The sequence below is a fragment of the Rhodococcus sp. 05-340-2 genome (assembly GCF_002258915.1).
GTDB lineage: Bacteria > Actinomycetota > Actinomycetes > Mycobacteriales > Mycobacteriaceae > Rhodococcoides.
In genome coordinates, this window is record NZ_NOYU01000025.1 from 170,131 (window position 1) to 285,473 (window position 115,343).

The window sequence follows — 115,343 nt, forward strand, 5'->3', positions numbered from 1 at the left end:
CACCGCACCGGCCGCTCTGATCGCCTCCAGCCCGCGATTGCAGACCAGGACGGCGTCGGCGCTGGGAACAGCGCGGTCGTAGATGTCGCCCGGCACCACCACCACGTCGATCGATTGTGCCGCAACCAGTTCCGCGATGGACCCCAGCACAGCGCCCTGATCGGCCAACAGGTCGACACCGTGAAAGGTGCGACCGATGTGCCAGTCCGAGGTGTGCAGGATTCTCATGCGTTCGACGCTATCGGGAACCACCGACAAACTCCCCGAGGTGCCTCGGCCTGTCGGACGTGAGCTCGGTCCACAGGCTTCGCGCACCGAAGTTGTCGGTACCGTCCTGCATCATCTGCTCCATGAACATTCTCACCGCGTTCGGCCTGCTCGTCGCTCTCGGTATCGGCGCGGTCGTCGGCTGGTTGTTGCACGCCTCGCGGATGGGCGATCGTGCGGTCCGAGCCGAAGCCCAACTGGCCGTGATGCGCGAGCACGAGGGCATGCTTCGGCAGTCACTGAGTGCGGTCAACGAGGATTCCGCGCGGCGTAATTCGACCGTGATCGGCCAGCAGGTCTCACACCTGGTCGAGCCGTTGCACGATGCCGTCGACGCTCTCTCCGAGCACGTGCGGCAGGTCGAGCACAACCGCATCCGGGCGTACGCGGGACTGTCCGAGCAGGTCACCGGTATGCATCGAGCGTCGATGCATCTGTCCACCCAGACCGGTCAGCTGGTCACGGCACTGCGCGCACCGCAGATCCGCGGCCGGTGGGGCGAGATCCAGCTCGAACGTGTCGTCGAGCTGGCGGGCATGGTCAAGCACTGCGATTTCGACACGCAGGTCAGCAAGGACGGCATCAGACCCGACATGATCGTCCGTCTCGCCGGCGGTCGGCAGATAGTGGTCGATGCCAAAGTGCCGTTCGCGGCGTACCTCGATGCCGCTCAGGACGAGGATCTCGGCGCGCGGGAGAAGAATCTGCGACGCCACGCCAAGCAACTACGGACCCACATCGACCAATTGGCCGACAAGGCGTACTGGCAGGCATTCGAGCCGACACCGGAATTCGTCGTGCTGTTCGTTCCCGGCGACCCGTTTCTCGACGCGGCTCTGACGTCGGACACAGGGCTGCTCGAGTACGCCTTCGGCCGGAACGTGATCCTGGCCACCCCGACCACCCTGGTCGCGTTGCTACGGACCGTCGCCTACACGTGGAAGCAGGAGTCACTGGCCGAGGACGCTGCGCGCATCCAGCAACTGGGACGCGAGCTGTACACGCGAATCGGTGTCGTCTCGACGCACCTGGACAAGCTCGGTGCCCACCTCGGCAAGGCCGTGGAGTCGTTCAATTCCACCGTCGGGTCCGTCGATACCAGGGTGAGCGTGACGGCGAGAAAGCTGCACGAGCTCGAGCTGTTCGACGCCGAGCCGGTGGACATCGCCCGAGTGGACGAGCGACCCAAACTGTCCGATTCGTCCCGCTACCGTCACGACTTCGGTCATGTCAGCGATGCAGTCGGCTGAACAACGGCTAACCTCGGGGGGTGTCTACCTCCCAACGTGCCCGCTCCGGGGTACCGCTGGATCACCGATCCATCCTCGCGACCCTGCCCGGCGTTCCTGCATGGGGTGCCGTCGCGATCGCCGCGGGACTGACTTTTCTCGGATTTCTGATCGATGCCGCACGCGGTACCGAGCTGACCGGTGCGTTCGCGTTCATGTACGTCCTCGGCTGCATCGCCGGCGTCCTTCTCGTCCGCTTCCGCGGTCTGTTCACGGCGATGGTGCAGGCCCCGCTGATCCTGTTCGTGGCCGTGCCGCTGTCGTACCAGTACTTCACCGACAACGCCGGCACCAGCCTCAAGGACATCATCCTCAACGTTGCCATTCCGCTGGTCAACCGCTTTCCGCTGATGTTGCTCGGCACCCTGGTCGCCGTCGGACTCGGAGTACTGCGCATCGTGCTCAAACGGCAGAACACGCACGCCCCTGCTGTTCGACGCAGCCCGAAGCCCAGCGACGACAAGCCCACCAGAGCGCAGCGTCGGGCACAGGAAGAGCGTCCCGAACGATCCCGCAGGCGGGCAGCCGCAGTCGATCGCAGCACCGACTCCGCGGCCGAGGCCACCGACATCGTGCCCGGGCCGTACGTCGGTCGCCGAAGCACCGATTCTCGTCCGCGTCCCGATACCGACCCTCGCGCGAGTTCGACCCCTCGCGCGCGTACTGCGGCGGATCCCATCGCGAGCCCCCGGCGATCGGCTGCGTCGGCACCGGCACCGCAGACTCGATATGCCGCCACCGACTCCCCCCGGCACGATTACAAGCCCGAGTACCAGAAGCCCGACTACTCGCGAACGCAGTATCCGCAGGCACAGTCTCGGCAGGTGCCGCGAGAAGCACAGTCCCGGTATTCGACCGAACCTCGCCGCGAGCGATCGGACCGGGTCCACGCTCCTCGCGAGGTGGCCGATCCGTACAACACCGGAGCCAGGCCCGTCGTGACTCCTCGGACGAGCGCCCCCGCGAGCGGTTCCCCTGCCACCGACTCCACCGCCGGTAACGGCCAGGGCAGCCATTCGCTGCCCACCCCGCACCGGGACGACATTCCCCCGCATCCGGTGCCGAAGGTTCGCTACCGCGACCGTCACAGCGACTAGCCCGAACACGAGAAACGCCCCGTATCGGTTTTCCTGCTCCTGCGCAGGAATCCCGGTACGGGGCGTAATTCTTTGCCGACCTCGCTGCTAGCGAGCTGGGCGCAGCTCGCGGGGCAAGGAGAACACCAGAGTCTCGTTTGCGGTGGTGACCGGCTGTACGTCTGCGTAGCCGTGCTCGGCGAACAGTTCGATGACGCCCTGCACCAGGATCTCCGGTACGGATGCACCCGAGGTGATGCCGATCGTCTCGACCCCGTCGAGCCAGGCCAGGTCGATTTCCTTGGCGTAGTCGACGAGGTAGCTCGCCCGTGCACCCGCGCCCAGTGCGACCTCGACCAACCGCACCGAGTTCGAGGAGTTCTTGGACCCGACGACGATCACCAGATCGCATTCCGGGGCCATCGCCTTCACCGCGACCTGACGGTTCTGCGTGGCGTAGCAGATGTCGTCGCTCGGCGGGTCCTGAAGCGTCGGGAAGCGCTCACGCAGTTTGGCGACCGTCGTCATCGTCTCGTCGACGCTCAGCGTGGTCTGGGACAGCCAGATGACCTTGTTCTCGTCTCGGACGGTGACGCTGTCGACCGAATCCGGGCCGTCCACCAGCTGAATGTGTTCGGGAGCCTCGCCTGCGGTGCCCTCGACCTCCTCGTGGCCCTCGTGACCGATGAGCAGGATGTCGTAGTCGTCTCGGGCGAAGCGCTTGGCTTCCTGGTGCACCTTGGTCACCAACGGGCAGGTGGCGTCGATGGTGCGCAGGTTTCGCTCGGCCGCGGAGGTGTGCACGGCGGGTGAGACGCCGTGCGCGGAGAACACCAGCAGCGATCCCTCGGGAACCTCGTCGGTCTCCTCGACGAACACCGCGCCGCGATCGGACAGAGTCTCGACCACATGCCGGTTGTGCACGATCTCCTTGCGCACGTACACCGGCGCACCGTGCTGTTCCAGCGCTTTCTCGACGGTCTCGACCGCGCGATCGACGCCCGCGCAATAGCCCCGCGGCTCCGCGAGCAGCACTCGCTTACCCCCGGCGTAGGCGGACTTACCCGCACCGGCGGACTGTGCAATACCAAGATTCAGTGGAACAGCCGAAGACATACTTCCCAGGATACGTGCACCGAGCTCGCCCGCCTCTTTTCCACGTCCCTCAGCCCCGGCTGGAGAGGGGCGTACAGCCTGTCGGCTACCCAAAGTTCACCGTTTCGGGCAGTCTGGTGCACATGACTCGAGTCCCCTTTGCAGCGCGTGTGGCTGCAGGCGTCGCCGTGACCGTCGTGGAAGAGGCTCGCAAGCTTCCCGGTTCCGCCCTGATGCTGCCGATGACGGTCGTCAGCGAGGCACTGGCGCGCAGCATGCGATTCCAGCAGCAGGTGACGGCGTTGGCCATCAAGGGCGATCTGGTCATCGCGAGCCTGCCGGTCATCGGCACCCCGACCGAGGAGCAGCCGTCCTGGGCCAGCTTCGACGAGGACGAAGACGAGAACACCTTCCTCGCCCCCGTGATCACCGACGACGTCGATGTCCCCGACGCCCCCGTGGCCGAGCCGGTCGCGGCGAACGGTCGCTTCGCTCTGTACTCGACGCCTCCGCTGGACGAGCCGGTCCAGGACACCTCGGCCAAGCGCGCTCGATCCGCCGACAAGCCCGAGATCGTCGAGATGATCGACTTCGACACCCTTGCCCTTGCACAGCTGCGCGCCCGACTGCGCACGCTCTCGATCGAGGACCTCGAAACCCTGCTCGACTACGAGAACGACACGCTCTCCCGCGCGCCCTTCCAGACGATGCTCGCCAACCGCATCACCACCGCCAAGGCCAAGTGAGCACTCCCCCACCCCAGTCCGGTCCCACCCAGCCAGGCGCGAGCACCGCCGAACAGCCATGGCCGGTGCGTACCGTCGCCATGAAGGTTGCCGGCTGGATCGACAAGCTCGGCTCCATCTGGGTGGAAGGGCAGCTCACCCAGATCAATGCTCGCCCCGGCACCAGGACTGCCTTTCTGACGCTGCGTGATCCGTCGGCCGACATGTCGCTGTCGGTCACGTGTTCGCCGCAGTTGCTCGAGCGTTCACCCGTTCCGCTGACCGAGGGTGCGCGCGTCATCCTCTACGGAAAGCTGTCGTTCTTCACCGGTAGGGGAACGATCTCGCTGCGCGCCACCGACATTCGTGCGGTGGGGGTCGGCGAGCTGCTGGCTCGCATCGAACGACTCAGAGCCCTGCTCGCCGCCGAGGGGTTGTTCGACCCACGCCTCAAACGTCCGCTGCCGTTCCTGCCGGGCACCATCGGCCTGATCACCGCCCGCGCCAGCGCAGCCGAGAAGGACGTACTGACCGTCGCGCAGAGACGTTGGCCCGCGGTCCGATTCGAGGTTCGCAACACCCCGGTCCAGGGGCCGCAGGCAGTCCCGGCGATTCTGGACGCGCTGAAGGAACTGAACGACGACCCAAGCGTCGACGTCATCATCCTGGCCCGCGGCGGCGGTAGCGTCGAGGATCTGCTGCCGTTCTCGGACGAGGCTCTGTGCCGCGCCATCTCTCGCGCCACCACGCCGATCGTCAGTGCCATCGGCCACGAGCCCGACAGCCCACTGAGCGACCACGTAGCGGACCTGCGGGCCGCAACCCCCACCGATGCCGCCAAACTCGTGGTGCCCGACGCCGTCGCCGAACAAGCTCTGGTCTCGGAACTGAAGTCGAGAAGCGCTGCAGCGCTCCGCAATTGGGTCGAGCGCGAGGCACGCGGCCTGGACATGCTCCGACACCGGCCGGTGCTGGCGGACCCACTGGCCTCGCTCGAGCAACGTCGCGAGGAGGTTCGGCGGCTGCTCGACGCGGCCCGACGCGACGTGCAGCGCGAACTCACCACCCAGGACACGCTCGTCGAACACCTGCGGGCCAGGCTGTCGACGCTGGGACCTGCTGCCACACTTGCTCGGGGCTATGCCGTCGTACAGCGGGTGGTCGCGGGTTCGGATCCCGAGGTTCTGCGTTCGGTCGAGGACGCGCCACCGGGTACACAGATCAGAGTGCGCGTGGCCGACGGTGCCGTCACCGCCGCAGTCATGGGGCGAATCAAATGACAGAAGGAGTACGGATGAGCGAGAACGACAAGCCGGTATCGGAACTGGGCTACGAAGAGGCCCGCGACGAACTGGTGGGCGTGGTGAAGATCCTCGAGCAGGGCGGCCTCGATCTCGACGCCTCCCTGGCCCTGTGGGAGCGGGGAGAGCAGCTGGCCACTCGCTGCGAGGAGCAGCTCGCCGGTGCCCGCAAGCGGATCGAGACCGCGCTCGCGAGCACCGAGAAGGACAGCTAGGGCGCGAGCGGTTCGGTGACCTCGAGCGACTCGGCGAGCGTGGTGAAGTCCCCATCGTTCGCGGTACCGCCCAGCAGGATTCGCACATCGCCGAAGTCCGAGACCCAGTACTTCCGCGAGCCTTCCTCGCCGTAGACGACCCAGTCTCGACCCGACACGTTCTGCGCGCCCGACGCGTACACCGTCTCGTCGCCGGCCACGAAGGGAACCAACACCTCCTCGACGGCGCTGGTCTGGGTCAGTTGTAGATACGCACCCGATCCGGTGATGTATCCGACAGTCGACACCGGTCCGCCGTTGTCGCCTGCGATCGTCGGGCGACTGCCCGAGTTGGGCGTCCAATCCTCGGGAACAGCCGGATTACGCACCGGAAAGCCGATTTCCGACGCGTCGTACTGCAACGCGGTGTCGATGTCGAAGTTGGGGATGGGGCCCTGCTGGGGCCCGCCGGGGCTCAGCGAGCACTGACTGGCGATGCCCGCAATCAACAAACACGCGATGACCAGCGGAATGAGCGACCACACCATGTCGCGGCTGTTGTTGAGAATCCGAGGTTTGCTGTTTGCCACCCCACCAGTATCCCCTCTGCGCAGCAGTGCTCGATCGGCGCGTGCCTCACAGACGACCCGACCCCACCGCGGGCATCACAGAAGTGAGATAATCGCGCCTGGGTAACACCCCACCAACCAGGAGGCTACAAACCGATGACGGCCAGCACCGAGTCCACTCGCGCCATGGCGCCAGATCGCAACCTCGCACTCGAACTCGTACGCGTCACCGAGGCCGGTGCGCTCGCCTCGGGTCGCTGGGTCGGTCGCGGCGACAAGGAAGGTGGCGACGGAGCAGCAGTCGACGCCATGCGTCAGTTGGTCAGCTCGGTCTCGATGCGCGGCGTCGTCGTCATCGGCGAGGGCGAGAAGGACGAAGCGCCGATGCTCTACAACGGCGAACAGGTCGGCAACGGCAACGGACCCGAGGTCGACTTCGCCGTCGATCCCGTCGACGGCACCACGCTGATGGCCAAGGGCATGCCCAACGCCATCTCGGTTCTCGCCGTGGCCGAGCGCGGCGCGATGTTCGATCCGTCCGCCGTCTTCTACATGAAGAAGATCGCCGTCGGACCCGACTTCGCCGACGTCATCGACATCACCGCACCGGTCGCGGAGAACATCGCCCGCGTCGCCAAGATCAAGAAGGGATCCACCTCCGACGTCACGGTGTGCATCCTCGACCGACCCCGGCACGCCGAGCTGATTCAGCAGGTCCGCGACACCGGTGCCCGCATTCGGCTGATCTCCGACGGCGACGTCGCCGGTGCCATCGCCGCCGCTCGCCCCACCTCCCCCATCGACATCCTCATGGGCACCGGTGGAACTCCCGAGGGCATCATCGCGGCTGCCGCCATGCGCTGCATGGGTGGCGTGCACCAGGGCATGTTGGCTCCGACCGACGACGACGAGCGCCAGAAGGCGATCGACGCCGGACACGATCTCGATCGCGTCCTGTCCACCGAAGACCTGGTCTCGGGCGAGAACGTCTTCTTCACCGCGACCGGCGTCACCGACGGCGACCTGCTCCAGGGCGTCCGCTACTCGGGCGGCGGCGCGCACACGCAGTCCATCGTGATGCGCTCGAAGTCCGGCACCGTCCGCATGATCGACGCGTACCACCAGCTCAACAAGCTCAAGGAGTACTCGACCATCGACTTCGACGGCGACACCTCCGGCGCCATCCCGTCCTTCTGACGACCGCTCGACGAAGTTTCCGCACCCCTACCGAGGCAAGAGGTCAATGACAGAGAACGAACAGCAGTTCCGGATCGAGCACGACACCATGGGAGAGGTTCGCGTTCCCATCGATGCGCTCTGGCGTGCCCAGACGCAGCGTGCCGTGGAGAACTTCCCCATCTCGGGCCGTCCGCTCGAGCGCACTCAGATTCGCGCGATGGGCCTGCTCAAGGCAGCCTGCGCGCAGGTCAACAAGGACCTCGGTCTGCTCGACGGCGCACTGGCCGACGCGATCATCGCCGCCGCCACCGAGATCGCCGACGGCAAGCACGACGACCAGTTCCCGATCGACGTCTTCCAGACCGGCTCGGGCACCAGCTCCAACATGAACGCCAACGAGGTCATCGCGTCGATCGCCAAGGCGAACGGCGTCGAGGTGCACCCCAACGATCACGTCAACATGTCGCAGTCCTCCAACGACACGTTCCCGACGGCCACTCACGTCGCCGCCACCGAGGCAGCCGTGACGTCGCTCGTGCCAGCACTGCGCCACCTCCACGAGGCTCTCGTGGTCAAGGCCACGGAGTGGAAGCACGTCGTGAAGTCCGGCCGCACCCACCTCATGGATGCCGTTCCGGTCACCCTCGGTCAGGAATTCGGCGGCTACGCCCGTCAGATCGAGGCCGGCATCGAGCGCGTCGAGGCCACCCTGCCGCGCCTCGGTGAACTGCCCATCGGCGGCACCGCGGTCGGCACCGGACTCAACGCACCCGACGGCTTCGGCCCGAAAGTCGTTGCAGCACTGGTCGAGTCGACCGGTATCGATGCACTCACCGCCGCCAAGGATTCGTTCGAGGCGCAGGCCGCACGTGACGGACTCGTCGAGGCCTCGGGCGCACTGCGCACCATCGCGGTCTCACTGACCAAGATTGCCAACGACATTCGCTGGATGGGATCGGGACCGCTCACCGGACTCGGCGAGATCACCCTCCCCGACCTGCAGCCCGGCAGCTCCATCATGCCCGGCAAGGTCAATCCCGTTCTGCCCGAGGCTGTTACGCAGGTCGCGGCTCAGGTCATCGGCAACGACGCCGCAGTCGCATTCGGCGGCGCGTCGGGCGCATTCGAGCTCAACGTGTACATCCCGATGATGGCGCGCAACCTGCTCGAGTCGTTCAAGCTGCTCGCCAACGTCTCGGTGCTGTTCGCAGACAAGTGCGTCGTCGGCCTCGAAGCCAACGTGGAGCACCTCAAGACCCTCGCCGAGTCCTCGCCGTCCATCGTGACGCCCCTGAACTCCGCGATCGGCTACGAGGAAGCTGCCGCCGTCGCCAAGCAGGCACTCAAGGAGAAGAAGACGATCCGTCAGACGGTCATCGACCGCGGACTGATCGGCGACAAACTCAGTGAGGCCGAACTCGACAAGCGCCTCGACGTCCTCGCCATGGCGAAGGTCAAGGACTAGCTTTTCGGTTCGCCCGCCGGACCCCTGAACGCGTGAATGGTCCATTGCACCGCCGAGACGTGTGCAATGGACCATTCACGCTTTCGAAAGGGGCCGAACCTCAGGCGAGGTGCGCGAGTTCCTCGCGTGCCTTCAGCCCGTCCTCGCCCAGATCGGTGCGGTCGAAGATCTTCCAGCCTGCGAGCAGCGGCTTGAACACCTTGTCGCGTTCCTGATCGGCGTCGTAGATTCCGGCTTCGGCGAGCGCTGCGGTGCTGCTGCCCCGCTCGGGAAGGTCGACCTCGGGAATCTTGAACCCGTTGATCCGGTCCGCGATGGCGCGGGCGGCCTGGTCGGGCACCACGGCGAATGCCTCGTCGAGGATGCTGGCGAAGAATGCCGACTGCAGCGCGTCGTCGTCGGCGATCCGGCCGAGGATGGTGGCGAGAACCGGGTCCTTGCCGAGGGCGATGGTGTTGCGGTTACGCAGTGAGGCTGCGGCTTCCTCGATGGCGAAATGCGCGAGGATGTCGAGCAGATGCTGGCTGGGGGCGTCGTATCCGAGCGTCATGTGCTCCATCCGGACACGCTCGAGGGCGACCGGATCGACTGCGCGGGTGAGCACCAGGAAGTTGCGCAGCACGATCGACTGCCGGTTCTCCTCCGACGTCCACCGGCCGGTCCACTTCCACCAGGCTCCGAGGCCGGTGAGCGCGTGGGCCAGTTCGCGGTGGTACGCGGGCAGGTTGTCGGCCACCAACACGCCGACCGTGGCGGACAGGATCTCGACATCGCTGAGGTGCGACTGCTCCGGCGTCCAGTCCTCGCCGCCGAGGAACGCGAAGTTCTTGCCCTCGTCGAACGGCGCGAGATCGTGGGGATGCCAGTCGCTGGCAGCCTCGATGTGGCGTCGTAGATTCTCTTCGACCGCGGGCTCCAAACGGACCAGCAGATCACCGTCGGACAGGTTCGTAGACATGCGGTAACCGTAGCGCCTACACCTGAGCGCCCGACGTCGTGCCCCTGACCATTGTGAATTCTCCTAACACCAGGTCGTTGCAGGTCTATTCTCAGGTGCATCCAGTCATCGAAGTGAGGACTCCTCATGATGCGGTCGGGTCGAAATTTTCTGCGTCTTGCTGTTGCGTGCTCGATGGTCGTGCTGGTCGGGTGCTCGAACGACGCACCGACCGCAGACAGTCCACCGACATCCGAGCCCGCCCCGCCCAGCGACCTCTCCCCCGGTCAGGTCGCGGGCGTCGATGTTCCGACCGGCCGCATCGACGAGGCGGTCGGCAAGCTCGACGGCATTGCCGAGGAGCTGATGGCGTCGTCGAACATCCCCGGTATGGCCATTGCCGTCGTGCACGGCTCGGACGTCGTCTACTCGAAGGGCTTCGGCGTCCGCGAAGTGGGCAAGGACGATCCGGTCGACGGCGACTCGGTGTTCCAGTTGGCCTCGCTGTCCAAATCGGTCGGTGCGACGGTCATCGCGTCCCAGGTGGGAGCGGGCGTGGTCGACTGGTCGACGCCGGTGGTCTCGCAGTTGCCGTGGTTCGCGCTCGACGATCCGTGGGTGACCGAGAACGTCACGGTAGGCGACTTCTACGCGCATCGAAGCGGGCTGCCCGAGCACGAAGGCGATCTGCTCGAGGATCTCGGCTACGACCGGCGCCAAATTCTCGAACGCCTTCGGGAGGTGCCCCTCGACCCGTTCCGCTCCACGTACCACTACACCAACTTCGGGATCACGGCCGCGGCCGAAGCCGTCGCTGCGGCGTCGGGCAAGGACTGGGACACCCTCAGCCAGGACACGATCTACGGCCCGCTCGGTATGACCTCGACCAGCTCGTCGTTCGCGGACTACATGTCGCGGGCCGATCGGGCCGTACCCCACGTACTGGTCGACGGCGAGTATCAGGCGAAGTATCAGCGGGAACCCGATCCACAGACCCCGGCCGGTGGCGTCAGCTCCTCGGTGAACGATCTCGCGAAGTGGCTGACGATGCTCGTCGCCGACGGCACCCACGACGGACGAGAGCTCGTCGATCCCGATGCCCTTCTGCCCGCCGTCAGCGCGCAGATCGTGTCGAGCCCGTCGGCGACACCGGACTCACGCGCCGGCTACTACGGCTTCGGATTCAATGTCTCCACCAGTGCGGCCGGCCGCACGACGGTGAGTCATTCGGGAGCGTTCGCTCTGGGAGCGGGCACCAACTTCGTCTGGATTCCTTCGCTCGACGTCGCCATCGTCGTACTGACCAACGCCGCACCCCTCGGCATCGCCGAAACGGTCACTGCCGAGTTCGCCGACCTCGTTCAGTTCGGTGAGGTGCGGGAGGACTGGCGAACGCTGTACAAGAATGCCTTCGCCGGCATGAGCGAACCGGAGGGCGAGCTCGCAGGCAAGACCGCTCCCACGAATCCCACTGCGCCACAACCTCTCGCGTCGTACGTTGGGGTGTACCAGAACAGCTACTGGGGGCCGGCGACGGTGGCGGAGGTCAACGGCGAGTTGGTGTTGTCCCTCGGACCGAACTCGACGTCGTACGAGTTGACGCCCTGGGACGGTGACACGTTCACGTTCGAGCCGACGGGCGAGAACGCACCGGACGGAACCATTTCCCAGGCGACGTTCAACGCGAATACGCTGACGCTCGAGTTCTTCGACGGCGATGGATTGGGGCGGTTCACCAGATGACCGAGACACAGCAGGCAACCGAGACCGTGATGGATCTGTTCGACGCGTTGCGAAGTCGAGACACCGATCGCGCGATGTCGCTCCTCGACGACGACATCGTCTGGCACAACGTCGGATTACCGAAGGTGCGCGGCACCTCGAACGTGGGCAGGTTCATGGCGATGCTCGCCAAGCCTGCGTTCGGCTTCCACGTGATCGTGCACAACATCGCGGCCGACGGAAACATCGTTCTCACCGAGCGCACAGATGTGCTGATCTGGCGTCGGCTTCGGATCGAGTTCTGGGTGTGCGGAACCTTCGAGCTGCGCGACGGCAGAGTGGCCGTGTGGCGAGACTACTTCGACACTGTCGACTTCATGAAAGGTGTTGCACGAGGAGCATTCCGGGCCGCAGTCGGCCGGTGACCCTTGTGAGCGGAACCTCGTGGTGGACTAAGAGGCAGGAGTGGAGCCTGCGGAACGACCCGCAGGCTCCACGCTCACGAGGGGGGGTCAGGCTCCCGACGGGCCGAACTCTTCGAGCATCTCCGTCACCAGTGCAGCGATCGGTGAACGCTCACTGCGAGTGAGGGTGATGTGCGCGAAAAGTGGGTGTCCCTTGAGCTTTTCGATTACTGCAGCCACGCCGTCGTGTCGTCCGACTCGTAGGTTGTCTCGCTGAGCGACGTCGTGGGTGAGTACGACCCGTGAGCCCGAACCCAGTCGGGACAGTACCGTCAGCAGGACGTTGCGCTCGAGTGACTGTGCCTCGTCGACGATCACGAAGGAATCGTGCAGCGATCGGCCGCGAATGTGCGTCAGCGGCAACACTTCCAGCATTCCGCGGGCGATGACCTCCTCCATCACCTCCGGGCTCGCGAGCCCTTCGAGGGTGTCGAAGACCGCCTGTCCCCAGGGGCCCATCTTCTCGCTCTCGCTACCGGGGAGATAGCCGAGCTCCTGACCGCCGACGGCGTACAGCGGCCGGAAGACAACGACTTTCCGATGCGAGCGTCGTTCGAGGACGGCCTCGAGTCCGGCAGTCAGCGCCAGAGCGGACTTACCGGTGCCGGCCTTTCCACCGAGCGAGACGATGCCGATGCTCTCGTCGAGCAGAAGATCCAGCGCCACTCGCTGTTCTGCCGAGCGACCGTGCAGGCCGAACGCCTCTCGCTCACCGCGCACGAGTTGGATCTGCTTGTCGGGCGTGACGCGCCCCAGCGCACTCTGCCGTCCGGCAAGCAGTCGAACTCCTGTGTGGCACGGCAGGTCTCGCGCCTCCGCCAGGTCGATGACGCCGTCGTTGAACAGTGTGTCGACCGCATCGGACGGCACATCGAGCTCGGTCATACCGGTCCAACCGGACGGCACGACGTCGTGAGCGTGGTACTCGTCGGCGGGAAGACCGACGGCACCGGCCTTGACGCGCAACGGAATGTCCTTGCTGACGAGCACGACGTCCTTGCCTTCGGCCGCCAGGTTCAGGGCGCAGGCGAGGATTCGAGAATCGTTGGAGTCGGTGCGGAACCCGACGGGAAGCACCGACGGATCGGTGTGATTGAGCTCGACTTGCAGTGTGCCACCGGATGTTCCGATGGGAACCGGCTGGTCGAGTCGGCCGAACTCGACTCGCAGGTCGTCGAGCATGCGCAAGGATTCCCGCGCGAACCATCCCAATTCGTGATGGTGGCGTTTGCCCTCCAACTCGCTGATCACGATCAACGGAAGTACCACATTGTGCTCGGCGAACCGGATGACTGCCCAGGGATCCGAGAGCAGGACCGAGGTATCGAGCACGAATGTCCGAAGAGGGGCGGAAACGGAGCGTGAAGTGGTCACGTGGGGCTCCTACGTCTGCGCGGCACCGCGCAAACTCTGTCGCTCGGCCGGTCGGGTCCGATGTGTCAGGTGACACGAGGACCGGGTACCGGCCCTCTCGCGCTCACTAGCTCAGTCACGTATCAGAACCTCCCGCACAGGTAGCTTCCCCGCTGCCTGTTACTGCCGACGGTACCGCCGAAATCCAGTATCGGCTCGCTGGAAGTCTGGCGTGTCGGTGAACAACGCGTTACGTCGACATCGACCCTGGTCACCGGGCGACCGGTATCGAAAGTGCCCTCCCCCCGGGTGAATCGATGCGACTTCGTTGCACTCAGATCGACTGAAAGCCACATTGATCCGACGCGGATGGGTGAATGGACCACTGCACACGTCTGAGCGGTGCAATGGTCCATTGACGCGGACCGGGGTGCTGCGTGAATGGACCACTGCACACGTCTGAGCGGTTCAATGGTCCATTGACGCGGGCGGGGTGGGCGCGTCGGTCAGCCGAGCAATCCCCAGTCTTCGAGGCCCTCGTACAGTGGCTTGCTCTGTGCCAGTTTCACCACGCGGTCCTTGAGGGAATCGCTGGCCTCGCCGGTGGCCAGGGCGGTACCGATGATGTCGGCGACCTCGGTGAACTCGGCTTCGCCGAATCCGCGGGTGGCCAGTGCGCCGGTGCCGATGCGCAGGCCGGAGGTGACCATCGGCGGGCGCGGGTCGAAGGGCACTGCGTTGCGGTTGACGGTGATGCCGACCTCGTGCAGGAGGTCCTCGGCCTGCTGGCCGTCGAGCTCGGAGTTGCGCAGGTCGACGAGTGCGAGGTGCACGTCGGTGCCGCCGGTGAGGACGGAGATGCCCTTGTCTGCGACATCGGCACCGGTGAGACGCTCGGCGAGCAGCGATGCACCGAGCAGGGTGCGCTCCTGGCGTTCCTTGAACTCGGGCGTCGCAGCGATCTTGAAGGCGACTGCCTTGGCGGCGATGGCGTGCATCAGCGGCCCGCCCTGCTGACCGGGGAACACTGCGGAGTTGAGCTTCTTGGCCCATTCCTTCTTGGCCAGGATGATGCCGGAACGCGGTCCACCGAGGGTCTTGTGGACGGTGGAGGAGACGACGTCTGCGTACGGCACGGGCGAGGGGTGCACGCCTGCGGCGACGAGTCCGGCGAAGTGCGCCATGTCGACCCAGAGCAGTGCGCCCACTTCGTCGGCGATGGAGCGGAACGCAGCGAAGTCCTGGTGGCGCGGGTAGGCGGACCAGCCGGCGATGAGCACCTGCGGCTTGGCGGCGATGGCCTGCTTGCGCACCTCGTCCATGTCGATCCGGTGGTCTTCCTTCGACACCCCGTAGGACTCGACCTCGTAGAGCTTGCCCGAGAAGTTGAGCTTCATGCCGTGGGTGAGGTGGCCGCCGTGCGCCAGGTCGAGGCCCATGATCTTGTCGCCCGGGTTGATCAGTGCCATCAGCACGGCCGCGTTGGCCTGCGCGCCCGCGTGTGGCTGCACGTTCGCGAACTCGGCACCGAAGAGTTCCTTGGCGCGGTTGCGCGCGAGATCCTCGACGATGTCGACGTGTTCGCAGCCGCCGTAGTAGCGGCGGCCGGGGTAGCCCTCGGCGTACTTGTTGGTCAAGACGCTGCCCTGGGCCTGCAGCACCGCGCGCGGGACGAAGTTCTCGGAGGCGATCATCTCCAGCGTGTCGCGCTGACGACCCAGCTCACCGGCCATCGCCTCGGCGACCTCGGGATCGAGTTCGGCCAGTGACAGGTTGTTGACGTCAGTCATAACAGGAGTCTCCAAGGGACAGCAGAGTAAGGGGGCTCGCCCAGTTTACGAGACGCGTAGTGCACCCGGTGTCAGTGGCTCGTCGAGCAGCCTGCCGAACAGTTGCGCGCGCTCACCGGCCGTCTCACCTCGGTCCAACCAGCCGGCGAGCAGCTTGTAGCCCTCGACATAGGTGCTGATGTACGCCCGCCACAGCGGGGAGGACAGAAAGCGCAGGCTGTGCCGGGCGCGCTGCGGCGATGCCAACGACCATCGCTCCAGGTAGGCAGCCACGTCGTCCTCGCTCTTGTGCTGATCGTGCAGGAGCAGCGCGGCGTCCTGCCGCACCCCGAGCAACTGGCTCGACGCAGCCGAGAGACGCTCGGCCTTCTCGCCGTCGAATCGCAGTCCCAGATCGGCGTAGATCTCCTGCGCCCACGGACCCCAGCCTTCGCCGACGACGGCCCCGAGCGCGTGATCGGCCAGGCCCTCGGCCATCAGACACTGCGGGGTGTTGACCAGGAACAGCGTTTGCTCCAGTTGGCCTGCGCCGACCAACCCGGTCTCCTTGCGGCAGTGCTCGGTGTGGTGTCCCGGGTAGGACTCGTGCGCGATCAGCTGCGGCAGATTGGCCATCTGCTGCTCGATGTCGGAGTTGATCGCGACGGTGGACCGGTAGTCGCCGAGGTAGTAGTTGAATCCCGACCACGGCTTGTCTCCGACGACCTCGTAGGTGACCTTCTCGGTGTCGGGCAGCGTGTATTCGGCGCGGACGCGGTCGCGCAACGCGGACGAGAACGCCTCGACGCAGTCCTGCAGTCGGTCGGCCGGAACGACGTCGGCACGGCGATGCGCGATCAACCGTTCGCCGAGCGACCCGGGACCGGCGAGAACCTCGTCCATCTTGCGGTGTGCTTGCAGGTACTGGTCCTGATCGCCCGCGGAGATTCGGACGTCGAAGTAGGCGTACACCTCGTCGACGAAACCGATGTCCTCGCCGGCGAACTTGCGCGCCGAGCATTCGAGCGCGCGCAGGTGGACGTCGAGGAACGTCGTGCGCTCGGGTGTCAGATCGACGTTGCCGAGCTCGGCGCGCAGAGTCTGTGCTCGACGGATCAGCTCCCGCGGCTCGGGCGCGGGGGCGTTCTCGGTGATGCGACGCAACTCGGGATCGCCGGTGTATGCATCGACGAATCCGTCTTCGAGCCGGTCGAAACTCAGGCCCAGCAGCAGGTATTCACGAACGAGGGAAGCAGCATCCATATCCGAACCCTAGTACGGCGAACGACCCCGCCCGCGCGCGATCGACCGGCACCGAGCACAATCTGGAACCATGCGACTCGCGCTCGACAGGAGCTCAGCCGAACCCTCCGCAGCTCTGACGTGGCACGAGTGGAGCCTGCGGAACGACTCCGGTCGGAGCTGTGCGTGAGCGAGTCCAGTCCGTACGTCGAGTTCGACCGTGTGCAGTGGCGCACGCTACGTCAATCCACGCCGTTGGTGCTGACCGAGGAAGAGCTCGTCGGTCTGCGTGGTCTGGGTGAACAGATCGATCTCGACGAGGTGGCCGAGGTCTATCTGCCACTGGCACGACTGATTCACCTCCAGGTCGCGGCTCGGCAACGACTGTTCGCCGCGACCGCGACGTTCCTCGGCGAGAAGCACCCCGACCGTCAGGTCCCGTTCGTCATCGGGGTCGCGGGGAGCGTCGCCGTCGGAAAGTCGACGACGGCCCGTGTGCTGCAGGCACTCCTGGCCCGATGGGACCATCATCCGCGGGTCGATCTGGTCACCACCGACGGATTCCTGTACCCGACGGCCGAGCTCATGCGTCGAGGCATACTGCACCGCAAGGGATTTCCCGAAAGTTACGACCGGCGCAAGCTGCTCAGGTTCGTCACCGAGGTCAAGTCCGGGACCGAAGAGGTCGGCGCACCGGTCTATTCGCACGTCTCGTACGACATCGTCAAGGGCCAGTACCACATGGTCCGGCAGCCCGACATCCTGATCGTGGAGGGGCTCAACGTATTACAGACCGGACCGCGGTTGATGGTCTCGGACCTGTTCGACTTCTCGATCTACGTCGACGCGCGGATCGAGGACATCGAGAGTTGGTACGTCAAACGCTTTCTCGCATTGCGCAAGACGTCGTTCACCGATCCGTCCTCGCACTTCCACCATTATGCAGGCCTGTCCGACGACCACGCGCAGATTGCGGCCGAGGATCTGTGGCATTCGATCAACCTGCCGAATCTGGTGGAGAACATCCTCCCGACGCGACCGCGAGCGACGATGGTGCTGCGTAAGGACAACGATCACGCGATCAACCGGCTGCGGCTTCGTAAGTTGTAGACCATAATCCATCGATGGCGGTGGAAAAGCGGTCGATCGGCGAGGTTCCGCTGATCGGTCGAGACGGCGAGCTGCAGCGAATTCTGCATGCCGCCGGCAGGTACGGCGGCATGGCCGTCAAGGCCGCGCCCGGTGTCGGCCGAACTCGCCTGTTGACCGAGGCGGTGCGGTCGCTGGTGAAACTGGGATGGCACCCCCACCGAGTGGTGACGGTGATGCCGACCGGTACCGGATTCGTCCCCGTCGAATCCGACCGAGCTCTGGCCGCCACGCTGGCGGACGCGCACGGCGGTCGACGCACCGTCGTGGTCATCGACGACGCCCAATGGCTGGCCGATTCGACCATCGAGCTTCTCGCACGTCGCGTCGGATCGAAGGATCTGTTCGTGCTCGCCAGTGTCAGCGCGGGTCGACGCCGCACCCCCGTGCTCGACGCCCTGTGGAAGGACGGTGTGATCGACCGCATCGATCTCGAGCCGCTCACTGAAGAGCAGTGCCGATCACTGATCGAGTCGATGCTCGGTCGCAACGGCGAAATAGTCGACAGCGCTGCAGTGTTCGCAGTCACCGCATTGTCCTCCGGCAACCTCGTGGCGCTGAGAGATCTGGTGGCAACGGCGGTCGAGCGCCGCGCGTTGACGGTCACGTCCCACGTGTGGCACCTGTCCGCTCCCCTGCCCGTGTCGGCCGGTCTGGCCGATGTGGTGCGTGATCATCTGGCCGAGGTGATCGCGCTCGCCGACTACGCCGGTGCTGCCGAAATCGACGACGCTCTCGACATGGTCGCCGTGGCCGGTTCGCTGGCGTTCGGAGCCGCAGCCGCCGTGATGGATCCACGTCTGATCGAGGAACTCGAATCGGCGGGCGTACTGACGATCCGCGCCGAACAGAACATCGACCGGGTGACGTTCTCGACGCCCATCACCGCACAGGTGCGCACCGAGGACATGGCCACCTTGCGCAGGCGTCGTCTGAGCCTGACGGTCGCCGACGCCCTCGACGCCTCGACCGACGGGCTCGGCCCACGCGAACGCGTCACCGCTGCACTGCTTCGTATCGATGCGGGCGTCTCGCTCGATGCCCCGACTGCGGTGGAGGCGGCTCGGTTGTCGTGGCGCTTCGTACCCCCGGAGACGACGCGCAAGCTGGCCTCGGCCGCTGCGGCGGCCGGCGGCGGGTTCGATGCCCAGCTCGTCCTCGCGTCCGCGGAGAGCCAGCTCGGCATGACCGAATCCGCACAGCAGCGGCTCGACGACCTTCTTCGGGGGGCCGACAACGACATTCGACGCGCGACGGCCGTGCGCGCGTGTACCGACAACATGGTGCTGCGGCTGGCGGATCCGGCGCGGGCGCTGGCGCTGAACTCCAGTACCGAACATGCCGTCATCGATCCCGCCATCCGCACGCAGCTGCGAGCGCAGCGAGGCCTGATGATGCATGCGATCGGAGACACGGCGGGTTCGCTGGCCTTGCTCGAACCTCTGATGGACGACCTCGTCGGCGCGACGCTGATCTCGGCCAGCTTCGCCGTCGCTGCCGGGGCCACCGTCGCAGGCCGATTGTCGACCGCGTTCTCCGCGCTCGCCCGGGTGCAGCCTGAGCCCGACAATCCGGCGGCGACGGTGCTGGATCTGACGCGGTGCTTCACGATTGCGTGCGCAGGCAACTTCGAGGAGGCCACGTCCCTCGCTCGCTATCGGTACGACGAAGCCGTCGAACAGTTCTCACCGCTGCAGCAGGCGTGGTTCGGGTGGGCGCGCGGAGGTCTACTGCTCTCCCAGGGCCATGCGGCCGAGGCGATCCGCTGGTGCTCGGAGGCCTACACGCTCGCAGGCACACTCGGCCAGCGATCGATGGAACCGATGGTGGCGTGCGATCTGGTCCGCGCCCTCGCGCTCGACGGACGACCGGAGGAGGCGTCGGCCCTCATCGAGGCCGCGGACCTCGACAACCCGGCCTCGCCGGCGTTGTTCGGTGCTCGCGGCACGCGTCTGGCGGCGCTCGGCTGGGCCGCCGCGGCCCGCGGTGACGTCGACGATGCGTGCGAGCTGCTCATCGCCTCGGGCGAGGCCCATGCCGCTATCGACCACCACCTGCCCGCCCTGTTCTCCTACGTCGATGCCGCTCGGTGCGGAGGGGCCGCTGCCGCGCTGGCTCCCGTCCACCAGCTGGCAGGTCTGATCGAAGGAGACCTGGCCCGCACCGAAGTACGCATGGTCGAGGTGCTCGCCGCATCGTCCGGGCCGAACACCGCTGTCACCGAACAGGTGGTGGCCGTGGCCGCGAGCGCCGAAAAGCACGGCCTGGACCTACACGCGGCCGAGATGTACTTCTATGCCCGAAACCTGTTGCTGCGCACGAGCCCTCGCGCCGCAGCAACAGCGGGACGGCAGGGCCGGGTACTGGCCGCGCGCTGCGGACATCCCAGCACGCCGCTGCTGAACGGAACACGAGACCCGGCTCTGACGGCACGCGAAAGCCAGATCGCGTCCCTCGCCGCATCCGGCCTGTCCAACCGCGACATCGCCGCCGCCGTCGTGCTGTCGATCCGCACCGTCGAGACCCACCTCAATCGCATCTTCGGAAAGCTGGGCATCAGTACCCGCGCCGAACTCACATCGCTACGAGGCTCTCTGCTCGATTGACCGAACCGCCGGTGTACAGCGAGGCCTCGATGTCGAGCAGGTACTGCGACGGAGCCACCCCGAGCTCGGTCCGCAGAATTGCCTCGGCCCGCCGAAAGGCGACCACGGCCTCGGCCGTCCGATGTGACCGGTCGAGGGCGATCATCAGCTGACCCCACAGGTGTTCGCGCAACGGGGCGGCCCGCAGCGCGCGCTCGATCTCGGCGATCACCGTCTCGTGTCGACCGAGCTGCAGACGGGCCTCGAACACCGATTCCAACACCGCGGAGTGCACCGCGTCGAGATGTACCCGCTCGTCCACGGCGAAGGCCAGATCACCGAATTCGACGAGCGCGGGGCCCCGCCACAGTGCAAGGGCACGACCGAACTGGCCATCGGCCTCGGCGAACCGGCCGCGACCGAATGCCTCCCGCCCGCGCGTGGCCAGCATCTCGAACTGGCGCAGATCGAGTCGGTCACTGCCCAGATCCAACCGATAGCCCCAGGACGTCGTGACGAGCCGGGCGCCGTTCTCCGCGCCGAGGACCCGACGCAGATTCGCCATGTAGGCACGCAGTGACGTCAGAGCCTTGGCCGGCGGACGGCCGTTCCAGACGAGATCGATCAATCGGTCGAACTCGACGACGTTTCCCGCGTCCACGAGCAGCACCGCCAAGACGGTCCGTTGCTTGAGCCCACCGAGCGCCTTCACGCCGGCCGCGTCACGCACCACCATGGGTCCGAGCACGTTGTAGTCCACGATCGGAAATTCTCCGAGCCCCGGGACTACTGCGCCATCGTCTACGTAGCGGTACAAGCACAAGTACGTAGTGGCTTCGGGTCGTGAGTGGAACTTCGTGGCAGGTCGAGAAGTTCCGTGTACGTCAGATACCGAAGCGCCGGTGCCTGGCCGCGAAGTCACGGAGTGCGCGCAGGAAGTCGACGCGTCGGAATTCGGGCCAGTAGGCCTCGGTGAACCAGATTTCCGAGTACGCGCTCTGCCACAGCAGGAAGCCGGAGAGTCGCTGTTCGCCCGAGGTGCGGATCACGAGATCCGGGTCGGGTTGGCCGGAGGTGTAGAGGTGACTACCGATCTCGTCGACATTGATCGAGGCCACGAGTTCGTCGCCGCTGACGCCCTCGGCGATCTTCTCGGTCACCAGGGACTGGACGGCGTCGGCGATTTCCTGCCGCCCGCCGTATCCGACGGCGACGTTGACGTGTGTTCCCGACCGTCCCTCGGTGAGCGCAGCCGCTTCTTTGAGTCGACGCGCGGTCGACGCGGGCAGCAGATCGAGGGTGCCGACGAGTTTGACGCCCCAGTTCATCTCGGGTCCGCAGATCTCCTCGACGACGTCGGTGATGATGTCGAGCAACGAATCCAGTTCGTCCGCGTCTCGGCGGAGGTTCTCGGTGGAGAGCAAATAGATGGTGGCCATCTCGATTCCGGCGGCATCGCACCAGCCGAGCATCTCGGCGATCTTCAGTGCGCCCATACGGTGCCCGTGCGCGACGTCGGTGAACCCGTTCTCGCGCGCCCAGCGGCGATTGCCGTCGCACATCACTGCCACGTGCCGCGGGTGCTGAACCCCTTCGAGTTGGCTCAGCAGACGCCGCTCGTACACGTTGTAGAGAACGCCGCGGACCTTCTGCGGAATGATCACCACTGCTTCGTCACCGCTGCTCTCATCACCACGAAGGATCACCTTACGCCGACGTCTGCGAGCCGGTCGCCGGTACAGTAGCGTCAGAACCTACGGTGGCGTAGGTTCACGCGGCGGCACGGGAGGCAATCGTCATGACGATGTTCGGGCTCGACGAAATACCCGTCAAACCTCGAATGCGCGGCTGGATTCACCTGTACGCGTTCGGCGTGGCGGTGGTGTGCGCGATCACTCTCGTCACACTCGCGTTCAGCATGGTCTCGGTCAGTGCAGGTGTGGCCGTGAGCGTGTATTCGATCACCGTCTGCGGAGTGTTCGGGGTCAGTGCCACCTACCATCGCGTGCACTGGAAGACCACCGCGTCGCAGATCTGGATGAAGCGCGCCGATCATTCGATGATCTTCCTGTTCATCGCAGGTAGTTACACCCCGTTCGCCGTACTGGGTCTACCCGCCTCGACCGGACGCACGTTGCTCGTCGTCGTGTGGATCGGGGCCCTGGCCGGGGTGGCCCTGAAGATGTTGTGGCCCACCGCTCCCCGATGGGTCGGGGTACCGCTGTACCTGCTCCTCGGCTGGGCGATCGTCCCGGTCGCACCCACGCTGATCGACCACGTCGGCTACGCACCGTTTCTGTTGCTGCTCGTGGGCGGTGTGTTCTACAGCGTCGGGGCCGTGCTTTATGCCACCAAGTGGCCCAATCCGTGGCCGACGACCTTCGGCCATCACGAGTTCTTCCACGCAGCAACGGTATTGGCGGCAACCTGCCACCTCGTTGCCGTGTGGCTCGTCCTGTTCTGATCGCCCTCAGCTGCTTCGGGCTGCCTTGTCTCGATACATCAGCGAGTCGGCGCGCTGAATCAGCCGGTCTCTCGACTCCCCCGGCTCACGCACCGCAACGCCCACGCTCACCGACACCTCAAGCAGATTCGATCCGAACGGCACCGGCTCGCCGCAGATCGCCGACCGCACCGATTCCGTGAGTTCGGTGCTGTCGAGCCCCTTCGGCCGGTCGAACGTCACCGCGAACACGAACTCGTCTCCCGCGTATCGACCGACGACGCTCCCGCGCGGCGACCACTGCTGCAGTCGCCGTCCTGCTGCCTCGAGCATCGCGTCACCTGCCGGGTGACCGTGCGCGTCGTTGATCGACTTCAACCGATCGACGTCGACGAAGGCCAGGGCAACCGGCAGGTCCGCGAGAATCCATTCGTCGACGTGGGCGAGCAGGGCACCTCGTCGCAGCAATCCGGTCAGTTCGTCGCGCTCGGCGCGATCGCGCCAGTGAACGGTGTCGTCGGCGACGGGATTGACCAGGTCCAGCAGTGCGACGATGAACCGTCGCCCGGCGATCGTCGAGAGCCCGACATGCATCCAGCACGAGACGACCTCCCCGTCGCCGCGTCGCACTCGACGCAGAGCTCCGATCGGTCGACCGTGTTCGGTTGAGCCCGCGGCGGGGTAGCGCTGCTCGAGCTGGACCGCCATGCGCGTCGCCGACGCGCGATCCCCGAGCGGCACGAAATCTGCCACCGGGCGACCCACCATCTCGTCCACGGTGCACCCCAGCACGCCCTCGCAGAGGATGTTGGCCCCGACCACCTCGTAGTGCAACGAATGCACCATGGCCGCCATCGGCACCGCGGCCACGAAATCGGCGACAGCAGCGCGCTGCGCGTCGGTCACCGCCTCGCGCACGGTGCCTGCACGCACCGCACCCTCATTCATGACACCCTCACTCATGACACCGTCGATCCATTGCTAGACGTTCGACCACCCCAGGCCGAGGAAACTCCCGGCCACAGTACTGTTCTTCCGTCGAAGCATCGACGAGCGTGGTCACCTCTGCAATACGAACGGCAATTCTTCGGCAGAGGTCACAGGACGGTCGCACACGAAGCCACGACACACGTATGCCGTCTCGAGGCCGTCGACGGGTGGTCGGTCCATCAGCAGCACCGACGAATCCGTCACGCCAGCCACCACCACCGAACCACCCGGAGCCAGTGCCCGCACGGTCGAGAGCAGGTCACCGCCGGGTGCCGTCGACACCGCGATCTGAATTGGGCCACGAACAGACGCTTCTGCGACGGCCAGCCAGTGCCCACCGGACCTGGGCGCTCGTTCGAGAATCGAGGCCGACCGCGCCAACGACGCGGCCGCGAACTCGCCGTAGCGCGCCGAGGAACTGTGATCGATCAACGCAGCTGCGGTGAGCAGCGCCTCGGCCATCGTGGATGCGCCCGACGGGGTGGCTCCGTCGATCGGGTCACGAGGCCGGGTCACGAGAGTCTCGGCATCGTCGGCGGTGTCGAACCACCCGCCGACGTCGTCGGGGTCGGCGAAGTGGTCGATCGCCGCATCGACGAGCGACGTCATGCGCTCGATCCAGACCGTGTCTCCGGTGGCCTGGAACAGCGCGGCCGCGGCGACGGCCAGGCACGCGTAGTCCTCGAGCACTCCGGTGGCCTCACCGACTGCACTGCCGAGTGAGGCGCGCCGTACCCGCCCCGACTCGACGTGTGTGGCGAAGAGCTGCTCGCCGCATTCGACTGCCGCGTCGACCCATCGCGGTTGCCCGAGCCCGGTACCGGCCTCGACCAGTGCGGTGATCGCCAAGCCGTTCCACGCGGTGACGACCTTGTCGTCGCGGCCGGGTTGCGGCCGCGTCGCGCGAGCGGCCGACAACGTGCTGTGCACCCGGGCGAACCGCTCGTAGTCCTCGGGTTCGGCGGGCAGCTGCAGTACCGACATGCCGCCCTCGAACGTGCCTGCCGAGTCGACCGCGAACAACCCCGCTGCCCAGACACCGTCCTCGAAGCCGAGCGTCTCGGTCAGTTGCTCCGGCGTCCACGCATAGGTCAGACCCTCGACGCCTTCGGTGTCGGCATCGAGTGCCGCCGCGAAACAGCCGTTCTCCGTGCGTAAGTCGCGAAGCATGAACTCCGCGGTGTCCGACGCCACCCGCCGGGCGAGCGCATCGTCGCCGACACGGGCTGCGTGCGCGTAGAACCGCAACAGCAGAGCGTTGTCGTAGAGCATCTTCTCGAAGTGCGGGACGATCCACTCGGCATCGACGGAGTAGCGCGCGAATCCCCCGCCCAGCTGGTCGTACATGCCCCCGCGCGCCATCGCCGACGCGGTACGGCGAACGACACCGAGGACCTCGGTGTCGCCGGTGCGCTCGTAGTGCCGGAGCAGACCTTCGAGCAATGCACCGGGCGGGAACTTCGGTGCCCGGCCGAAGCCGCCGTACGTGGTGTCCTCGTCGGCGCAGATCGCAGAGACCGAGGCCGCCAGTGAGTCGGCGTCGATCGGGCGCCCGCCCGCGGGCACGCCTGCGCTGTGCTTGCGCAGTTCGGTGACGATGTCGGCGGAGGCGTCGAACACCTCCTGTCGCCGCGTCGACCAGGTGTCGGCGATCGCGGTGAGCAACTGCTGGAACGACGGCATTCCCTGCCGCGGGGCCGGCGGGTAGTAGGTACCGCAGTAGAAGGGTTCGGTGTCGGGCGTCAGGAAACACGTCATCGGCCAGCCGCCGTGGCCGGTCATCGCGACGGTGGCGTTCATGTACACCGAATCGAGGTCGGGGCGTTCCTCGCGATCGACCTTGATGCACACGAAGTGCTCGTTCATCAGTGCCGCGGTCGCCTCGTCCTCGAACGACTCGTGGGCCATGACATGGCACCAATGGCACGCCGAGTACCCGATCGACAGCAGGATCGGAACATCGCGATCGCGGGCGGACTGCAGAGCCTGCGGTCCCCACTGCTGCCAGTGCACCGGGTTGTCCGCGTGCTGCCTCAGATACGGGCTGGTGGACTCACCCAGGGCATTGGCGTCGAGCATCAGGGCTCGTCGGAAACGGCTGGTTTCGGTCGAGTCTGTCCCGGTGGAAGCGGATCCGCTATCCCGCCGCGATCGGTGCCCTCGTCGAGGGCCTGGTCCAACGTCGGATCCTCTTTCTCGAACGTGGCGGGCAGACGCTTGATCTTCTTGTTCATGGACCAGATCAGCAGCGCCGTTCCGACCAGCAGCGCGACCAGGATCACCAGCCCGATCGGCGAGGACTTGCCGAATTCGGGACCGGTGGGCTGCTGGGCGAGGATCGAAACGATCATTTGTCGGTCTCTTCTATTCCGGCGAACAGGTCCGTCTCGGGCAGCGACGTCGTGACCCGAGTGCGGGCCAGCTCGAACTCCTCGGTGGGCCACAACTTCCGCTGGACGTCCAGCGGAACGGCGAAGAAGGACCCGTTGGGATCGATCTGCGTCGCGTGCGCTCGGAGTGCGTCGTCGCGCTGCTCGAACCAGTCGCCGACGGTCACCTGAGTGGTGATGCGGCCGATGATCTCGTCGCGTTGGCCGTCCCATCGCTTCAGCCAGTCGACGAACGGGCTTTCCTCGCCGCGGTCGATGAACCAATCGTGAAAGAGCTGCATGCGCTTACGAATGAAGCCGTGCGAGTAGTAGAGCTTGAGCGGAGTCCAGGGCTCACCGGCGTCGGGGAAGCGCTCGGGATCCCCCGCTGCCTCCCACGCCGCCATCGACAACTCGTGGCACCGGATGTGGTCCGGGTGCGGGTAGCCGCCACGTTCGTCGTACGTGGTGATGACGTGCGGCTTGAACTCGCGCACCACCTTCACCAGCGCCTCGGTGGAGACCTCCAACGGGACCAACGCGAAACAGCCGTCGGGAAGAGGCGGGAGCGGATCGCCCTCGGGCAACCCCGAGTCCTCGAAACCGAGCCAGGTCTGCTGCACCCCGAGAACGCGAGCGGCCTCGGCCATCTCCTCACGCCGAACCTCGTGGATGCGCTCGTGCACCCCCGGAATGTCCATCGCCGGATTGAGGATGTCTCCCCGCTCGCCACCGGTGAGGGTGACGACCAGAACATCGTGTCCTTCGGCCGCGTAGCGAGCCGTTGTCGCAGCGCCTTTGCTGGATTCGTCGTCGGGATGGGCATGTACTGCCATGAGCCGCAGTCCGGACACGTTCTTCCTCACCTCGGATTCGCCTGATTCTTGCCTGCCCCTATAGTTCCATCTGACGCCGACAGGCCCCCAGCGGCACCCCCGAATCGATCCCGAGAGCGGCCATGACCAACGCACTTCCCGCAGGTAGATACCCGTCGGGTTCCGGTCCCAGCGGAATTCGGCAGGCCCCGAAACGTGCGACGAAGATCGCACTCGTGGCCCTGGTCCTGCTGGTCGGGCTGGGCGTGGCCTACTACGCGTACAGCAAATTCTCGGTCAAACCCATCGAAGGCAGTCAGCTCTCGTTCGACATCGTCGACGACTCCACGATGTCGATCCGTTTCAGTGTCACTCGGCAGGATCCCGAGCAACCGGCCGTGTGCATCGTCCGCGCTCGCTCGCGCGACGGCTCCGAGACCGGCAGGCGCGAGGTGTACATCCCACCGGAGTCGGCGTCCACCACCGTGGAGATGACCACCGAGGTGACGACGTCGGCTGCCCCTGCCGTCGGCGACGTCTACGGCTGCAGCCTCGATGTTCCCGAATATTTACGAGCTCGATAGGCGAACTGCCTGTTCGTGGTAAGGTCGGGTCATACACGGCCACCGCAGAAGGTGCCGTGTATTGCTGCATTGCGGGCAGGGTTCACCTGCGAACGATGACGACGGCTCCAGGATGTGGGCCGACCAAGGGGATCCAACCATTGGAGTCCCCTGTTCGTTGCGTGCCCTACCTGCTCAGAAACCGGAATCCGAGCTCGAGATTCCGACTACGAGGGAGTGATCGAGATGACCGAGACCCAGGTGACCTGGCTTACCCAGGAATCACACGACAGGCTCAAGAGCGAACTCGACCAGCTCATTTCCAATCGCCCCGTCATCGCCGCCGAGATCAACGAGCGTCGCGAAGAGGGCGATCTGAAGGAGAACGGCGGCTACCACGCTGCGCGCGAGGAGCAGGGCCAGCAGGAAGCACGTATCCGTCAGCTGCAGGAACTGCTCAACAACGCGAAGGTCGGCGAGGCACCCACTCAGTCCGGTGTCGCACTGCCCGGCTCGGTCGTCAAGGTCTACTACGACGGCGACGAGTCCGACACCGAGACGTTCCTGATCGCCACCCGCGAAGAGGGTGCCCGTGACAACAAGCTCGAGGTGTACTCCCCCGCGTCACCGCTGGGTGGATCGCTCATCGACGCCAAGGTCGGCGACACCCGCGAGTACACGCTGCCCAACGGCAAGACCATGAAGGTCACGCTCGTCAGCGCGGAGCCGTACCACACGTAAGCCTTCTCACCGAAGACGAAGAAGCACCCCCGGTCGCCGAGCGACCGGGGGTGCTTGTCTGCGTGGATGTCAGGCGGTCATCGTCTTCTGGTACTTGCGTACCGACAGCGGCACGAACACCACGAGCATCAACACCACCCAGATCAGGGTGTACAGCACGGGATTCTGCAGCGGCCACACCTCCGGCGGCGGTGCCGTCGGATTGGTGTTGCCGAACTGCTCTCGCACCGCCAACGTCACCGACGAGATCGGATTCCACTCCGCGATCGTCTTGAGCACGCTGGGGAAATTGTCGATGGGGACGAAGGTGTTGGCGATGAACGTCAACGGGAAGATCACGATGAACGACGCGTTGTTGAAGATCTCCGGCGAACGCACGATCAGTCCCACCAGAGCCATCACCCACGAGATCGAGTACGCGAACAACAGCAGCAGTACATAGCCCAGCAGGGCGTCGAAGAACGAGGACGTGATGCGCCAGCCCACGATCAGTCCGGTGATCGACATGATCGTGATGGTGACGATGTTGTTGCCGACGTCGGCTGCCGTGCGTCCGATGACGACGGCCGATCTCGCCATCGGCAACGACCGGAACCGGTCCATCACGCCCTTCTGCAGATCCTCGGCCAGCGAGGACCCGGTGATGGAGGCACCGAAGATCATCGTCTGGACGAAGATGCCGCCCATCAGGAAGCTCTTGTAGTCGATACCGGGCACGTCGATCGCACTGCCGAAGACGTACGCGAACAGCAGGACGAACATGATCGGCGACAGCGTCGCGAAGAACAGCAGATCGGGAACTCGCTTGAGTTTGATCAGGTTTCGCTTGGTGATGATTGCCGAATCCAGGAGAACGTTGCTCATTTCTCTTCCTCCGCAGCCTCGGGTTCGCCGGTGGTCTGACCGGTCAGACTCAGGAACACATCGTCGAGGTTCGGCCGCCGCAGACCGACGTCGACGACTCCGATTCCGTTTTCCTCCAGCTGGGCCAGCGCCGTGGACAGGTCCTTCGATCCCCCGTTGACGGGCATGACGATCCGGCCCACCTGATCGTCGAGCGTGGGCGGTTCGACGCCGATCGGAGCGAGGATCTGCATCGCTCGATCCGCTTGGGACCGATCGGTCAGCACGAATTCGACTCGCTCGCCGCCGGTTTGGGCCTTGAGTTCGTCCGCGGTGCCGCGGGCGATGATCTTGCCCTTGTTCAGCACGATGATCGAATCGGCCAGTCGGTCGGCCTCCTCGAGGTACTGGGTGGTCAGCAGAATGGTCGTGCCGTCTCGGACGAGATCTGCGATGAACTCCCACATGGTGATTCGGCTGCGTGGATCGAGTCCGGTGGTCGGTTCGTCGAGGAACACCACCCGTGGTCGGCCGATCAGGCTGGCCGCGATGTCGAGTCGCCGACGCATACCGCCCGAGTACTGCTTGGCGGTGCGATCGCGTGCGTACTCCAGATCGAAGCGCACGAGTAGCTCGTCGGCGCGCTTCTTGGCCTCCGCCTTGCGCAGGCCGAACAGTCGGCCGACCATCTCGAGATTCTCGTACCCGGTCAGGTATTCGTCCACGGCCGCGAACTGACCGGTCAGTCCGATCGTGCCGCGAACCTCGTTCGCCTGCGTCGCGACGTCGAGCCCGAATATTCTGGCCGAGCCGGATGTCGCTTGCAGCAAGGTGGCGAGAATACGCACTGCCGTGGTCTTTCCGGCACCGTTGGGACCGAGCACACCCAGCACCGTGCCCTCGGGAACGGTGAAGTCGATCCCGTCGAGCGCGACGTTCTTGCCGTACCGAAGTACGAGGTTCTCTACTTCTATAGCGTTCGCCATTGCCCTGTCCCCGTTTCTCTACTGGTCGGTGTTAGGACTTCCGAACGCGTAGAGATTAACCGGTCTTGATCGGACCGGGCGTCCACAGACCCGAACGCTGGACCTCTTCGGCTGTGATCTGCGCCGCCTGCGCCGACTCGTCGTACGGCATGTACTGCTCGATCGACCCCCAGTCGCGGTCCCAGTCGCCGGACAGATACGACGGGATGGTGCGGGCGGAGGCGACGATGTCGATCCACCCGAGCGGCCCACCGCCGAAGTGGTCCTGCCACGCGTTGGTGATGACGGCACCGCTGCGATCCGGCAGCACCCGGTACTGCGGAACTTCGGCAACCCCGAGGCGGTGATCGAACGGACGCTGGCAGGGGAAGTTGAAGCCGACCTCCCAGTCCAGCATCACCGGAGCGTCACGGCCGACGACTTCGTTCAACGTCTGGGTACGCGGAACTCGGGGCGGGGTGATCGCCAACCACTGGTCGGAATCTCGATCGGTATCGGAGAGCACCAGGCGAATCGTGTTGGCACCGGCGGGAATCTGGTCCATCGGGACTCGTAGGTTGCGCCACGACGGCGTCGGGCCGATGTCGATCGGCGTCACGCGCCCCTGCGCCTGTCCGTCGACTCCGTACTCGAGTTCGAGGCTCTGGCCGTACGTGACGATGCCGTCGGAATCCACCGAACGGATGCGTCCGGCAGCGGCGATCGAGATCAGATCACCGGGATCGGCAGGCAGCGCGTACCAGCCGGTGGTCAACGTGGCAGGAGTATCGGACCCGAACGAACCGAGCACCGGCACAGTGGCCGGATCGAGGCCGAACGGCAATGCGCTACCGCCGGTTCCTGCTCCGGTGGTCGACATCGGCTGCTGCTGCTCGTCGGTGTCGACGGTGTTCGAGGTACCCGACGCCGAGGATTCCTTGTCGGCGGTGAGGTCGCCCGCCACACCATCGGGGGTGAACCCGTCGTTCTCTGCACCGAGCGCGGCGAAGGCGTCCCCGCTGACCGGTTGCAGCACATCGGCATTCGGATCCGTCTCGAGCAACACGTCGTTCGCGAGCCCGCACGTGTCACCGGTGAGCGCCGAGAGATTCGATTTCGCGACCGAGTACGACGGCCATTGCGCCACAGCACCCTTGGCCATCGACGCGACGGCCACCAGCACCATCAGAGCCGCCCCGACGGCGATCGGCGGCACCGACCACCATCGCGCCATCGGTTTGTCGGCGCGCACATAGGGCGCGCGGAGATGGAACCAGACGGCGGCGAGCAACAGCAGCAGGGTCAGGCCGAGGAACATGGTCGAGATGCCGAGACCGGCAACGAGGATCGGCTTGTCCCAGAACGGAACTCCCCACGCCGAGACGTACCAGTAGCCGTTGGTTCCGGTGAACGCGACGGCCAGCAGAAACGAGACCGACGCGGCGAACAGGAGTCGGTTGCGCCGCGATCGCAGTACCGCCGCTCCGGTCGCCACGGCTGCCAGTACCGCAACCGATGCGGCGAGTCCGGCGAAGACACCGAAATGGTGAGTCCACTTGGTGGGGGTGATCATCATCAAGGCCATCGCCCCGACGGTGATGCCGACGATCCGGCGGGCCGGCCCCGTGGCGGTGCCCGGGATCTTGCCACCCTTGCGCAGCATGGCGACGACCACCGCGATCAGCGAAACGACCATCACGAACACTCCGAAGCGCCGCGCGAGCGAGCCGTCGATGTCCATGTTCATCAGCCACTGGTAGCGCAGGTACTCGTCGAACCAGGCCTGGCTCGGTCCGGCCGCGTTGTGCACCCGCTGCATCTCGAGCATGCCGGCCACGGTCTGGTTGCCGAATGCGAACACCAGCACCACCGTGCCCGACGCGATCAGCGGGGCGAGCAGTGTCAGCGCGCCCAGTGCGGTACTGCCGAACTCCCGGGCGCGGGCGACGACGATCTGCAACACCGGCCGAGCCCCGGCGATCAGCGGTGCGAAGCAGATGAAACCGGAGGGGCCGCAGGTCACCGTCAACGCCGCGATGAGTATCGCCGCGGCCGCGGGCAGCAACCTGCGGGTCGCGATCGAGCGCTCCACCGAACACCACGTCAGCAGCACCCCGAGCGCTACGAACGGTTCCGGGCGCAGGCCGTTGTTGTACGGCAGCCAGAACGCCAGCAGTACCAGGCCGCCCGTCCAGAGCGCGGTCTTCGAAGCGCGAGCAGCCGCACCGAACCGCGGGATCACCTCTCGACTGATGACGAGCCATGCCACGACGGCGCAGACCAGCGTCGGCAGACGCATCCACACACTGGCCGTCGAGACGTGCGACATGAGTCCGAACATGTCGTACAGCGGCGTACCGAACGGTGTCTCGGGCACCCCGAAGTAACGGAAGTAGTTGGCCATGTACCCGGCGTGATCGGCCGTGCGCGCCATGCCCAGCTGGTAGCCGTCGTCGGAGGTGTTCGCGCCGATCAGGTGCCACACCAACAGCGTCCCGATCACCACCGCATCGGCAGCGCCGAACGTCCACCAGCGACGCGGGAGGAAGCGTCGGGCACGTCGGCCGTCGGAAAGGTCGAGGCGGTGCAGCGCTATCAGCGAGATGCCCGTGGCGAGTACGCCGACGATCATCGCGAACCACTTCAGCGCACTCGGGGTCGACGAGAATCGACTGTCGAGCTGCGCGGTCAGTGTCAGGCCGTCGACGCTGCCTCGAAGATCGCTGAAGACTCCGACCAGCTGTGGTCGGACATCACCCTCGCGCGTGGTGGTCTCGGCACCGGTCAGCCCGACGGTCGTCGAGGTGCCGTTCGAGGTGATCGTCAACGCGCAGTCGCCCGCAGTCGAAGGGCTCAGTTCCGAGACCGGCTTCTCGATAAGGACGGAATCACGCAACGTCACCTTCAGTTGCGATGCTTCACCGCCCGTGACCTCGGCAACGAGACCGTAGCGATAGGCGTCGGGCGATCCCTTGGGCGAGGTGGACAGCAACATCCCGCCGTCGGGCAACAGATTCGCGGCAGCACACGGAACCGTCGCATCGACGTCGATCGGCGTGTAGGCGACGAGCGGAGCCTCGACACTGGCGATCGTGTCCGACTGCGGCCACGTCAGGGAGGACTGCTGCTGCTCGATCGGCAACAGAGGTATCGAGATCGTCAGCAGAATTCCCAGGACTGCGGAGACGATCGCGACGAGCCGAGCCATGCAAATATCTCCCACCGATGTCCTGGTCCAGGTCGCTGATCAAGGTACCAGTCGGGTCCGAGCGGGCCGGGCGAGACGAATCCGGCCTGGACAACTCTCGCTGTGGCACACTCTTGACCGTGATCAGCCCGATGGCGGTGCATGTCGAAGGCACCGAAGCCGGACGCATCACCGCGCGGATAACGACCCCATCGGGCATCGAGACACGAGTGACGACGGAGTCGAACTATCCGCTCGACCATTCCGCCACCCCCTGGCTTCCGCCGCTCCTGACAGCCGGCATGCGCAAGGGTTGGGACATCGCTTTCGACGGCCCGGTGGATTCGACGGCTCTTCGCGGTGCATCCGGGGCTCAGAAGGTCTTCCTCGACTGGTATCCCAAGCGTTTTCGTGAAGTATCGATTTCGGCCGAACCCGGCCGCGTCGCCACCGGCGCGACGGGAGTGGGTTGTTTCTTCAGCGGGGGCGTCGACAGCTTCTACTCGGCAATCATGGAATCGGACCGCATCACTCACCTGATCTTCGTGCACGGTTTCGATATCGACATCGACGACGAGAACCTGGCGGCCAGAGCCTTGGCCGGAGCCCGCGAGTCGGCGGCGGAGTTGGGCAAGCCGTTGATCGAGGTGAAGACCACGATGAGGTCGGCCTTCGCAAACCGGCTGCCTCTCGACTGGGGGTACGACTTTCACGGTGCCGCGTTGGCGCACGTCGGTCTGGCGTTGTCGCAACACCTGAGCACCGTCATCATCCCGTCCTCGAACTGCCGCGAGGAACTCACACCGTGGGGCTCTCATCCTGATCTCGACCCGTTGTGGTCGAGTGGCACAGTCGCGTTCGAGCACCACGAGCTCGATCTGCACCGTCTGGGCAAGATTCGTTACATCGGCGAGAACCGAACCGCAATGAACCATCTGCGGGTCTGTTGGGAGAACCTCGACGGGGCCTTCAACTGCGGCAGGTGCGCCAAGTGCGTTCGCACCCGGATCGGGCTCGCGGCCGCAGGTGCACAGTGCACGACCTTCCCCGACACCATCGATGTACGCGCTGTTGCTCGCATGGATCTGAGAAGCCGCGATCGCGGCTACCTGAGAACCTCACTCGGCGCGATGCACGATGCCGGTGTCACCGACGCAGACCTGCAGCGGGCCGTGAACACAGCGATCCGACGAAGTTATTGGACACCGGCGATCGTCTACATGCGTAGTGCAGGTTCGTATGTCGGCCAGGTGATCCGTCGAAGTCTGCGGCGTTGAATCGGCTGTGTCGCGCGGCAGATCAGTTCTCCACGTGCACGGCGTACCCGGCTGCGCCGAGGGCATCGAGCACCGAACCGCGGTGGTCGGGTCCGCGGGTCTCGACGGTCAACATCACGTCGACCTCCTCGAGGCCCAGGCGTCCACCGGTACGGGAGTGGACGACATCGACGACGCTGGCTCCGGCATCGCGCACCACCCCGAGTACGCCGGTGAGTCCGCCCGGCTTGTCCGAAATGGTCACGCGTACAGCGAGATAACGTCCACCCGCTCGAAGACCGTGGGTGATGACGTGCGTGAGCAGCAGCGGGTCGATGTTTCCGCCGGAGAGAACGGCGCACACCGAGCCGGTCAGTCCGAGTTCGTCCGCGGAATGCGTCATCAGCGCCGCCACCGCTGCCGCACCTGCCGGCTCGACGATGAGTTTCGCGCGCTCGATGCACAGCACCAGCGCCCGCGACAGCGCATCCTCGCTGACGGTGACGACGTCGTCGACCCATCCCTGCACGTGATCGAACGGCACCGATCCGGGCAGGCCGATCGCGATACCGTCGGCCATCGTGGACATCGACGTCAGCGCGATCGGGTGCCCCGCCTTCAGTGATGCGGGCCAGGCGGCAGCGCCCTCTGCCTGCACACCGACGATCCTGATATCGGGCTTGGTCAGCTTGACCGCGGCGGCGACGCCGGCCAACAGTCCCCCGCCGCCGGTGGGAATCACGATGGTGCCGACATCCGGCATCTGCTGCAACAGTTCGGTGCCCAACGTCGCCTGCCCCGCGACGATGTCGAGGTGGTCGAACGGGTGAATGAGGGTGGCACCGGTACGTTCGGCGAATTTCCTCGCCGACTTCAGTGCCTCGTCCACCGTGTTGCCCACCAGATGCACCGTCGCGCCGTAGGCCTTGGTGGCGACGAGCTTGGGTAGCGACACTCCCACCGGCATGAACACCGTCGAGTCGATCCCCACCTGCGACGCCGCCCACGCCACACCCTGAGCGTGATTGCCCGCGCTGGCCGCCACGACCCCGCGGGCGCGCTGGTCGGCGTCGAGCCGGGCGATGCGGTTGTACGCCCCGCGCGGCTTGAACGATCCGGTGCGCTGCAGGTTCTCGCACTTGAGCCGCACCTCGTGGCCGGTCAGATCCGACAGAATGCGCGAGGCCACCACAGGGGTCCGGCGCATGACCGGCTCCAGCAGCTCCTCGGCCGACGCAATATCCGACGCGGTCACCCGCACAATTTCCGACACGGTCGCAGTATGCCAGGAACAATTACTCTCGTGACGTCATCCGTCAGCGGTCGTCACTACAGTTGGGGAGCGCGTGCCGCACCACAGCGAGCCGCGACGGGCGCAAAGGATTCTCTCGAGATGACGCAGGCTGGATCCGACGAGGTCGACAACGACCGCGAGATGCGTGGCAGCGTCGAGATCAAGGATCGGGCGATTTCACGGACCGCCATCGCGGCGGCACTGAAGGATCCTCGGGTCACGCGCACCACCGGCGGCTTCTCGCGACTGACCGGTCGCGAACTCCCCCGCGCCGACGTCACCCTCGGCGAGGACACGATCGCCGTCAACCTCTACATCGGCGTGACCTGGCCGTCGCAGATCACCGAGGTGACCGAGTCCGTGCACGCCACCGTCGAGGCCGCGTTGGCGACGATGACGGGGCTGCACGTGCATCGGGTGAACGTCCTGGTATCGGACACCACACCGAACACCGGTTTCTCGTCCACCTCGAATACCGAAGCAACGCAGGCCATCCCACCTCGTCCACCCACGGCCGGGCCGGCCGCGATGCCGGTGGCACTGTTGTTCGGGTTCGCCCTCCTCGGTGTGGCCTTTCTGGCCGGCAGGGAATTCCTGATCGCCGGCGGCCACCTCGGCGGTAGCCCGTGGATCGCCGACGCTGTGTCCTGGATCGCCCGATTGCACTGGCAGAGTTGGATGACAGCCGCCGCGATCGGAGCAGCCGTCGTCGGGTTGTTCCTCGTGTTCATCGGGGTCAAGCCGCGAACGAAGACGCATTCCGGACTGGGCGAGTCGGCACCGACCGTCTGGGCCACGCCGACCGACATCGCTCGATTGTGCAGTGCTGCAGCGCAGTCCACGCGCGGAGTCGCGGATGCACACACCGTCGTCACGCGCAGGAAGATCGAGGTGCGAGCCGAGCGGGACGGGACTGTCGATGCCGAGAACGTCGACGCCGCCGTGCGCGAGGCACTCGCTCCGACACTGTCGGTTGCCGCGGGCGGACGACGGCTGACGGTGAAGCAGTCGGTGGCAGCTCCGACGAGGGTGTCGTGATGAAGACATTCGTCGCCGGGGTCGATCGACTCCTCGCGATCGTGGCCGGGTTGGGATTGATCGCGGGAGGTAGCTTCGCGCTCGCCTGGCACTACGACGTCCCATGGGCACGAGAGATGCTCTCTCGCTTCGATCGCTCGCGAATGTCGGCGCTACCGGAACAGGGCTGGTGGGTACCGACGCTGGCTGTGGTTGTCTGCATCGCAGTGGTCATGGCACTGCTCCTGTTGATCGGCAACTTCTCTCCGCGCACGACCGGAACGGCCAGCGTCATCGAGGAGCCGCACTTCTCGGCACACGTGGACCTGAGCGCCATCGCATCGGGCGTCGCCGCGGAACTGGCTCGGTTCCCCGGTGTTCGACACGCCCGCGGTACGGCGATCGACGATCGAGGACTGCCCACCGTCGCTGTGTCGGTCCATGCTGCAGCAGATTTCGATGTGGTCGCATTCACCGCCCGGGCCGAATCACGTGCCGCCTTCGTGGCCGAATCACTCGCCGGTACACACGTCGCCACCCGCATTCAATTGCACGTGGACAAACGGCGATAACAGTCCCGGCGGTACGGTGAAGCCATGGTTGCATCGACGCGCGGTAAGTTCCGGAAATGGTCCGGCGGCATGCCCCTCGCCGTGCCCGTCGCATTCGGAGCGGTATTGGTCCTTGCCTCCTTCGCCTCGAAGCTCGGCGGCAGTGCGGTCTTCTTCTACGCCCCACTGGTGTTCGTCGCGACCGGCACGATGATCTGGCTCAAAGCGCGTTCCGTCTCGGACCGAAGCGGCCGAGTTCACGCCGCTCTGGGATCGGCAATGCTGGTCGGATCCGGCGTTGTCGTCGCTGTGTGTGGTCTCGCGGGCGGCCTGATGCTGGACTCGCCGACATTCTGGGCATCGATCGCGGTTGCTGCAGCAATCGCGGCACCGATCAGCGCAGGCATCAGTCCGTTCTAGTGCCTGCAGCAGTGGTGTGGTTATGTGCCCCAGCGGGCACATAACCACACCACTGCCCTCGGCACCTACAGGCGCGGGTCGACGGGCTCGGATTCCAGTGCCAGGACGGCGAACACGGCCTGGTGGATGCGGTAGAGCGGCTCACCGCGCACCGAGCGATCCAGCGCCTCCATTCCCAGCGCGTATTCGCGTAGCGCCATCGACTGCTTGTGTCCCACGTTTCGGTTGCGCAGTGCAGTCAGTCGATCCGGGTCGGTGTAGTCGGCACCGTAGATCAGCCGCAGATACTCTCGACCGCGAACCTTCGTGCCGGGCTGCATCTTTCCGCGTGGAGCGTTCGCTGCCGGTTTGACGACCATGCCCTCGCCGCCCTGCGCCGTCAACTCCTCCCACCAGTTCTCCCCTGCCGCAACCGAATCCGGGGTCGACAGATCGACCTCGATTCGACGGGTGGTGGCGAACACCTCGGGAGCTGCTGCCACCAGTCGGTCGGCAACGTCGAGGTGCCACGTGTGCGGACGATCCGCATACGTCTCGACGTTGGACGCCAGCACCTGAAACGGCGCGATCCGAACCCCGTCGAGCCCGTCCGTCGGCCAGACGTACCGCCGATACGCATCGGTGAACTCGCCGAGATTGCTCTGCCTGACGGTGTTCCGCTCCAGCAGCTCCTGCACGTCGAGACCGCGCGATCCGGCCGATGCCAGCACCGTCGCCTCGGCCCCGAGATTCGCCCGGGACACCGCAGCGACGGCGGCGTACTCGGCCTTGATCAGGCCCTCCGCTTTGGCAGACCACGGCAGCAGTTCGCAGTCGAGAATCAGCCAGCTCGAGGCCAACTCGTCCCACACACCGGCCTTCTCGATCGCGTCGGACACCCCGGTGATCAGCTCACCGGTGAGCGACTCGTCGAACACCGGACGCCCCGTCCGCGTGTACGCGGTGCCGAGCACTCCCTCCGGTGCATCGAACTTCTCCCGAGCGGTGCCTGCATCTCGACACACCACCACGACCACCCGCGAGCCCATGTGCTTCTCCTCGCAGATCACCGTCGACGCACCGAGCGCGCGATACGCGTCGAATGCCTCCGTCGGATACTCGAGATAGCCCTCGCGCTCCGATGTTCCACTCGGGGCCATCGTCGGCGGCAGATAGTGCAGCCACTGCGGAGCGAGCGCGAACCGACTCATCACTTCCAGTGCGCCCGCGGCATTCTCCGGCCGAATCGATACGCGCCCTCGCAGCGACGTCTCGACGCCGGTCGGACCGATCACGTCGGACAGATCGAGCGACGCCGCATCCCGCGTGAACGCACCCATCGGGCGGGCAGGCTCATACCAGACCTTCTCGGCCGGAACCGACACCACCTCGCGCTCCGGATAGCGCAGCGCCGTGAGCTTCCCACCGAAGACGCATCCCGTATCGAGACACGCAGTGTTGTTCTCCCACTCCACTTCCGGCACCGGCGTGTGCCCGTAGAGCACCGTCGCCGAGCCCCGATAGTCCTGCGCCCACGGATACCGCACCGGCAGGCCGAACTCGTCGGTCTCGCCGGTGGTGTCTCCATACAGAGCAAAGCTTCGAACCCTGCCCGACGCCCGGTTGTGGTACTTCTCGATCAGTCCGGCGTGCGCGACGACGAGCTTGCCGCCGTCGAGCACGAGGTGCGCGACGAGGCCGTCGCAGAACTCGAGAACCTCCCGGCGGAACTGTTCCGTCTCGGCGTCGAGCTGTTCGAGAGTTTCGGCCAGACCGTGCGAGGCAGTGACCTTCCGGCCGCGGAGTGCCTTGACGAGCTTGTTCTCGTGGTTGCCCGGAACCGCCAATGCTGCTCCGGTACCGACCATTCCCATCACCAGCCGGAGTACTCCGACGGAGTCGGGACCCCGATCGATGTAGTCACCGACGAACACGGCCGTCCGTCCGTCCGGTGGCGTCGCACCGACCGGTCGGCCGGCCTCGTCCCGCTCGAGCGTGTAACCCATTGTCGTGAGCAGACTTTCGAGCTCGACGAGACAGCCGTGGATGTCACCGACGACGTCGAACGGTCCGGTCAGCTCACGCCGATCACTGCGCAGCGGGGTACGAACGAACGTCGCCGACGCCACCTCCTCGACACCGTCGAGTACATGGACCGAGCGGAAACCTTCCTTGGACAGGCCCCGCATCGAGCGCTGCAACTGGGACTGTTGGCGACGCAGCACGTCTCGACCGAACGTCCTGTCGGTGCGCTCGGCATTGCGCTGTGCACATACCGATTCCGGCACATCGAGCACGACGGCGACCGGCAGCACATCGTGTTCGCGAGCCAACGCGATCAACGCCTTTCGCGCCGCAGGTTGCACATTGGTGGCGTCGACGACGGTGAGCAGACCGGCTCGAAGCCTGGTTGCGACGAGAAATTCCAACAGCGCGAACGCGTCCTTGGTTGCGCTCTGCAGATTGGGGTCGTTGCTCACCATGCCCCGGCAGGCGTCGCTGGACACCGTCTCGTACGGACCGAAGTGTTGCGCGGCGAACGACGACTTGCCGGAGCCGCTGATGCCGACGAGTACGACGAGGGACCGATCCGGAATGTCGAAGGTACTCATCGGGACTGCTCCTCTCGGGTGAAGACGGCCATCTGGGTCGGGGTGCCGTGCATGTCGTCGACGGGGCCGATTCCCTCGAAGCGCACCTCATATGCGTGATCACGTGCCACCGACGAACCCCACTGCTCGAACTCCGCGCGGGTGAACTCGAATCGGTGGTCGACGTGACGGAAGGTTCCCGGTTCGAGGCCGGGATACAGCACGTTGTACTCGGAGTTGGGTGTGGTGACCAGAACCGTTCGCGGGCGGGCCTGAAGAAACACCGATCGCACCAACGCCGGAAGCCGATCGAGGTCGACGTGTTCGATGACCTCCATGAGCACCATCGCGTCGAATCCCTGCAACCGAACGTCGCGGTAGGTCGCGGACGACTGGACCAGCTCGATGCGTGTCCGCTGCCGATCCGCCATGTCGTCCAGACGCAACCGGCGGTGTGCCTTGGCGAGTGCACGATCACTCACGTCGGCACCGACGATGCGATCGAACGTGTTGTCCGCGAGCAGCTCTCGCAACAGACGCCCTTCACCGCAACCGAGGTCGATCACCGACTTCGCGCCTGCACCCGTCAGTGCCGACAGGACGGCGCGTACTCGCTGCTCGGCCAGCGTCGGATCTCGCGGGGCTGCGTCGTCCTGCGGCGCGTCGGGTACCAGTCGATCGAGCGCCGAGGCCACCAGTTCACGGCGGTGCGCCAGGTAGCGGGACGCGATCAACGCCGACTCCGGGTGATCTCCCAGCCAATCCCCTGCTGCTCGAACGAGTTTGTCCGCCTCGTCCTCGCCCACCCAGTAGTGCTTCCCGTCGTCGAGGACCGGAAGAAGGACGTACAGGTGCCGCAGCGCGGCCGACAGCGTGAAGGTTCCGGTCAACACCAGATCGATGTACTCGGAGTTGCCCCACTCCGGCTGCGTCGAATCCATCGGAATAGGCGTCGCGTCTACCGTCCAGCCCAACGGACCGAACATCCGTGACGCGAGATCAGCGGCACCACGTGACGGCGCGGCCGGCATCGAGATCGTCAGATCGATTGCAGCAGCAGCTAATTCGGGCTTTCCGGTGCACACACCGGCCAGTGTCTGCTTGAACAGTCGCGACAGGGCCACGGCCAATCCGGACGCGGCACCGTCGTTCAACAGGACTGCGACGGTGGTGCGCTGAGCCGAGACTTCCGGATACAGCACGGTGGTGGTGCCCATCGGCAGGTTCCAGCTCTGCACGCGATCGGGGTGCTTGTGCAACAAATACCCGATGTCGGAGGTGTCCGGGAAATCGGTTGTGGCATTTGCAGTCACGGTCAGTAGCACCGCAGCGACGTTACGGGACCGCCGCATCCGATGCGTCCCATTTTTCGCCGCCACCTCGGGCCGCGTCAATGGACCATTGCATACGTCTGAACACGGCAAAGGTCCATTCACCCTCTGGGGGTGGCCACCTCAGCCTGCGTGAATGGACCATTGCATACGTCTGGGCGGTGCAATGGTCCATTGACGCGGGCGGCGGAGCCGCACGCACGCACGCAAAAGCGGCACCCACCCTTTCGGGTGAGTGCCGCTTCAGGTACAGCTGGTGGAACTAGATCACTTGATGATCTTCGTGACGCGGCCGGCTCCGACGGTACGACCGCCCTCACGGATTGCGAAACGCAGGCCGACATCCATGGCGACCGGCTGGATCAGCGTGACGGACATCTCGGTGTTGTCACCGGGCATGACCATCTCGGTGCCCTCGGGAAGGGTCACGACGCCCGTAACGTCCGTGGTACGGAAGTAGAACTGCGGGCGGTAGTTGTTGAAGAACGGCGTGTGGCGGCCGCCCTCGTCCTTCGAGAGGATGTAGGCGTTGCCCTCGAACTCCGTGTGGGGAGTCGTGGTGCCGGGCTTGATGATGACCTGTCCACGCTCGACGTCTTCGCGCTTGATGCCACGAACGAGGAGGCCGACGTTGTCGCCTGCCTGACCCGAGTCGAGCAGCTTGCGGAACATTTCGATTCCGGTGACGGTGGTCTTGGTCGAGCCGGGGCGGATGCCGACGATCTCGACCTCTTCGTTGACGTTGACCGAGCCGCGCTCGATACGTCCGGTGACCACGGTGCCACGGCCGGTGATGGTGAAGACGTCCTCGACGGGCATGAGGAACGGCTTGTCGGTCTCACGGACGGGATCCGGAACGGAATCGTCGACGGCCTGCATGAGCTCCAGAACCGACTCGCCCCACTTCTCGTCACCCTCGAGTGCCTTGAGTGCGGAGACCTTGATGACCGGTGCGTCCTCGTCGAACTCCTGCGAAGCGAGGAGCTCGCGGACCTCCATCTCGACGAGCTCGATGATCTCGTCGTCGTCGACCATATCGGCCTTGTTCAGTGCGACCAGGATGTACGGAACACCGACCTGGCGGGCGAGCAGCACGTGCTCGCGGGTCTGCGGCATCGGGCCGTCGGTTGCTGCAACGACCAGGATTGCGCCGTCCATCTGAGCCGCGCCGGTGATCATGTTCTTGATGTAGTCGGCGTGACCCGGTGCATCGACGTGCGCGTAGTGGCGCTTCTCGGTCTGGTACTCGACGTGGGAGATGTTGATCGTGATACCACGAGCCTTCTCCTCCGGAGCCTTGTCGATCTGATCGAAAGCCGAGGCCTCGTTCAGGTCCGGGAACTTGTCGTGCAGAACCTTGGTGATTGCAGCCGTCAGCGTCGTCTTACCGTGGTCAACGTGACCGATGGTGCCGATGTTGACGTGCGGCTTCGTCCGATCGAACTTCGCCTTCGCCACTGTGTGTCCTCCTGGACTGATCTGTGCGGACCCCGACGGGGCCGACACGCGTATGTGTTCTTACTTATTACAGGTCGAGCGTGGTCCAGCAAACGAAGAGAATTACTCTCCGTTGACCTTCGCGATGATTTCCTTCGCTACGTTCGCGGGAACTTCTGCGTACGAATCGAAGACCATGGAGTAGTTAGCGCGGCCCTGTGTCTTCGACCGAAGGTCTCCGATGTAGCCGAACATCTCCGACAGCGGAACCAGTGCCTTGACGATACGGGCACCGCTGCGCTCCTCCATGGCCTGAATCTGACCACGGCGGGAGTTCAGGTCGCCGATGACCTCACCCATGTAATCCTCGGGCGTGATGACCTCGACGGCCATGACGGGTTCGAGAATGACGGGGCTGGCCTTGCGGGCGGCTTCCTTGAACGCTTGTGAGCCGGCGACCTTGAAGGCCATTTCCGACGAGTCGACGTCGTGGTACGCACCGTCGAGCAGTGTGACCTTGACGTTGACCAGGGGGTATCCGGCGAGAACACCGTACTGCATGGCGTCCTGCGCGCCGGCGTCGACCGAGGGGATGTACTCCCTGGGCACACGACCACCGGAGACCTTGTTCTCGAATTCGTAGGTCGCACCGTCTTCGCCCTCGAAAGGCTCGAGCTTGATGATGACCTTCGCGAACTGGCCGGAGCCACCGGTCTGCTTCTTGTGGGTGTAGTCGTGCTTCTCGACCGTCTTGCGGATGGTCTCGCGGTACGCGACCTGCGGCTTGCCGACGTTGGCCTCGACCTTGAACTCGCGACGCATGCGGTCCACGAGGATGTCGAGGTGCAGCTCGCCCATTCCGCCGATGACGGTCTGGCCGGTGTCCTCGTCCAGCTTCACCGAGAAGGTGGGATCCTCTTCGGCGAGCTTCTGGATTGCTGTTCCCAGCTTCTCCTGGTCGGACTTGGTCTTCGGCTCGATCGAGACCTGGATGACCGGGTCCGGGAAGCTCATGGACTCGAGGATGATCTGGTTCTGCGGATCGCAGAGCGTGTCACCCGTCGTGGTGTCCTTGAGGCCGATGACGGCGTAGATGTGACCGGCAGATGCGGTCGCGATCGCGTTCTCCTTGTTGGAGTGCATCTGGAACAGCTTGCCCAGACGCTCCTTCTTGCCCTTGGTCGAGTTGATGACCTGAGCGCCGGAGTCGACCTTGCCCGAGTACACCCGGACGTAGGTCAGCTTGCCGAAGAAGGGGTGAGTCGCGATCTTGAACGCGAGAGCTGCGAACGGCTCGTCTGCGGACGGCTTGCGAGTGATCTCCTTCTCCTCGTCGCCGACGGCGTGTCCGATGGTCTCGGCAACGTCGAGGGGAGACGGGAGGTAGTCGATGACCGCGTCGAGCATGGGCTGAACGCCCTTGTTCTTGAACGCGGATCCACACAGGATCGGGTACAGCTCGCTGTTGACCGTCATCTTGCGGATGGCGCCCTTGATCTCGTCGATCGTGAGCTCTTCGCCACCGAAGTGCTTCTCCAGAAGCGCTTCGTCGGACTCGGCCACGGTCTCGAGCAGCATGGTGCGGTACTCGTCCGCGCGCTCCTTGAGGTTTTCCGGGATCTCCTGGATCTCGTACTTCTCGCCGAGCTTGGTCTCGCCACTCCACACGAGAGCCTTCATCTGCACGAGGTCGATGACGCCCTCGAAGTCGTTCTCTGCGCCGATGGGCAGCTGGATGACCAGCGGCTTGGCGCCGAGACGATCGATGATGGTCTGCACGGTGTAGTAGAAGTCCGCGCCGAGCTTGTCCATCTTGTTGACGAAGCAGATGCGCGGCACGTCGTACTTGTCGGCCTGACGCCAGACCTGCTCGGACTGCGGCTCGACACCCTCTTTGCCGTCGAACACTGCGACTGCGCCGTCGAGGACGCGGAGCGAACGCTCCACCTCGACGGTGAAGTCGACGTGACCGGGGGTGTCGATGATGTTGATCTGGTTGTCGTTCCAGAAGCACGTCGTGGCAGCAGAGGTGATCGTGATGCCACGCTCCTGCTCCTGCTCCATCCAGTCCATGGTGGCTGCGCCATCGTGAACTTCACCGATCTTGTAGGAGATACCGGTGTAGAAGAGGATGCGTTCGGTAGTGGTGGTCTTGCCGGCATCGATGTGGGCCATGATGCCGATGTTGCGGACCTTGAGTAGGTCGGTCAGCACGTCCTGTGCCACGAGTTAACCCGCCTTGGTGTTGGAAGAGGTATTGCCTGAGCTGATCAACGCTCCGGCGGCACCGGATAGTTCCGAATGCCGCCCGAGCGAGGAGATCACCAGCGGTAGTGAGCGAACGCCTTGTTGGCTTCGGCCATCTTGTGAGTGTCCTCGCGACGCTTCACAGCGGCACCGAGGCCGTTGCTGGCGTCGAGCAACTCGTTCGCCAGACGCTCGACCATGGTCTTCTCACGACGAGCGCGCGAGAACGTGACCAGCCAGCGCAGTGCCAGCGTGGTGGAGCGGCCGGGACGAACCTCGACGGGCACCTGGTAGGTGGCGCCACCGACACGACGGCTGCGAACCTCGAGGGCCGGCTTGACGTTGTCGAGTGCACGCTTGAGCGTGACGACGGGGTCGGTGCCGGTCTTCTCGCGAGCCTGCTCAAGCGCCTGGTAGACGATGCGCTCTGCGGTCGACTTCTTGCCGTCGAGAAGGATCTTGTTGACGAGCTGCGTGACCAACGGCGATCCGTAGACCGGGTCGTTGATCAGCGGCCGCTTGGGTGCCGGGCCCTTGCGTGGCATATCAGCTCTTCTCCTTCTTGGCTCCGTAGCGGCTACGAGCCTGCTTGCGGTTCTTGACACCCTGGGTGTCGAGCGAGCCGCGGATGATCTTGTAACGCACACCCGGGAGGTCCTTCACACGACCACCGCGAACGAGCACCATCGAGTGCTCCTGCAGGTTGTGACCCTCACCGGGGATGTATGCGGTGACCTCGACCGAGGAGGTCAGGCGAACACGCGCGACCTTACGGAGAGCGGAGTTCGGCTTCTTGGGGGTGGTGGTGTACACGCGAGTGCACACGCCACGGCGCTGGGGACTGCCCTTGAGGGCAGCGGTCTTCAGTTTCGCGACCTTGTCGGTGCGTCCCTTACGGACCAGCTGGTTGATCGTTGGCATAAACCGGCTTTCTTCGTGTCGATAAACAGGGATCTAGCAGTTGGAGCAAGAGAACACTGCTCCTCACCCGGTACTGCTGCTGCTCCAGTACTGCTATCGCGGGTCTCTTGCACCCCGCGGTCGGGTGTGTCGCATACCCCCACACGTCCAGCCGGTTGCGCGCTCTTCGAGCGAACGTGCGCACGGCTGTACCTCGCATAGGCACACAAACGTTCCGGCCAGGCCGGACACGACCCATAACGATACCCGGCGGCGTCGCCTCGGGTCAAAACACCCCTCGCGCGGGTAGGCAACTAACGACTGAGGTTGAGCGTGAGATCGGCGAGCTTCGCCGCGGCCTGGCATGGATCGGGATGCGCGGCGTCCGGTTGGTACTGCACCCACCACCCGAAGATGCCGTCCCGATCCGCACCCGCCGAGACTCCACACGACGCGGAGTCGTCGGGACGCTGAGCCTGGATTGCCTTGCGGCCCTGCACCGTTGTGTCGGTGACGGTGTACATCATCTTCTCGTCGGCGGCCCGCTCGGCTGCGAGAGTGCCGGACTCGAACCAGTTGAACGTCACCTTCACCGTGCCCGCGGAGCCGACGAGATCCCACCGACAGATGGCCCCGAAGAAGCCGCGCTCGATGGCGTCGGCTCCGGTGGTCTCGGCGATCTGGTCGTCGGAGACGGCGTCGCACTCGGTCAACAATTCGGTGAATTCTTGGCCACCGGAGCCCGCGAAGCTCGCCGGTCTCGCGGTCCCCTCGACGGTCTGGGCGCACCCGGCAACGAGCAACAGGGTCGACGCCGCCGCGATCACTCGTCTGCGCGTCATTGCTTGCGCTCCACGGTCAGCGTCGCGAGTTCGTTTCCGACGTCGCACGGCGGGCGCGCGGCCGGTCCGAGGGAGTACGTGATCGACCAGTGGAAGAAGTCGTCGCCGAACTGCACGCCGATCTCGCACAGAGTGTCCTGCTCGGCCTCGAAGCCGGGGTTGCCGTCGATGTCGATGTCTTTCGCCGGACGGCCGATCAGCTCGGAACCGGCGCGTTCGCGTCCGATGGGGCTACCGCGGTACCAGGAGAAGCTGACGCCGGGCCCGCCGAACCCCGTGGTCTCCCACTGGCAACCGACGGAATTTCGGGTGATCTGCGCGAACGGGCCTGCACCGAACGCGGACTGCACCTCGGCGTCGGTGATCGATCCGCATTCGCCGAAGAACGGGCCGGGCTCGTAGGCCGCGGTGGTCGGGGCGGTGTCCTCCGGCGCCGCAGCGTCGTCCTCCGCACCGCCGCACCCGGCGATGAGCACAGCTGTTGCCGTCACGACCATCGCGAACCGTCTCGTCATCTGCCCCGGGCTCACAGCTACGGGGCCGAGAATCCGCCGACGCCCGGAATGTCGAACAGAATGCCGTAGGCGAGGACGTGTGCGGTGAACAGGACCGGTCCGCTGCCGGTATCGGCGACGACCGGTCCGGAGGGCTCGAACACGCCGTTTCCCTGCTGGCAGATCGGTGCGTTCACCGAGCCGGTGCGTCCGTTGGCGATGTTGACGAAATCGACCTGCAGGCTGGCGAAGTTCTGATAGGACGTGCAGATCCGCGGCTCGGCGGCGCGGCCCCAGATGTTGGTCAGTCCCGGCGTCTCGGTGCTGGCTACCTCGATCGTCCCGATCCACTGATCCGGCACGACGAGTCCGCCGACGGTGACTCCGAGGTTGGGGATCTGCAGAACGGGGACGGGAACCGGTCCCGGCGGGGGTGCAGGCGCGTTCTCGGTGGGTGCAGGCGGTGCATCGGCAGGCGGTTGGGCCTGTGCGACCGGCGCGAGGGCCATGGTGCCCACAGCCGCGAATGCAGCTGCGAGTAGACCGAATCGAGTCCGACGAGCCATACCTGTGTGTCTCCTGATCCTTTGGAAGCGAGTCGCCATACGTTACCGCGAAGCGGCGAGCTTCCGGCCCTGGACGTAGACGCCGACGATGGCGGGCTCGCGCATCGCCATCAGCAGAGCGAACAGGGTCTGGTCGCGGGCCAGCTCGGGGTCGTCGGCACGGACGCCGTGGTCGACTGCTGCCACGAGCTGCGGCCACGCGGACGGATCGACCACGACGAAGTCGGCTTCCTTGCCCGCGTCGAAGTTGCCGATTCGGTTCTCCATGTCCAGCGCACGGGCCCCGGCGAGGGTTCCGGTGAACAGCAGCTCGGCGGGATGCAGGGACAGTCCGGCGTCACCGGCCTCGGAGATGTGCACCTTGAACGCGTCGGCGAGGACCTGCGGCAGCAACCATTCGTCACCACCGCCGAAGTCCGACCCGATGGCGATGTTCACCCCCGCGGCAACGGTCCGCAGCCACGGCATGGTGCCCGAGCCCAGGAACTGTTGCGAGGTGGGACAGTGCGCGATGGACGTGCCGGTCTCTGCCATTCGCGCGAGTTCGACGTCCTGACAGTGCACCGCGTGCGCCAGGATGGTGCGCCGCCCCAGGAAGCTCTTTCCACCGACCTGCGAGCCCGGCAGGAACTTGCCGTCGTAGGTGTCGAGGTACGTCTGCACCCCGTAGGCGTTCTTGGTGGCGTCGATCTCGCCGGTCCCCGGCCGGTTGTTCTCGTTCAGGTGCGTGTGGAAGTAGACACCTCGCGCGCGGACGGAATCGTAGAGCTCGCCGAGGTTCCTCAGCGTCTCCGTCGTCACCGAGAGCGAGAACCGCGGTACGACGGCCACGTGCAGCTTTGCCGTGTCGACGTCGCCGGTGTCGGCTGCGTGCCACTTCTCGATCTCCTCGGACACCAGCCGGATGGCCTCGTCCTCACCGGTGATCAGGGCCTGCGCCGACGCCGGGCCGGTGGTCTGGACCCCGCGGCCACTGACGATGCGCAGCCCGTGCTTCTCGGTCTCGGAGAACAGCGAGTCCTGCGCATGCGGGAACGCCGATCCGAACACCATCGCCTGCGTGGTTCCGGCTCGGATCCGCGCGGCGCAGAAGTCTCCGGCCGCAGCGGCAGCGAACTCGGGATCGGCGAAGCGCGACTCGGACGGAAAGATGCACGTGTTCAGCCACTCGAGGAGTTGCCCGCCGCCGTAGGAATCCCCGGCGTAGGTCTGCGGGAAGTGAATGTGCGTGTCGACGAATCCCGGCAGTAGGAACCCGGGCCGATGGTCGGCAACCGCATGCTGCGCGAATTCGGTTGGGAGCAAGTCGAACTCACCACAGAACTCGATGATGCCGTTGTCGCCGACCACAAGGGCACCGTCGGGAATCGACACCAGCGCGGCGGCGGCGTCCACCACGGTGGGCGAGCCTGCGACGTGAAAGATGTGGCCGCGGTGCACGCGTGCGATTTCGGAAGTCACCCGCCAGACTCAAGCACAGGTCGATCGGAACTGCAGATCGTGCGGCTCTCTACTGCACTCCCGCTCCTGCCGCGGACAGCCGCGCGTTCAACGACGCATCCAATACCTCTGCCCACGACCGCACGACCTCGGCACGCCGTCGTGCGTCGTCGGTGAGCACATCGGCCAGACCCAGACCGCGGGCGAGGTCGAGGGTTGCCTGAACGAGACGGTGGGTGACGGGATCGTTGTCGTCGACACCGAGGTTCTCGACGGCCATCTTGTGGGCACGACGACCGAACCGTTCTTCGAGTGGGACGATCCGATCGCGCAACTCGGGATCGGCCGAGGCCGCTGTCCAGACCTGAAGTGCCGCTTTGAACATCGGCCCGGTGTAGTACTCGACGAGCCGTTCCACCACCAGTTTCGTCCGGCCCGGGCCCGCCGGAATCTCCTGCGCCTCGCGGCGAGCGCTGTCCATCCGAGTGTCGAACATGTACTCGAGCGCTCCGGTGATCAGATCCTCACGCGTCGGGAAATGATGCTGGGTCGCGCCGCGGGAGACGCCTGCACGTTCGGCGACCACGCCGACCGTCGTTGCAACCCAGCCCTGCTCGGCGAGCGAATCGATCGTCGCCTCCAGCAGTCGCTGACGCGTCACCCTGCTGCGGTCCTGCTTGGGTTCGCGCGCCATCACCATCGCCATACTCCCTACTACCGACGCTCTGCCGACCTGCTTCTCGGCCGCTCTACTTCTCGGCCGCCCAGGACGGGGGCCTCTTCTCCAGAAAGGACATCATCCCCTCTCGGGCCTCGTCGGACGCAAACAACCTGGCCGATTGCTCGGCGACGGCAGTCCCGCGCTCGTCCATCTCGCGCCTGATCGCGGCCGTGGTGAGGCGTTTCGACTCGGCCAGGCCCTGCGGCGAACACTTCCTGAACATGATCATGTAGTCGGCCACCGCGGCAGCGGGGACGGCGTCGGCCACGGTGACCAGACCGATCGCCTCGGCCGTGGCACCGTCGAACGTCTCCCCGGTGAGGAAATAGCGACTCGCCGCGCGAGACGTCAGCCGCGGCAGCACGGCCACCGAGATGACCGACGCGGCCAGACCCAGCCGAGCCTCCGTCAATGCGAACGAACTCTCGGGTCCGGCGACCGCGACGTCGCAGGCCGCGACGAGCCCCATCCCTCCTGCCCGCACATGTCCGTCTATCTGCACGACGACGGGTTTCGGGGTGTCGATGATCAACCGCATCAAATCGAGCATCTGCCGGGTGCGCAGTTCCGGTGATGCTCCGGCTTCGCGGAGGTCGGCCCCGGCACAGAATGTGGTGCCGGTGTGACCGAGCACGATCGTTCTGACGTCGTCGTCGTGTGCAGCAGCGATCAGGCCCGCGGTCAGCTCTTCGACCAACACCGAGGACAGCGCGTTCCGGTTCTGCGGCGAATCCAACGTCAAATATGCTGTGCTGTTGCTCGACTCGACGAGAACGGCCATCAGTAGCTTCTCGGCAGTCCGAGCGAGTGCTGGCTCACGAAGTTGAGGATCATCTCCCGACTCACCGGTGCAACGCGTGCGATACGGGCGGCCCCGAGCATCGCAGCCAAGCCGTACTCACTGCTCAACCCGGCACCACCGTGGGTCTGGATCGCCTGATCGAGCGCCTTGATGCTGGCCTCGGCGGCAGCGTATTTGGCCATGTTCGCCGCCTCGGCAGCGCCGAAGTCGTCGCCGGAGTCGTAGAGCACGGCGGCCTTCTGCATCATCAGCTTGGCGAGCTCGAGTTCGATCTTGCACTGCGCCAACGGATGAGAGAGACCCTGGTGAGCCCCGATCGGCGTCTTCCATACGGTGCGTTCCTTGGCGTACTTCACCGCTGCATCGATGGCGTACCGACCCATACCGACAGCCATCGCGGCACCGAGAATGCGCTCGGGGTTCAGTCCCGCGAACAGCTGCATCAGGGCGGCGTCGGCCTCACCGACGAGTGCCTCGGCGGGGAGCCTGACGTCGTCGAGGAACAGCACGAACTGATGATCGGGCTCGACGATGTCCATCTCCATCTGCGTCTTCTGCAGACCGGGAGCGTCCGTGGGCACGATGAACAGGGCCGGCTTGAGCTTGCCGGTCTTGGAATCCTCGGTTCGTGCGACGATCAGGACCGCATCGGCCTGATCGACACCGGAGATGTAGATCTTGTTGCCCTTGAGAATCCACTCGTCACCGTCACGACGCGCCGTGGTGGTGATCTGGTGCGAGTTGGATCCGGCGTCGGGTTCGGTGATGCCGAAGACCATGATCTTGGAACCGTCGGCGAGGGCGGTGAGCCACTCCTGCTTCTGATCCGGTGTGCCGTACTTGCCGATGATGGTGCCGCAGATGGCCGGGCTGACGACGACCAGCAGCAGACCGGCACCGTGCGCGGCCAACTCCTCCTGCACGAGCGCGAGTTCGTAGATGCCTGCGCCACCGCCGCCGTACTCCTCGGGCAGGTTGACGCCGAGGAAACCGAGCTTGCCCGCCTCGTTCCACAGTTCGGTCAGCGGCTCACCCTTGCGCGCCTTCGGCAGGACGTAGTCGATGTAGTTGTAGCGCTTGCCGAGTGACGAGACTGCGTTGCGCAGACCCTTCTGCTCTTCGGTTTCGATGAAACTCATACTTGCTCCACTCCCTTTTCGGTGACCACTTCTTCGGTGACAACGGCCAGGACTGCGCCGACTTCGACTTGCTGACCTTCCACTACGTTCAACTCGGTGAGCACACCGTCCGCGGGTGCGGTGACCGTGTGTTCCATCTTCATCGCCTCGAGCCACAGGATCGGCTGACCGGCGGTGACGGTATCGCCCTGCGCAGCAGCGATTCTGATGACACTGCCCGGCATCGGTGCGAGCAACGAACCGGCCGCGACCTCGTCGGTGGGGTCGGTGAACCGCGGGGCCTTGATCAACCTGACCGGACCGAGTGCAGAATCGACGAACACGTCCGATCCGTAGCTGCTCACCTGAAAGATGCGGCGAATTCCGTTGTCGTCGAGCGTCACCGAGGTCGGCGTGTGCTCGACGAGTTGGACGCCCTCGAGTTCGAGGCCCTCCATCGAGGAGGTGAGTCCGCTGCGTCCGATCGAATATTCGACGGTGATGTCGTTGTACGTCTTGCGCTGCGGTTGGGACCGAAGATTGCGCCAGCCACCGGGCAGTCCCCGGTTCACCCGCGCTCGCGCGACGTTGCTCGCCGCGTCGGCCAAGGCAGCCGCGAGAGCCGACAGTTCCTCGGCCCGGCCGTGTGCGATCGGCTGAGCCAGGACGTCGAGCCCGTGCGTGTCGAAGAAGGCCGTGTCGGTATCCCCGGCCAGGAACGCCGGATGCCGCAGGATGTTGACCAGTAGATCGCGGTTGGTCTTCAGGCCGTGAACGGTGGCCTTCTGCAACGCTTTCGCCAGTAGATTCGCAGCCTGATCCCGCGTCGGCGCGAACGAGATGACCTTCGCGAGCATCGGGTCGTAGTGGGTTCCCACCACACTGCCGGTCTCGACGCCGGAGTCGACCCTGATGCCGGCCTTGTCGACCACCTCGAACTGCGCACCGGGGATCTCGAACCGGTGCACGGCACCGCTCTGCGGCTGCCAGTCCTGGGCCGGATCCTCCGCGTAGAGGCGAACTTCGATGGAGTGGCCACGCGTCTTCGGCTGCTCGGCGGGCAACCGCTCCCCCGCGGCGACCCTGATCTGCAACGCCACCAGGTCGAGTCCGGTCGTGCATTCGGTGACCGGGTGCTCCACCTGCAGACGAGTGTTCATCTCGAGGAAGAAGAAGTTGCCCTTCTCGTCTGCGAGGAATTCGACGGTGCCCGCGCCCTCGTAGCCGATGGCCTCGGTGGCCAGCGTCGCCGCATGGAAGAGCTTCTCGCGCATGCCATCGATGCGTTCGACGAGCGGCGACGGTGCTTCCTCGACGACCTTCTGATGTCTGCGTTGGATCGAGCACTCGCGCTCGCCCACCGTCCACACCGTGCCGAATCTGTCTGCCATGACCTGTACTTCGATGTGCCGACCGGTCTCGATGTACCGCTCGACGAACACCGTTCCGTCGCCGAATGCCGAGAGTGCCTCGCGCCCGGCTGCTTCGAGCTCCGACTCCAGGTTCTCGAGGTTGCGCACGATGCGCATGCCGCGCCCGCCGCCGCCCGCGGACGCCTTGATCAGCACCGGAAGCTCGTTCTCGGTGACCGACTCGGGATCGAGCTGGGTCAGCACCGGCACTCCGGCGTCGGCCATCATCTTCTTGGACTCGACCTTCGAGCCCATCAGTTCGATGGCCTTGACGGGCGGCCCGATCCACGTCAGGCCGGCGTTCTGCACCTGCTGCGCGAAATCGGCGTTCTCGGAGAGGAATCCGTATCCCGGATGCACGGCGTCGGCTCCGGCGGCCGCGGCTGCCGCGATGACGAGCTCGCCGCGCAGGTACGTCTCGGCCGAACTGTTTCCGGGCAGCCGCACTGCCGAGTCGGCCTCACGCACGTGCGGGGAACTGGCGTCTGCGTCGGAGAACACCGCGACGGTGTCGATGCCTTCGGCGCGGCAGGTAGTGAAGACGCGGCGGGCAATTTCGCCGCGGTTGGCTACGAGGACGGACGTTACGGTCATGGCTTCACATCCGGAAGACACCGAAGTTGGCGGTGCCTTCGATCGGGGCGGTGGCGATGGCCGACAGGCACATTCCCACCACCGTGCGGGTATCACGGGGGTCGATGACGCCGTCGTCGTAGAGGCGTCCGGAGAGGAACATCGGCATCGACTCGGCCTCGATCTGGCCTTCGATCATCGCGCGCATTCCGGCATCGGCTTCGGCGTCGAAGGCTTGTCCACGAGCTTCGGCAGCGGCGCGTCCGACGATGGAGATGACACCGGCGAGCTGCGCGCCACCCATGACGGCGGACTTGCTGGACGGCCAGGCGAAGAGGAATCGCGGATCGAATGCGCGTCCGCACATGCCGTAGTGACCGGCACCGTAGGACGCACCGAGCAGAATGGAGATGTGCGGCACCGTGGAGTTGGACACTGCGTTGATCATCATCGAACCGTGTTTGATCATGCCGCCCTCCTCGTACTCCTTGCCGACCATGTATCCGGTCGTGTTGTGCAGGAACAGAAGTGGGGTGTTCGAGCGATTGGCGAGCTGAATGAACTGCGTCGCCTTCTGTGATTCCTCGCTGAACAGCACACCGCGGGCGTTGGCCAGAATGCCGATCGGATATCCGTGCAGCTCGGCCCAGCCGGTGACGAGCGAACCGCCGTACATGGGCTTGAACTCGTCGAAATCCGAACCGTCGACGATGCGGGCGATGACCTCACGTGGGTCGAACGGGATCTTCAGATCTGTGGGGACGATGCCGAGCAGATCCTCGGGGTCGGCCAACGGCTCGATGACCTCGGCGCGCGGCTCGGGGCCCTTCTTCTTCCAGTTGAGCCGGGAGACGATGCTGCGCCCGATGCGGATGGCGTCCTGCTCGTCGACAGCGAAGTAGTCTGCGAGACCGGACTTTCGGGCGTGCATCTCGGCACCGCCGAGCGATTCGTCGTCCGAGTCCTCGCCGGTGGCCATCTTGACCAGCGGTGGGCCGGCGAGAAACACCTTGGAACGTTCCTTGACCATGACGACGTGATCGGACATGCCGGGTATGTATGCGCCGCCGGCGGTGGAGTTACCGAACACCAGGGCAATCGTGGGGATGCCGGCCGCCGAGAGCTGCGTCAGATCACGGAACATGCGACCGCCGGGGATGAACACCTCCTTCTGCGTCGGCAGATCGGCTCCACCGGACTCGACGAGTGAGATGACCGGAAGCCGGTTCTGCGTGGCGATGTCGTTGCCGCGGAAACCCTTCTTGAGGGTCCACGGGTTGCTCGCCCCGCCGCGGACCGTCGGGTCGTTGGCCACGATGAGGCATTCGACGCCGCACACCACGCCGATACCCATGACGGTGCTGCCTCCGACGGGAAAGTCGCTGCCCCAGGCCGCGAGTGGGCACAGTTCGAGAAACGCGGAGTCCTCGTCGATCAGCAGCTCGATGCGTTCGCGGGCGAGCAGCTTGCCGCGCTTCTTGTGTCGCTCGACGTACTTCTGACCGCCACCGAGCAGAGCCTTCGAATGCTCGGCGTCGATCTCGGCCAGCTTGGTGTGCATGGCCTCGGTGGCACCGGAATACTGTTCCGACGCGGTGTCGAGGGTGGACTTCAGCACGCTCATGCCTGATACCCCAATCGTTTTGCTGCCAGTCCGGTGAGGATCTCGGTCGTCCCGCCGCCGATACCGAGGATGCGCATATCGCGGTACTGCCGCTCGACCTCGCTCTCGCGCATGTACCCGAGCCCGCCGAAGAGCTGCACCGCTTGATTGGCGACCCACTCTCCGGACTCGACGGCCGTGTTCTTCGCGAAGCAAACCTCGGCGATGAAGTCCTCGTTCGATTCGAGCGATCGCTCGACGAGGGAGCGGGTGTAGACGCGGGCGATGTCGATCTTGCGCGCCATCTCGGTCACGGTGTTCTGTACGGATTGCCGTGCGATGAGCGGCTTTCCGAAGGTCTCACGATCGCGGACCCACTGCAGCGTCAGATCGAGGCATCGCTGTGCGCTGGCGTAGGCCTGCGCGGCGAGGGCGATGCGCTCGGTGAGAAACGCCTGTGCGATCTGCGCGAAGCCGCTGTTCTCGGCACCGACGAGGTTGGTAACCGGGACGCGGGCGTCGACGAACGAGAGCTCGGCGGTATCGGATGCGCGCCAGCCCATCTTGTCGAGCTTGCTGGTGACCTCGAACCCGGGCGTGCCCTTCTCGATGACGAGCAACGAGACACCGGCTGCACCCTCGCCGCCGGTGCGGACCGCGGTGACGATGAAATCGGCTCGGCATCCGGAGGTGATGTACGTCTTGGATCCGTTGACGACGTAGTGCTCGCCGTCTCGGACGGCCTTCGTCCTGAGGTGGCCGACGTCCGAACCACCGCCCGGCTCGGTGATCGCGAGCGATCCGATCTTCTCCCCGGCCAGCGTGGGCCGCACCCACTTCTCGATCTGATCGGCGTCGCCCGCTGCCACCAAGTGCGGCAATGCAATTCCGCTGGTGAACAGCGATGCGAACAGTCCACCGGACGCACCGGCCTGATGCATCTCCTCGCAGATCACGACCGCGTCGGCCAGATCTCCACCATCGCCGCCGACGTCCTCGGGGAAGCCTGCTCCGATCAGCCCCAACGCGGCTGCCTTCTTGTGCAGGTCGCGCGGAATCTCTCCGTCGGTCTCCCACTGATTCATGTGCGGCGCGATGTCCTGCTCCACGAAACTGCGAACGGTCTTGCGCAGCTGCTGACGCTCGGGCGTCGTCCAGATGTTCATACGAGTTCTCCCTTGTAGGCAAGCGTTTCGGGGATGTCGATGTGCCGCGACCGCAGCCATTCACCGAGTCCCTTGGCCTGTGGATCGAATCGGGCCTGAGAGGCGACGCCTTGACCGAGGATGCCCTCGATGACGAAATTCAGGGCCCGCAGATTGGGCAGTACGTGGCGGGTGACGGTCAGCGGCTCTGCCTCGGGCAGCATCTGCTTCAGAGTCTCGACCGTCAATGTGTGCACGAGCCAAGAGAATTCGTCGTCGGTGCGAACCCAGACTCCGACGTTGGCGTTGCCGCCCTTGTCGCCGCTACGGGCCGCGGCGATGGTTCCGAGTGGAAGCCGGATGGTCGCTTCGGGTGCTCTGGGTGCAGGCAGCACCGGTTCTTTCACGGGCTCCAGCACCTGCGACTGCTGCGACGGAGCTACGGCACATTCGGTCCCGTCGGCCAGGTGCGCGACGTGTGGCACCTCGGCCGCGTCGACGAAACCTGCCGTGAACACTCCGTACGGCGCTCCGTTTCCAGGGGGCGCGGTCACCGAGAATCCGGGATAACTGGCCAGTGCGAGTTCGACTGCCACGGCCGAGAACTGACGTCCGACAGCGTCGGGGTTTCTGTCGCGGGCAACACAGCGCAGCAGGGCGCTGGCCGTCTCCTCCGTCTCGGCATCCGGTTTGTCGGTGCGCACCAGGGTCCAGTCGAGTTCGGCGGGACGAGCCGTGAGCCAGGACTCGAACTGCCGTTGCGCCAGTGCCGCTTTGGCCTCGATGTCGAGTCCGGTGAGCACCATCGTGAATTCGTTGCGGAACCCGCCGAGTGCGTTGAGCGAGACCTTGTAGGTGGGCGGTGGCGCTTCCCCGGTGACGCCGGTGATGGACACCCGATCACTGGACTCCTGCGCCAGGATCGCCGAATCGATCCGCGCGGTGACGTCGGGGTTCGCGTATCGCCCGCCGGTGATTTCGTACAGCAGCTGAGCGGTCACGGTGCCGACGCTGACAGCCCCACCGGTGCCCTCGTGCTTGGTGATGACGGACGAACCGTCGGACTCGATCTCGGCGATGGGGAATCCGGGACGAGACATGTCTGCGATCTCGGTGAAGAACGAGTAGTTGCCACCCGTCGCCTGCGTTCCGCATTCGATGACATGTCCGGCGATCACGGCCCCGGCCAACGCGTCGTAATCGGTCGGCGTCCAACCGAAGTGGGCTGCTGCAGGCCCGACGATGACACTGGCGTCGGTGACGCGACCGGTGACCACGACATCGGCCCCGGAGTTCAGGCATTCGACGATGCCCCACGCTCCGAGGTAGGCATTTGCGGTCAGCGGGCTGCCGAGACCGAGTTCGGTGGCTCGGCCGAGGAGGTCGTCACCGTCGACGTACGCGATCTTCGCGCCGGAGTCCAGCTTCTCCAGTGCCTCGGCCAGGCCTCGGGGGTTGAGTCCGCCTGCGTTGGCGACGATCTTGACACCTTTGTCCAGTGCCAACCCCAGGCAATCCTCGGCCTGCCGCAGAAAGGTCTTGGCGTAGCCACGGGTCGCGTCCTTCATGCGATCGCGACCGAGAATGAGCATCGTCAGCTCGGCCAGGTAATCACCGGTGAGGTAATCGAGTTCGCCGCCCTCGAGCATCTCTCGCATGGCGGAGAGACGGTCTCCGTAGAAGCCCGAACAGTTGCCGATTCGTACGGTCATGCTTGCTCTCGTCCTGACTGTGTCCGTCCGGCTCCCGGAGGGCCTGCGAAGGCTTGGGCGATGGTGAGCCAGTGCGCGGCGTCGGCTCCCTCGGCCGCAATACCGAGGTCGTCGCGGTGAGCGCGCTGGGTGACGAGAAGGCAGAAGTCCAGCGCCGGACCGCTCACCCGTTGGCCGGCGTTCTCGGGTCCCCAGGTCCAGAGCTCTCCCGACGGCGCGGTGAGCTCGACGCGAAACGGCTCGGTCGGCGGAGCCTGCTCGTTGACGGCATAGGCGAAATCCCGTGTGCGGAAGCCGATATGAGCGACTCCGCGGATTCGGTCGGTGGGAACGCGGGTGACGCCTACCGCGTCGGCGACATCCTGACCGTGCGCCCAGGTCTCCATCAGACGCGCCGTGGCCATGGACGCCGCACTCATCGGGGGTCCGAACCAGTCGATCTTGATCCCGGACGGCACCTGCATCAGCGCGTCCGTCATGGCGGTCCGTCGGGTTCGCCATTCACTCAGGAGGTTCGGGTTGCGAGATTCGTCCTCGGCGGCATCGTCGACGAAGCCCGTGGGGTTCTCCCACGCCTTCTTCAAAGTGAGAGCGAACTCTTCCTTGGCCTCGATATCGCCTGATGCGCCGGACGTGGTCCGCTCCGCGACGTGATCGGTCCAGGAGAGGTGCGCGATCTGGTGCGCGACGGTCCAGCCCTCGGCCGGTGTCGGTGCCGCCCACTGGTCCGGGGTCAACTCGGCCACGAGTGCATCGAGGTCGTTGCCCTCGGCGCGGAGGTCGTCGACCAGAGTGTCGAGGTCTGCCATGAGCCCAGCTTCACAGGAGGTCTCGAAAAAAGCAAGCACGCTTGCTTGTTAATCCGTAACCTGGCGTTCGCTTGCCGTCTCTACGGTGACGACCGTGAGAATGTCGAGACTCGTGGCCGTCACCGTTACCCTCGCCGTCATGGCCTCTGGTTGCTCCTCGTCCGACCCTGATGCAGACCGACTCGAAGCCGTTACGACGCCGGTACGCGTGGCGACGTTCAATGCCAGCCTCAATCGGCCGGTGGCCGGGCAGCTGGTGACCGATCTGCAGGGTGAGGACGCACAGGCTCGCGCGGTTGCCGATGCGATCTCCGCGAACTCACCGGATGTGTTGCTGGTCAACGAGTTCGACTACTCGGGTGACGATGCGGTGAGGCTGTTCAACGACAACTATCTCGACGGACAGTATCCGCACTCCTTCACTGCGCCGGTGAACACGGGCGTCGATTCGGGACTCGACCTGGACCGGGACGGCACACTCGGCGGCCCGGGTGATGCGTGGGGATTCGGTCAGTTCCCGGGCCAGTACGGGATGGTCGTGTACTCGAAGTTCCCGATCGCCACCGATTCGGTACGTACGTTCCAGAACTTCCTGTGGAAGGACATGCCGGATTCCCTGCTGCCGCGTGACTACTACGGCGACGTGTCCGACGCGCTTCGACTGTCCAGCAAATCGCATTGGGACGTGCCGATCGACGTGAACGGCACGACCCTGCACGTGTTGGCGTCACACCCCACTCCCCCGTCTTTCGATGGTCCCGAGGACCGCAACGGCAAACGCAACCACGACGAGATCCGGCTCAGCGCCGATTACATCTCGGGTGCGGACTACCTCTACGACGACAACGGTGTACGCGGCGGGCTGGAGGACGGAGCATCGTTCGTCATGCTGGGCGATCAGAACAGCGATCCGGTGGACGGCGATTCGGTGGCCGGTGCCATCGCGCAGGTTCTCGACCTTCCGCGGGTTCAGGATCCTGCACCCACCTCGGCCGATCACGGCACGGACACAGCCGATTTCGCCGACCCGACGCCGGGCGACCTGCGCGTGGACTACGTGTTGCCCTCGGACGATCTGACGGTGATCGATTCGCAGGTGTACTGGCCTTCGGGCACCGAGCACCCGTCGGACCACCGACTGGTGTGGGTCGACCTCGAAATATGATGGGTGCGTGACCGATCTACCGATTGTCGAATTCGCGTACCCGGGGCCCTTACGGGACACCTTGGTTGCGGCCGTCCTGACCGGCGCCAAGACCACCACGGCCAGTCTGTTGGTCCAGTACGCCGACGAGGAGATGCCGAGAGTCGGTGAACGTGGCGCGGTGGTGGATTCGGCGGGACTGACGGTGGGGATCATCGAAACCCAGGCCGTCGATGTCGTTGCGCTGAAGAATGTTTCACTTCAGCATGCCCTCGACGAGGGAGAGGGTTACGCCGATGTGGCGCAGTGGCGGGCCGGACACGAAAGATTCTGGCACTCGACCGAGGTTCGCGCGGAACTGGGCTATCCATACTTCACCGTCGACGACGACACTCAGGTGGTCCTGGAGCGGTTCGTACTCGTTCCGGAGTGAAGCCGGGTGGCAGTCTTGGGATCGAGACAATGCGTCGTACCGCTACGGTTCTGCCAGGGCGGAGCGCTCGGCAGGTGTCAGTCCGCCCCAAATACCGTGTGGCTCCTGCACATCGATGGCGTACCGCCGACACTCGGTGAGCGCGGGACACAGACTGCAGACAGCCTTGGCCGCCTGTTCGCTGTACCGCAATGTCGGTCCGCGTAGCCCTTCTGGAGGGAAGAACACGGACGATGCCATCGAGCGGCATCGGGCAGAGCGCTGCCACTCCCAATGGTCGACGCGAGGCGGCGGCAGATCAGGCGACATCACTGGACTCGCGAGGGGTGCGAGGCCGTCGTGTGCTCGATCGTGTACGTCTCCGAACCAGTGAGTTCGCTGGTGAAATTGTCTTTCAGGTCCACTCCGGAGCGGCCGAGCGCGAGGGCCCCGGTCAGCAGCGATCGCGTGATCTGCGCCGCGCGGAGATAACTTTGGCCGTCCGGAGGGTGAATGTTGGACACGCAGTTTCGATCGGCGTCGGTCCGGCCCGGGTACGGCAGGTGAGTGAGGTAGATGCCGAGGCTGTCGACCACCGACAGGCCGGGACGCTCGCCGATGATCACGATGACGGTGCGAACACCGGACGCTGCAGCGATGTGATCGCCGAGTGCAACTCTCGCCTGAGTCGCGATGACCGGAGCCGCGATGGTGTGGCGATCCGACAGTTCGGAGACCAATGCCTCGAGTAGCCCGGTGCCGTGCTCGCCGAGCGCTCGCGGGGACAGACCGTCGGCGAGTACGAAGCCGATGTCCTTGTTCTCCGAGACGACATGTGCCGAGGAGCGCAGGGTTCGGCCGAGATCGGGTCGACGTAGATACTCGCTGCGGTTCGAGGCCCTCGAACGAACGGACACCGGAACGCCGATGCCCAGCTCGCTGATGTCGTCGGCGAGCCGATCGACGTCTAGCTCGAGGTGCACAGCATCGCGGGCAGCGGAGTGAGCAGCGTTGAAGTCCAACAATCGTGAAGTCGGAAGGCCGTAACCCGTTCGCCCCAGACCGATGCGTGATGTGGTCGTCGCTCGCAATCGGTCCCAGATGTCGGTGTCCGAGCCCGCTGGGGACGGTCGATGGTCCGTCATCGATCGGTGAGCGCCATGAGCGGCGAGGCTGCGAGATCGATCGGAGTGATGCGCCCCGAGTCGTCGGCCATGCCGAGAGAGTGCAACCAGCGCTCGAATTCCGGTGCCGGCCTCAGGCCCAGGACGTGCCGGACGTACAGCGCATCGTGGAACGACAGACTCTGATAGCCGAGCATCACGTCGTCGGCTCCGGGGACTGCGATGACGAACGCGGCACCAGCAGTTCCGAGCAAGGTGAGCAGGACATCCATGTCGTCGGAATCGGCTTCCGCGTGATTGGTGTAGCACACGTCGACCCCCATCGGGAGGCCGAGGAGCTTGCCGCAGAAATGATCTTCCAGGCCGGCGCGAATGATCTGCTTACCGTCGTACAGGTATTCGGGCCCGATGAAGCCGACCACCGTGTTCACCAGCAACGGATCCAACACTCTCGCTACCGCGTAGGCCCTTGTCTCGAGCGTTTGCTGATCGACTGCGAGCCCGCCCGATCCGATATTCGCGTTGGCGGACAGCGCGGATCCTTGACCTGTTTCGAGATACATGACGTTGTCGCCGACGGTTCCTCGCCCCAGCGATCGTCCTGCCTCTGCGGCCTCGAGCAGCATCGGGATCGTTGTTCCGAAACTCGTGTTGGCACCCTGCGTGCCTGCGATGGACTGGAAGATCAGATCCACCGGAACGTTCTTGTCGATCAGGTCCATAGTTGTTGTCACGTGGGCCAATACGCACGATTGCACGGGAATGTCGAAACGCAGTCGAATGTCGTCGAGGAGATGCAGGAGCGTGGCCGTGGCGTGCGGCGAGTCGGTGGCCGGATTGACGCCGATCACGGCGTCGCCGCAGCCGAGAAGCAGCCCGTCCAGCGTTGCTGCCGCGATACCGCGTGGATCGTCGATCGGATGGTTTGGCTGTAGTCGGGTGGCAATTCGTCCTGGCAGACCGATAGTGGTTCGGAAGGCCGAGGTGACAGTCATGGCTTTCGCGACGGCGATCAGATCCTGATTACGCATCAGCTTCGATGCGGCAGCTGCCATTTCGGGTGTGATCCCGGACGAGACAGCGGCGAGGGTGTCTGCGCTGTTCGCGGTGGCCGCCGTTGCGAGCAGCCAATCACGGAAGCCACCGACGGTCAGATGGGAGATCGGAGAGAAGGCCGTCCGATCGTGCGAGTCGACGATCAGGCGCGTCACGTCGTCGGTCTCGTAGGGAACGAGCTGTTCCTCGAGAAACACCGACAGTGGAATATCTGTCAGGATCCATTGGGCAGCAGCACGTTCGGCATCCGAGTGAGCCGCACATCCTGCCAGCTCGTCACCGGAACGCAGAGGTGAAGCCTTTGCCATGACCTCGATCAGCGAGGAGAACGTGTAGCCCGTTCCGGATATCTGTTGGTGGTAGCGCATGAGCGGCTTTCCCTTTCTGGCGAGTACCGGTGGACGCTTGTCGAGCGCAGCGTCCACCGGTAGCTGTTCACCTGGTTCGGACCGACCGAGCTGCCGACTTCCTAGTGCGGCGCGAGAAGCGATCGAACCGGTACGGTGTGGCATCGATCTCGGCTGGACGTCGACCGAGCTCGGCAGCGAGCAGTGCAGCCGAGCCGCAGGCCATCGTCCAGCCGACGTGTCCGTGTCCGGTGTTGACGAACAGGTTGTCGCGGGGCGTTGCACCGATGATCGGCGGCCCGTCCGGAGTCATCGGGCGCAATCCCGAGCGATACTCGACCGAACTCCAGTCCAATGCTCCGGGAAAGAGTTCCTCACCGGCAGCGCGTATCTCGGCGAAGTTCGAGGGCGCGTGGGTCTTGTCGTAACCGGCGAATTCGGCGACGGCCGACATACGGAGTGTCGATCCGAACGGAGACCAGGCAACCAGTGATCGTTCGTCGATACCGCCTGTGTGCGGTGCCCGCGACTGGTCCCGGATAGCCACCGAGAGGCTGTATCCCTTGGCCGGATAGACCGGGACGCGGAGCCCTGCGGTGCGAGCGAGTGTGCTCGACGCACTCCCGAGGGCCAACACGTAGCAGTCGGCGTCGATTTCGCTGCCCCGAGCAGTACGAGCCCTGACGATCGAGGTGCCGTCGGACTCCAACGACTCGATTCTCGTGTTCAGCTCGAACCGGACACCGAGGCGTTCGGCTGCCGCCGCCAACCCCACGGTGAACAGCGCCGGGTCACCGGTGCCGTCGTCCTCGTCGTGAACAGCTCCCGCGAAGTCGATGGTGCTGTTGGCCAGAGCAGGGTCGACCTCGAACGCCTGCTCCCGGGTGAGCAGGCGTTGTGATCTTCCCTGCTGACGCATCAGCTCGGCTTTGCTGCTGGCTTCGTGGAGGGCGGCTGCGTCCCGGTAGAGGTAGAGGATCCCTCCGTCGGTCCGGTGATACTCGAGTGACTCCTCCACCGTCAGCTTCTCGAGCAAGGTTTGACTGTACGAGGCGAGCTCGTACTTGGCGAGGGTGTTCTTCAGGCTGCGTGCGGGAGTGCATTCACGCATGAACGCCAGGCCCCACCGGATCAACGCTGGATCCAGGCGAGGTTTCACCCGAATGGAGGTTTGTCCTCCGGCCAGCGATCGAAGCAACATTTTCGGTGCTTGCGGAGACGCCCATGCATACGAATGCCCCGGCGCTATCAACCCGGCCGTCGAGGCGGTGGTGTCGTCTGCGACGCGATCGCGCTCGTCGTAGACCACCACCTCGTGGCCCTCGCGTGCCAGATAGAACGCACTCGTCACACCGATGATGCCGCCACCGAGAACTGCGATTCTCATTCGACACCCTCGCCGAAATGCACAGCCACAGCGGTGATCTCGACCAACAGTCTCTCGTCGAGCAGGCCGGTGACGACCGTGGCCCTGGCCGGCCGGTGCCGACCGAACCGCTCACGCCACACCCGGTTCATCTCGGCGGCGTACGCCGCCGACGTCAGGTACACGGTCGTCGAGACGACGTGGTTCAGATCCGACCCGGCGGCGTGCAGTACTCGTTCGAGACGATCGATAGCGACCTCGGTCTGTTTCGCCGGATCACCCTCGCCCACGATCGACCCGTCGTCGGCGAAGGACACCTGACCCGAAACATGGATATTTCGTCCATCTTGCACATACGCGGGGTAACTGGTGGTCTCGTCGGCGATGCCTGCGAGATTTGCAGATACGAGGGTCATATCATTCCTCTTTCTTCAGAACTTCTTGGAAATAGAATCGCCACCCGAGAAAGCCGCACCAGGCAGTGACAGCAATTGCGACAATCGGCGCTCCGTAGAAAAGTATTTCCAACATCAGTGCGCTCCGGTGTTGTCGAGGATCGGTTCGTTCGAGGTTTGTGTTCTTCGTGGATACTTCTTGCTCGTCGCCACCGCCGCCACGGTGTAGGCGATGAAGTTCGCAGCGACACCGGGGAGAAGACCGTCGAGACCGAACGGGCTCATCAGTACCCACTGCCACACGACCGTGACCGCAGCACCCGCGGAGATACCCCACAGCGCGGCAGGCGCGGAACGAACACCGAACAGCACTGCTCCGAACAGCGGCACGATCATCGTCGGTGCCCAGAGTGTGTAGCTGTAGAGCAGGGCGTCCACGATGGACGGAACTGTGAGCGCGAAGATGGTGGCACCGGCGCCGACGACCACGCTGAGGGTTCGTTCGATGTTCAGCCGCTTGCGCTGCGAGGCCTCGTGCTTGGCCAGTGGCCGGTAGAGATCGTCGGTGAACACCACTGCGCTGGAGTTGATGTAGCTCGATGCCGTCGACATCACGACCGCGAGGAGCGCCGCAACCAACAAGCCGAGCAGGCCGATCGGCATCAGGTTGGTGACGACGGTCGGGAGTGCCGAATCCGGCTCGATGTCGGGGTAGAGCACGAATGCCACCGCTCCGATCGAGGCCGAGATGAAGAAGAAGAAGAACGAGAAGATACCGGCGGTGACGAATCCCTTACGGGCGTGCGAGGAGTCGGGCGTCGAGAAGGTGCGCTGCGCGTACGGAGGAACCAACGTCTCACCGAGCAGCAGGGCCGCGAACAAACCGACGAACTTCATGACGCTGTAATCACCCATCAGCGTCAGGTGATCGGACGGCAGGGCGTCGACGAGAGCCGAAGGCCCTCCCACTGCATGCAATCCGATGAGCAACGTCACGGGGATCAGGACGCCGAGGAACACGAACTGGAGAAGGTCGGTCTGAATGACGGCCCAGGCTCCGCCGAACGCGGAATAGAGGACGGTCACGCCCATACCCAGAATGATCGCCAGTGTCGGCGGTACATCGAGAGTTGCGTTGACGACCGTACCGATCGCCAATGCCTGAGCGCCCAGAATTCCGGTGCACAACACGATCGACAATCCGCCCGTAATGACGCGAGCGGGCTTGCCGTAGTGCGCATGCATCACGTCACCGAGCGTGTGTGCACCGCGGTAGCGTTTGAGCTTGGGCGCGACGAAGAGTCCCACCAGTACGGTCTGGATTCCGAAGGCGCAGAAGGCGAACATGTAGACGTACCCGTCGCGCATCGTCGCCCCGGCGACACCCAACGATGCGCCGCCGCCCAGAAAGGCAGCAGCGAGGCTGCCGAAGAAGACCGGCCAGACAATACGATTGCCGGCAACCGCGAAATCATCGGCATTCGAGACTTTTTTCATGGTCTGTACACCGACCACGATCAGCACTACGAAATACCCGGCTACCGCAATCCAATCCAATACTTGCATGACTTCTCCTCTGTCGACGATGGAAAAATCGTATGACGGAGACCGCTTTCGGGTCTTCATCAAAAAGCCCAGCATCAGCTCCCGTACGTCTATATTCTTGGGCAAGTTGCACACATGCCCAGATTCGGCGTTACGTCGAAGTTAATCGGACGGGAGTTCGTCGTGCTCAGTACCGAGCTGGCGCAGCAGATCGCAGTGGACATCACCGAGATCATCGGGCACAACGTACTGATCACCGACGCCACCGGGATCGTCCTCGGTAGCGGTGAACGGGGACGCGTCGGGCAATTCCACGAGGCGTCGATCGTGGTGATAGAAACCAACAGCACACGCAGTCACTCGAGCGCCGACGTACGGAGCCTGCAGGGCAGCCTTCCCGGCACCACGCTTCCGCTGACCCTCGATGGTCGAGTGGTCGGCACCGTAGGTCTGTCCGGAGCTCCCGAGCTGGTCGAGCAATTCGGACAGATAGTCAAACGTCAGACGGAAATCCTCATGAGCGAGGCCAGCCGCATCGGAACCAGGGTCTCCCGCCAGCGCGCCGTCGAAGACTTTCTGCGTGATGTCTTCGACTGGCACCGTAGCGAAGCGTCCATGCAGAGTGTCGAGAATCGAGCTGCTGCACTGTCATTCGACATCGACATTCCGCGCCGTGTCTTTCTGGTCGAAACCGACAACACGGCGTCGGCGACCGAGGTCGGCAAGCGCGCCGACGCCGACCCCACTACCGTTGTGCTGGAATGGATTCGACACACAGCCGACACTACGCAGGAAATAGCCGGCAGACTCTCCCGAAATGTCGTCGCCGTGATGCCTCCAGTGGGTAGCACCACCGACGACGACCGTCGCTGGCAGACGCTCGTCGAGCGGGGCAAGGCCAACGCATGGTCGGTATCGGTCGGGGTTGGGCCGAGCGCGTCCGGCGTCGCTCGATTGAACGCGTCGGCCCAGGACGCACGTGACGCACTCGAGCTCGGGCGGCAGGTCTTTCCCGAACGACACATCCACGACATCGACCGGATGCGTCTGTTGCACGCCGTTCGGGCTGTTCCCGACAGCACCCGTCGCCGATTGGTCGACACGGTGCTGGGCGACATCGTCCATGCCCCGGACTGGGAAGTCCTGAAGCGAACACTGATGACGTGGGGCGAGAGCGGCTTCAACTCGACCAAGACAGCCGAAAAGCTTCACCTGCACCGAAACACGCTCACCTACCGGCTCGTCAAGATCGACAAGCTCACCGGGTACACGACCTCACCCGGCAGCGATTCCGTCCTGTTGTACATCGCCGCGCTGATGCACGACTCGGCCTGAGCTCCTCGAGCGCCTTCCCACAACGCGGCCGAGCAACTTGTCGGTAGGTTGGTGTATGGGTGCCACTTCTCCAATCCTTCTTCAGTGCAATGGAATTGGAGTTGACCGGCATCGAATTCCGCATTACCATCGAACATGCGTTCTACTTCCAGTGGGAACACATGCCGGGGGGCGACTACACAATGACCACATATAGCTCGACACGCAGTCGATTCGCGGCCTATCTCGGGCCGCAATCGAAGCCGTACATCGAGGCTGCTTCTCTGGCCGAGATTCGAGATGTCGCGACGCTGGAGAATCAGGCGTGCGCACGGAAAGTGGCTGTAGCCGCTGCCATCTGGGACTCATGCATCCATCAGAACGTTCTGGTCGGTGACATCATTCAGGATGCCGGCAATTACGCGGCGTCGGAGATTGCGCACGTTCTGGGTTGCTCGAAGACCGTAGCGAACACGTACGCCGAGATCGGCATGGACTTACGGCTCCGGCTTCCAGATGTTGCAGCAGCGTTCGAGGCCGGCGAACTCGACCTGCCCCGGGTCCGCGCGATATACCGGTGCACCCACAATCTGACGCAGGACGCGGCGACGGCCGTCCAAGGGGAGGTTCTGCACGCTGCCCGACGCCTGTCACCGGGTCCGCTGGCGACGGAAATCTGGTCGATCATGTACCGCATCGCACCCGAGCAGGCTGCCGCTCTGCGCAAGGACTTGGAACGGCACACCAACGTCACGTACACCGACAAAGACGTGCTCTCGACGCTCAAAGCCGACCTCACCGCCGCCGACGCCGCAGCTGCTTGGCAGTTGATCAACGAGATGGCCGCGACCGTGTGCCGACGTGATCCGCGAAACAAGGGGCAGAAGCGTGCCGCAGCGTATGTTGCTCTGCTGCAGCAAGAGTCGTCGATGGCATGCATGTGCGAACCCGATGACGACAATCCGTGCACGGCCGATACAGTGTGTCCTGATCGACGCGCCCCACTGACGGTGATCACCGTCGACCTCGCCACTCTCGCCGGTCTGCTGTCCAGTCCTGCTCACCTTGCCGGTCACGGACCCATCGATGCCGAATACGCCCGGGAACTAGCAGACAACGCACACTGGCAGATCCTCCTCACCGAAGCCCGCAATTTGGCGGAGAAACTCGGCTACGGCGAAGACCTGGAGTCACTCGTAAACCTCGATACCGACAATGGCACGGGCACTGAAGACAAGGGCGCCGAAAGCAGCGCCGACAGCGGCAGCAGGTCGCAGGTGGTGTTTCATCCGCTGGGACGCAGTCGTCGTCGCGTCGGCGGTTCGGTTCCTCGGCCCCCGAAGTCCGCACAACCACCGCGAAGCACCTGTGTCGCCACACCGTATCGGGGCACTTACACCTTTGTTGCCGAACGCGAAGCGGCCATCACCGCAGATCCCGCTCTTGGGCTCGCGCTCCACCCGGACGGTCACGGAGGTCTCGTGTTGCCGCCACCCGGAGCCCTCGTATATCGCCCGACTGTTTCACTGGCGGAACGCATTCGATATCGCGACCGCACGTGCCGGCACCCCGGCTGCGATGTCCCGGCCCAGCGATGCGAGATCGACCACATCGTTCCGTACTTTCATCGCGACCCCGAGTCCGGCGGCTGGACCATCGACACCAACCTGCACTGCCTGTGCCGCTACCACCACAGTCTCAAGACCATGGGGTTGTGGACGCCGGTGATGCTCGCCGGCGGTGTCGAGTTCTGGGTCTCGAATGCCGGCACCACCGCGATCACTGTTCCCGGCACCACGCAACTCGCGGACCTGAGCCATCTGCCCGTCGTCCATCGCAGACCCAAAGGTGAAGCGATGCAGGCAGATACCCCGAGCCTCGAGATAGTCCAGCCGCTGCCCGCGCCGGTACCTACGTCGGCACCTACGTCGGCACCCGACGATGATCCTCCGCCTTTCTGATCGATCACGGGTCAGTACCACGGGTCAGTACACAGAAGTTCCACCGCAGTCGAAGCGTCTGCGGTGGAACAACTGTGCCCAATCGGCGTCGCGGGTGTCAGCCCGTGTAGGTGCTGAGGTCGTACACCGTCGCGCTGCCGACGGTGCTGGCGGTGAAGTTCGCCTCGACCCATTCCTGAATCTGCGAGGAAGTACTCGCGGAGTCACCGCCCATGCCGCCGCGCGCCATTCCGCCACCCATTCCGCCCGACACGTAGTACGCCACCTCGTGATTGGAGACGTACTCGATGAACTCGTCGAGAGTCGGGGTGGGATCGCCGCTCCATCCGCCGATCGCCATCACTGCCGTATCGGACGCCAACTCGTATCCGGCTGCAGACATCGAACCGTTCACAGCAGCGGACCACCGCGTGGTCGTGGACTCGAGCAGAGCCGTCAACTCCTCGTCGGTCTCACCCATACCGCCCATCGACATACCGCTCGGCAGGTCGCCGCTGCCGAAGCCGGCCGGAAGATCGGCGGCATCAGCCGGCATGCTCGCATCATCGCCCGACGCAGCATCAGCCGGCATCGCATCGCCCGGCATCGCTCCCGTCGGCATACCACCACTCGGCATTCCACCGCCCGGCATGCCGCCAGGGCCTCCGTCGCTGACTGCACCTGTCGGGCCCGCGGTGGGGACGGAACCACTGTGTGCGTTGGTCGTCGTGGCGATGGCGTACGACGCGCCGCCGCCGAGACCGGCCACGGCTCCGAGGATCAACGCAGCGGCAGTGAGCTTTCGGTAGCGCCCGGCGAGCAGAATCATCACGGCCGCGACGATGGTCCCCACCAACAGAATCCATTTCAACGCAGGCAGCCAGTCCGCGTTGCGGTGCAGCAGCACCCAACTCCAGGTACCGGCCGCAATCATCATCGTTGCCATACCTGCTCTGCCCCAGATGGATTCGCGTCGAAGCCACAGTGCATAGCCGCCGGTTCCGATCATGCCCGCAAGTGCAGGAGCGAGCGCGACGGTGTAGTACGGGTGAATCGTGCCGGACATGTAGCTGAAGATCAGCGCCGTCACCAGGAACCAACCGCCCCACAGAATCAGGGACGCACGCAGCAGATCGGTACGTGGCGCTCGGCCACGAGCGATCAACCCGAAGACCAGCGCCACCAGGGCCGCCGGGATGAGCCAGGAGATCTGGATTCCCATCTCGCTGCCGAACAGTCGGTCAAGACCGGTCGACCCTCCGAAGCTGGACCCGGCTGCCCCGGCACTCATTCCGGCCGGAGCCTCCATGCCGCCACCGCCGGTGTTACCGAAGATTCGGCCGAGGCCGTTGTACCCGAGCACCAGATCCATCACGGTGTTGTCGGTGGACCCGCCGATGTACGGTCGGGCGTTCTCCGGCCACAGCTGAACCGTCAACACCCACCACCCCGCAGCGACGATCAGCGCCGCGAACGCGCCGACGAGGTGCAGCAACCGTGCCCGTAACTGCGCCTGTCCTGCAACGAGATACGTGAGACCGAACGCCGGCAACACCAGCAGCCCCTGCAACATCTTTGTCAGGAAGGCGAACCCGAGCGCCACGCCGGCGAAGGCCAGCCACATCGCGGCCCGTCGTCCGGCAGCCGTCTGCAGAGATCGCACCACGAAGTAGCCGCCGAGTGTCATGAGGAGGACCAACAGCGCGTCGGGATTGTCGAAATCGAACATCAACGCCGCCGCCGGAACCGACGCCAGAGTGAAGCCGGCGAGCAACCCGGCAGTGGGGTTCGCGACCCGCTTGACCGCGGCATACACCGTCGCCACAGAGGCGACACCCATCAATGCCTGCGGCAGAAGCAAACTGAAGCTCGAGAACCCGAACACACGAGCCGACAGTCCCATCACCCACAGTGCGGCCGGTGGCTTGTCCACGGTGATGAAGTTCTCGGAATCGAGCGATCCGAAGAACCACGCCGTCCAGTCCTTGGTACCGGCCTGTACCGCCGCGGCGTAGAACGAGTTCGCGTAACCACTTGCGGTCAGGTTCCACAGGTACAGGGTTGCGGTGGCCGCGAGCAGAACCAGTAACCCGAGCAGGTGCCGGCGGCGATACAGCCACCCGTTCTGCCGGGACGGCTGGCGGGCATGCGATGGAGGCATCGCGCCCGGTCGGTCGAGTTGGGCAGTCATCGCAGATCCTGTTCGTCGAAGTTGTCGACTACGAGAATGTGCGATGGACCGTCGGCCACGCTGGGAGCAGCCTGCGAACTTGCTGTGAGCGAAAGACCTCGCTCAGACGCGATCGGCGTACACGACGATGTTGTCGTCGTAACTCGAGATGTCCGAGTCGAATTGACCGCCGCAGGTGATCAATCGCAAGCCGGGGTGGTCGATGTCTCCGTAGACCTTGTCGGTGGGGAACGCATCCTTCGGGTACTGCTCCACCGCACTGACGACGAATCGGACCGTGTTGCCGTCCTGGCTGACGACGGTGACATCGTCGCCCTGTTCGAGTTCGCGGAGCCGGTAGAAGACGCCGGGGCTACCGCCCCAATCCACATGCCCCGCAACGATCGACGGTCCCAATTGCCCCGGAACCGGCGACCCGGTGTACCAGCCGGCGGGGAAACCACCCGCGGGAACTTCCATCGAGCCGTCCGGACGCAGACCCAGACCCATCACATCGGAATCAACGCCGATCGCACCGATCTCGAGCCGCGCGGGCGGTGACTCAGGAGCCGACGACGATTCGGCGGCAACCTCACCCGACGGGGCGACGGCGGCAGGAGCAGGAGAAACCGAGGACATCGAATCGTTCTGCGACAGGCCGGGATCCGAGGGCGTTGCGCAGCCGGCAACCAGCGACAGCAGCAGAAGGAACGCCGCTGCCACCGCCCGCACCACGACCCGGTGTCGGGTCGTGGTGCGGGCGGTTTCGGCCAGAGGTATCGATACCTCGACGGTAGGTCTCACCGATCAGTGCCGACGACGAGTCAGAGTCAAGGCAGAGACTGCACCGACCGCAAGCACGGCCAGCAACGTCCAGATCGCAACGAACGGCGTTGTGTCAGAGGATGACACAGTGCTGCCGTCACCGGTGTCGACGCCACCGTTCGGGATCTGTGTGATCTGCCCACCCGGGTTGTACGTGCCCGGCTGATCCGGGCCACCCGGTGTGCTCGGCTGGTTGGGCTGATCAGGAGTGTTGGGGGTGTTCGGAGTGTTGGGGGTGTTCGGAACGTTCGGCTGATTCGGCACGTTCGGCTGATTCGGCACGTTCGGCTGATTCGGAACGTTCGGCTGGTTCGGCACGTTCGGCTGGTTCGGAACGTTCGGCTGATTCGGCACGTTCGGCTGATTCGGCACGTTCGGCTGATTCGGCACGTTCGGCTGATTCGGCACGTTCGGCTGGTTCGGGATACCCGGGATCGGCGGGATCGTGATGCCGGGGACGGGAGGCAGGCCTGGGATCGGAGGTACTTCGATGACGATCGGCGGCGTTCCGCCACCGTCACCCGGGGTACCCGGTGTACCGCCGCCGTCACCGGGAGGCGTCGTGGTGACCGGAGGCGTGGTGGTCACCGGAGGCGTGGTGGTCACCGGAGGCGTTGTCGTGACCGGAGGCGTAGTGGTCACCGGGGGTGTCGTGGTCGTGGGGGGTGTTGTGGTCGTCGGCGGAATGACGGTTTCACAGTTCGGGCTGGTGATGCGGTTCGAGTCCAACGTCACGGCACCGTTCCTGGCGAGCAGGCGTCCGTCGACGGTGGCACCGGTGGTCGCGGTGATGGACGCCAGCGCCATGACGGTGCCGACGAACTGCGTGTCGGTGCCCAGTGTCGCGGAGCTGCCGATCTGCCAGAACACATTGCAGGGATTCGCTCCGTTGGTGAGCGATACCCGACTGTTGGAGGCAGTGATCAGCGTCGATGCCGCTTGGAAAATGAATACGGCATTCGAGTTGCCCTGCGCATCGAGTGTCAGGGTGCCGGTCAGGCCGAGAGTCCCCGATCCTCCGTACAGTCCGGCGAGAAGAGTTTGCCCACCGAGCTCCACTCCGACATTCGCCGGGCCGGTTCGACCGGCCGCATCGTTGTAGCCGACGGTGAGATCCGACTGTGCCTGTGCTGCAACGGTATCGCGGTCATGGATCACTCCACCCGTGACCAAGCCGGGCGGAAAGCCGGTGACACTCGGTGGTTCGCCCTCACCTGGACTGACGCCGACGTCGCCGCTGATGGTCGAGGTGCCGGTATTGGTGACGGTGGAGCCGGCCAGTACGGCGAAAGTCTCTGCGGTTCCGAGGCCCACGGTGGTGGGCTGGGCAACGGCGGGAGATGCAGTGATCATCATGAGTGCGCTGGTGGCCAGGGCAATTGTTCCTACGACGGGAATGAGCGTCTTGCTGCGGCCGGTGGTGGTGGACGCATGGGTGCGCTGCGAAGCATGCATGGATTACATACCGATCTGATGGTGGGGGACGAAGCGGGCTTGCTGCCTCGCTTCGTGGATCACGCACATCGATCCCCCGACGAGTTCGATTGCGCGGTAAGTTATCTCGCGACTTTCGACGATGTTCACTGGCATACACCAGGGGCGTCGAGGTCTCGCGGTCTGTGCACTTCGATGGCATCGCGTGCCGACTTTTCTGCAACACGCGATAGGAGTGAGAGGTAGGCGGAGGCTCCTGGCCCACTCCGCAACAAAGAGTTTCCCCGTATCTCTACGGTGTAGAGCTACAGCACACCACGTGTACTCTCACGGGTCAAGCGAAAATGCCTGCAGGACAACAAGTTTGTTTTCGGGTCTGATAACCTTCGATATACCGCTTAGTTCTGATTCCGGAAAGGTGGTGACGCTCGTTGTCACCGTCCAATCGCACGGGCCCACACGTCAAGGACAAGATCGACCGCGAATACGTGGTGTCCGCAGCTCTGTCCATCGTCGACCGAACCGGCCTGGACAGCCTGTCCATTCGCAGCCTGGCGTCGTCGATCGATCGCGATCCGATGACGGTGTACCGATATCTCCCGACGAAGGAGGCACTGCTCGACGCCATCGCCGACGCGATACTCAGCCCGCTCGTCACGGTCGATGTGACCGACCCCGATTGGCAGGGACAGCTGAGAATCTTCGCCCGGCACTATCGCTGTCTTGCACTCGAGCATCCGCACGCGGTAATTCTGCTGTCCACTCGCCCCCATCGAACGCCGCTCGGGCTGGGCACCACCAGATCTTTGAGGTCGTTGGAGGGCGTACTGGCACTGTTGACCGCCGCCGGGTTCACCGTGCCCCAGGCATTGTCGACGTACCGGATGCTGAAATCTTTCCTACGGGGACACCTGTTGAGCGAGACGCAGGAGATGCCCGAGAAACCCGACGAGACCGGAGATCGGCTGACCCTCGCCTTGCGCCGCCTCCCCACCGCCGAATTTCCGCTGCTGTCCACGCTTCCAGCGCTGATCACCGAATACGACGGTGCCCTCGAGCTCGAGCGTGGACTCGACGTGTTGTTCGAGGGTCTCGGGCGCACGGCCGAGACCGTCACGCCCGCCGGATCGGGGCAAACGTCTGCACTGGGTCACGGGTGAGGAAGTCCACCGAAATCGCGTTGCACAGCTCGGGCGTCAGCGCCGGCTCTGCGCTGTGCATGTCGTCGAGCCTGCGCACGCCGCGTACCACGTCCGCACCGGACCGAGCTGTACCCAGTTCCCAGAACTCACGGCGTCGGAATTCACGACGTCAAAGTAGACCCGTACCCGCTTCGTTCGCTCGTTCTTCGTCACGCTGCTGCTGCGCCGCAGCCAGCCCCGACATCGTCCGCAGCGGCACCTCCTTGAGGAACAACACCAGCACGAAGCCGATGACCATCAGGATCGACACGGCGAGGAACACGTAGTCCATGGCGTCGGAGAACCCGATCCGGAACGGCTCGGCCAGTGCGGGTTCGAGCTTTTGGATGAACGAGCTGTCCTGCAACGCACTACCTGCGACGGAGGCGTCACCCGACGCTATCGCCTGGGCGAAACCGGATTCCAGCGGGTCGGAACTGGTTGCGGCGCTCTGCACTGCCTGCTGGAACTCCGGCGTCGAACTCGCGGCAATCAGTGCATCGCCGGTCTTCGGGGTCAGCTGGGTGAACAGCATCGACAGGAAGACGGCAACACCCACCGTCGCACCGATCTGCCGGAAGAACGTTGCAGCAGACGTGGATACACCCATGTCCTTGGGCGGCATCGCATTCTGGATGGCCAGGGTCAGCGGCTGCATCATCGAACCGAGCCCGAGGCCGAACACGCCCATGACGATCATCGTCTGCCACAGCGGCGTATCGGCATGCACGTAATGGAAGACGAACATCGCGATCGCCATCAGTGCGGTACCGACGATCGGAAAGATCTTGTAGCGGCCCGTCTTCGAGATCATGCGACCCGAGACGATCGACGCGATCATCAGGGCACCGACGAGGGGCAGAGTCTGGTAGCCGGCCAGCGTCGGCGAGGAGCCCTTGACCACCTGCAGATACTGCGGCAGCAGCGAGATGCCGCCGAACATCGCCGCACCGGCAATGACACTGACAGCAATACACAACGAGAACAACGGGTTTCGGAAGAATCGCATGGGGATCAGGGCGTCGTCGCCCATCTTGATCTCGGCGAGCACGAACGCGATGACGCCGACGATGCCGATTCCGAAGCACAACAGGGCCCGAGGCGAACTCCATCCCCACACGCGTCCCTGCTCGGCGATGATGAGCAGCGGTACGAGGCCGACGCTGAGAAGCACTGCGCCCCACCAGTCGACGCGCGCCTCGCGGCGGTACACCGGCAGGTTCAGTACTCGCCACACCACCACGAGCGCGATGATGCCCAGCGGGACGTTGATGTAGAAGACCCAACGCCAGCCGGTGATTCCGAGGATCGACGACTGCCCGGCGAGCAGTCCACCGATGACCGGCCCGAGCACGCTGGACGTGCCGAACACGGCCAGGAAGTAGCCCTGGTACTTGGCACGTTCGCGCGGCGGCACGATATCGCCGATGATGGCCAGCGCCATCGACATCAGACCGCCCGCACCGAGGCCCTGGATGGCGCGGAAGGCGGCGAGCTCGTACATCGACGTGGCGATGCCGCACAGCATGGACCCGACGACGAAGATCGAGATGGCCGTCATGAAGAACGGCTTGCGTCCGTACAGGTCGGACAGCTTGCCGTAGAGCGGGGTCGAGACCGTCGAGGTGATGAGGTAGGCCGTGGTCACCCACGCCAGGACCGAGAACCCGTTGAGGTCGTCGGCGATGGTCCGGACGGACGTCGAGACGATGGTCTGGTCGAGGGCGGCGAGGAACATGCCCATCATCAGGCCCGACAGAATCGTCATGATCTCGCGATGCGAATACTCGCCGGTCGCGGGCTTCACTTCAGGCTCGGTAACCATCTCTTGGATTCACCTTTACATAGCATTTACTTGTGTCCTACAACGATATTCGGACCACCAGCATGCTCGCAGAACGCCGTCTCTGCAAAGGTTTATTTACGGCGAATCCGGTCTCGCACCTCACGCATCGTGTGTGGGTGAATGCCCTCGGCAGCGAGCACCCTACGAGTTTTGCGCCGCGTCAACAGAACCCCGGTGATCGCGATGATCCACACCGGGAACTGCGCGAGGAACGCCACCCGGAAGCCGTCGAACGTGTAACCACCCATCGCGTCGAGAATCCATCCGATCGCCGCGATCACCAACAGCGACGCCAGGAAGCCACCGATGTTCACCATCCCCTGCGCCGTCCCCAGATTGGCGCTCGGATTGAACGTGCGGGCGAGGTCGAAACCGATCACCGAACCGGGGCCACCCACCGAGATCACCACGACGAGCAGCACCAGCAACCACAGCGGAGCAGGTCCGGGCAATGCCAACACGATCGCCCACATGGTCGCGTTGCTGATCATGATCGCCAGCACCAGCCACGACCGTCGCATCGGGTACCGCCCGGTGAGAACACCCACCACGATGCCCGACGCCACCGCGGACGCCACCGACACCGTCAGCAACGCTCCGGCCGTCGATGCCGACAGCCCTTGTGCCGACGTCAGATACGGCACACCCCAGAGCAACGCGAACACCGTGATCGAGAACTGAGTACCCATATGGGAGAAGAAGCCGAGCCGGGTGCCGGGGCGTCGCCACACGTCCGCAATGGAGACGAGGGTCTGTCGAAGCGTCGTCGGCTCGAACGCGGGGGCAGCTCCGTCGTCGGGGCGATCTCTGACGAGCGCGAGAACCAGTACGAGTGCAAGGAGCCCGAGCGCAGCCGCGCTACCGAACGCGAACGTCCAACCGGGTCCGTTCAACAGGATCAGGAACGGGACCGCCGAGAGCACCTGGCCGAGCTGGCCGAGCAAGCCGGTCAGCTGCGAGACGATCGGCACTCGCCGCGGCGTGAACCACACCGGCACCAACCGCAGCACCGAGATGAAGGTGAGAGCATCGCCGACTCCGACGAACGCGCGTGCGACCACCGCGACCGGGAGCGACTCCGTCAGCGCCAACGTGATCTGTGCCGACGCCATGATCAGCGCGCCTGCGGCGATCATCTTCCGCGAACCGATGCGATCCAGCAGCACCCCGGCCGGGATCTGCATCCCCGCGTACACGATCACCTGCAGCACAACGAACGACGACAGCAGCGACGGCGACACCGAGAACCGATCCGCCGCACTCAGTCCGGCGACGCCGAACGACGTTCGATGCAGCACTCCGATGATGTAGGCGAAGACACCGATGCCCCACACCACCCAGACCGTCTTGCCAGTACTCACCGGACGATTGTGTCAACCACGCTGTGGAATAGTCGGAGCCGGTAGTACCCGAAGCAGGCAGTAGTACCCGAAGCAGGAAATGGAGTGACGCGATGGCCAAGCAGGTGTTGGTGCTCAACGGTCCGAATCTGAACATGCTCGGAACCCGGCAGCCCGAGGTCTACGGCCACGCCACCCTCGCCGACGTCGTCACCCTGTGCGAGAAGACCGCCGCCGAGCACGGACTCACCGTCCAGACCGAGCAGTCCAATCACGAGGGACAGCTCATCGACTGGATCCACGCGGCCCGCGGGGTGGCGTCGGGCATCGTCATCAACCCGGGCGGGTTGACGCACACGTCCGTGGCGCTGCGCGACGCACTCGTCATCCCGGAGGTGCCGATCATCGAGGTGCACATTTCCAACGTGCACGCCCGCGAGGAGTTTCGGCACCACTCCTTCGTCTCCCCCATCGCCAGCGGCGTCATCGCCGGACTCGGGATCGACGGATACCGATTCGCCATCCAGCGCCTCGCCGCTCTCATCTGACGCCAGCTCTCATCCGACGCTCAGGATCGACTGCCTAAACTGGTCGCCGTGAACACGAGCAAGAACGTCTCCAAAGACATCAAGGCCATGCAGAACGGTGACAAGAATCGTCGGACTCTCGTTCAGGTCGTCGTCGCAGTCGTTCTGATAGCGCTCGTGGCGGCAATTGCCCTCTTCATCGTCAACAAGGATTCGACGTCGGGGGATGCATCGTCCGCGGCAGGCTCCGGCGCGACCGGGGCCCAGCTCACCCCCACGACCTTGACGGACAACGGTGCCATCCGATTCGGCAACCCCGACGCCACCACCGTCGTCAGCGTCGTCGAGGACTTCCAGTGCCCGGCGTGCAAGAACTTCGAGTCCATCAGCGGATCGACGCTGCAACAGTTGGCCGAGGCAGGCAACGTCGCCGTCGACTACCGACCCATCTCCATTCTCGACCGGTTCTCGAACGGGACCATGTACTCGACCCGCGCGGCCGGTGCCTCCATCTGCGTCGCCGAGAACGACCGCGACAACTGGATGAGCTGGCACACCGCCATGTTCGAGCAGCAGCCGTCCGAAGGCGGTACCGGACTGACCGATGACGAGCTCGTCGCGATCGCCGCCTCCGCAGGTGCCGACTCCCCCGCCATCGCGTCGTGCATCACCGACGGCAGCTACACCGATTGGGTCACCACCCAGACGCAGTCGGTCCTCGGCGAAGGCATCAACGGAACGCCGAACGTGCGCGTCAACGGCACCGACATCTCCAACCCGACGCCGGAGAACATCCTCGCTGCCGCTGCAGCAGCCGGTAACTGAGCAGCATCCGGTAATCGACATGAGAACCCGCGCAGGTGCCGCTGTCTTCACCCTGTTCAGCGCTTTCGGGTTACTCGCAGCGCTGACGCTGACGGTCGAGCGATTCAAACTGCTCGAGGACGCGTCGTACGTCCCGTCGTGCAGCCTGAATCCGGTGCTCTCGTGCGGTTCGGTGATGGTGACGAAACAGGCGGCGCTCTTCGGTTTTCCGAACCCCATCCTGGGCATCGCCGCGTTCTCGGTGGCGCTCGTCGCCGGGGTGCTCTGGCTCGGCCGCGTAGAACTGCCCCACTGGTTCTGGCTCGGACTGAGTGCAGGCCTGCTGCTCGGCGAAGTCTTCGTGCACTGGCTGATCTTCCAGAGCCTGTACGAGATCAATGCCCTGTGCCCCTATTGCATGGTGGTGTGGGCGGTGACGATGCCGTTGTTCGTGCTCGCTCTGAGCCGATTGGTCGGCTCCGGCCCGAACAACGGCGGCACAGTCGGCCGTCTCTTCCTGGAATGGCGCTGGACGCTGCTCGCGGTGTGGTACGCAATCGTCGTCGCGCTCATCGGAATCCGCTTCTCGGACTACTGGGCATCCCTGCTCTGACAGTTTCGCAAAACTCATGAGTCGAACGTCTGCACCGTGCATGATGGGTGCAGCACCCGAGTGAGACTGATCACAGCTCCTGGCTCGGGGAAGATCGTTCGAGTAGCAGGAGTCGATACATGGCAGGCGATCCATTCGCAGTCATCGTTGCCGTCATCGTGTCAGCCGCCGGTGTAGTCGCCGGAACCGACGCCCCGGCTCCGATTCCCGATCAGGCGGTGCAGGATCAGGCGGCGGAGATCGCGGCCAACGCCGAGGATCAGGCGAAGACGATGAGCGATCAGTGGACCGAGCTACTGGGCACCATGCCCGAACCGGCCGCCGACATCGCCGATCGCACCCTCTCCGACGCCGCCGAAGGCTTGCACACCGCCGCCGAACCGATGCTCCCCGACCTACCGACGGTGGAAGACATCCAAGCAGTCGGCACAGAAGCAGCCGACACAGAACCAGCCGGCACAGCAGCCGGCGATACGGCAGCGGTGCCGACCGCGCCGGGAGATGCACTGGCCGCCACCACAGCCGCGGCCGTAGCTGCTGCCGGCTCCCCCTCCACGCCACTGCCGTTCAGTGTGTTCTCCTCGAATGCGGTGTCCACCACCGCAGCCGCACTCGGGGCCGGTGCCGTTCAATTCGCCGGCCGTACGTACACCGCCGCCGATATCGCCACCCAGACCGCGTTCATGGCGTCGGCCGAGGCCATCAGGCGCGCGCTGTTTCCCGGTCAACCCGCCACGTTCACCGGAATCAATGTGGGCTCGATCGGTTTGGGTGCGGTGGGAGCCATCACCGCCTTCGTGCCGTGGCTGCAGAAGGCAGGCAACATCTGCGGCGGCGTCAAAGCGACGACCATCGCGGCACTGTATGCCGCCGAGAACGGTTTTCGGCACGGCCCCACTGCTCCGGTCTCGAGCACCGGCGCGCAGGGGCCGGGTCAGTTCATGCCCGGCACGTGGGCGACGTACGGCAAGGACTACGACGGCAACGGCGTCACCGACGTCAACAGCATCGGTGATTCGGTGATGGCGTCGGGCACACTGCTGTGCGACATCTACGGACAGGTCGACGGTTGGAAGCGCGAGGGCAAAGTGTCCGGTGACACCTTGGATCTGACCCTGGCCGGATACAACGCAGGCGCGGGAGCTGTACTGCGATCGGGCGGTATGCCCTCGGGCACAGTCGATTACGAGACTCAGACCAAGCCGTACGTGTCTCGCATCAGAGCGACCGAAGCGCAGTTCGCCGCCATCCTCACCCCGTTCGCCGGACTCGACCTCACCGGAATCGGCGGCCGATCGGTGCAGCTGGCGATGGACTACCTGGGATTGCCGTACGTATGGGGCGGCGGAAACATCAACGGACCGTCCGGCGGCGGATTCGACTGCTCGGGCCTGACGTCGTATGCCCTCTACAAGGCCTCGGGAGGAAAGGTCACCTTGCCCCGAACCTCGGAAACTCAGTGGAACGTGGGCACCGAGATCCCTATGGAGCTCGCGCAACCGGGCGATCTGCTGTTCGGAAACTTCGGACCGGCCGGGCCGGGCCACGTGGCGATCTACATGGGCAACGGCCAGATGGTGCACGCTCCCACCACCGGGGACGTGGTGCGCGTGGCACCGGTGTTCGACGGTATGCGCGCCCGTCACATCGTCTAGGTGCGCGCGTACAGTGCGGTCGTGACCAATGCACGCGTGGAACCGGCCGGCTTCGACGACGAACTGGCACCGGAGCCGCCGCCCGGTGAAGGCTTCGAGACCAACTGGCCGGTGCGGACCGGCGACATCGATCCGAGCAACCGACTACGGTTCGACGGCGTTGCCCGCTACCTGCAGGACATCGGTACCGACAACCTCGACGCCACTCCCCTGGGCAAGACGGATCCCATGTGGATCGTGCGGCGCACCGTCATCGATGTGTTCGAGCCGATCCATTTCCCGGACCGAGTGCACATGCGGCGCTGGTGTTCCTCGATGTCGACCCGATGGTCCAACATGCGGGTGGCACTGACGACACCGAAGGGTGGACGCATCGAGACCGAGGGCTTCTGGATCAACATCAGCAAGGACACCGGAATGCCGACCCGCATCAGCGACGGTGCCCTGGAAATGCTGGCGCGAACCACCGATCAACACCGGTTGCGCTGGAAGGCATGGCTGACCGAGCCGGTGCCGGCGGAATCTCACGGGGACGTTCAATTCCCTTTGCGCGCAACCGATATCGACCCGTTCAACCACCTCAACAACGCCGCATACTGGCATGCGATCGAGGAGTTGCTGGTGGACGTGCCGGAGCTGGCCGCGGCACCGCACCGCGCCGTCATCGAATACCTGACCCCGGTGCTGGCGGGTGAACGCGTCACTCTGCGCCACCGCTACGACGGCGGCGCGTTGACCGTCTGGTTCGTCGTCACAGGAGCGTCGGGCGAGCCGACGGTCCGCACCGTGGCCAAGGTTGCACCCAAGGCGTGACGGTCGAGCTTGCCGCGTGGTGTGCGGGGCAGCGAATCCACGACGGCGATCACCACCGGCAGGCTGGGACCCGGCAGCACGGTGCGTAGGTGGCGGCGGATCCGATCCACGGATATCGGATCGGTTTGCGCAACAACCACTCCGGCCGCGGGCTCCGCACCGGTTCGGTCGTGGGGCAAGCCGACCACCCCGGCCTCGAGCACACCGGGGATCGACAACAGTGCCGCTTCGATCGGAGCCAGCTCGACGTTGAGTCCGGCTCGAACGATCGTCTCGCTGTCGCGGCCGTGCAAGATCAGTCGTCCCTCTTCGACACTGCCGCGATCGCCGACGGTCATCCACCCGTCGACCGGCCCGTTCGTCAGGGTCGTGTGGCCTCCCACTCGGCTCAGGTAGCCGTCGAACAGCATGTCGCTGCGCACGTGCAGCAGCTCGTCCCTGATCTCGACCTCGACCCCGTCGAACAGCTGTCCGCTGACCTCGGTGCCTGTGATTTCGCGTCGGTCGTAGGAGACGAAACTGAGCTCGGACGCCCCGTAGAAGTGCGTCGTGGTTGCCTTCGGTAGCGCTCTCGCCAGCGCCGCTCGACCCGACTGCGGCCATCGCGCCGCGGACGAGAGCACCTCGCGGACACTGTCCGATCGCACTCCCGAGCGAGCGATGTCCCAGGCGATGGTCGGTACCGAATACAGATGTGTCGGAGCATCTTCGAGAGCGACCGGCACCTTGCGTAGGTCCACCGTCGCACCCCGGGTCAGCCCGTGCAACGCACCGTAGAGAAAGTGGGTGTGATCGAGGGTGCCGGGTGCGGACACCCGATCGCCTGGACCGAGATCGAACAGTGCGTCGGAGCGGTCCAGCGTGGCAGCCCACGACGCCTGATTGCGCACGAACAACTTGGGCGGGCCGGTGGTTCCGGAGGTGACGCCCACGAGCAACTCGGAATTCGCTGCGGAAGTGGAGATGGCGGCGATCGGGTCGGCAGCCACGTCCTCGGGTGCGAACACGTCGACTGCGCCCCAGCCACGCAATCTCGCGTGCTGACGCGGATGCGCGGCAATCAGCGAGGGCTCGCACACCGCCGTGACATCGGCGAATTCATGAGCCAGCAGATGTCGATGCAGCAGTACGACACTCACTCCGGCATGCATCGCCGCGACGACGACCACCAATGACCCGATATCCGACGTCGGCAGTACCGCAATACGACGCATCCCTGCCACTGCGGTCGCCGCGCGTGTCACCCGAGCCCAGAATTCCCGGTAGGAGATCTCCCCGGTCGAGTCGACGACGGCTGACCCGCGACGGTCGGAATGCTGCGCTATTCGGGCGGCGAGGAGCTCACTTGTGGTCATCATCATCTACACCGTCGTCATCTACACCGTCATCATCGACACCGTCATCATCGACACCGCGGGCGACGAGGGCGTCTCCCATCGCGTCGGCGGTGCGCAGAGCACGCACCAGGACCGGCGTTGCCAGTGCCGTCATCGACCACTGCAGTCCGCGTGCTTTGCGGGCCTGCGACACCTCTTGGACGATGGACGCGAGCAGCGGGATGCATCGAATGGCCAGGGCCAAGAGCAGTCCGATGCGATCCGGATCGACGCCGAAGCGTCGGACGGGGCCGAGCGCTCGGGTGACGGTATCGAGCATGTCGGTCACCCGGGTGGTGAGGGTGACCAGAGCCGCCAGAGCAACGGAGATCACCAGCACCCCGCACACCACAACGGCGCGCTGCCAGGTGGTGATGATCACCTGGAACACGCCGATGATCAACAACATCCACAGCACCGGACGCAGCTGCGCCAGTGCAACTTTCGCCGGAATGCGGGCCACCGCGAACAAAGCCGCGACCAGCAGCGCCACCACGCCCACTTCGAGCGGAGTACGCGCGAAGATCACCGTCGCCAAGATCGCGAAGATCAGCGCCAGCAGCTTCGATCCCGGGCTCATCCGGTGCAGCAGCGAGGTGCCGGGCCGGTAGAGACCGATCATCCGATCAGCTCCCGATAGGCCGGGACCGCGGCGGCGGGGGTGCCGTCGAATGCGATGCGGCCGTCGTCGATGACGATGACGCGCTCGAAGCTGTCCAGCAGTGCCAGTTGATGGGTCACGACGATGACTTGCTGGTCCATGGAATCCAGAGCCTGCGCGACGACGCGTCCGTTGCGCAGATCGAGCAGCGTCGTCGGTTCGTCGGCAACGACCACCTCCGGTCGTCGAATGAGGACGGCACCGATCGCCAGCAGTTGTTTCTGTCCACCGGAGAGCAGGTGCGCCGGATGGTCGCGGTGCTGATCGAGACGGAAGCGGACGAGAATCTCTTCCACCCGCTCGGCCACCTCGGCCTTGCTCAAACCGGACCTGCGGAGAGAGAACGCGAGATCCTCTGCGACAGTGGGCATCACGATCTGCGAATCGGGATCGGTGAACACGAAGCCGACCTTCTTGCGAACCTGCGCCCCCTTCTTCGCGGCATCGACGCCGTCGACCGTGACGCGGCCCGTATCGGGCTTGATCAGACCGTTGATCATCCGCGCGAGCGTCGACTTGCCCGAACCGTTGGAACCGATGATGCCGATTCGGCGCTCGTCGAATTCGAGGTCGATGCTGTGCAGCACCTGCCGTTCCCCGAACGAGTGCGAAATGTTCTCGAACTTGACTGTGCTCATATGACCCTGCTCATGTAACCCTGCTCATGTCGCTCGTTCCACCAGCATCGCTATTCCTTGCCCGCCGCCGATGGCGCAGGCCGCCAGGCCCAGTGCCGGGCCCCCGGGTTGCAGCATTCGAGAGGCCAACCGTACCAGCAGAATTGCGCCCGACGCTCCCCACGGGTGCCCCATCGCGATGGCTCCACCCTCCGGACAGATGCGGCCCTCGTCGAGGCCCAATTCATCCGAGACCGCGAGCACGACCGACGCGAAAGCCTCGGTGATCTCGACGGTGTCGATGTCGGCGAGGCTCACCCCGGTGCGGGCGAGCAGCTTCTCGATCGCCGGCACCGGACCCAGTCCCGGAAGAGCCGGGTCGGACCCTGCGACCGCGCTGCCGAGGATGCGCAACGCCGGCATCCCGGCTGCCCGCTCGGCCGTGGTGACGGCCAGAACTGCTGCGCCGTCCGATATTCCGCACGAGTTTCCCGCGGTCACGGTGCCGTCGGAGGCGAACGTGGGGCGCAGTCTGCCGAGCCGCTGGGCAGTCATGTTGGGGCGGATGCGCTCGTCGGTTACGACATCGTTCACCGTGACGATCTCGGCCGAGAAATCGCAGGCCGCCGCGCGCGCGAACGACCGTGCAGCGTAGGCATCTTGGCGTTCGCGCCCGATACCTCGGATTCGCGCGAGGTCGTCCGCTGCCACACCCATGTCCGGGTCCGCGAAGCCGGGCGGAGCGAACGGCGCTCGGGTGTAGCGGACGGGTTCTGCGCCGTCGACCGGTGGCCAGAATCTCCACGGGCTGGTGCTGGCAGACTCGACGCCACCGGCCAGTATCAGCGTCTCCTCGCCGCTGCGGATGCGGGACGCGGCCTGCGCCACCGCGTCGAGCCCGGATCCGCACTGCCGATCGACGGTGACGCCGGGAACGCCGACGCCGAGGCACGCGAGCAGAGACGAGACACGTGCAACGTCGCCGCCGGGACCGAGACAGTTGCCGAGAATCACGTCGTCGATCGGAATTTCGAGCGAACCGATCTCTGCTGCAACAGCTTTCAGCACCGGCGCGGCGAGGTTCGGGGCGGTGACATCGGCGAAGCCGTGCCCGGCGATACCGATTGCCGAACGTTTCGCCGCGACGATAACGGGGACATTCACAGGAGCGACATTCACAGCAGGGCCCTTCGGGCGATCTTGCCGTTGGAGGTACGAGGCAACTGCTGTACCACCGTCCAGCGTCGCGGCAGCGCCTCTTTCGCCATGATTGCGCGAGCGTCGGCGCGCACGAGGTCGAGGTCGCGGGTTCCGTCGAGTTCGATGACAGCAGAGACCGTTTCGCCGAGAACCGCGTGTGGTGTGCCGATCGCTGCCGCAGCTCGGACGCCATCGAGTGCGGTCAGGATGTTCTCCACGTCCTCGGCGATCACGGTGGTTCCGCCCACGTTGATCGCTGCATCCCCGCGGCCGTGGACGAGGAGTTCGGGCCCGTTCAGTTCGGCCAGATCACCGACGCCGAACCAACCGCGCGCACCGAGCGCAGCGTACGGCGAACGAACGAACAGGTACCCGTCCTCGGTGCGTGCGTCGACGTCCCGAAGCAGTCTCAGTGACGAGTGTTCGCCCACCACCCTCGCCGCCACCAGTGACAGCTCCGCCGAGCCGTAGTACTCGACCAGCCTGATCTCTTGCGTCGAGGCGTTCTGTGCCGAGATCGTCTGCGCGGCAGCATCATCGAGGCCGGTTCCGGCAGCGACGGCAACTCGTGCATGGGGCATCCCGCGGAGGACATCACGGAGTACCGCAGGCACGGCATGGACAGCAGTGGCCTGCGAAGGATCGTCGGTGACGCATGCCCCGAGCCACAGTGCGTGCACCGCGGCGAACAGGTGCATCGTCGCGTGCAGCGGTCCGGTGATCAGTACGGTGTCGGTCGGTCGGATACCGGAGATGTCGGTGAACTCGGGGAAGCTGTCGACCCACGACGCGACCGTGCGAGCGAGCGGTTTCGGGCGGCCGGTGGAGCCCGAGGTCGCCACCAGGAGGAACGCGTCGGGATCGGTGTGCGCAGGGCGCTCGGGACGGGCGGCCGGGTCCTCCACTCGGACCGCGCTGCCCTGCCTGGCCGCCGCGAAGACGCAGATCAACGCGTCCGGCAGCTCCAGCGCTGACGCGTCGTGGGATCGAGCGCTGTGGGATCGAGCTCCGTGCACCGGGAGGTGAGGCCACCGCTCGACGGCTGCGTCGAGTTCGGCGTAGGTGAGTGTGCGACCCGCCCAGGAGATGGCGGTGTCGTTGTCGCGGCCTCGACCTCCCAGCGTGAGAGTCACGCCTTGATCAGGCCCGGGTACGCGCGGTGGACGCTCTTGGCGACGACGGTGGCGACGACGACCTTCGCGATGTCTCCCGGTAGGAACGGTCCGTTGGACGTGATGGCGGCCCAGAGTCCGACGTCCGTGCGCAGGACGAGCCCGATGATGCCGAATGCGTAGACGACGAGGATTCCGCCGACCGCGTTGATCAGCAGGCCGAGCGCGATCGAGTACTTGGGCAGGATCCGCGCAGTGAGCAGGCCGATCAGGAATGCGGCCGGAATCCAGCCGATGAGGTAGCCGACGGTCGGTCCGGCCATGGCGGCGAGACCGGTACGCCCGCCCGCCAGCAGCGGCAGACCGATCATCGTCAGCGCGAGAAACACCAGGACCGCGGCCGTGCCTTTGCGTGGTCCGAGGATCGCGCCCGACAGGATGATGCCGAGGGTCTGCAGGGTGATGGGGACGCCCGAGAACCCGACCGTGATCGATCCCGGCAGACCGAGCGCGGCGATGAGTGCTGCGAACACTGCGATCTGCGCCATGTCGCGGGCGGAGACGTTCATTCGCCCGACCTTACGGCTCGGCTGGCGAGTACTGCTGTCGACATCTGACACGGGTGACTCCTCGAGGAGTGGGGCGGCGAACTGCCCCAGAGACTTGAACGGCGTTCAAGGTAGCAGGCCAGCGGCCTGTGCCACACCGGCACGGGTGTTGTTCAGAAGGGTGGCGGGTCGTATCGGGTGCGGTCGTATCGAACGCGTGCATGGACGACGCGACAGTGTTCGAGGTAGGCCCGCCGCTTCTCCGCCAACCTTCTTCGGTCGATATCCGTTGTGGCAGAGCGATAGTCGTTCAGAGTCGGCGGCGTACACCCGCCGTACTCGAGCTCCCAGCGGGTGGGTTCGAGCAGGCTCGCTCCCGGCCTGGACGAGCCCCTTCGCCGTCGGCGAGATGCGCGGGGAGTCGCGATCGACAGCTCCGGCACCGCCTGAACCACCGTCGTCCGGACCACCGTCGTCCGGGCCACCACCGTCAGGGCCGTCATCGTCCCCACCGTCGCCGTCGCGGCCGTCGTCGTCCCGGCCGTCATCGTTCGATCCGTCATGGTTCGATCCGTCATCGTTCGATCCGTCGTCGCCCGTGTTTGTTTGTTCGGGCCTCAGCATCTCGACCAGCTCGGTCAGCAGCGCCTGCCACTTCGCGTCCGTGGCAACGATGCGCGCCACTTCGGGGTCGATGGGCGTCCCGTCGGCGAGGGTCGCGGGCTCCGAGGACAGTCCCAGCAGCGTCTCCACCGCCACCACGATCTGGAGGAGATGCCCGCGCCGAGGAGGAATGTCGTCGACAGCGCCGGCCACCGGGCAGTCGTCGCCGCGATCGCACTGACACGCGAGTGAATGCTCGCCGTGCAGCAACGCCATCAGACCCGCGGCCCGCAGCGTGCCCGTCGATCGTGGGTCGCCCTTGCAGACCGTCCCGACCATCTCGACGATGAGGGCATCCGCTTCCGCTGCTTCGAGATCGGTGATCTTCGCGATGAGCGACGCGATCCCGCCCGGACCGGTGCGGTCGATCCTCACGCCGACCTCCTCGGACTTCGCGGTCTCGCGGGCAGCTTCGGCACCGACCGGATCGGCCTTCATCCACAGCCGCCAGATCCGATTGCGTAGCGCCTGCGGACGCATTCGGCCACCCGAGGCACAGACCTCGTATTCGATCTTCGCGATCGTCTCGTCACTGGCACGATGCAGCACCGAGGTGATGGTGACCACCGTCGACCAGTCGAAGCTGCCGGTCACGAAACGCAAGGCGGTCAACGGCATTCGATGCAGACGCTCCGCGACATCGTGCACCACCGACGCATCACGACGCGTTCCGGTCATCGTCACGGCCAGATCGCACAGGGCACCGCGGACAGTCTCGCCCGGATCTCCGCCGGCAGCTTCGGCTGCCTCGAGGCGCATCTCGAGAACATCGCAGTACGCGAGCACGGTGGCCGCTCGAGCGAGATTCTCGTTGACACGGTTGAGTGCGATGACGTCGAGGAACCCCGCAATGCAGTCATCGACCGGCGGCGTCTCCGCCGCTCCCCACCCCCCGGTATCGAACATGAATTCGATGATACGAGAGGGGTCCGACAAGAAATTCCGAGAACAATTCGAGTCGTATCGGTATAACTGCAACGGTGGCCAGATACACGATCCGTGACATCCGCCCGGGCGACGAAGAACAGCTCGGCGCAGCGCACGTGGCGATCTGGAAGGCGACGTACACGGGAATGATGAACAGCGCCAAGCTCGATGCGATACGCCCTCGCGATCGCATCGAACGATGGGAGCGGATCATCGCCCGCCGCGACGAGGAGTCGAGCCGCGGTGTGCGGACCCGATGCGCCGTCGACACCAACGATTCACGCATCGTCGGTTTCGCCACCGGCGGCCCGCCACGCGACCTCGATCCGCCGGCGCCGACCGAACTGTGGTCACTGAACGTTGTACCCGAGCACCACGGCACCGGCCTCGCAACAGAACTCATGACCACCGTGATCGACCGGGAGGCATCCACATATCTGTGGGTGGCAGCGGCCAACGATCGCGCGGTGGCGTTCTACCGCAAGCATCGATTCGAGTTGGACGGCACCGAGAAGTTCGACCCGATCTGGGAGTGCCTCGAAGCCCGCATGGTCAGGGCTTGACGGGCGGTTCTCGTCGGGACTCGTCGGGATCGAGTTTCTCGGGGTTCAGGACCACCTCGGCCACCATCGGAGTCGTCTCGACGGTCGCATCGCCGTACCGAACGGCCACCGTATTCGGCAGGAACGCCTCCAGCGCCCGGGGGGCGAGCCACCACAACAGCGCTGCGAACAGGATCAGAATGTTGATCCCCTGCAGGACGGTCGCCGCATTCTCGGACGGAATCACGCGATCCAATACCTGGATGTTCATCACCAGTCCGTGGATGGCGATCAACACCCACAGTCGCCGGTAGCGGTAGAACACCCAGACCGCCGCGGCACCCCAGCACAGCGCCCACAGAAACCCGCCTCCACCGAAGTACATGTAGAGAAGGCCTCGCATCGTGGCCGACAGCGCCATGATCGCCCAGATCGGGAGTCGGCCCACCAGTAGCAACACCGGCAACGCCACCAGGATCGGCTCTTCGCGTAGACCCACGGCGAGCGCTGATACCACTGCGAGCCAATCGGACTCGACCGAGGCAGGAACCGAGAAGCTGAAGCGGACGATGTCCAGGCGAGACAACACGAGCAGCGAAGCGGACGCGGCACCGATCGCGGCACACCAGGTGAGCGCCGCCTTGCGCGCGGTGCCACTGCGGGCCGGCCACACCGCAGGCAGCTTCCGACGTCGAACGAAATACACGAGGGCGATCGCCACCGCTCCCACCACCACCTGCGCTGCACCGACCGCGAGATCGGCCCACTGATCCCCCATCGAGAGCGTCGGGGCGGGCGCGTCGGGTTCACGGAAGCGCCACAGCGCGCCCATCAGGCTCACCGAGTAGACGACAACCCAACCGGCCACCAGACCCAGGACCATCACCGTGGTGCCTGCAGCGGTCAGACCACGCCGAGGCGAGCGAGTAGCGAGCCCCGCGTCGACACCGGTCGTCACCAGGTCACCACCATTCCGCTCGTTACACCATCGCCGAACAGCTTGTCTATCACGCCTGGGCCGAGAATTCAGTACCGTCCCGGCGATACGAACCGGCGGTGCCACTCACGGCCGAGTGTCACGCTCGGACTCATCGCTCGAATCTTTCGTGCCGACGATGTCGTCTCGTAGTTCCGCGAGCAGCCCCTTCCTCGGGGTGCCGCGACGCGATTCCCATACGTCGACCATCGCGAGCACCACCAGAACACAGCCGATCGGGCCGCCCTGGAACCAGGAGAACCGCAGGTCCCAGAAGAACAGCGCCAGCACAGCTCCGACGACGACCACGACGATGCTGCCCGCATCTCTTGCTTTCATCGCTTCCCTTTCATCGATTCGGACCACAATCAGGTCAGACCAGGTTCAGTTCGATTGCCGCGTCCGCGGCCAGTAGCGCGCCCACCACGAGCAACACCGTCGCCCACACGCCCCCGCTCCAGCGATCCACGCGCCGGAGCAGCGCCGGCGCAATCGACGAAACACGTTCTTGCGCACACACTCTGGCGACGAGCAGCACGAAAGCGGGTGAGAGCATCACGAGCACATACGCCGCCAGAATCAACACCGAGAACCCCCATCCCAGTCCGGCATCACCCACCGCGTCGATCGCCGTGAAGTAGGGCAGCATCGTCGCCACCTCCACCGCGCCCACAGCGACGGCGAGCAGGACCACTCCCCGAACACCTGCCGGGGGCCGCGTCCACCACGCACTGCTCGGGACTCGCCGCCGACGGTCGCAGACCAGGCCCATGACCAGAACCGCAAGACCCACCGCCAACCGAATCCACGCGTCGCCTGGAATCGCCACGCTCGAGCCATCGGTGGCCGCCCACACGGCGATACCGACCCCGAGGTAAAACAGCCCCAACACACCCAGATGGAGCAGAACGACACGCGGCCGGAACGACGGCCGCAGCATCATCCACAGCGGAACCGCAAGAGTCCCGACGCCGATGCTGTCCACCAGCGCGAGCCCGATCAGCTGAATTGACACAGCTGTACCGTAACAGGATTTCAGCACAGTTGTATCAAAAAGATGTGGGCGTGCTAGAACAGACCGATGCCGAAGATCGTCGACCACGACGCACGCCGGGCGGAGATCGTCGCCGCCGTGTGGCGCGTCATCGAACGAGCAGGGATGGACGGGGCGACGGTACGCAGCGTCGCCGCCGAGGCCGGCGTATCCCCCGGATCACTGCGGTACTACTTCTCCGACCAAGGAGAACTCGTCCTGTTCGCTGCCGAGGCCATGACGCAACGCGTCGTACATCGGTTGGAGGCGCAGCCGAGCGACGGTGACGGCCTCGTCCGCGCTCTCCGCGTCCTCGAAGAGCTGCTGCCACTCGACGAGGACCGCCGCGCCGAGGCGTACGTCTGGCTGGAAGCCATCGTGCGCGCCAGATTCGACGAGCGACTCGCCGCTCTCAAGACGGCCGGTTGGTTCGGTAGCCGGTACCTGTGCCGGCTCGCGTGGGCACACCTGCACGATCTCGATCGACCGAACTCCCCCGCATTCACATTCGAGCGCACCGCGGACGAACGTGCAGCGGCCGAACTGCACACCTTCGTCGACGGGCTGACGCTGCAGGCAGTGACGTATCCCGAGCAACTCGCGGCCGACGAGGTACGGCGGTTGTTGCGTACTTATCTGGAACCGCGGTCCTGAGCCGAGTCGACGGGGAATCTGCGGCCGTAGTACCACCCGATCACCGCGACGACGACGCCTGCCACGGCAATGGCCCCCAGTACCGAGCCGAAGCCCGACGCATCCACGACGCGACCGACGACCAGGGGTGCCACGAGAAATCCGATCCGGGAGACCAGCGACACGATCGAGATGGCCGCGGCCGAGGACACCCCGGGAAGCCGCCCGGCCAGGCTGAAGACGATGGGAAACAGTGGGCTCGCGCCCAGGCCCGCAACCGCGAACGCTCCGATGACCAGGATCGGTAGATCCGCGGCCAGAACCGACAGCCCCAGGATGGCAAGAAAGGCCACCGCCACCAACGACGCGCCTCCGGTCAGCACCGTCGACGGTCCGAACCGATCGACTACTCGGTCTCCGACCAACCGGCCGATCAACATCGCGGCCGAGAACGCAACGAACGCCATACCGGCCGAACCCGGGCCCGCACCCTCTTCCGTCGTCATGTAGACAGCGCTCCACGACTGCGGAAAGTCCTCCATGAGCCCGGCGAGCAGCACCACGGCCCCGAGCAGAGCGAGCGCGGCCGTCGGCCGTGCGAGAACGAGCCCCGGCGCTCGGTCTTCGTGATCGTCGCGCACCACCGGTTCCGGACCCACCAGACCCCGTCCGACGGCAGCGAGAACGAGCATCAACACCACCGCGACCAGCCCGAAGTGCGCTGCCACCGGCATCCGGATACCGGCCGCGGCCGCGCCGGTCACTCCCCCGACCACGGCACCGACGCTCCAGGCTGCATGGAAGCTGCTCAACAGCGACTTCCCCGCTCGCTCCTCGACGAGCACGCCCTGCGCATTCATGGAAATGTCCATCACTGCGTCCGCTCCGCCGAGCAGCACCAGCGCCGCCAACAGCGTCCACCACGACACAGCCACTGCAGGCAGCACGAACGCCGCGCACAGCAGCAGACCGGAGGCGAGAATTGCCCACCGACTGCCGAACCATCGAACCGTCGCCGCTGCGACAGGTGCGGCCACCAACCCGCCGAGACCGACTCCGGTCAGCGCCAGGCCGAGGGTCGCGACGTCGATGGACAGCGAGTCCTGGATCTCCGGAATGCGCGGAGCCCAGTTCGCGAACACCGCTCCGTTGACGAAGAACACGACCAGAACGGACAACCGGGCACTAGTCATATTGCCGTGAGCCTAGCGTTCACCGGCGAGCCGAACCCCTTACTCGAGGTAACGTCGTTGGGATGCATGTGTCCGACCGTCTCACCGACCACGTTCCCGAGCGCTGGCTGGAGCCCCTCGTCAAGCACGCAGAGGCCCTCAAGTTCCTCATCGTCGGAGCGATCACCTTCGTGGTCACCGTCGTCCTGTTCTTCGGCCTGAAGTGGACGATCCTGCAGGACAAGCCCGTGACGGCCAACGTTCTGGCCGTGTTGATCGCGACGATCGTGTCCTACATCCTCAACCGGGAATGGTCGTTCACAGCGCGCGGCGGACGACGTCGTCACCACGAGGCAGCGCTGTTCTTCGCCGTCGCCGGAACCGGCCTGGCAATCAACCAGCTCCCGCTCTGGGTGTCGAGTTACATGCTGGATCTGCGGTCGCCGAACGTGTCCTTCCTCACCGAGAACATCGCCGACTTCGTCAGCGGATCCATCATCGGCACGTTGCTGGCAACCGCATTCCGATGGTGGGCGATGCGCAAGTTCGTCTTCCCGGAACCGGTGAACGTTCTCCCCGATCCGGTCGCCCTGACCGTTTACGGTGGACGGCATGGCGACCACTAGGACCCTCGTGCTGATGCGGCACGGCAAATCCGGCTACCCCGACGGAGTACCGGACCACGAACGACCCCTGGCGCCGCGCGGCCAACGCGAGGCAGCACTCGCCGGAGCCTGGATCACCGAACACGTCGGCACCGTCGACGCCGTGCTGTGCTCGACGGCTCTGCGCACCCGCGAAACCCTGGCCGCTACCGGTCTGGGCGACGCTCCTACCCGCTTCGAGCGAGACATCTACGGCGGATCCGCCGACGAGATCATCGACGAAATCCGCCTCGCCGACACGTACTTCGCAGGTACAAACACCGCAGACGTGACGGTATCGACCTTGCTGGTCGTCGGGCATGAGCCCGGAATCCCCTGGACCGCACTCGAATTGGCGGTCGACGACGACACCGACGTGGCCCGCGAGGTTCGGCACCGCTTCCCCACATCTGCGATAGCAGTGCTCACCACGGAGTCGTCCTGGGCAGAGCTCGCAGCAGGGACGGCCACGATCACCGAGTTCTGCATCCCGCGCGCCGATCAGTGATCAGCGGTTCCTGAGGTACAGGTAGCCGGCACCGCCTGCTGCGATCAGCAGAATCAACGCGGCAGGGAGCCCGAGCAGCCACCACACCACCGCCAGCACCACCAATGCGGGCGCGGCGGCAATCAACGCGATGCCGGGGTTCTCGCGAACCGTCTCCAACGCGGACTGTGCGTGCACTCTGTCGATCTTCTTGCCTGCCATGTCGGACTCCCTGGTATTGCCTACGTGTCCTGTATGCGTGATTCCACAGTAGCGCGTCCGGCTACGACTTTCGGTGGAGCGCAGCGTCGTACCTTCGGCCGAACCACCAGGTACGACGCCTCCGCGGGGGTACCGCGCGTACGTCGCCTGCGGTGAGATCGGGTCCATGGACAATCCGATTCTGCTGACGATCGCGATCTGCGAGGTCGGCTTCTGGGTTCTGGTGATCGGCGGCCTGTGCCTGCGTTACGTGGCACGCATGCGACGCGCCAGCACCGTCACCCTGGCCCTGCTCCCGGTCCTCGATATCGTCCTCGTCGCCGCGGTGGCACTCGACCTGCACCGCGGCGGGGAGGTCGAATTCGCCCACCGCCTCGCCGGCATCTACCTCGGCTGGACGGTCGTGTTCGCGCACTCCACCGTGGCCTGGCTCGACGTACGCTTCGCGCACCGATTCGCCGGTGGACCCGCACCGATCAAGCCTCCGAAGACCGGTCCGCGGGCCTACCGCAACGAGATCCGGGGATTCGTGAAGTGGCTGACCGCCGCCGCCATCGCTCTGGTGATCACCTACGCACTGGCCTACACCGTGGCAGACTCGGATCAAGCAGCAGCACTGAAGACCGTGATCCAGCCACTCGGCATCATCACGTTCTTCTGGTTCGTCACCGGACCTCTGTGGGTGCTGGGTTCCAAGACAGCGGGCTCGAAGAATACGAAAGACGCGGCAGGAGAACGGAGTCGACTCTGATGCTGGGTGATTCCCGACTGCTGGGTCATTCCCGACTGCTGGGTCTTCGACGACTGCTGCACACCCTTCGACCGTCCTGGCGACCTCGCAGTCCCGTGGTGCTGCCGATCGAGATGCTCCTGGCCACGCTCGTCTACGCCGGATTCCAACTCTCCACCGGCATGGTCGGCGACACCAGAGACGAACTCGTCCAGAGCCCACCCCTGATCGCAGCGAGTGTCGTTGCCCTGCTGGCGATGACCGGCGTGACGTGCGTTCGCCGGTCCTTTCCGGTCACGGCATACCTGTCCGTGGTGGCCATCAGCATCGCGCTGATCCTGGTTCTGCCGGACCGAGCCCTCGGATTCACCCCGCTGTACTGGTTTGCCATCGCCGCCTTGGCAATTCGAGTGACCGGACCACGCCTGTTCGCCCCCATCGCCGTCGGGCTGATCCTCGAGATCGCGGTCAGCGTCGACACCCGGCTGTCCTACCCGGATTCCACGGGCGGCCCAGGTGGCACGATCGGCGTGCTCGCCGAGCAGATCGTGAACCTCGTCATCAACTACACGGTGCTCATCGCACTGGGCAAGTACATCGCACGGGGTCGAGCCCAGGAACTCGAGAGCGAAGCCGCCCTCGGGCGAGCCGAAATCGAACACCGGCAACGGCTGAACGAGGCCCTGGACAACGAACGAAAGACCATGGCACGCGAACTCCACGACGTCGCGGCGCACCACCTGACCGGAATACTCATCCAAGCCAAGGCATCGAAGACGCTCATCACGAGCAACCCCCAGCAGGCGCACGAACTACTCACCGGCGCAATCGGACACGGCCAGCGCACCCTCGACAGCCTGCGCCAGATCGTCGGAATCCTGCGCCCGAGCGACACTGCCTACAGCTCCAACAGGGACACTGCTCCGCAACCGATAATCTCCGATATCGCCGAGCTGATCGAACAGTCTCGAATCTCGTTCGCGTCCATCGACATCGACGTCTCCGGCGATGCCGACGAAGTAGGTGACACAGACAGCGCGGTGCAGTTGACCTGTTATCGCATCGTTCAGGAATCGCTGTCCAATGCCCGACGTCACGCACCGAATTGCGCTGTGCACGTACAGGTGACCGTTCACTCCTCCGCCATCGAGATCACCGTCACCAACACGATCACCTCGGGCAACTCCGTACTGCGCGAGTCCTCGGGTCAGGGATTCGGCATTCCGGGAATGCGGGAGCGAGCCGCACTACTCGGCGGCACCCTCGATGCCGGATTGTCCGACGACCGAGCGACGTGGACCGTGCGCGCTCGACTGCCCGTCGGCGGAACGATCTCTCAGCGCGGCGCTGGTGTGATGGAGTCGCACGCATGATCACCGTACTCATCGCGGACGATCAACCCGTGGTTCGGCAGGGATTCGAGCTGTTCCTGGCCGGCCATCACGACATCGAGGTGGTCGGCCACGCGAGCTCGGGAAAGCATGCCGTGCAGCAGGTGTCGGCACTGCAACCCGACGTCGTACTGATGGACATTCGGATGCCGAACGGCGACGGACTGACCGCCACACGCGAGATACTGGCGCAGTTCGACAGCGTTCGCGTCATCGTCGTCACCACCTTCGACCTCGACGAGTACGTGTTCGCAGCTCTCGACAGTGGAGCGTCCGGCTTCCTGCTCAAGGACACCGATCCCGACGAACTGGCCGACGCGGTGGTCACCGTCGCCGGCGGCGGCGCGGTGCTCTCCCCTCGATTGACCCCGCGCCTGATGACCGAGTTCACCCGCCGCGGCGTTCCGAGCCCACCCACGTCCGTTGCACCGCAACACGACCTGAGTCTGCGTGAAATGGACGTGGTGCAACTGTTGGCGCAGGGCCTGGGCAACAACGAGATCGCCCGGGCACTGCACCTCGAACAGAGCACGGTCAAGACTCACGTGAGCAACATCTGTCGCAAACTCGACGTCAACACCCGAGTCCACGTGGTGATCTGGGCCTACCGCAACGGCATTGCGACCTAGGCCGCGTTGCGCTCCTCGTCGTCCGAGCTCTCGCCGGCGACCTCGGCCCGCGGTTCGATCGTGGCGGCGGAGTGGTCGGTGTACTGGAAGTGCGGTCGCTTGTCGCCGATGTACGAGGTCATCCACGACACCACCGCGACGTAGCGATTCCGGAAGCCGACCAGGTACATCAGGTGCACCGCGAGCCACATGAGCCACGCGATCGGTCCCGACATGTCGACCTTGCCGAACAGCCGCGCCACAGCGCTGAATCGGCCGACGATCGACATGCTGCCCTTGTCGGTGTACTCGAACGGGGTTCCCGCGTCGACCTTTCCGATGATCATCTTGGCAACGTGCCTGCCCTGCTGCATCGCCACCGGCGACTGACCGGGGAGCTTGTTCAACGACGTCACGTCGCCGATCGCGTAGATGTCCTTCGCCGAGCCGACCGTCAAGTCGTCGTGCACGAGAAGGCGTCCGGCACGGTCGGTCTCGCACCCGGTGCGCTCGGCGATCGTGGCCGCCAGCTCGCTGGCCTGAACGCCGGCCGACCAGATGACAGTCTTGGCGGCAAAGGTACGCGAGGTCTTGGTGTCCACGTCCTGCACCGTCACGACGTCGTCGGCGATATCGGTGACCATGGCCCCGGTGACGACGTCGACGCCCGACTTCTCGAGCTTCGTACGGGCATACGCACTGAGCTTGCCGCCGAACGCCGGCAGCACTTCCTTGACTCCGTCGACGAGGGTCACCGTGACGTCGTCGGGTTCGATGTCCGGGAACGATCCGGCGAAATAGCGATGCGCGAGATCCCTGATCTGACCGGCCAGCTCGACACCCGTCGCGCCTGCACCGACAACGACGAAGCTCAGCAATTCCTTGCGAGCAGCCGAATCGGTTGTCAGGTGCGCAGTCTCGTAGCAGCTGAGAATCTGCTCACGCAGAGCGATCGCGTCGTCGACGGTCTTGAGCGCGAACGTGCGGTCCTTGAACTCGTCACGGCCGAAGTACGCCTGCGTGGCACCCGTGGCGACGATCAATCGACCGAAGCCGATGGTGTGGCTCTGCCCGGCACCGACGTAGGTGACCTGGTGGGCTTCGGGATCGACATCGACGACGCGTCCGAGACGCACGTCGGCCGAGTCGTACTGCGCGAGGATGCGCCTGATCGGAGGGGCGATCTCGCCGGTCGAGAGCATTCCGGTGGCGGCCTGGTAGAGCAGCGGCTGAAAGAGGTGTTCTGTGGTGCTGGAGATCAGCGAGAACGTCACACCGGCCTTGCCCAGAGACTTGGCAGCGGCCAATGCTCCGAATCCCGATCCCACGATGACGACGTCGTACGTTTGCACAGCACTTTCCTTTTCGGCTCGAGTCTTTCCCTGGGCGAAGAACTACCTCCATGAAACTCCGACCGAGATGCTCTATCAACGCGGAAGTTGAAATAGCATCTATGAGTAGAACTCATGGTTGAATGGCGAAATGGAACTGCGGCAGCTGAAGTACTTCCTCGCGGTCGGAGAGGAGCTGAACTTCTCTCGCGCTGCCGAACGCTGCTACGTCTCGCAATCGGCGATCAGCCTGCAGATCTCCAAACTGGAACGAGAAATCGGTGAGCCCCTGTTCGAGCGCACCTCTCGTACCGTTCGATTGACCGTTGTCGGAGCACAATTGGTCTCCATCGCCCGGCACATGGTGGAGCTCGAGCAGGCCGCCCTGGCACTGACGACGCGCAAGCGCAATCAGCTGCGCCTGACCGGAAACATGACGTTCGCAGCCAACGCCATCTCCGCCATCGTCGCGGTTCGCGAGCGCCATCCCGACGCCGAGATCGACTTCGTCCTGAAACGATTCGCAGAACAGATCGAAGCGGTGACGTCCGGCGATTGCCAGGTAGCGCTGATCCGCGGCAGCGTCGAACGCTCCGGTCTACAGGTGACCGAGCTGTGGACCGAGGACCTCGTCGTCGTCCTCCCCGAGGGCCATCCTCTGGCGGGTGAGAACAACCCGAGCCTGAGCCAGCTCGCCGGCTACCCCCTGCTGCTTCCCAAACGGAGCGAGCAAATCCTGCTGCACCGGGTGATCGAGCGCGAGATGAAGCGCAGCGGGCTGCCGCTGAGCTTCGGCCCACCCGTGGCGTCCGATCACACCGCCAGCGCCGAACTCCTCAAGAACCCGCAATGCTGGTCCATCCTGTACGCCAGCACCGCCGACAGCACCCCCAAGACCGGCCTGGTCTTCCGCACCGAGGCCGACCGCAGGCTGCGGCTACCGGTGTCGGCCGTCGTCGACGCGACCGTGCCCATCACCGACATTCAGCGCGACCTGGTGGCAGCACTCGCAGCGACGGCACCGGTTCAGCCCGCCACCCCCGCGAGCTGAGCGAACGCGACATCCGCGTCGAACAATTCGGCGCGATCGTACGTCGACGTCGAGGCCATGATCTCGTTCGCGCCGGTGCGCTCGACAACCTCCTCCAGACGAGGACGGACCTGCCCGGCCGTGCCGAGGATGCTCGACGCCAACGACGCCTCGATTCGGCTGCGCGTCTGCGGCGTCCACTGCGATTCGTCGATCGCAGACGCTCGTTCCAGAGCCGGGAACTCACCCTCGCGTCTGGACCTGGCCATCGACCACGCCTCCGGCACGGCGAGTCTGCGGGCATCGGCCGCGTCCGCTGCGATGGTCACGTCGAACGAGATGATCACGTACGGTTTGGGATTCGATGGCGTGGGCCGAAAGTGCTTGCGATAGAGCGCCAATGGATCGTCACGCTGGAGAACCGGTCCACCGACCACGACCGGAAGCCCGGCGCGAGCGGCAACCTCGAGACCGGCTCCGGTCGCGAGAACGAACACCGGCGGCGACGGAACAGCGGGCCGGGCAGTCACCGGTCCCGAACCGTCGAGATACGAACGCAATTCGGCGATGTCGGCCTCGAACGTGTCGGTCCGCTCACTGCGCAATGCTGCCCGAACCGGTTCGGTGAAACCGAGGGAGCGGCCGACACCGAGGTCGATCCGTCCGGGAAAGAGAGACTCCAACATCAGGAATTGCTCGGCCACGACCAGCGGCTGATGATTGGGCAGCATCACCCCGCCGGATCCGACGCGAATGCGCGAGGTGCGCGACGCCACCGCCGCGGCGAGAACCGCCGGTGCGCCCGACGCGATACCGGGAACGCCGTGATGCTCGGCCACCCAGAACCGGTGCAACCCGATCTCCTCGGCATGCACTGCTCGTTCGACGGTATGCCGCAGCGCCGAGCCGTCGTCGAAACCGGATCGCGTGCGGGATCTGTCGAGGAGTGAGAAGAACACGGATATCTCAACCGACGAGGCGTCGGGCATATTTCTCGAAGTGTTCGTTCACCGCGGACCGAACATGTCCGCAATGGCGCTCATCATTGCTCCATGAACCTCACCATGAAGCTCGAACTCGTCACTCTGGCCGTCACCGACGTGGACCGCGCCAAGGACTTCTACGTCTCGATCGGCTTCGTCGCCGACCACGATGCTCGCCCCTGGGACGGTATCCGGTACGTCCAACTCACTCCCCCGGGCTCGGCCTGCTCCATCGCGATCGGCGAGGGCATCACCGACGCCGAACCGGGCAAAGGAGCCGGGATCCTGTTGGTCGTGGACAACGTCCAGGAGGCCTTCGAGCACCTCACCGCAGCCGGCTTGACCATCGATCCACCCAAGGACGAGGGCTGGGGCACGTTCGTGTACTTCGCCGACCCCGACGGCAACACGTGGTCGGTGCAGCAGTTGCCCGCGCAGCCCTGAACCCAGTGCCGGAGTTACTGGTGCCGGAACTGCAGCCGGGCCAGGATGCCGCGGTGGTCGGAGCCGGGAATCTCTACGGCCTCGACCGAGCGAACCGCCATGTCCGCCACCAGAACATGGTCGATGGCGATGACGGGTGGGTACCAGGTGTGCGCCGGGTACGTCCTGAGCATCCCGGCTCCGCTCGCCACCGCGGCATCGACGAACCGACCGTCCTGCATATCTCGGTACCGCCGATGATCCTGCGTCGCGTTGAAGTCGCCCGCCACCACCACGGGACCGTCGTCGACGGGAATCTTGGCCAGTAGTTGACGCAGCAGCGCGAGCTCGCGAACCCAGTCGGACGGCTCCCGTGGCCACGGCGGCACGGGATGAACCGCGAACACCAGCGGCCGCCCCGGCATCTCCACCCGTGCCGAGAGCAGCTCGGTCACGAAACCGTCGTGCCGCTGCTCGTCGACGAGCGGAAAGCGACTGTAGATACCGGACCCGTCACCGCCCGCGGCAGCACTGACGTACACATGCGGCAACAGCTCGGACAGTCTGCCGCGAAGCCCCGCGTCGGCCTCGGGCGTCAACTCGACGAGGGTGAGCACGTCGGGCCGGTGTTTGTCGACCAACGCAACCAACGCGTCGAGATCGGCCTGTCCCAGCCAGATATTGGCGTGCAGCACCGTCAGAGTCGGCACCTCGGCCGTCGTCCGGGAGCGGTGCCTGTGCAGAGGAATCTGCGTTGCAATGGCACCCGTCACCACAGCCGCGCCCGCCGCCAGCCCCCACCAGCCGAACGCCACGGCCGCGAGTGCCGTGCCGGGCACCGCGGCGAGCATGAGGACATGTGCCAAAGACGCGGCAACGAGCATCGCCTGCCCCCGCGCGTCCACGCGGTGCGCCACGATGCCGAGTACTGCTGTGACGAGCAGTAACAGAGCCGCCGATGCCGAAACCATGAGCGGAAGTCTTACAGGCAAACCTGAGGCCGAGCTGGGAAGCATCCTCGAGACCGACCGAACTGTTCGCTTTCTCGCCGCAAACACGACAGAATCGACAACGCTGTCCGTGAGTCAAGTAGGGGGACTTTCCGTGAACCGAAGGCAACTGCTGCGGTTGGCCGCTGCCGGAATGCTCGGCGCTGCCGCCGCTCCGGTTCTGAACTCGGCTGGAATGCCGGGCTCCGCCACCGCAGGTGCGCTGCCGATCGGCGCCGAACGCATCCGAGCACTGGTTCCCGAGCTGTTCGCCGACCCCCCGCGCCCACCGGACCACTCCCCCGTCCTCGTCATCGGCTCCGGATTCGGTGCGAGCGCCGCCGCCCTCCGCATGGCGCAGGCCGGCACTCAGGTCACCGTCCTCGAACGCGGACTGCGCTGGCCACGTGACCCGTGGCGCGAGATCTTCACCGCCGACATGACCGCCGACGGACGCGGACTGTGGCAGCAGAGCTCGTTCACCAACATCACCGGAATGCCCGTCGGACCGGTCGACCTGTTCGGCGGCGTTCTCGACACCACCCGCTACGAGAACCTCTCCGTCTGGCGCGGCGCGGCCGTCGGCGGCGGCTCGATCGTCTACACCGGCGTCACCATCGCCCCCGACAAGAAGTTCTTCGACCTCTCCTTCGGCGGACGACTGAACTACGACGAGATGGCCGCCACCTGGTACCCCAAGGCCCGCTCGATGCTCCGGCCGTCGGCGATGCCCGAGGACGTCTACAACAGCCCCAATTTCGCACACTCACGCACCTGGGACGACCACGCCAGGCGGGCAGGCTTCACCCCTCAGGCAGTGGACGGCAACTGGAACTGGAACGTCGTCCGCGACGAGATCGGCGGCCGCTCGAGGCCGTCCGCGACCGTCGGCGCCAGCACCTTCGGCAACTCCAACGGTGCCAAGCACGACCTGACCCAGAACTACATCCCCCAGGCCGAGGCCACGGGCAACGCGACGGTATGTCACAGCCACCGCGTCGCGGCGATCGGCACCGAATCCGGCGGCCGCTACCGCGTCGAGATCGAACGCCTCGACCCCTTCGGCAACGTCGTCGAGACACGCACGCTCACCTGCGACACCCTCGTCCTCGGAGCCGGGTCCATCGGCACCACCGAGCTGCTGATGCGCGCCCGCATCACCGGAGCACTGTCGAACCTCAACGAATTCGTCGGCACCGGCTGGGGCACCAACGGCGACGCCTCGATGACCCGGTCGCTCGGGCCGATGTCCGCAGGACCGCAGGGTGCGCCCTGCGCATCTCGCATCGTCGACGACTCAGGACTGCCACTGACCGTCGAGAACTGGTACGTACCGGGCGTTCCCGTGAACCTCGGATTCATCGGCTCGCTCGGTATGACCATCGACCCGCTGCGCGGAAACTTCGGATTCGATTCCGCCACAGATCGATTGACACTGAACTGGCCCAAGGGTGGCAGCCGCGACACCGTCGAAGCCCTACGCGCAGTACAGAATCGGATGGCCCAGGCCGGCGGCACGGTCGTCGCAGCCGAACCGTTCACCCGCGATGTCGACGACACCTTCACCGCCCACCCACTCGGCGGTGCCGTATTGGGCGACGCCACCGACAATTACGGGCGGGTGAAGGGCCACCCCGGGCTCTACGTCGTCGACGGTGCACTGATCCCCGGTAGCACCGGAGCCGCCAACCCGTCGCTGACCATCACCGCATTGGCCGAACGCAACGTCGCGCAGATCATCGCCGACGGGCGCTAGCTCAACTCGATCTCGGGGCGGCCCTCGGGGACGGTGACCGTTGCTGCGGTTCGCACCGATGCCCCCGGTGTGGAGACACGATCGAGAACCCTTACCTCCGAACGCCATTCGGTGTTCGTCAGCGTGCTACGCAGATAGCCGCGCCGAGCATTGCCGTACTTGACGTGCGGTGAGGCCTCGGCGATCGCCGCACCGGCGGAGTCGACATCGGCACCGTCCTTGCCCGACGCGATGGACGTGGTCGCGATCTCCACACCTTGGATCGGCGCCACCTGATCCTGGTAGTCGCGTCGCAATTCCGACACGATCGTGCGGTGGATGTCGCCGACGATGGACGCGACGTTCTTCGTGCCACGATCCCTGGCCCCGTCCAGAATTCGGTGCCGAGACGCCTCGTATCCGCTCCACGGATCCATCCCGACCTTGCGATCGCTGCCGAGCCCACGAGCCAAGTCCGAGATGACCGTCTGGTGCGCCAAGAAGTTCCACGTCGACGGTGATGCGAACCCGTCGAGAATCCATTGTTCCTGTGCTGCACCGGTTATGGTGCGCGACGGATCGGCCGTCTCGGCGTCCTGCGCATGCTCGCCGTCCCCGTGTGCCTGATCGCTGCGGTACTGCCGCGTGTCCAGCACCGAGAAGTCCACCAGATCGCCGAAGGAGAACCGGCGATAGACCGTCATGTCCGGTCCGATGGGTTTCAGATTCGCGCGCACCGGAGTGTTCTCCCACCACGCCTTGAACGCATCGGCTCTGCGCAACAGAAACTCTCGCGGATCGTCGTTGTCCTGGCTGATCTGCGAGGCCCAGTTGTTGTCCACCTCGTGATCGTCGAACGTCGAGACGAACGGTGCCGACGCATGTGCGGCAGCCAGGTTCTCGTCGGCCTTGTACATCGCGTATCGGTCGCGATAGTCGCTGAGCACCATGGTTTCTCGGGCAGCCGACTCGGTGCGCGGCTCACCCTTGCGAGCCCCCTCGTCCTTGATCGCGTACTCGTAGATGTAGTCACCCAGAAAGAACACCACGTCGAGATTGGACGCAGCCAAGTCCTGGTACGCGCCGAAGTAGCCGTCCTCCCATTTCTGGCACGACGCCCAGGCGAAATCGAGCCTGCTCAGCGACTGCCCCACTGCCGGTGCAGTTTTGGTGCGTCCGACCGAGCTGGCATGCGGTCCGACGAGAAATCGATAGAAGTATTCGCGAGCGGGCTCCAGACCACGGACGTCGACGTGAATCGACCAGCCGTCGAACTCGGTGGCAAGCTCGACGCCCTCGCGCGTGATGTTCGCGAATCGCTCGTCCGCTGCGATCTGCCACCGCACCGGCACGACGCCGGGAGTCATTCCGCCCAGTGGTGCGAAGGGATCGGTGGCGAGTCTGGTCCACAGCACCACCGAATCGGGCAGTGGATCGCCGGATGCCACGCCGAGGCGGAACGGGTAGTCGGGAGTCACCACGGACTGCGCGTGCGCCGCCGTTCCCGCGAGTTCCGGCGTGAACGCCAGCGCCCCCACCAACGCACTCCACGTCAGGAACTGTCGACGCGTGGCCCCCGCCCGCAAGGAGATGTCCTGTCCGATCCCAATCTCGTTACCGCGTCTCACCATTGGTCGAGACTCTCGCGCCCGGACAAACTACACCCGTCATCGATTCGACGTGGAGGTGAACACGACGGATCCATCCGATTCAGGACCGAACTCGTCCGCGATCTCGGCAAAACTCGAACGCATGACGAACACCGACCGCACCGGATCCCAAATCGACCACGTCAACATCGGCGTCGACGATCTCGCCGCCAGCGCCGAGTTCTACGGTGCTGCACTCGCACCGCTCGGGATCACCGAGATCATGCGGGTACCGCACACCCCAGAGGCGAACCAGCTCGCCATGATCGCCTTCGGCTGGGCGCAGGTGAAGCCCTTCTTCTGGATCGTCGACGCCCCGGGTTCGGCTATCGGACCGCACACCCATCTCGCGTTCAGTGCCCCGGACCGCGCCTCTGTCGATGCATTCCACGCGGCAGCGCTGTCAGCAGGAGCGATCGAGCTCCGGCCACCGGGACTACAGCCGGAGTACCACGCGACGTACTACGGATCGTTCGTGCGCGACCTCAACGGCATCGATCTCGAAGCCGTCTGCCATCACGAATGAATCGACCAATGCGAACTCACTCGGTCAGCTGCTGCCGAACATCGGAGGCAAGGCGGGAAGTGGCGAGACAGGATATGCAGCAACGTTCATGACGACAGTGCCGTCGCAGTAGCCGCCGTAGATCGTCGTCGTCCACACGCCCGTCAAGCTGCCATCGGGTTGTGGCGTGTAGTAGGCAACCGAGTGTGCATCGTTGTGCTCCTTGGGATTTCCTGCACCCTTCCAGCAGTCCCACACCCAGTCATAGGTATGCACCCAACTCGTCCCCTCCCAGGTGTAGTCGATCGGGCGGTTCTGGAGAGACTCGTTCGCCGGCGGTGGACCGGCGACGACGGAGGCAACGCAGTTCCCGTCGGTGCAGTCGGTGGCGAAGGTGTAGACGTCGGAGAAATCCGGTTCTCGTTGCGACGCCGCTGCGCTCGTGCCCGTCTTGCTCGCCGCGAACCGCATCAGCGAATAATCGCCGGACCACGACGGGTCATCGCCGGGTGCCGCCCCGGCCGGAAGGGCTCCCGCGAAAATCCACGCCATGACCATCGCGAGCACGAGCACAGTCTTTCGCATGGGGCAACAGTAACGGCCGGTACCCCGCGCCGAGCCCGAGACGCGAAGTTCGCCTCATCGACAGACCGAATCAAGCCTGAACGACCCACACCGAATTGCCGTCGGGATCACGCAGCGCGAACATGGGCGGCGCACCGTCCTCGGTCCCGGAAAGTGCGTCCATGTCGATACCGCCGATCGCAGTCAGACGCGCGTGTTCCGCCCCGACGTCGGGGGTTTCGACTCCGATGGACCCGCCGCCGGGCGAGTCACCCATCGGCGGATTCAGGGCAAGCCGCGCCGTCGACCCGGGCGGTGCCACTTCCAGCCACCGGTACTCGCCCTCGGGGCCGAAACGCGTATCGTCGCGCAGCTCGAAACCGAGCACGCGTGAATAGAACTCGAGAGCTGCGTCCTGGTCGGTGACGGTGAACATGGCCACGCCGATGTTCACGATGGTGCTGGGTGTTTGGTTGGTCATGTCGATACCGACTCGAGGCGCATCGAAAACTCATCGCCCAGCGGCGGTAGCTTCTGTAGGCATGAACGATGCGCTTTCGGAATCTCTCGGATCACGGCGGATCGCTTTCCTGGTGTTCGACGGGGTGAAGATGCTCGATTTCGTCGGCCCCGCAGAGGTCTTCGTCGAGTCGAATCAGCAGCCCGCCGTCGATTACGAGGTGGTGATCCTCTCTCCCGGCGGCGCAGACGTGAGCACCTCCATCGGGACAACGGTGTCCACCCGCCCGGTCGCGGGATCCGGACAGTTCGACACCGTGATCATCTCCGGTAGCGAATTCGATCCGATTCGCCTCGTCACCGCCGAACTCGTCGAGGCCGCAACCGATCTCGCTGCCCGGACCCGTCGGATGGCGTCCGTGTGCACCGGGGCATTCGTCCTTGCCGCGGCAGGCCTACTCGATGGCCGAGCCGCAACGACACATTGGAAGTTCACGTCCGATCTGCAGCGCCTCTATCCCGCCCTCACGGTCGATCCGGATGCCATCTTCGTCCGGGACGGCCACCTGTACAGCTCCGCGGGTGTTGCGGCCGGTATCGACCTCGCACTGGCTCTCGTCGAGGAGGACCATGGACCCGAAGTGGCGCGGGCCGCGGCCCAAGGACTGCTGGTGTACATGCAGCGAGGCGGAGGACAATCCCAGTTCTCGTCGTCCCTCCTCGGCCCGATCCCTCGCACGGGAGCAGTCCGCCGAGTGGCCGACCACATACGGGACAACCCCCGGCTACCGCACACCGTGGCGGAGCTGGCTCGGTTCGCGGCCCTCAGCACCCGTCAGCTCACCCGGCTGTTCCAGTCCGAACTCGGCAGCTCACCAGCCGAATTCGTCGCGTCGACGAGATTCGAGTTGGCTCGCGACGCCCTTCACACCGGTTACACCGTCGGCGAGGCCTCCCGTCGAGCCGGGTATTCGAGCTGCGAAGTGATGCGACGCGCGTTCGTCGCCCGAATCGGGACGTCCCCGCGCAGCTATCAGCAGCGGTTCGCATCCCAATCGACGATGTCGCAAAACGAGCGGTTCTCGACCCACACAGTGGTACCGCGCGGCTAGCGTCCCGGGCGACACTGCTTCCATGCCAACAATCACAACACCGGACAACGTCGAGATCTTCTACAAGGACTGGGGGTCGGGTCAGCCCATCGTCTTCAGCCACGGCTGGCCACTCTCGTCGGACGACTGGGACGCCCAGATGATGTTCTTTCTGGAGCAGGGCTATCGCGTCGTCGCCCACGATCGGCGCGGTCACGGCCGGTCCCAACAGGTCGGTGACGGGCACGACATGGACCACTACGCCGACGATCTCGCCGCCGTGGTCGAAGCCCTCGATCTGACCGACGCGATCCACGTCGGCCACTCCACCGGCGGCGGCGAGGTGGTGCGCTACCTCGCACGTCACGGCGAGGAACGCGCAGCCAAGGCGGTGCTGATCAGTTCGGTACCGCCGATCATGGTCAAGACCGACGACCACCCCGGCGGTATCGAGAAGTCCTTCTTCGACGACGTCCAGGTTCAGGTCGCCACGCGCCGTGCCGACTTCTTCAGCAGCTTCGCCGAGGGTCCCTTCTACGGCTACAACCGGCCGGGAGCTACTCCGTCGGAGGGCATCATCGCCAACTGGTGGCGTCAAGGAATGATCGGCGGCGCGAAAGCCCACTACGACGGCGTGGTTGCCTTCTCGCAGACCGACTTCAGCGATGACCTGCGTGGGGTGAACATCCCGACGCTGGTGCTGCACGGCGAGGACGACCAAGTGGTGCCCTACGAGAACGCGGGAGTGCTCTCGGCGAAGCTACTGCCCAACGGCACACTGAAGACCTACCCCGGCTTCCCGCACGGCATGCCGACAACGGAGGCAGCGACGATCAACGCCGACATGCTGGAGTTCTTCCGGTCCTGACGCAGCACGGTCACAACGAACATACGGTCACAACGAACATACGGGCATAACGAAGAACAAAGCCCCGCATCGACCGAAGTCGATGCGGGGCTTTGTCTGCCGGCTACGTCGTCGTGGGCGGAAACTCGTAGTGGGCTACGAGCTTCCGTGCACGTGCGACGAAGTCGCTCTAGCGGTATTCGTTGGAGAAACCGTAGTCGTCGAGCGGCACTGCAGCGCCGGTTCCCTGGCCGAAGCCGTCCGGGCTGTAGTACTGATCGTCGTACGACGGCACCGCGTACGCCGCGGCACGTGCCTCTTCGGTCGGCTGCACCGTGATGTTCCGGTACCGGTTGATGCCGGTACCAGCCGGGATGAGCTTACCGATGATGACGTTCTCCTTGAGACCTATGAGCTTGTCGCTACGGCAGTTGATCGCCGCATCGGTGAGCACACGAGTGGTCTCCTGGAAGGACGCTGCCGACAGCCACGAGTCGGTGGCCAGCGACGCCTTGGTGATACCCATCAGGACCGGACGTCCGGCTGCGGGCTCGCCACCCTCGGAGACGACGCGACGGTTGCTCGACTCGAATTCGCTGCGCTCGGTGAGTGAACCGGGCAGGAATTCGGTGGAGCCGCTGTCGATGATCGTCACGCGACGGAGCATCTGGCGCACGATCGTCTCGATGTGCTTGTCGTGAATCGACACACCCTGCGACCGGTACACCTCCTGGACCTCGTTGACGAGGTGGATCTGCACCTGACGGGGACCCATCACGCGGAGGACCTCGTGCGGATCGGCAGCACCTTCCATGAGCTGCTGGCCGACCTCGACGTGGTCACCGTCCGCCAGAAGGCGCTCGGTGCCGTCGTCGTGCTTGAAGACGCGCAGACGCTGACGCTTGGAGAGCTTGTCGTAGACAACCTCTTCGCCGCCGTCGTCCGGGACGATGGTGATCTTGTAGAAACGATCGCCGTCCTCGAGCTGGATGCGTCCCGACACGTCCGCGATCGGAGCCTTGCCCTTCGGCACACGTGCCTCGAACAGCTCCTGCACGCGAGGCAGACCACCGGTGATGTCATCTCCGGCGACACCACCCTGGTGGAAGGTACGCATGGTCAGCTGGGTTCCGGGCTCACCGATGGACTGTGCGGCAACGATACCGACGGCCTCACCGATGTCGACCAGCTTGCCGGTGGCCATCGAACGGCCGTAGCAGGTGGCGCAGACGCCGGTTCCCGTGGTGCAGGTGAGCACCGAGCGAACCTTGACCGACGTGATGCCCGCAGCGAGCAGCGCGTCGATGGCCGGGTCACCGAGATCGTGTCCGCGAGCGACGATGACCGTGCCGTTCTCGTCGACAGCGTCGTTCGCCAAGGTGCGGGCGTACGTGCTGGTCTCGACGTGAGCGTCGCGGATCATCTTGCCGTCGGCCATCTTCTCGGCAATCGTCGTGACGATGCCGCGCTCGGTGCCACAGTCGGTCTCCCGAACGATGACATCCTGCGAGACGTCGACCAGACGACGCGTCAGGTAGCCCGAGTCGGCGGTACGAAGCGCCGTGTCGGCCAGACCCTTACGAGCACCGTGCGTGTTGATGAAGTACTCGAGGACCGTCAGGCCTTCCTTGAAGGAAGACTTGATCGGACGCGGGATGAACTCACCCTTCGGGTTCGTCACCAAGCCCTTCATGCCGGCGAGCGAGCGAACCTGAGTCATGTTTCCGGCTGCGCCGGACTTCACGATCATCGGGATCGGGTTGTCGTCGGGGAAGTGGGCCTCCATGGCCTTACCGACCTGCTCGGTCGCGTCCTGCCAGATCTTGACCAGTGCGGAGTTGCGCTCGACCTTGTCGAGTGCGCCACGCTGGTACTTCTTCTCGATCTGATCGGCCTGAGCCTCGAAGGTCTCCATGATCTGCGGCTTCTCCGGCGGCACGAGGACGTCGGAGATCGAGATGGTGACACCCGAACGCGTGGCCCAGTAGAAGCCTGCGTCCTTGAGCTTGTCGACGGTCTGCGCGACGACGATCATCGGGTAACGCTCGGCGAGATCGTTGATGATGGTCGACTGACGCTTCTTCGGCATCTGCTCGTTGACGAACGGGTAGTCCGCCGGAAGCAGCTCGTTGAAGAGCACTCGTCCCAGAGTGGTCTCCGCGGTCCATGCCTCGCCGCGGTTCCAGCCGTTCGGGAACAGCTCGTTCTCGACGTCACGCGGCGGGCGCTGCGTGGTGAGACGAACCCGAATCTGCGACTGCACCGTGAGCGATCCACGGTCGACGGCCATCTGAGCCTCGGCCGGGGAGGAGTACGCCCCGAACTCGGCATGGTCGGTCTTCGCGTCGGCGCGCTCGCCGACAGCACCGGCGTCGAGACGCGTCAGGTGGTACAGACCCGTCACCATGTCCAGACGCGGCATGGCGAGCGGACGGCCCGACGCAGGCGAGAGGATGTTGTTCGAGGACAGCATCAGCACGCGTGCCTCGGCCTGAGCCTCGGCGGACAGCGGGAGGTGGACAGCCATCTGGTCACCGTCGAAGTCGGCGTTGAACGCCTCACACACGAGCGGGTGCAGCTGGATGGCCTTGCCCTCGACGAGCTGCGGCTCGAACGCCTGGATGCCCAACCGGTGCAGGGTGGGTGCACGGTTCAGCAGCACGGGGTGCTCGGCGATGACCTCTTCGAGAACGTCCCACACCTGCGGACGCTGGCGCTCGACCATGCGCTTGGCCGACTTGATGTTCTGCGCGTGGTTCAGATCAACCAGACGCTTCATCACGAACGGCTTGAACAGCTCGAGAGCCATCAGCTTCGGCAGACCACACTGGTGCAGCTTGAGCTGCGGGCCGACGACGATGACCGAACGGCCCGAGTAGTCGACGCGCTTGCCGAGGAGGTTCTGACGGAATCGACCCTGCTTGCCCTTGAGCAAGTCGGAGAGCGACTTCAGCGGACGGTTACCCGGTCCGGTGACCGGACGTCCACGACGGCCGTTGTCGAACAGGGCGTCGACCGACTCCTGCAGCATCCGCTTCTCGTTGTTGACGATGATCTCGGGAGCACCGAGATCGATCAGACGCTTGAGGCGGTTGTTGCGGTTGATGACGCGGCGGTACAGGTCGTTGAGGTCGGACGTCGCGAAACGTCCACCGTCGAGCTGCACCATCGGACGAAGCTCCGGTGGGATGACCGGGACAGCGTCCAGGACCATGCCCATCGGCGAGTTACGGCCGGCCTGGAACGCAGCGACGACCTTCAGACGCTTGAGCGCGCGCAGCTTCTTCTGACCCTTGCCACTGCGGATGGTCTCGCGAAGAGACTCCGCCTCGGCGTCGATGTCGAAGGTCTGCATGAGCTTCTGGATCGACTCGGCACCCATGGCACCGGTGAAGTACTCGCCGTACCGGTCGATGAGCTCGCGGTAGATGAGCTCGTCGACGATGAGCTGCTTGGGAGCGAGCTTGGTGAACGTGGTCCAGATCTCTTCGAGACGATCGAGCTCACGCTGTGCGCGGTCACGGAGCTGACGCATCTCGCGCTCGCCGCCGTCCTTGACCTTGCGGCGCACGTCGGACTTGGCACCCTCGGCTTCGAGTTCGGCGATGTCGGCTTCGAGCTTCTGCGCACGAGCCTCGAGATCGGCGTCGCGCTGATCTGCGACGGCCTTCTTCTCGACCTCCATCTCGGCCTCGAGAGTCGAGAGCTCGTTGTGACGGAGTTCGTCGTCGACCGTGGTGATGACGTAGGCAGCGAAGTAGATGATCTTCTCGAGATCCTTCGGAGCCAGGTCGAGCAGGTAGCCCAGACGCGACGGCACACCCTTGAAGTACCAGATGTGCGTGACCGGAGCGGCCAGTTCGATGTGGCCCATGCGCTCACGACGCACCTTGGCGCGAGTGACCTCGACGCCACAACGCTCACAGATGATGCCCTTGAAGCGGACGCGCTTGTACTTGCCGCAGTAGCACTCCCAGTCCCGAGTGGGGCCGAAGATCTTCTCGCAGAAGAGGCCGTCCTTCTCGGGCTTGAGCGTGCGGTAGTTGATGGTCTCCGGCTTCTTGACCTCGCCGTAGGACCACTGACGGATGTCGTCCGCAGTGGCAAGGCCAATGCGAAGTTCATCGAAGAAGTTGACGTCGAGCACGTAACTTCCTTTCCCCGTTATGGGTGTTGTGATACCGAATCAAAAACAAGAAATATCGCCCGGTGGGCCTGCATCGCTGCAGGCCCACCGGACCACAGAACTACTGTGCGAGGTCGTCGACCGTGGCAGCTTCGTTGCGGGAGAGGTTGATTCCCAGGTTGGCTGCAGCACGCTCGAGGTCTTCGTCGTCACCGTCGGCCATCGTGATGGCAGCGCCGTCCGAGGACAGCACCTCCACGTTGAGGCACAGCGACTGGAGCTCCTTGAGGAGCACCTTGAAGGACTCGGGGATACCGGGCTCCGGGATGTTCTCGCCCTTGACGATCGCCTCGTACACCTTCACGCGGCCGACAACGTCGTCCGACTTGATGGTGAGAAGCTCCTGCAGCGTGTACGCGGCGCCGTAGGCCTGCATGGCCCAGCACTCCATCTCACCGAAGCGCTGTCCACCGAACTGCGCCTTACCGCCGAGGGGCTGCTGCGTGATCATCGAGTACGGCCCGGTCGAACGAGCGTGGATCTTGTCGTCGACCAAGTGGTGCAGCTTGATGATGTACATGTAGCCCACCGACACCGGGTACGGGAACGGCTCGCCGGAGCGGCCGTCGAACAACGTGGCCTTTCCGTCGGATCCGACCAT

107 protein-coding genes (2 of these 107 only partly in view) are annotated in these 115,343 nt (G+C 65.0%); 41 read left to right on the forward strand and 66 right to left on the reverse strand.

What is annotated here, in order from left to right; translation table 11 throughout:
* Positions 1 to 228 carry the 5' end (the start) of an exonuclease SbcCD subunit D gene (locus CH271_RS13580; RefSeq protein ID WP_094633912.1) on the reverse strand. It extends 963 nt beyond the left edge of the window, so the window shows 228 of its 1,191 coding nt (coding positions 1-228); the start codon lies at positions 226 to 228; its stop codon lies beyond the left edge, outside the window.
* A gap of 122 nt (positions 229 to 350) precedes the next feature.
* Between CH271_RS13580 and CH271_RS13585 the strand changes: the two genes are divergently transcribed.
* Together CH271_RS13585 and CH271_RS13590 are read left to right on the forward strand one after the other, a co-directional pair.
* Positions 351 to 1,517 carry a DNA recombination protein RmuC gene (locus tag CH271_RS13585; RefSeq protein ID WP_094633913.1) on the forward strand — a complete coding sequence of 389 codons (1,167 nt, stop codon included), beginning with the start codon at positions 351 to 353 and terminating at the stop codon, positions 1,515 to 1,517.
* Between the two features lie 20 nt (positions 1,518 to 1,537).
* On the forward strand, positions 1,538 to 2,653 hold the full coding sequence (locus CH271_RS13590) for a DUF6542 domain-containing protein (RefSeq protein WP_179274578.1): 1,116 nt from the start codon (positions 1,538 to 1,540) through the stop codon (positions 2,651 to 2,653).
* A gap of 87 nt (positions 2,654 to 2,740) precedes the next feature.
* Here the strand turns inward: CH271_RS13590 and CH271_RS13595 are convergent, their stop codons facing one another.
* The gene (locus CH271_RS13595) at positions 2,741 to 3,748 is read right to left on the reverse strand and encodes a 4-hydroxy-3-methylbut-2-enyl diphosphate reductase (protein ID WP_037191419.1); all 1,008 of its coding nucleotides are present in this window, start codon (positions 3,746 to 3,748) and stop codon (positions 2,741 to 2,743) included.
* 122 nt (positions 3,749 to 3,870) lie between these two features.
* Here CH271_RS13595 and CH271_RS13600 point away from each other — a divergent pair, with 122 nt between their 5' ends.
* The 3 genes from CH271_RS13600 to CH271_RS13610 are packed head-to-tail and all read left to right on the forward strand — an operon-like array spanning position 3,871 to position 5,968.
* Complete coding sequence (locus CH271_RS13600) at positions 3,871 to 4,473, forward strand: lipid droplet-associated protein (protein ID WP_037191417.1); 603 nt, start codon at positions 3,871 to 3,873, stop codon at positions 4,471 to 4,473.
* On the forward strand, positions 4,470 to 5,732 hold the full coding sequence (xseA, locus tag CH271_RS13605) for an exodeoxyribonuclease VII large subunit (protein ID WP_094633914.1): 1,263 nt from the start codon (positions 4,470 to 4,472) through the stop codon (positions 5,730 to 5,732). Before CH271_RS13600 ends, xseA begins: the two co-directional genes overlap by 4 nt.
* Before the next feature lie 14 nt (positions 5,733 to 5,746).
* Positions 5,747 to 5,968, forward strand: coding sequence for an exodeoxyribonuclease VII small subunit (locus tag CH271_RS13610; RefSeq protein WP_037191413.1), 222 nt, complete (start codon positions 5,747 to 5,749; stop codon positions 5,966 to 5,968).
* Here CH271_RS13610 and CH271_RS13615 read toward each other — a convergent pair.
* Positions 5,965 to 6,537 carry a DUF4245 domain-containing protein gene (locus tag CH271_RS13615; RefSeq protein ID WP_037191411.1) on the reverse strand — a complete coding sequence of 191 codons (573 nt, stop codon included), beginning with the start codon at positions 6,535 to 6,537 and terminating at the stop codon, positions 5,965 to 5,967. The two genes, CH271_RS13610 and CH271_RS13615, sit on opposite strands and share 4 nt — an antisense overlap.
* A 135-nt stretch (positions 6,538 to 6,672) precedes the next feature.
* Between CH271_RS13615 and glpX the strand changes: the two genes are divergently transcribed.
* Both glpX and CH271_RS13625 read left to right on the forward strand, forming a co-directional pair.
* Positions 6,673 to 7,713, forward strand: coding sequence for a class II fructose-bisphosphatase (gene glpX, locus CH271_RS13620; protein ID WP_037191409.1), 1,041 nt, complete (start codon positions 6,673 to 6,675; stop codon positions 7,711 to 7,713).
* Between the two features lie 46 nt (positions 7,714 to 7,759).
* A complete protein-coding gene (locus CH271_RS13625; protein ID WP_037191407.1) occupies positions 7,760 to 9,160 on the forward strand; it encodes a class II fumarate hydratase in 1,401 nt (466 codons plus the stop codon).
* Between the two features lie 100 nt (positions 9,161 to 9,260).
* Here CH271_RS13625 and CH271_RS13630 read toward each other — a convergent pair whose 3' ends face one another.
* Entirely contained in the window at positions 9,261 to 10,118 is an 858-nt protein-coding gene (locus CH271_RS13630; RefSeq protein WP_037191404.1) for an acyl-ACP desaturase, read from the reverse strand.
* A 129-nt stretch (positions 10,119 to 10,247) separates the two neighbouring features.
* Here CH271_RS13630 and CH271_RS13635 point away from each other — a divergent pair, with 129 nt between their 5' ends.
* Together CH271_RS13635 and CH271_RS13640 are read left to right on the forward strand one after the other, a co-directional pair.
* Complete coding sequence (locus CH271_RS13635; protein ID WP_094633986.1) at positions 10,248 to 11,840, forward strand: serine hydrolase; 1,593 nt, start codon at positions 10,248 to 10,250, stop codon at positions 11,838 to 11,840.
* Positions 11,837 to 12,244: a limonene-1,2-epoxide hydrolase family protein gene (locus CH271_RS13640; protein WP_179274579.1), complete on the forward strand. Its 408-nt coding sequence runs from the start codon at positions 11,837 to 11,839 to the stop codon at positions 12,242 to 12,244. The genes CH271_RS13635 and CH271_RS13640 overlap by 4 nt, the downstream gene beginning before the upstream one ends.
* Before the next feature lie 87 nt (positions 12,245 to 12,331).
* Here CH271_RS13640 and CH271_RS13645 read toward each other — a convergent pair whose 3' ends face one another.
* The 3 genes from CH271_RS13645 to CH271_RS13655 form a co-directional block, all read right to left on the reverse strand.
* On the reverse strand, positions 12,332 to 13,657 hold the full coding sequence (locus CH271_RS13645; RefSeq protein ID WP_170945933.1) for a PhoH family protein: 1,326 nt from the start codon (positions 13,655 to 13,657) through the stop codon (positions 12,332 to 12,334).
* Positions 13,658 to 14,142: 485 nt separating this feature from the next.
* Positions 14,143 to 15,426: a serine hydroxymethyltransferase gene (glyA, locus tag CH271_RS13650; RefSeq protein ID WP_094633915.1), complete on the reverse strand. Its 1,284-nt coding sequence runs from the start codon at positions 15,424 to 15,426 to the stop codon at positions 14,143 to 14,145.
* Between the two features lie 45 nt (positions 15,427 to 15,471).
* Positions 15,472 to 16,668: a DUF885 domain-containing protein gene (locus tag CH271_RS13655; RefSeq protein WP_094633916.1), complete on the reverse strand. Its 1,197-nt coding sequence runs from the start codon at positions 16,666 to 16,668 to the stop codon at positions 15,472 to 15,474.
* A 159-nt stretch (positions 16,669 to 16,827) separates the two neighbouring features.
* Here CH271_RS13655 and coaA point away from each other — a divergent pair, with 159 nt between their 5' ends.
* Entirely contained in the window at positions 16,828 to 17,757 is a 930-nt protein-coding gene (coaA, locus tag CH271_RS13660) for a type I pantothenate kinase (protein WP_256986416.1), read from the forward strand.
* 14 nt (positions 17,758 to 17,771) lie between these two features.
* Positions 17,772 to 20,402: a helix-turn-helix transcriptional regulator gene (locus tag CH271_RS13665; protein WP_094633917.1), complete on the forward strand. Its 2,631-nt coding sequence runs from the start codon at positions 17,772 to 17,774 to the stop codon at positions 20,400 to 20,402.
* Here CH271_RS13665 and CH271_RS13670 read toward each other — a convergent pair.
* Together CH271_RS13670 and CH271_RS13675 are read right to left on the reverse strand one after the other, a co-directional pair.
* Positions 20,371 to 21,141: an AfsR/SARP family transcriptional regulator gene (locus CH271_RS13670; protein ID WP_094633918.1), complete on the reverse strand. Its 771-nt coding sequence runs from the start codon at positions 21,139 to 21,141 to the stop codon at positions 20,371 to 20,373. The genes CH271_RS13665 and CH271_RS13670 overlap by 32 nt on opposite strands.
* A gap of 124 nt (positions 21,142 to 21,265) precedes the next feature.
* Positions 21,266 to 22,048: an isoprenyl transferase gene (locus CH271_RS13675; RefSeq protein ID WP_037191390.1), complete on the reverse strand. Its 783-nt coding sequence runs from the start codon at positions 22,046 to 22,048 to the stop codon at positions 21,266 to 21,268.
* A gap of 131 nt (positions 22,049 to 22,179) precedes the next feature.
* Between CH271_RS13675 and trhA the strand changes: the two genes are divergently transcribed.
* On the forward strand, positions 22,180 to 22,845 hold the full coding sequence (trhA, locus tag CH271_RS13680) for a PAQR family membrane homeostasis protein TrhA (RefSeq protein WP_037191387.1): 666 nt from the start codon (positions 22,180 to 22,182) through the stop codon (positions 22,843 to 22,845).
* Between the two features lie 6 nt (positions 22,846 to 22,851).
* On the opposite strand, the gene CH271_RS13685 is transcribed toward trhA, so the two are convergent.
* The 4 genes from CH271_RS13685 to mca all read right to left on the reverse strand — a co-directional run bounded on the left by CH271_RS13685 (position 22,852) and on the right by mca (position 27,037).
* On the reverse strand, positions 22,852 to 23,787 hold the full coding sequence (locus tag CH271_RS13685) for a sensor domain-containing diguanylate cyclase (protein WP_094633919.1): 936 nt from the start codon (positions 23,785 to 23,787) through the stop codon (positions 22,852 to 22,854).
* A 96-nt stretch (positions 23,788 to 23,883) separates the two neighbouring features.
* The gene (locus CH271_RS13690; RefSeq protein WP_094633920.1) at positions 23,884 to 25,893 is read right to left on the reverse strand and encodes a thioredoxin domain-containing protein; all 2,010 of its coding nucleotides are present in this window, start codon (positions 25,891 to 25,893) and stop codon (positions 23,884 to 23,886) included.
* The gene (locus CH271_RS13695; protein ID WP_037191381.1) at positions 25,893 to 26,165 is read right to left on the reverse strand and encodes a hypothetical protein; all 273 of its coding nucleotides are present in this window, start codon (positions 26,163 to 26,165) and stop codon (positions 25,893 to 25,895) included. The genes CH271_RS13690 and CH271_RS13695 overlap by 1 nt, the downstream gene beginning before the upstream one ends.
* A complete protein-coding gene (gene mca, locus CH271_RS13700; RefSeq protein WP_179274592.1) occupies positions 26,162 to 27,037 on the reverse strand; it encodes a mycothiol conjugate amidase Mca in 876 nt (291 codons plus the stop codon). Before mca ends, CH271_RS13695 begins: the two co-directional genes overlap by 4 nt.
* Positions 27,038 to 27,141: 104 nt before the next feature.
* Here mca and CH271_RS13705 point away from each other — a divergent pair, with 104 nt between their 5' ends.
* On the forward strand, positions 27,142 to 27,582 hold the full coding sequence (locus CH271_RS13705) for a DUF4307 domain-containing protein (protein WP_037191378.1): 441 nt from the start codon (positions 27,142 to 27,144) through the stop codon (positions 27,580 to 27,582).
* A 225-nt stretch (positions 27,583 to 27,807) separates the two neighbouring features.
* Positions 27,808 to 28,302, forward strand: coding sequence for a transcription elongation factor GreA (gene greA / locus CH271_RS13710; RefSeq protein ID WP_032394210.1), 495 nt, complete (start codon positions 27,808 to 27,810; stop codon positions 28,300 to 28,302).
* Between the two features lie 69 nt (positions 28,303 to 28,371).
* Here the strand turns inward: greA and CH271_RS13715 are convergent, their stop codons facing one another.
* From CH271_RS13715 to CH271_RS13725, 3 genes are read right to left on the reverse strand one after another with little or no spacing between them, the layout of a single operon-like run.
* Complete coding sequence (locus CH271_RS13715; protein WP_037191376.1) at positions 28,372 to 29,166, reverse strand: ABC transporter permease; 795 nt, start codon at positions 29,164 to 29,166, stop codon at positions 28,372 to 28,374.
* On the reverse strand, positions 29,163 to 30,131 hold the full coding sequence (locus CH271_RS13720; RefSeq protein ID WP_037191373.1) for a daunorubicin resistance protein DrrA family ABC transporter ATP-binding protein: 969 nt from the start codon (positions 30,129 to 30,131) through the stop codon (positions 29,163 to 29,165). Before CH271_RS13720 ends, CH271_RS13715 begins: the two co-directional genes overlap by 4 nt.
* Positions 30,132 to 30,186: 55 nt before the next feature.
* The gene (locus CH271_RS13725; RefSeq protein ID WP_094633921.1) at positions 30,187 to 33,318 is read right to left on the reverse strand and encodes an arabinosyltransferase domain-containing protein; all 3,132 of its coding nucleotides are present in this window, start codon (positions 33,316 to 33,318) and stop codon (positions 30,187 to 30,189) included.
* Positions 33,319 to 33,437: 119 nt separating this feature from the next.
* Between CH271_RS13725 and CH271_RS13730 the strand changes: the two genes are divergently transcribed.
* A complete protein-coding gene (locus CH271_RS13730) occupies positions 33,438 to 34,574 on the forward strand; it encodes a hypothetical protein (RefSeq protein WP_179274580.1) in 1,137 nt (378 codons plus the stop codon).
* 22 nt (positions 34,575 to 34,596) lie between these two features.
* Here CH271_RS13730 and ilvA read toward each other — a convergent pair whose 3' ends face one another.
* A complete protein-coding gene (ilvA, locus tag CH271_RS13735) occupies positions 34,597 to 35,760 on the reverse strand; it encodes a threonine ammonia-lyase (protein WP_218828496.1) in 1,164 nt (387 codons plus the stop codon).
* A gap of 186 nt (positions 35,761 to 35,946) precedes the next feature.
* Here ilvA and CH271_RS13740 point away from each other — a divergent pair, with 186 nt between their 5' ends.
* From CH271_RS13740 to CH271_RS13750, 3 genes are read left to right on the forward strand one after another with little or no spacing between them, the layout of a single operon-like run.
* The gene (locus tag CH271_RS13740; RefSeq protein WP_179274581.1) at positions 35,947 to 36,885 is read left to right on the forward strand and encodes a DUF6286 domain-containing Asp23/Gls24 family envelope stress response protein; all 939 of its coding nucleotides are present in this window, start codon (positions 35,947 to 35,949) and stop codon (positions 36,883 to 36,885) included.
* Positions 36,885 to 37,436, forward strand: coding sequence for a hypothetical protein (locus CH271_RS13745; RefSeq protein ID WP_094633924.1), 552 nt, complete (start codon positions 36,885 to 36,887; stop codon positions 37,434 to 37,436). Before CH271_RS13740 ends, CH271_RS13745 begins: the two co-directional genes overlap by 1 nt.
* Before the next feature lie 24 nt (positions 37,437 to 37,460).
* The gene (locus CH271_RS13750; RefSeq protein WP_143546058.1) at positions 37,461 to 37,835 is read left to right on the forward strand and encodes a hypothetical protein; all 375 of its coding nucleotides are present in this window, start codon (positions 37,461 to 37,463) and stop codon (positions 37,833 to 37,835) included.
* 65 nt (positions 37,836 to 37,900) lie between these two features.
* Here CH271_RS13750 and CH271_RS13755 read toward each other — a convergent pair whose 3' ends face one another.
* The 18 genes from CH271_RS13755 to CH271_RS13840 all read right to left on the reverse strand — a co-directional run bounded on the left by CH271_RS13755 (position 37,901) and on the right by CH271_RS13840 (position 59,557).
* Positions 37,901 to 40,426, reverse strand: a complete 2,526-nt coding sequence (locus CH271_RS13755) for a polynucleotide kinase-phosphatase (protein WP_094633926.1) — start codon at positions 40,424 to 40,426, stop codon at positions 37,901 to 37,903.
* Positions 40,423 to 41,718 (reverse strand): 3' terminal RNA ribose 2'-O-methyltransferase Hen1, encoded by a 1,296-nt coding sequence (locus CH271_RS13760; RefSeq protein WP_306437407.1) that lies wholly within the window; start codon positions 41,716 to 41,718, stop codon positions 40,423 to 40,425. Before CH271_RS13760 ends, CH271_RS13755 begins: the two co-directional genes overlap by 4 nt.
* A 285-nt stretch (positions 41,719 to 42,003) precedes the next feature.
* Positions 42,004 to 43,194 (reverse strand): elongation factor Tu, encoded by a 1,191-nt coding sequence (gene tuf / locus CH271_RS13765; protein WP_008714056.1) that lies wholly within the window; start codon positions 43,192 to 43,194, stop codon positions 42,004 to 42,006.
* 102 nt (positions 43,195 to 43,296) lie between these two features.
* A complete protein-coding gene (gene fusA, locus CH271_RS13770) occupies positions 43,297 to 45,399 on the reverse strand; it encodes an elongation factor G (RefSeq protein ID WP_037191357.1) in 2,103 nt (700 codons plus the stop codon).
* Between the two features lie 95 nt (positions 45,400 to 45,494).
* Entirely contained in the window at positions 45,495 to 45,965 is a 471-nt protein-coding gene (gene rpsG / locus CH271_RS13775; protein ID WP_003941856.1) for a 30S ribosomal protein S7, read from the reverse strand.
* A 1-nt stretch (position 45,966) separates the two neighbouring features.
* The gene (gene rpsL / locus CH271_RS13780; RefSeq protein ID WP_008714048.1) at positions 45,967 to 46,341 is read right to left on the reverse strand and encodes a 30S ribosomal protein S12; all 375 of its coding nucleotides are present in this window, start codon (positions 46,339 to 46,341) and stop codon (positions 45,967 to 45,969) included.
* Positions 46,342 to 46,634: 293 nt separating this feature from the next.
* Positions 46,635 to 47,162 (reverse strand): DUF3558 domain-containing protein, encoded by a 528-nt coding sequence (locus tag CH271_RS13785; protein ID WP_094633928.1) that lies wholly within the window; start codon positions 47,160 to 47,162, stop codon positions 46,635 to 46,637.
* The gene (locus CH271_RS13790) at positions 47,159 to 47,659 is read right to left on the reverse strand and encodes a DUF3558 domain-containing protein (RefSeq protein WP_037191645.1); all 501 of its coding nucleotides are present in this window, start codon (positions 47,657 to 47,659) and stop codon (positions 47,159 to 47,161) included. Before CH271_RS13790 ends, CH271_RS13785 begins: the two co-directional genes overlap by 4 nt.
* A gap of 35 nt (positions 47,660 to 47,694) precedes the next feature.
* Positions 47,695 to 48,222 carry a hypothetical protein gene (locus CH271_RS28850; protein WP_094633930.1) on the reverse strand — a complete coding sequence of 176 codons (528 nt, stop codon included), beginning with the start codon at positions 48,220 to 48,222 and terminating at the stop codon, positions 47,695 to 47,697.
* Between the two features lie 42 nt (positions 48,223 to 48,264).
* Positions 48,265 to 49,671: an amidohydrolase family protein gene (locus CH271_RS13800; protein WP_094633989.1), complete on the reverse strand. Its 1,407-nt coding sequence runs from the start codon at positions 49,669 to 49,671 to the stop codon at positions 48,265 to 48,267.
* A 61-nt stretch (positions 49,672 to 49,732) separates the two neighbouring features.
* On the reverse strand, positions 49,733 to 50,356 hold the full coding sequence (locus CH271_RS13805; protein WP_037191644.1) for a TetR/AcrR family transcriptional regulator: 624 nt from the start codon (positions 50,354 to 50,356) through the stop codon (positions 49,733 to 49,735).
* A 55-nt stretch (positions 50,357 to 50,411) separates the two neighbouring features.
* Positions 50,412 to 51,164: an enoyl-CoA hydratase family protein gene (locus tag CH271_RS13810; protein WP_094633931.1), complete on the reverse strand. Its 753-nt coding sequence runs from the start codon at positions 51,162 to 51,164 to the stop codon at positions 50,412 to 50,414.
* Complete coding sequence (locus CH271_RS13815) at positions 51,164 to 52,324, reverse strand: acyl-CoA dehydrogenase family protein (protein WP_037191352.1); 1,161 nt, start codon at positions 52,322 to 52,324, stop codon at positions 51,164 to 51,166. Before CH271_RS13815 ends, CH271_RS13810 begins: the two co-directional genes overlap by 1 nt.
* Positions 52,321 to 54,309, reverse strand: a complete 1,989-nt coding sequence (locus tag CH271_RS13820; protein ID WP_094633932.1) for an acetyl/propionyl/methylcrotonyl-CoA carboxylase subunit alpha — start codon at positions 54,307 to 54,309, stop codon at positions 52,321 to 52,323. Before CH271_RS13820 ends, CH271_RS13815 begins: the two co-directional genes overlap by 4 nt.
* A 4-nt stretch (positions 54,310 to 54,313) precedes the next feature.
* On the reverse strand, positions 54,314 to 55,912 hold the full coding sequence (locus tag CH271_RS13825) for an acyl-CoA carboxylase subunit beta (protein WP_037191350.1): 1,599 nt from the start codon (positions 55,910 to 55,912) through the stop codon (positions 54,314 to 54,316).
* Positions 55,909 to 57,057: an acyl-CoA dehydrogenase family protein gene (locus tag CH271_RS13830; RefSeq protein ID WP_094633933.1), complete on the reverse strand. Its 1,149-nt coding sequence runs from the start codon at positions 57,055 to 57,057 to the stop codon at positions 55,909 to 55,911. The genes CH271_RS13825 and CH271_RS13830 overlap by 4 nt, the downstream gene beginning before the upstream one ends.
* Positions 57,054 to 58,748 (reverse strand): acyclic terpene utilization AtuA family protein, encoded by a 1,695-nt coding sequence (locus tag CH271_RS13835; protein WP_094633934.1) that lies wholly within the window; start codon positions 58,746 to 58,748, stop codon positions 57,054 to 57,056. Before CH271_RS13835 ends, CH271_RS13830 begins: the two co-directional genes overlap by 4 nt.
* Positions 58,745 to 59,557, reverse strand: a complete 813-nt coding sequence (locus tag CH271_RS13840; RefSeq protein WP_094633935.1) for a TIGR03084 family metal-binding protein — start codon at positions 59,555 to 59,557, stop codon at positions 58,745 to 58,747. The genes CH271_RS13835 and CH271_RS13840 overlap by 4 nt, the downstream gene beginning before the upstream one ends.
* A gap of 100 nt (positions 59,558 to 59,657) precedes the next feature.
* Here CH271_RS13840 and CH271_RS13845 point away from each other — a divergent pair, with 100 nt between their 5' ends.
* Together CH271_RS13845 and CH271_RS13850 are read left to right on the forward strand one after the other, a co-directional pair.
* Entirely contained in the window at positions 59,658 to 60,722 is a 1,065-nt protein-coding gene (locus CH271_RS13845; RefSeq protein WP_094633936.1) for an endonuclease/exonuclease/phosphatase family protein, read from the forward strand.
* A gap of 7 nt (positions 60,723 to 60,729) precedes the next feature.
* Complete coding sequence (locus tag CH271_RS13850; protein WP_094633937.1) at positions 60,730 to 61,134, forward strand: ASCH domain-containing protein; 405 nt, start codon at positions 60,730 to 60,732, stop codon at positions 61,132 to 61,134.
* A 42-nt stretch (positions 61,135 to 61,176) separates the two neighbouring features.
* Here CH271_RS13850 and CH271_RS13855 read toward each other — a convergent pair whose 3' ends face one another.
* The 6 genes from CH271_RS13855 to CH271_RS13880 form a co-directional block, all read right to left on the reverse strand.
* Complete coding sequence (locus CH271_RS13855) at positions 61,177 to 61,443, reverse strand: WhiB family transcriptional regulator (protein ID WP_037191642.1); 267 nt, start codon at positions 61,441 to 61,443, stop codon at positions 61,177 to 61,179.
* Complete coding sequence (gene eutC / locus CH271_RS13860; protein WP_094633938.1) at positions 61,443 to 62,258, reverse strand: ethanolamine ammonia-lyase subunit EutC; 816 nt, start codon at positions 62,256 to 62,258, stop codon at positions 61,443 to 61,445. Before eutC ends, CH271_RS13855 begins: the two co-directional genes overlap by 1 nt.
* Positions 62,255 to 63,661 carry an ethanolamine ammonia-lyase subunit EutB gene (locus CH271_RS13865; RefSeq protein WP_094633990.1) on the reverse strand — a complete coding sequence of 469 codons (1,407 nt, stop codon included), beginning with the start codon at positions 63,659 to 63,661 and terminating at the stop codon, positions 62,255 to 62,257. Before CH271_RS13865 ends, eutC begins: the two co-directional genes overlap by 4 nt.
* 67 nt (positions 63,662 to 63,728) lie before the next feature.
* Positions 63,729 to 65,027: a D-amino acid dehydrogenase gene (locus CH271_RS13870; RefSeq protein WP_094633939.1), complete on the reverse strand. Its 1,299-nt coding sequence runs from the start codon at positions 65,025 to 65,027 to the stop codon at positions 63,729 to 63,731.
* Positions 65,024 to 65,422, reverse strand: coding sequence for a RidA family protein (locus tag CH271_RS13875; protein ID WP_094633940.1), 399 nt, complete (start codon positions 65,420 to 65,422; stop codon positions 65,024 to 65,026). Before CH271_RS13875 ends, CH271_RS13870 begins: the two co-directional genes overlap by 4 nt.
* 114 nt (positions 65,423 to 65,536) lie before the next feature.
* The gene (locus CH271_RS13880) at positions 65,537 to 66,967 is read right to left on the reverse strand and encodes a sodium:solute symporter family protein (protein ID WP_052047727.1); all 1,431 of its coding nucleotides are present in this window, start codon (positions 66,965 to 66,967) and stop codon (positions 65,537 to 65,539) included.
* 162 nt (positions 66,968 to 67,129) lie between these two features.
* Between CH271_RS13880 and CH271_RS13885 the strand changes: the two genes are divergently transcribed.
* Together CH271_RS13885 and CH271_RS13890 are read left to right on the forward strand one after the other, a co-directional pair.
* A complete protein-coding gene (locus tag CH271_RS13885; RefSeq protein WP_179274582.1) occupies positions 67,130 to 68,281 on the forward strand; it encodes a CdaR family transcriptional regulator in 1,152 nt (383 codons plus the stop codon).
* 59 nt (positions 68,282 to 68,340) lie between these two features.
* Positions 68,341 to 70,221, forward strand: coding sequence for an HNH endonuclease signature motif containing protein (locus CH271_RS13890; RefSeq protein ID WP_256986409.1), 1,881 nt, complete (start codon positions 68,341 to 68,343; stop codon positions 70,219 to 70,221).
* Between the two features lie 97 nt (positions 70,222 to 70,318).
* Here the strand turns inward: CH271_RS13890 and CH271_RS13895 are convergent, their stop codons facing one another.
* The 3 genes from CH271_RS13895 to CH271_RS13905 all read right to left on the reverse strand — a co-directional run bounded on the left by CH271_RS13895 (position 70,319) and on the right by CH271_RS13905 (position 74,650).
* On the reverse strand, positions 70,319 to 72,391 hold the full coding sequence (locus tag CH271_RS13895; protein ID WP_218828494.1) for an ArnT family glycosyltransferase: 2,073 nt from the start codon (positions 72,389 to 72,391) through the stop codon (positions 70,319 to 70,321).
* A 102-nt stretch (positions 72,392 to 72,493) separates the two neighbouring features.
* Positions 72,494 to 73,174, reverse strand: a complete 681-nt coding sequence (locus tag CH271_RS13900; protein WP_256986410.1) for a class F sortase — start codon at positions 73,172 to 73,174, stop codon at positions 72,494 to 72,496.
* A gap of 3 nt (positions 73,175 to 73,177) precedes the next feature.
* Positions 73,178 to 74,650: an ice-binding family protein gene (locus CH271_RS13905; RefSeq protein WP_256986411.1), complete on the reverse strand. Its 1,473-nt coding sequence runs from the start codon at positions 74,648 to 74,650 to the stop codon at positions 73,178 to 73,180.
* Between the two features lie 410 nt (positions 74,651 to 75,060).
* Here CH271_RS13905 and CH271_RS13910 point away from each other — a divergent pair, with 410 nt between their 5' ends.
* Positions 75,061 to 75,789, forward strand: a complete 729-nt coding sequence (locus tag CH271_RS13910; protein ID WP_037191334.1) for a TetR/AcrR family transcriptional regulator C-terminal domain-containing protein — start codon at positions 75,061 to 75,063, stop codon at positions 75,787 to 75,789.
* A 151-nt stretch (positions 75,790 to 75,940) separates the two neighbouring features.
* On the opposite strand, the gene CH271_RS13915 is transcribed toward CH271_RS13910, so the two are convergent.
* Together CH271_RS13915 and CH271_RS13920 are read right to left on the reverse strand one after the other, a co-directional pair.
* Positions 75,941 to 77,635 carry an MDR family MFS transporter gene (locus tag CH271_RS13915; RefSeq protein WP_037191333.1) on the reverse strand — a complete coding sequence of 565 codons (1,695 nt, stop codon included), beginning with the start codon at positions 77,633 to 77,635 and terminating at the stop codon, positions 75,941 to 75,943.
* Between the two features lie 92 nt (positions 77,636 to 77,727).
* A complete protein-coding gene (locus CH271_RS13920; RefSeq protein WP_094633942.1) occupies positions 77,728 to 79,017 on the reverse strand; it encodes an MFS transporter in 1,290 nt (429 codons plus the stop codon).
* Between the two features lie 92 nt (positions 79,018 to 79,109).
* Here CH271_RS13920 and aroQ point away from each other — a divergent pair, with 92 nt between their 5' ends.
* The 5 genes from aroQ (at position 79,110) to CH271_RS13945 (ending at position 83,408) form a co-directional block, all read left to right on the forward strand.
* A complete protein-coding gene (gene aroQ / locus CH271_RS13925; RefSeq protein ID WP_037191330.1) occupies positions 79,110 to 79,544 on the forward strand; it encodes a type II 3-dehydroquinate dehydratase in 435 nt (144 codons plus the stop codon).
* Between the two features lie 48 nt (positions 79,545 to 79,592).
* Positions 79,593 to 80,348, forward strand: a complete 756-nt coding sequence (locus CH271_RS13930) for a DsbA family protein (protein WP_252342064.1) — start codon at positions 79,593 to 79,595, stop codon at positions 80,346 to 80,348.
* A gap of 19 nt (positions 80,349 to 80,367) precedes the next feature.
* On the forward strand, positions 80,368 to 80,940 hold the full coding sequence (locus tag CH271_RS13935; RefSeq protein ID WP_037191329.1) for a vitamin K epoxide reductase family protein: 573 nt from the start codon (positions 80,368 to 80,370) through the stop codon (positions 80,938 to 80,940).
* Between the two features lie 119 nt (positions 80,941 to 81,059).
* Positions 81,060 to 82,595 carry a C40 family peptidase gene (locus CH271_RS13940; protein WP_094633943.1) on the forward strand — a complete coding sequence of 512 codons (1,536 nt, stop codon included), beginning with the start codon at positions 81,060 to 81,062 and terminating at the stop codon, positions 82,593 to 82,595.
* 21 nt (positions 82,596 to 82,616) lie between these two features.
* Positions 82,617 to 83,408 carry an acyl-[acyl-carrier-protein] thioesterase gene (locus CH271_RS13945; protein WP_373453556.1) on the forward strand — a complete coding sequence of 264 codons (792 nt, stop codon included), beginning with the start codon at positions 82,617 to 82,619 and terminating at the stop codon, positions 83,406 to 83,408.
* On the opposite strand, the gene CH271_RS13950 is transcribed toward CH271_RS13945, so the two are convergent.
* From CH271_RS13950 to CH271_RS13980, 7 genes are all read right to left on the reverse strand, one after another.
* Positions 83,312 to 84,766, reverse strand: a complete 1,455-nt coding sequence (locus CH271_RS13950) for an AMP-binding protein (protein ID WP_256986412.1) — start codon at positions 84,764 to 84,766, stop codon at positions 83,312 to 83,314. The two genes, CH271_RS13945 and CH271_RS13950, sit on opposite strands and share 97 nt — an antisense overlap.
* Positions 84,750 to 85,406: an energy-coupling factor transporter transmembrane component T family protein gene (locus CH271_RS13955; RefSeq protein WP_037191326.1), complete on the reverse strand. Its 657-nt coding sequence runs from the start codon at positions 85,404 to 85,406 to the stop codon at positions 84,750 to 84,752. The genes CH271_RS13950 and CH271_RS13955 overlap by 17 nt, the downstream gene beginning before the upstream one ends.
* Positions 85,403 to 86,083, reverse strand: a complete 681-nt coding sequence (locus CH271_RS13960) for an energy-coupling factor ABC transporter ATP-binding protein (RefSeq protein WP_037191323.1) — start codon at positions 86,081 to 86,083, stop codon at positions 85,403 to 85,405. Before CH271_RS13960 ends, CH271_RS13955 begins: the two co-directional genes overlap by 4 nt.
* 24 nt (positions 86,084 to 86,107) lie before the next feature.
* Positions 86,108 to 87,226: a thiolase family protein gene (locus CH271_RS13965; protein ID WP_094633945.1), complete on the reverse strand. Its 1,119-nt coding sequence runs from the start codon at positions 87,224 to 87,226 to the stop codon at positions 86,108 to 86,110.
* Between the two features lie 11 nt (positions 87,227 to 87,237).
* Positions 87,238 to 88,395: an AMP-binding protein gene (locus CH271_RS13970; protein ID WP_094633946.1), complete on the reverse strand. Its 1,158-nt coding sequence runs from the start codon at positions 88,393 to 88,395 to the stop codon at positions 87,238 to 87,240.
* Positions 88,392 to 88,943 (reverse strand): biotin transporter BioY, encoded by a 552-nt coding sequence (locus CH271_RS13975; protein ID WP_176460787.1) that lies wholly within the window; start codon positions 88,941 to 88,943, stop codon positions 88,392 to 88,394. The genes CH271_RS13970 and CH271_RS13975 overlap by 4 nt, the downstream gene beginning before the upstream one ends.
* A 105-nt stretch (positions 88,944 to 89,048) precedes the next feature.
* Positions 89,049 to 90,491, reverse strand: a complete 1,443-nt coding sequence (locus CH271_RS13980) for a DUF222 domain-containing protein (RefSeq protein ID WP_094633947.1) — start codon at positions 90,489 to 90,491, stop codon at positions 89,049 to 89,051.
* Positions 90,492 to 90,565: 74 nt separating this feature from the next.
* Here CH271_RS13980 and CH271_RS13985 point away from each other — a divergent pair, with 74 nt between their 5' ends.
* The gene (locus tag CH271_RS13985; RefSeq protein WP_094633948.1) at positions 90,566 to 91,075 is read left to right on the forward strand and encodes a GNAT family N-acetyltransferase; all 510 of its coding nucleotides are present in this window, start codon (positions 90,566 to 90,568) and stop codon (positions 91,073 to 91,075) included.
* Here CH271_RS13985 and CH271_RS13990 read toward each other — a convergent pair.
* From CH271_RS13990 to CH271_RS14000, 3 genes are all read right to left on the reverse strand, one after another.
* Complete coding sequence (locus CH271_RS13990; protein WP_094633949.1) at positions 91,065 to 92,012, reverse strand: CPBP family intramembrane glutamic endopeptidase; 948 nt, start codon at positions 92,010 to 92,012, stop codon at positions 91,065 to 91,067. The two genes, CH271_RS13985 and CH271_RS13990, sit on opposite strands and share 11 nt — an antisense overlap.
* A gap of 105 nt (positions 92,013 to 92,117) precedes the next feature.
* The gene (locus tag CH271_RS13995; protein WP_094633950.1) at positions 92,118 to 92,369 is read right to left on the reverse strand and encodes a hypothetical protein; all 252 of its coding nucleotides are present in this window, start codon (positions 92,367 to 92,369) and stop codon (positions 92,118 to 92,120) included.
* A 34-nt stretch (positions 92,370 to 92,403) separates the two neighbouring features.
* Entirely contained in the window at positions 92,404 to 93,045 is a 642-nt protein-coding gene (locus tag CH271_RS14000) for a GAP family protein (RefSeq protein WP_179274583.1), read from the reverse strand.
* A gap of 66 nt (positions 93,046 to 93,111) precedes the next feature.
* On the opposite strand from CH271_RS14000, the gene CH271_RS14005 reads away from it, so the two are divergent.
* Positions 93,112 to 93,717 carry a TetR/AcrR family transcriptional regulator gene (locus CH271_RS14005; RefSeq protein WP_094633952.1) on the forward strand — a complete coding sequence of 202 codons (606 nt, stop codon included), beginning with the start codon at positions 93,112 to 93,114 and terminating at the stop codon, positions 93,715 to 93,717.
* On the opposite strand, the gene CH271_RS14010 is transcribed toward CH271_RS14005, so the two are convergent.
* Positions 93,696 to 94,889, reverse strand: coding sequence for an MFS transporter (locus CH271_RS14010; RefSeq protein ID WP_094633953.1), 1,194 nt, complete (start codon positions 94,887 to 94,889; stop codon positions 93,696 to 93,698). The genes CH271_RS14005 and CH271_RS14010 overlap by 22 nt on opposite strands.
* Positions 94,890 to 94,951: 62 nt before the next feature.
* On the opposite strand from CH271_RS14010, the gene CH271_RS14015 reads away from it, so the two are divergent.
* On the forward strand, positions 94,952 to 95,494 hold the full coding sequence (locus CH271_RS14015; RefSeq protein ID WP_037191312.1) for a GtrA family protein: 543 nt from the start codon (positions 94,952 to 94,954) through the stop codon (positions 95,492 to 95,494).
* Positions 95,481 to 96,020, forward strand: coding sequence for a SixA phosphatase family protein (locus CH271_RS14020; protein ID WP_094633997.1), 540 nt, complete (start codon positions 95,481 to 95,483; stop codon positions 96,018 to 96,020). Before CH271_RS14015 ends, CH271_RS14020 begins: the two co-directional genes overlap by 14 nt.
* Here the strand turns inward: CH271_RS14020 and CH271_RS14025 are convergent, their stop codons facing one another.
* On the reverse strand, positions 96,021 to 96,221 hold the full coding sequence (locus CH271_RS14025; RefSeq protein WP_094633954.1) for a hypothetical protein: 201 nt from the start codon (positions 96,219 to 96,221) through the stop codon (positions 96,021 to 96,023).
* 166 nt (positions 96,222 to 96,387) lie between these two features.
* On the opposite strand from CH271_RS14025, the gene CH271_RS14030 reads away from it, so the two are divergent.
* From CH271_RS14030 to CH271_RS14040, 3 genes are read left to right on the forward strand one after another with little or no spacing between them, the layout of a single operon-like run.
* Entirely contained in the window at positions 96,388 to 96,972 is a 585-nt protein-coding gene (locus CH271_RS14030; protein ID WP_256986413.1) for a hypothetical protein, read from the forward strand.
* On the forward strand, positions 96,972 to 98,324 hold the full coding sequence (locus tag CH271_RS14035; protein WP_094633955.1) for a sensor histidine kinase: 1,353 nt from the start codon (positions 96,972 to 96,974) through the stop codon (positions 98,322 to 98,324). The genes CH271_RS14030 and CH271_RS14035 overlap by 1 nt, the downstream gene beginning before the upstream one ends.
* Positions 98,321 to 98,971, forward strand: coding sequence for a response regulator transcription factor (locus CH271_RS14040; RefSeq protein WP_094633956.1), 651 nt, complete (start codon positions 98,321 to 98,323; stop codon positions 98,969 to 98,971). Before CH271_RS14035 ends, CH271_RS14040 begins: the two co-directional genes overlap by 4 nt.
* On the opposite strand, the gene CH271_RS14045 is transcribed toward CH271_RS14040, so the two are convergent.
* Positions 98,968 to 100,302, reverse strand: coding sequence for an NAD(P)/FAD-dependent oxidoreductase (locus CH271_RS14045; RefSeq protein ID WP_094633957.1), 1,335 nt, complete (start codon positions 100,300 to 100,302; stop codon positions 98,968 to 98,970). The two genes, CH271_RS14040 and CH271_RS14045, sit on opposite strands and share 4 nt — an antisense overlap.
* Before the next feature lie 130 nt (positions 100,303 to 100,432).
* On the opposite strand from CH271_RS14045, the gene CH271_RS14050 reads away from it, so the two are divergent.
* Positions 100,433 to 101,332, forward strand: a complete 900-nt coding sequence (locus CH271_RS14050; protein WP_094633958.1) for a LysR family transcriptional regulator — start codon at positions 100,433 to 100,435, stop codon at positions 101,330 to 101,332.
* Here CH271_RS14050 and CH271_RS14055 read toward each other — a convergent pair.
* Positions 101,308 to 102,270 carry an MsnO8 family LLM class oxidoreductase gene (locus CH271_RS14055; RefSeq protein ID WP_179274584.1) on the reverse strand — a complete coding sequence of 321 codons (963 nt, stop codon included), beginning with the start codon at positions 102,268 to 102,270 and terminating at the stop codon, positions 101,308 to 101,310. The two genes, CH271_RS14050 and CH271_RS14055, sit on opposite strands and share 25 nt — an antisense overlap.
* Before the next feature lie 93 nt (positions 102,271 to 102,363).
* Between CH271_RS14055 and CH271_RS14060 the strand changes: the two genes are divergently transcribed.
* On the forward strand, positions 102,364 to 102,738 hold the full coding sequence (locus CH271_RS14060) for a VOC family protein (RefSeq protein WP_094633960.1): 375 nt from the start codon (positions 102,364 to 102,366) through the stop codon (positions 102,736 to 102,738).
* 14 nt (positions 102,739 to 102,752) lie between these two features.
* On the opposite strand, the gene CH271_RS14065 is transcribed toward CH271_RS14060, so the two are convergent.
* Complete coding sequence (locus CH271_RS14065; RefSeq protein ID WP_179274585.1) at positions 102,753 to 103,688, reverse strand: endonuclease/exonuclease/phosphatase family protein; 936 nt, start codon at positions 103,686 to 103,688, stop codon at positions 102,753 to 102,755.
* 133 nt (positions 103,689 to 103,821) lie between these two features.
* Here CH271_RS14065 and CH271_RS14070 point away from each other — a divergent pair, with 133 nt between their 5' ends.
* Positions 103,822 to 105,462, forward strand: a complete 1,641-nt coding sequence (locus tag CH271_RS14070) for a GMC oxidoreductase (protein ID WP_094633962.1) — start codon at positions 103,822 to 103,824, stop codon at positions 105,460 to 105,462.
* On the opposite strand, the gene CH271_RS14075 is transcribed toward CH271_RS14070, so the two are convergent.
* Positions 105,459 to 107,072, reverse strand: a complete 1,614-nt coding sequence (locus tag CH271_RS14075) for an alkaline phosphatase D family protein (protein ID WP_094633963.1) — start codon at positions 107,070 to 107,072, stop codon at positions 105,459 to 105,461. The two genes, CH271_RS14070 and CH271_RS14075, sit on opposite strands and share 4 nt — an antisense overlap.
* 121 nt (positions 107,073 to 107,193) lie before the next feature.
* Between CH271_RS14075 and CH271_RS14080 the strand changes: the two genes are divergently transcribed.
* The gene (locus CH271_RS14080; RefSeq protein WP_094633999.1) at positions 107,194 to 107,616 is read left to right on the forward strand and encodes a VOC family protein; all 423 of its coding nucleotides are present in this window, start codon (positions 107,194 to 107,196) and stop codon (positions 107,614 to 107,616) included.
* 24 nt (positions 107,617 to 107,640) lie between these two features.
* Here CH271_RS14080 and CH271_RS14085 read toward each other — a convergent pair whose 3' ends face one another.
* Both CH271_RS14085 and CH271_RS14090 read right to left on the reverse strand, forming a co-directional pair.
* Positions 107,641 to 108,180, reverse strand: a complete 540-nt coding sequence (locus CH271_RS14085) for a hypothetical protein (RefSeq protein WP_094633964.1) — start codon at positions 108,178 to 108,180, stop codon at positions 107,641 to 107,643.
* A gap of 70 nt (positions 108,181 to 108,250) precedes the next feature.
* On the reverse strand, positions 108,251 to 108,640 hold the full coding sequence (locus CH271_RS14090) for a VOC family protein (RefSeq protein WP_094633965.1): 390 nt from the start codon (positions 108,638 to 108,640) through the stop codon (positions 108,251 to 108,253).
* Between the two features lie 61 nt (positions 108,641 to 108,701).
* Here CH271_RS14090 and CH271_RS14095 point away from each other — a divergent pair, with 61 nt between their 5' ends.
* Together CH271_RS14095 and CH271_RS14100 are read left to right on the forward strand one after the other, a co-directional pair.
* On the forward strand, positions 108,702 to 109,730 hold the full coding sequence (locus tag CH271_RS14095; RefSeq protein WP_094633966.1) for a GlxA family transcriptional regulator: 1,029 nt from the start codon (positions 108,702 to 108,704) through the stop codon (positions 109,728 to 109,730).
* A 22-nt stretch (positions 109,731 to 109,752) separates the two neighbouring features.
* Positions 109,753 to 110,577 (forward strand): alpha/beta fold hydrolase, encoded by an 825-nt coding sequence (locus CH271_RS14100; protein WP_094633967.1) that lies wholly within the window; start codon positions 109,753 to 109,755, stop codon positions 110,575 to 110,577.
* Positions 110,578 to 110,746: 169 nt separating this feature from the next.
* Here CH271_RS14100 and CH271_RS14105 read toward each other — a convergent pair whose 3' ends face one another.
* Positions 110,747 to 114,703: a DNA-directed RNA polymerase subunit beta' gene (locus tag CH271_RS14105; protein WP_094633968.1), complete on the reverse strand. Its 3,957-nt coding sequence runs from the start codon at positions 114,701 to 114,703 to the stop codon at positions 110,747 to 110,749.
* Positions 114,704 to 114,803: 100 nt separating this feature from the next.
* On the reverse strand, positions 114,804 to 115,343 hold the 3' end of the coding sequence (rpoB, locus tag CH271_RS14110; RefSeq protein ID WP_037191275.1) for a DNA-directed RNA polymerase subunit beta. Its footprint extends 2,967 nt past the window's final position; the window shows 540 of its 3,507 coding nt (coding positions 2,968-3,507); its start codon lies beyond the right edge, outside the window; the stop codon is at positions 114,804 to 114,806.

Bases quoted from the DNA above. Each gene is read 5' to 3' on its own strand.
- CH271_RS13955 (WP_037191326.1), bottom strand. From the start codon at position 85,406: ATGATCGGTCTCTACCGGCCCGGCACCTCGCTGCTGCACCGGATGAGC.
- CH271_RS13805 (WP_037191644.1), bottom strand. From the start codon at position 50,356: ATGGCGCGCGAACCCAAGCAGGACCGCAGCAGGGTGACGCGTCAGCGA.
- ilvA (WP_218828496.1), bottom strand. From the start codon at position 35,760: ATGCGCCGGACCCCTGTGGTGGCCTCGCGCATTCTGTCGGATCTGACC.
- CH271_RS13950 (WP_256986412.1), bottom strand. From the start codon at position 84,766: ATGATGACCACAAGTGAGCTCCTCGCCGCCCGAATAGCGCAGCATTCC.
- CH271_RS14080 (WP_094633999.1), top strand. From the start codon at position 107,194: ATGACGAACACCGACCGCACCGGATCCCAAATCGACCACGTCAACATC.
- CH271_RS13715 (WP_037191376.1), bottom strand. From the start codon at position 29,166: ATGAGCAACGTTCTCCTGGATTCGGCAATCATCACCAAGCGAAACCTG.
- eutC (WP_094633938.1), bottom strand. From the start codon at position 62,258: ATGACGGACCATCGACCGTCCCCAGCGGGCTCGGACACCGACATCTGG.
- CH271_RS14005 (WP_094633952.1), top strand. From the start codon at position 93,112: ATGCCGAAGATCGTCGACCACGACGCACGCCGGGCGGAGATCGTCGCC.
- CH271_RS13585 (WP_094633913.1), top strand. From the start codon at position 351: ATGAACATTCTCACCGCGTTCGGCCTGCTCGTCGCTCTCGGTATCGGC.
- CH271_RS14085 (WP_094633964.1), bottom strand. From the start codon at position 108,180: ATGCGAAAGACTGTGCTCGTGCTCGCGATGGTCATGGCGTGGATTTTC.
- CH271_RS13685 (WP_094633919.1), bottom strand. From the start codon at position 23,787: ATGAGTGAGGGTGTCATGAATGAGGGTGCGGTGCGTGCAGGCACCGTG.
- CH271_RS14020 (WP_094633997.1), top strand. From the start codon at position 95,481: ATGGCGACCACTAGGACCCTCGTGCTGATGCGGCACGGCAAATCCGGC.
- CH271_RS14100 (WP_094633967.1), top strand. From the start codon at position 109,753: ATGCCAACAATCACAACACCGGACAACGTCGAGATCTTCTACAAGGAC.
- CH271_RS13815 (WP_037191352.1), bottom strand. From the start codon at position 52,324: ATGAGTTTCATCGAAACCGAAGAGCAGAAGGGTCTGCGCAACGCAGTC.
- CH271_RS13745 (WP_094633924.1), top strand. From the start codon at position 36,885: ATGAAGACATTCGTCGCCGGGGTCGATCGACTCCTCGCGATCGTGGCC.
- CH271_RS13870 (WP_094633939.1), bottom strand. From the start codon at position 65,027: ATGAGAATCGCAGTTCTCGGTGGCGGCATCATCGGTGTGACGAGTGCG.
- CH271_RS13790 (WP_037191645.1), bottom strand. From the start codon at position 47,659: ATGGTCGTGACGGCAACAGCTGTGCTCATCGCCGGGTGCGGCGGTGCG.
- CH271_RS14040 (WP_094633956.1), top strand. From the start codon at position 98,321: ATGATCACCGTACTCATCGCGGACGATCAACCCGTGGTTCGGCAGGGA.
- glpX (WP_037191409.1), top strand. From the start codon at position 6,673: ATGACGGCCAGCACCGAGTCCACTCGCGCCATGGCGCCAGATCGCAAC.
- trhA (WP_037191387.1), top strand. From the start codon at position 22,180: ATGACGATGTTCGGGCTCGACGAAATACCCGTCAAACCTCGAATGCGC.
- CH271_RS13720 (WP_037191373.1), bottom strand. From the start codon at position 30,131: ATGGCGAACGCTATAGAAGTAGAGAACCTCGTACTTCGGTACGGCAAG.
- CH271_RS13600 (WP_037191417.1), top strand. From the start codon at position 3,871: ATGACTCGAGTCCCCTTTGCAGCGCGTGTGGCTGCAGGCGTCGCCGTG.
- CH271_RS13960 (WP_037191323.1), bottom strand. From the start codon at position 86,083: ATGAGCACAGTCAAGTTCGAGAACATTTCGCACTCGTTCGGGGAACGG.
- CH271_RS14060 (WP_094633960.1), top strand. From the start codon at position 102,364: ATGAACCTCACCATGAAGCTCGAACTCGTCACTCTGGCCGTCACCGAC.
- CH271_RS14015 (WP_037191312.1), top strand. From the start codon at position 94,952: ATGCATGTGTCCGACCGTCTCACCGACCACGTTCCCGAGCGCTGGCTG.
- CH271_RS13595 (WP_037191419.1), bottom strand. From the start codon at position 3,748: ATGTCTTCGGCTGTTCCACTGAATCTTGGTATTGCACAGTCCGCCGGT.
- CH271_RS13995 (WP_094633950.1), bottom strand. From the start codon at position 92,369: ATGAAAGCAAGAGATGCGGGCAGCATCGTCGTGGTCGTCGTCGGAGCT.
- CH271_RS14030 (WP_256986413.1), top strand. From the start codon at position 96,388: ATGGACAATCCGATTCTGCTGACGATCGCGATCTGCGAGGTCGGCTTC.
- CH271_RS13625 (WP_037191407.1), top strand. From the start codon at position 7,760: ATGACAGAGAACGAACAGCAGTTCCGGATCGAGCACGACACCATGGGA.
- CH271_RS13855 (WP_037191642.1), bottom strand. From the start codon at position 61,443: ATGTCGCCTGATCTGCCGCCGCCTCGCGTCGACCATTGGGAGTGGCAG.
- CH271_RS13655 (WP_094633916.1), bottom strand. From the start codon at position 16,668: ATGGATGCTGCTTCCCTCGTTCGTGAATACCTGCTGCTGGGCCTGAGT.
- CH271_RS13845 (WP_094633936.1), top strand. From the start codon at position 59,658: ATGTCGAGACTCGTGGCCGTCACCGTTACCCTCGCCGTCATGGCCTCT.
- CH271_RS14090 (WP_094633965.1), bottom strand. From the start codon at position 108,640: ATGACCAACCAAACACCCAGCACCATCGTGAACATCGGCGTGGCCATG.
- aroQ (WP_037191330.1), top strand. From the start codon at position 79,110: ATGGCCAAGCAGGTGTTGGTGCTCAACGGTCCGAATCTGAACATGCTC.
- CH271_RS13830 (WP_094633933.1), bottom strand. From the start codon at position 57,057: ATGAACATCTGGACGACGCCCGAGCGTCAGCAGCTGCGCAAGACCGTT.
- CH271_RS13695 (WP_037191381.1), bottom strand. From the start codon at position 26,165: ATGATCGTTTCGATCCTCGCCCAGCAGCCCACCGGTCCCGAATTCGGC.
- CH271_RS14035 (WP_094633955.1), top strand. From the start codon at position 96,972: ATGCTGGGTGATTCCCGACTGCTGGGTCATTCCCGACTGCTGGGTCTT.
- CH271_RS13665 (WP_094633917.1), top strand. From the start codon at position 17,772: ATGGCGGTGGAAAAGCGGTCGATCGGCGAGGTTCCGCTGATCGGTCGA.
- glyA (WP_094633915.1), bottom strand. From the start codon at position 15,426: ATGACTGACGTCAACAACCTGTCACTGGCCGAACTCGATCCCGAGGTC.
- CH271_RS13740 (WP_179274581.1), top strand. From the start codon at position 35,947: ATGACGCAGGCTGGATCCGACGAGGTCGACAACGACCGCGAGATGCGT.
- CH271_RS13750 (WP_143546058.1), top strand. From the start codon at position 37,461: ATGGTTGCATCGACGCGCGGTAAGTTCCGGAAATGGTCCGGCGGCATG.
- CH271_RS13610 (WP_037191413.1), top strand. From the start codon at position 5,747: ATGAGCGAGAACGACAAGCCGGTATCGGAACTGGGCTACGAAGAGGCC.
- CH271_RS13880 (WP_052047727.1), bottom strand. From the start codon at position 66,967: ATGCAAGTATTGGATTGGATTGCGGTAGCCGGGTATTTCGTAGTGCTG.
- CH271_RS13820 (WP_094633932.1), bottom strand. From the start codon at position 54,309: ATGACCGTAACGTCCGTCCTCGTAGCCAACCGCGGCGAAATTGCCCGC.
- CH271_RS13895 (WP_218828494.1), bottom strand. From the start codon at position 72,391: ATGACTGCCCAACTCGACCGACCGGGCGCGATGCCTCCATCGCATGCC.
- CH271_RS13755 (WP_094633926.1), bottom strand. From the start codon at position 40,426: ATGAGTACCTTCGACATTCCGGATCGGTCCCTCGTCGTACTCGTCGGC.
- CH271_RS14025 (WP_094633954.1), bottom strand. From the start codon at position 96,221: ATGGCAGGCAAGAAGATCGACAGAGTGCACGCACAGTCCGCGTTGGAG.
- CH271_RS13640 (WP_179274579.1), top strand. From the start codon at position 11,837: ATGACCGAGACACAGCAGGCAACCGAGACCGTGATGGATCTGTTCGAC.
- CH271_RS13825 (WP_037191350.1), bottom strand. From the start codon at position 55,912: ATGAGCGTGCTGAAGTCCACCCTCGACACCGCGTCGGAACAGTATTCC.
- CH271_RS14010 (WP_094633953.1), bottom strand. From the start codon at position 94,889: ATGACTAGTGCCCGGTTGTCCGTTCTGGTCGTGTTCTTCGTCAACGGA.
- CH271_RS28850 (WP_094633930.1), bottom strand. From the start codon at position 48,222: ATGGCTCGTCGGACTCGATTCGGTCTACTCGCAGCTGCATTCGCGGCT.
- CH271_RS13915 (WP_037191333.1), bottom strand. From the start codon at position 77,635: ATGGTTACCGAGCCTGAAGTGAAGCCCGCGACCGGCGAGTATTCGCAT.
- rpsG (WP_003941856.1), bottom strand. From the start codon at position 45,965: ATGCCACGCAAGGGCCCGGCACCCAAGCGGCCGCTGATCAACGACCCG.
- CH271_RS14075 (WP_094633963.1), bottom strand. From the start codon at position 107,072: ATGGTGAGACGCGGTAACGAGATTGGGATCGGACAGGACATCTCCTTG.
- CH271_RS13635 (WP_094633986.1), top strand. From the start codon at position 10,248: ATGCGGTCGGGTCGAAATTTTCTGCGTCTTGCTGTTGCGTGCTCGATG.
- CH271_RS13840 (WP_094633935.1), bottom strand. From the start codon at position 59,557: ATGGCAGACCTCGACACTCTGGTCGACGACCTCCGCGCCGAGGGCAAC.
- CH271_RS13980 (WP_094633947.1), bottom strand. From the start codon at position 90,491: ATGTTCGATACCGGGGGGTGGGGAGCGGCGGAGACGCCGCCGGTCGAT.
- CH271_RS13875 (WP_094633940.1), bottom strand. From the start codon at position 65,422: ATGACCCTCGTATCTGCAAATCTCGCAGGCATCGCCGACGAGACCACC.
- CH271_RS13975 (WP_176460787.1), bottom strand. From the start codon at position 88,943: ATGAACGTCTCCGCCCGCGACATGGCGCAGATCGCAGTGTTCGCAGCA.
- CH271_RS13835 (WP_094633934.1), bottom strand. From the start codon at position 58,748: ATGACCGTACGAATCGGCAACTGTTCGGGCTTCTACGGAGACCGTCTC.
- CH271_RS13705 (WP_037191378.1), top strand. From the start codon at position 27,142: ATGACCAACGCACTTCCCGCAGGTAGATACCCGTCGGGTTCCGGTCCC.
- CH271_RS13905 (WP_256986411.1), bottom strand. From the start codon at position 74,650: ATGCATGCTTCGCAGCGCACCCATGCGTCCACCACCACCGGCCGCAGC.
- CH271_RS14050 (WP_094633958.1), top strand. From the start codon at position 100,433: ATGGAACTGCGGCAGCTGAAGTACTTCCTCGCGGTCGGAGAGGAGCTG.
- CH271_RS13810 (WP_094633931.1), bottom strand. From the start codon at position 51,164: ATGGCCGTTCTCGTCGAGTCGAGCAACAGCACAGCATATTTGACGTTG.
- CH271_RS13785 (WP_094633928.1), bottom strand. From the start codon at position 47,162: ATGACGCGCAGACGAGTGATCGCGGCGGCGTCGACCCTGTTGCTCGTT.
- CH271_RS13935 (WP_037191329.1), top strand. From the start codon at position 80,368: ATGAGAACCCGCGCAGGTGCCGCTGTCTTCACCCTGTTCAGCGCTTTC.
- CH271_RS14095 (WP_094633966.1), top strand. From the start codon at position 108,702: ATGAACGATGCGCTTTCGGAATCTCTCGGATCACGGCGGATCGCTTTC.
- rpsL (WP_008714048.1), bottom strand. From the start codon at position 46,341: ATGCCAACGATCAACCAGCTGGTCCGTAAGGGACGCACCGACAAGGTC.
- CH271_RS13690 (WP_094633920.1), bottom strand. From the start codon at position 25,893: ATGCTCGACGCCAATGCCCTGGGTGAGTCCACCAGCCCGTATCTGAGG.
- CH271_RS13865 (WP_094633990.1), bottom strand. From the start codon at position 63,661: ATGCGCTACCACCAACAGATATCCGGAACGGGCTACACGTTCTCCTCG.
- CH271_RS13940 (WP_094633943.1), top strand. From the start codon at position 81,060: ATGGCAGGCGATCCATTCGCAGTCATCGTTGCCGTCATCGTGTCAGCC.
- CH271_RS13725 (WP_094633921.1), bottom strand. From the start codon at position 33,318: ATGGCTCGGCTCGTCGCGATCGTCTCCGCAGTCCTGGGAATTCTGCTG.
- CH271_RS13630 (WP_037191404.1), bottom strand. From the start codon at position 10,118: ATGTCTACGAACCTGTCCGACGGTGATCTGCTGGTCCGTTTGGAGCCC.
- greA (WP_032394210.1), top strand. From the start codon at position 27,808: ATGACCGAGACCCAGGTGACCTGGCTTACCCAGGAATCACACGACAGG.
- CH271_RS14065 (WP_179274585.1), bottom strand. From the start codon at position 103,688: ATGGTTTCGGCATCGGCGGCTCTGTTACTGCTCGTCACAGCAGTACTC.